Here is a 113,371-nt window from a genome sequence, read left to right on the forward strand (position 1 = left end):
CCGGGCATTCAGCATGCCCTCAAAACAGCGAGAGACACGCGAATCAGATTCATTGACCAGAAGCTATGAGCCGACGCTCAAGTGAAAGACCGAGGCTAAAGCCTCGTCTCGACCGCGTCCGAGCGGGGATTAAGTGCCCTATGTTCCCGCGATCGTAGAAGGTCCGAAAATCGGATCGAAAGGTAGCACCGGCCAAGGAGTGATCACTACGGGGAAGGGCACCGATGTGGGACCAGCTACATCAGGCCATGACCTGAGGAGATGTCATGAGGCCCAACCCACATCGAGGTCGTATCTACCGCCGCTGCTCCTGCCGTGGCGACAACGGCAAGCAACTCGGCGCCCGCTGCCCGAAACTACACAGCCCGGGACACGGCACCTGGGCGTTCGCCGTCGACCTGCCATCGACTGATGGTCGGCGCAAGACGCGCCGGCGCAGCGGCTTTGCCTCCAAGACCGACGCAGCAGAAGCACTCACCAACGTTCTCGAGTGCGAGCACGCCGGAATCCTGCTCGACGACACCGAAACCGTCGCCCATTACCTAACCGGATGGCTCGAGGCGAAATCCAAGGTCCTCAAGCCGAACACGATCCGCCGCTACAGCGACTACGTCAGCAAAGACCTGATACCAGCCTTCGGGAAGATACGGCTGGAACGGCTCAGCCACGCGCACATCCTGCAGTTCGTCACCCAGCAGCAAGCTGCCAATCGCGGGCCCACCACGCTGCGGCGCTGCGTGACCTGCCTGTCCAGCGCACTCAACGAAGCCGTCCGCACCCGCCGACTGCCCTACAACGCCGCCCGCTTCGTCCGGCTACCACGTCTCCCCCGCAAGGAACTCGTCTGCTGGACCAACGAAGAAGCCGGCACCTTCCTGCGCTACTGCCACGAGGTCAACGACCTGCACGCCGACCTGTACGAGCTGATGATCTGCACCGGCATGCGCAAAGGCGAAGCACTCGGCCTGTCCTGGGCCGACATCGACCGGGACCAGCGCCTGCTCTTCGTACGCCGTAACCTGATCGCCGTCGACAACTCCCGCGCCGAGTTCAGCGATCCCAAGACTCCGTACAGCCGCGCCTGGATCGCCTTGTCACAACGCTCCCTCAGCGCGCTACGCCGGCAGCGGGCACGCCAAAACCGTCAACGCCTGGCAACACGCGACTACGAGGACATGGGCCTGGTGTTCTGCCGACCCGACGGACGGCCACTCCGGCCGCAGTACGCACTCGACCACTTCCGCAAGCTATCCGAGGAGGCCGGCGTACCGAGGATCCGTCTGCACGATCTGCGGCACCTCGCCGCCACCATCATGATCAGCTCCGGCGTGCCACTCGGATCGGTATCCAAGACGCTGCGGCACAGCACCATCGCCACCACGGTCGACATCTACGGCCACCTCACACCGCAGGTAGCCCAGGATGCCGTCGACGCTGCCGCAGCCGTCCTCGACACCGTCGACCCCCGCGCCGCATGACGCAACCGTTCACCCCTTGAGCGGGCGACAAGGATGCATCGCCTGACCAGGGGTTTCAGTAGTTGTGGTCGCGATGTGGTCGCACCGGCGGAGGTAAGCGCGACTCGCGAGATACCGGTGCCGGGCACCGTCGTTGGCTGGCCTCACCGGTCACAGAAGGATCAGCGGCACCAGCACACCCGAACCACAAGATGGCAGAAATTCTCACCAGCCACAACGGGGATCCGCCTCCAAGCAGTCGCCGAAATCGCGACCACACTGCGACCACAACTGCCCAAATACAGAACAGCGGATATTCCCAACCGGGAATATCCGCTGGTCAGATGTGTCGGGCTGACAGGATTTGAACCTGCGACCCCTTGACCCCCAGCCAGCGACGTGCTAACAAACGTTTTACCAGGTCGCTGAAAAGTATACACGGCCGAGTAAAGGGGTCGCTACCACTTCGTCCGCTCAGCTCTCGCACACCCCATCCTACCTGGGCTTTTGCAAGCACAGTTTCCCCAGAAGAGTTGTCTTCGGCATCTTCTTCGACACTTAGCGGTAAATCCGGTGTCGCGAGAGTTCCTTGAGCGGCGTGCTCATGGGCCCTGCGGGGCGGATGCCTTGTCTCGACCGGTTTCTGGCGGATCCATGAAGGGGCATGGCGTCCTTCGCTGCGGCGGCAGGTGCGGACATTATCAGTCGACGTCCTGCCGTTCAGGCGGGATGGGGGATCCGGGAATTCGGATGAGCCGATCCTCTTGGGTCAGGTTAAGGGTAACCCGTTCGACGAGTTCGAGAATAATTTCTCGGGAGAGCTCGTTGTCGACTGCGACGACTTGGAGTGCGTTTCGATACGATTCTTCAGCCGTTACTCGGCCGAGGAGCCGATAGGCGTCACGGATTCGGTCGAAGCTCAACCCTTGTTGTCCGCTGTTGGCCGATATTCCGTCCAGAATGAGAAGTCCCGGTAACGGCAGGTTTCTGTCTATAGCCACGGTGTGGTGGGCGAGCGCGTGTGCGATGTTGACGAGTGTTTTCAGGCCTTGGCTGGACAGTTCGTCGAAGCTGCGGCCGGAGACTTCGGGTAGATAGGTCTTTCTGTTGATGTGGACGGTGAGTTCTTGGCCTAGATCTGGGATGTGGAGTTGTTGTAGGTATTCGAGCATACGTTGTTCGAGGGCTTGTACATTCTCCTCCGCCTCAGATTGAGAGAGTTCACGTTCGTTGATGCGGAGTCGGATTTCTTCCTGCTGGGCCTCCAACATTTCACGGCTGGCGAGTTGGTGCTCGTGCCGTTGGAGGAGGTCGGCATATTCCCGGAGGCGTTTGATGTCGGCTTCGAGTTGGGCTTGCCGGGTGGCCTGGTAGTCAATCTGCGCGGCGCGGTCGGAGACGAAGGCTTGGGTTTGCTGGTCGAGGTCAGCTGCGAGTTCGGTGATGAGGTGGTCGAGTCGGGTTGCCTCGTAGGCGAGTTTGTCGAGTGCGCGTTGGCGCCCCTCGAGGACTGCTTTGGTCTCGGCGATCTGGCTCGCTATGCGGTCCTGTTCGCTCAGGAGTTCTGCTTCGGAGTTCGCCGGCCGTGGTGGTTGCAGGCATAGGTAGCACAGGTCCGGTTCGGTTCGTGCTGGTTCGATGTCGTTGCCGCAGCGGGGGCAGACGATGAAGTCGAAATCCACGAGCCATTCACCGGCGACGATTGCGCGGCTGAGGCGGGCGGATTGGTTGGTCAGTTGCCTGACGAGATCGGCGAGGTCCTTGGTCTGGGCTTGGAGCCGGGACATGCGTTCGGCGGTGTCGGCGCGGCGACCGCGTGCGGCGAGCAGATTTTCGCGTGCTTGTTGTACGCCGGGGACGTCGGTGATGGTGCTCGCGAGGGTTCGGCGTTGTTCGAGGACGTAGTCGAGCTCCGTTGTGCTGGTGGCTAGTTGAAGTTCGAGGGTGGCGAGGTCCGCGAACGGGGTGTCCTTGAGGAACTGGGCGCGGATCTCGGCGTTGTGTTCGAGGGAATCGAGCTGGCGTTGCAGGTGGCGTAGCTGGGCGTTGAGGCGGGCGAGTTCGGGTTCGTAGTAGCCGTAGGCGATCTCGAAGACCCAGCGGCGTTTGGCGTCGCGGAAGGGGCGTTTGTGTCCGAAGACTTCGGTGTCGAGTTCGTCGCCGGTGACGATGCAGTATCCGAGCCAGTCGGTCATGGTGACCGGGCTCTGCACGCCGGTGGGGTCGTTGCGGGCTTGGGGGACGTTGATGGCCGGGATGTCGAGGCGGTCGAGCAGGAAGGTGCTGTAGGTGCGTGCGGATCCTGCGACCGGGAGGCGTAGTGATAGTGCTTCGCGGTCGGCTTCGTTGTCGTCTTCGCCGATTTCGACGAGGGCGTCGCTGGTGGTGGTTCGGGGGCGGTAGATCTTCCAGCCTCGGTCGCCGAGTATGACGTGCCCGCGGATGGCGGCGACGTGGTCAACCTCGGGCGGGAGGTCTTTCGGCATGGTGCCCAGTAGTGCCCTGATGAGCCGGACGAAGGTGGTCTTGCCGGTGGTGATGTCGCCGACGATGTGGTTGAGGCCCGGGTTAAAGGTGACTTCGCGGCCGCCTCCGACGAGGTCTACCTGGAGCAGTTCGAGGCGGTGGGGGTAGGCCGGCTGGTCGCCGGTATGCGGTGGTGGTGCAGTAGGTGGGGTCACGTCAGGTCCTCGTGCCAGGCAGCGTCGGCGATCTCGGGGAGTTCGTATAGGTAGTTCTTGAGAGTGTTTCCGGACTTGTCGAGGTGGCGGCGCAGGAGGACCAGGCGTTGGTTGATCGGGTCGAAGCTGCCATCGGCGCGTAGGTGGGCGGCGAGTTCAGTGCCGATGGCGGTGGTGCGGTAGCCGAATCCGTTGCTGAGGGGTGCGACTTCGACGAGGCCCCGGCCGATGAGGGAGCCCAGGACGGCGTAGTAGGAGGGGTCCCATGGGCCGTAGCGGTAACGCATCATGCGGGCATCGAGCGGTGCCTCGTCGGGATCGATTTGCTGCAGTTTGTCGGCGCTGACGCCTTGGGCTATCAGGACGCGGCGTAGGTGGCGCGGGTAGCGGAGCAGGAAGTCGAGCTTGGCAAGTTTGATACGGCCTTCGAGGTATCGGGTTTGGCCGCGCGCTTTATGGCTAAAGGCGTCGATGAGTAGGAGGAGTCGGGCTTCAGCTTCGCGTGAGGGGCGAAATCGAGCTCGGGGTGTCTGGTCTGGGTCAAGCGTTCGCGGTCCTCCTCGGCGAGGCTCGCCAGCCAGAGTGTTGCCACCGGTGGTCACGCGAGACCCCAGTCGAAGCGGCAGAGGTCGGAGAGGTGGCCGAGGTATCCGAGGATGAGTTCTTCGTCTTGGTTGAGCAGCGTGTTGCGATCGCAGTGGGCGAGGTCGTGAGGCCGAGAACGCAGGTCGGCAGCGATGGCTTCGGCGGGGCGGGCGGCGGCGACGGGATTGGCCACGGCGGAGAGGTTGATGCGAGCGGACGTCGCTCTTGCCATGTTCAGCACACGGCGGGCGAGGTCTTCGAGTTGGGACTCTGCGTTGTCGCGGCCGGCGAGCAAGAGTTGGCGTTGGACTTCCATGTCGGCGCGCAGGTCCCGGACGTCTTCGATGAGCGCGCTGCTGGCACCGGCAGATCTCATCTTGAGTTCCATGAGCGAGGTGGCGGATCCCGCCGCGATGCGTGCGAGCAGTTGGTGTTCTCGTTCGCCGGGCAGCGGAGGGGCGAGCATCTTGAGCATGCCGCGGCTGAGGGTCTGGTCGCGGATGGGAGCGATGCCTGCCCCACCGGGTTCTTCGGGCTGTGGGAGATCTTCGCCTACATGTGGGAGAGCGGCGGCCAGGATCATTTGGATAGATGCCGGCTGCCCGGTGCCACCGGTCTGAGCTGCGGTTGCCGCGATGAGGAGCCGCTCGTAGAGCTGCCGTACTTCCTGATGAGTCAGAGAAGGCCAGAGTGCCGACAGCTCCCACATCGCGACCTTGTCGATGTAGGTCTGGCTGGGCTGTCCGGGTTTGATGGCCAGGCGTTGCAGGAAGTCGTCTGTCCAGCTTTTGATGAGTCCGTTGGCGACGAGGCGAGCGCGTACGTCCTTGGTTGCCGTGGTGGGGTCGCTCAAAAAGTTGGCGGTGTCCGCCTTTTCCGAGGCCGACCCCTCGATCCACAGTTCGTAGGTGCAAAGTTCGTGGATCTTGGCTTTGCGCGTCTTCACATAGGAGCGGACGAGCGCGTCCAGGCCACGCTCGCACATGGCGGTCACACTCCACGACCCCTTGTCGCGTGTCTTGAGCTGGATGAGCCGAATCTTCCCGGCGTGGACGAGCGCGAGGTCCTCAATCTGCTCGCAGACGAGGAAAGCAGGGCCGTCGGGTTCGCGTAGACAGGTCAGCCACTGTTGCACTACTTGCTTGGCTTGCCAGACGTAGCGGGCGAAAGTGTCGAGGCCGGTGGGGTCATTTTCGATCTTGGCGATCTTGGTGAGGTTGCCGAGGCCGGGGATCGGCTCCTGCTTCGTTGCGTCGGTCACTCGAAAGACACTCCCTACCTGGCGCGACACCGAGAACCACGTCTATCTCACTTAGAGTATTCGACCCACTACTTCGGGAAAGCGATGCTAGCGGATTTGTCGCGCACGGCGCGACTGTCGCGTACCAGCTGTCTGGCTGACTTCCTATGTGTACCCAGGTGACTTCCGATGATCCGTTTAGCCGAACGTGTGGCGGCGCCAGGTTGTCCCGGAGCGATCCTGTGGGGTTCGGCCCGATCTCGTCGACGTACTCCACATCGACGGCAGGCACGGCGACGTTGCGGCAGTCGATGAAGTGGAGCGTGCTCCAGTCGAGGGGCTCATTGTCGAGGTGTCGGTGGAGGTGCCAGATGGCGGCTTCGATCTGGTGGAGCCCTCTGTGCCGGAATCCGTCGAAGTTCAGGCTTCGCCCTGCTGCCACGAGAGGGTGACGCCTCTACGGATCTTACTTTCCGTAGAGAATGATCGTGCTCTAGGCTGATCGACCGGTTGGGCGCTTGCTCGTCACGCGCACTGCCGAGGTGGCGCGCCTCCGCCTGAGGTCAAGCCTCGCTGATTGGCCGGCGCCTCTTCATCGGCCGACGTCAGTTGGTCTGTAGACAGGGAAGTGATGCATGACGGCTGGTGGAGCGCGATGGCGCCGTGTCGACTTCCATCTGCACACGCCTGCGGTGTCTAGCTTTGCCGGCTCGAGTGGCATGAACCCGGAAGATTCAGACGACCAGCAGCGGTTCGCAGAGGCGTATGCACAGCGGCTGAATGATGCTGGCATCGAGATTGCCGCGATCACTGACTATAACGGGATCCGACAGCCGTGGTTTGATCTGATTCGTCAGGCTGCTGCTCGGCGCGGCATTGACGTGCTTCCGGGCGTCGAGTTGAGCGTGAACGTGGGCCGCGGCGGCATCCACATCTTGGCGGTCTTTCCCGGCGACGCAGATCCGCAGGAGATCAACGAGTGCTTACGCTCGTTGGACCGAGAAGCCGGACGGCAGCTGTGGACTGGTCGGATACATTCGGAGATCGAGCTGCGAGACCCGCTCCCTGCCGCTCTGCGCCACCTTCGGGACAGGTTTGGTTGCTTGCTGTTCGGCGCCCACGCTGGTGACCGCAAGGGCTTGGTCGACGCGATGGGGCCTAAGCCGGCGGCAGGGTTGATCTCTGAGGTGCAGTTCGACGGCTTGGACCACGCCGAAGGCGTGCTGGGCAAGCTGAAAAGCACCGGGGTTCAGTTTCCTTGGGATCATCTTGCCTTGGTGGAGTTCAGCGATCCACGCAGTCTGGCGGATGTCGGTGGCAAGAAGTTGGGCGACGGCAGAGCCAGAGGCACGTGGCTCAAACTGTCGGCGACCGACTTGGATGCCATGCGGCTGGCGTTGCACGACCCGGAAACTCGGGTGCGGACCGACGAGCCGGCGCCGCCGCGTAACGGACGGCTTATCTCCATGCGTGTTGAGGGGCGGGGCTTCCTCAACGGTCTGGAACTCACGTTCGACCCGCACCTGAACACGCTGATCGGCGGGCGAGGCACCGGCAAGTCAGCAATCCTCGAAACGATCCGCTATGGTCTCGGCCTCGACCCCTACTGCGACGCAGACAACCGCCAATCGCTGGTCAAGCATGCCCTTGGAGCAGGTGGCATGGTCCGCCTGCAGGTGGAGCGCTCCAGCGATTCGGGGATTGCGATGCGTTATGAAGTTGTCCGCGTGCTGGGCGAGGACGCGCGGGTGATCGACCCCGGTACCGGCTCGGCGGTCGGTATTTCGCCTCAGGACGCGTTCGGACCCAATCGCGCGCCGGTTGTGCTGCTGCAGCGTGAGATCGACGTGATCAGTAAGGATCCCGAGTACCGGCGGCGGCTACTGGATCGGCTCATCGGCGATGATGTGCACCGGGCCGAGGCCGCCTTGAGCGAGGTCCGCCGCAAGCTGTCGCTCAACAGCACCGAGTTGCGCAGGCATCGCATCGAACAAGCGCGCCTGCCCGAACTCGAGCAGCGCATCGCAGCACTGGAGCATGAGCTACGCGTGTATGAGGACAACGGCGTCCTTGAGAAGCTCAAGACACACCGGCGTCTGGACTTGATTGATGGCAAGCTCGCCGCGAGCATCGAGGCGATCGAATCAGAGGAGGAATGGTCGGCGTCTCTGACCGCGGCAAGGACGCGATTCGCCAGCTTGCATGATGGCCTTATCGCAACCGAGGACGATCTCACGCGGCAGGCCGCGGATGCTCTGGCGGAGGTCAGCACGGCGGTTGAACGTGCGTACGGCGAGATCATCCTGGCTATGCGTGCCGCGCATCACCGGATCAGTGACCTCCGTAAGGCCCACGCGAACCAGGTGCAGGAACTGACTGATGTCCTGAACGGGATCAAGCAGGAACTTCACGCCGAAAAGATCGATGCCGACGCGACCCTGCGGTGGACTAGCGAGGTCGACACGCTGAGCGCCGAGCGTGACGGGCTGATCCGTAAACAGACCGAGATGCGGACGTTGCAGCACGCCCGCCGAGGTATCCTCGACGATCTTGGAAAGGCGCGCGAGAACCAGAGTCGTGTTCGGCAGGACGCAGCCGAAATGATCAACGGGTTGCTCTCGCAGCGAGTTGAGGTGGTCGTTACTGCGGCCGGCGACCGCGATCAGTTCGCCACCGACTTGCGGAACCTTCTCGCCGGCTCCGGCGTTCAGGCAGCTGCTGTGGCAAGCATCGCTGCTCATGACGGTGTCGATGGTGTGCTCGTGGCCTCGACCGTCGACGCCGGCCCGGAGGCCGTCTGTGAACGCTTCGGTATAACCCGACCTCAGGCGGACAGGATTCATGCATGGCTGACGAGCACGGAAGTTGACCGCCTCACGGAGCTGGAAGCATTGGCGCCCCGTGACCAGGTCAACGTCCGGCTCAAGACGGGTCAGGAGTCCCGTGATCTTGACCGTCTGTCGACCGGGCAGCGAGCCACTGCGATCCTGTTGCTGATCTTCGCCGTTGACGGTGGTGCGATGCTGCTCGACCAGCCGGAGGACGATCTCGACAATGAGTTCATCTTCGAGGACGTGGTATCGCTCATCCGCGAGCAGAAAGCGCTTACGCCGAACGGGCATGATCGCCAGATCATTGCGGCCACCCACAACCCGAATATTCCTATGCTGGGCGACGCCGAGTTGGTTGCGGTTCTCGGGGCCGACAGTACAGGAATGCTTGTCACCAAGCAGGGTTCCATCGACGATCTCGATATTCGCACGCATGTACGCCAAGTCCTTGAGGGCGGCGAGGAAGCCTTTATGCGCCGCTACCACAAGTACGGCGGCATGCGTCTAGACCTACCCACCGCGCGCTGAGACGCTCAGCAACTGGCGGTCGAGTCGGGTCAGTTCCAGCTCGCCGGTTTGCTGGCGGCGATGAGCACGTGCTGGGCGACGAAGCGGATCAGGTGCAGGTCGTGTCGCAGGCGTTTGGCTTCGGGGCCGAAGGGATGCAGAGGTTCGGTGTCGGCGTGGCTGTCTTTGCTGTGCACGATCCGGCAGCGCAGGCTATATATGCGGTCGGCGATCTGGTGCACAAGACTCGTGTGGGAGTCGCCCGGGTTGATCGAGAGCACCCCGGCAGGCGCACCGATGTTGCGTGTTCGCCGGCTCGCTGGCCGGGGTGGTTGTTGTCGTGGCGGCTCGTCCGGCCAGGGCTGCCCAGCGGGTCGTGCAGCACTCGTCTCGACACAGCACGATGGCGATTGGACGTCGTAGCCAGATGGTTCTCGTGGGTGAGTAGCGGTGGCGCACACGGGGCGCAGCCGTCGTTCTGGGTGTCGAATACGGCCGCGATGGGACCCGCAGGCTGTTTCGGGGGCCGAACGACCGCAGCGGCGGTGGCGCGCTTAGGCGCTGGCCGTCTTGTGTTAGCCAGGGTCTTCAATGTTAAGGAGGATATTTAGCAGCATCTCTGGAATGCGGATGACGGCATCATCGAGCAGGTATTCAACGGCGGTAGCGTGCGATGATGAATTAATGTCAATCATTTTTGTCCAATTCGCAGGCTCATATCTCGCTAGCGATGACAACGCAAGGAGTACCGCCCACCATGCCAGTACAGGATGCAGAGGAAGGCTCATACTGCCAATAATTGGAGCGATGAAGAGCCAACTTTGGTCGCTGCTTCCATAACGAGCGACCAATCGCGACTCAGGCTGCAGCAGCAGAGGGGTCTCACCGTCGACTAGATCAAAATGAATGTCCAGCGACACCGCGAAACTATTGGGATTCCATGGCACCTGGAGGGCCGTCTGCCAGGATATTCCTTTCAGCGCAGGATAGTTGGCGAAGTGGCGCGCAACCTTTTCTTTGTCCTGGCCGCAGAGTTCGGGAACTGCATGCCTGATCCACGCCAGGCTGGCTCCATACAGGTTTTGCTGTGGCCATAGCCCTGGGGTGAACATGACCGCAGAGAGCGTCTCCCCTTTTACAAGCGGAGCCCATGCCGACTCTGGGACCAGTGGCCACAGGTCCGCGAGGCTGATGCGCTCGTCCGGCACTAACGCTTGAAAGTCGAGCACCTTGGCCATGGCCTGGAAAAGTCCGTCGCCTTTGGCGTAAACCTCCACGTCGGGCAGCTGCTGCGCCTCGGTCGATGCGCTCAGCCCGTGACCGTGAACCCGCCAGTCTTGTCCGATCCGGGGAGAGGCCGCGACGACGGCTCGACTTCCCTGCGACAAGGCATAGAACAGTTGCAGTGGGCGGGTTGCGTAGTCGGCGTCAGTAGCCGCTTTGATGAACTGTTCGCACTGCTCGAGGGAAGCTTGAAAGGTATTGCGGCGGGCCCCTCGGCTCTTCGCGAAACCTGGCGGGTCATGGCGCAAGGACCGAAGGCTACGCCACGTTGATGTGCCCACGAACACCTCAAATATAGTCAATACAGCACGTGCTGAGGCGCGCAATCATAGCCGTCTGAGCGGGCCGTAGCGCGAACCCGCTACGTCTGTCACAACGACTTCAGACGACACCGACACGGGTGGCGAACTGGCGTATGCCGGAAAGGCTACGGCTGGCCGGGGCGGAAAGCAGATCGTGAGTGAGGCGTTGCGCCCATGGACGGTAACGCACTTCTTCAGGGGCGTCGCGTTCAGCGGCCAGCAGGGTCTCGAACGCGGCGGCCGGCCTCCCGCGGCCGTGGAGCGCCAGCGCAGCATCCTCCCAGTAGCGTACGCGGCGTTCAATATCGGTAATGGAACGTGGGTCGACTTTCCGGGAGTAGTCGACGGCCGCACCGTAGTCGCCGAGTGTGCGCGCGATGCTGATGCGATAGACCGCGAGTTCGGTGGAGTTGAAGCGGGCCGAGGTGCCGGCGGCGTGCGCGGGTTGCTCGGCTTCGGCCAGCAGGGCCCATGCCGCGTCTCGGTCGTCGCGGATCGCGGCGGTGTAGGCGGCCACGGCGAGCAGCTGGCCGTACATAGCGTGATAGGCCGCCGTGGTGTCGGAGGCCGAACTGTGCAGCTGTGCTGCGGCTTCGAGCACCAGTGTCTGGGCGCTGCCGCCGTGATCGGCGCGCCGCAGCACGGTCGCGGCAAGTCGCTGGCTTTCGGCCAGGATCAGCGGGTCGTTGCCGGTCCGTGCGGCTTGTACGGCGCGGTCAGCGGTAGCGCACGCCAAGCCGTTGTAGTAGAGCTTGATCAACAACTGGGTGGCGACCCCGTACGCCTCGGCCAGTTGCTGGGCCGCCGCGGCCTGACCGTCTAGGCCGGTCGTGCGGTGGCTGGCGGACGCTTGGGCAAGCAGCTTCGGCAGACGGCGGGCGAGCCGGGTATAGCGGGTGGCGCGGTAGTCGGCGCGGGCAGCCGCGATCTGCGCGGCCAGTTGCTGGTGGGACAACGGTTCGGCCGTGAGCCGGCCGAACAGCACGTCCTCGATGGTGTTACCACTCAGCGCGGCCGCAGCCGCGGGCGCTGGTAGCGCAGCGGTGGCGCCGAGCGCGGCTGCGCCTGCAAGGAAGTTGCGTCGCTGCACGGTGTCACCCTCTCCGTCCACAGTTGTGGTCAGGGTAGACCCGCCGACCGGCCCGGGCGGGGTTGCCAGGCCGAGCATATGTAGAGGTACGTCGTACAGGTCAGCCAGCGCGCGCAGCTCGGTGACATCGCGGATGGCGCGACGCCCGCTTTCCAGGCGCGACAGCGTGGACGCCGAGTAGCCGCCGGCCGCGCCGAGCTGCTCAAGGGTCAAACCGGCCGCGATCCGGGAGAACCGCAGGATGGTGGCGTAGTCGTGTACCTGAACGGCTTGCTGTACCGCGCTGTTCGCGGCCCACTGCGGGGGTGCGCTCACGGTTGGCTCCGTTCATCGCACGAGCATTGAGCGTCGCTGCGTGATTGCAGATCACGCAAGGCGTTTGCACGGAAAGTGACGTGCCTTCTTTTCAGATCCTGGCGCCGCTGCACTCGAATCAGGGCTCGCCGATGCTTCCGGCCGCGAGCAGATGATCTGAAGGAGTTTCGATGCCGCACTCAACAGAGACCACCGAGCCGCAGTCCGCCGCCGAGTTGATGCATGCCGGGTTGCTGCAGATCGGGCCCGGCTGCCGGCTGCATCCCACGGTCGTGTTCATGCCGGCCGATCTACGAGGGGAATTTCGCCCGACCGTGATCGGCGGGTACGTCACCGTCGGCGCGTACGCGGTGCTGCACGGTGGCCTCACCGTGGGCGAGCGGGCCTACATCGGTCATCACACGATCCTGGGCGAGCCGGAGTACGGCTACGCGGTACGCGGCTACCACGCCGGTGCTGGTGCGGACACCGTCCTGGGCAACGGGGTGATCGTCCGGGCCGGCGCGATCGTCTATGCGGGGGTGGCGGTCGGCGACGACACGACGATCGGGCACCACACATTGCTGCGCACCGGTGTCACGGTCGGCACGGCCAGCCAGCTGGCCGCGAACCTCACCGTCGAGCGTCGTGTGCGCATCGGGTCGCACGTTCGGTGCTCCCCCGGTTCGCTCCTGACCGCAGACACGGTTGTCAGTGACCGCGTATTCCTCGGCGCGGGAGTACGCACGATTAACGACAAGCAGCTGATCTGGCGCGACGCTGAGCGCGAGATGCCGCTCAACCCGCCCGTATTCGGCGAGGGCTGCAAGGTCGGCACGGGAGCCGTTGTGCTGGCCGGTGTGACGGTCGGCCGCAACGCGTTGGTCGGCGCCGGGTCGGTGGTCACGCACGACGTCACCGACGACACGGTGGTGTACGGCGTACCCGCGGTATCGCATGGGCGGGTGGCCCGATGAACGCGCTGGACTGGCTGGAGCCGCTCCGTAGCAGCGTGCCGGAACTCGGCACCACGGCCTGGCGCCGCTTGGAGCGTTTCGACGCGGCGCTCGGTGAGTTGTATCCGACCGCACCAGCGCCGGGCGATGGCGTGGCCTGGTCGGCATGGCTGCGCGAGGCCCGCCGCGTGCTCGCTGCCCGGGGGCACCGGGTGCCGGGCGGTCCGGCGGGCATCCTGTGGCAGGTCCTCGCCCAGTTCCTCGCCGGTGCCCGCGACCTCGACCTGCGCGACTGCATCGGGCCTGGGCACGGCGCGATGGTGCTCGCGCACGCACGGGCGGCCACCGCCGAAGCCTGGGATCAGAGGCTGAAGGCCGGTGAACTGATCGGGATCGCGGCCACGGAGCGGCATGGTGGCTCGCGGATCCGTGAGATCACCACCCGCGCGGTGCGTGCCGACGACGGGTTCTGGCGGCTGTCCGGTGAAAAGTGCTGGGTGTCGCGGCTTGTCGAGGCGGCGGCGTTCGTCGTGTTCGTTCGCGGCCCGAACGAGCACATCAGTGCCGTAGTCGTTGACGCCGACGACCCGAATCTGGAGCGCGAGGTGGTGGAGCCGGCCGGGCTCGGCGGCTGGACGTGGGGCGTGCTGCGCCTGCACGAGGTATGCGTTGATCCCGGCCTCGCGCTGTTGGGCCAGCCCGGCGGCGGCCTGGGTATCTTCCACCAGCATTTCGCACGATTCCGGCCTCTGGTCGCTGCCACCGCCTTAGGTACCGCGGCCGGTGTTCACAGCCTGGTCACGGGCACGTTGGCCGAACGGCGCCGGGCGGGTCGCCTGCCGCGGATCCGGGACAACGCATCAATCATCATCGGCCGTACCCACGCCGAAATCACGGCAGCGTTGCTCGAGGCCCTGGCCGCCGCCCGGCTCGCCGCAGCCGGGCACCCTGATGCCGGAATGTTCGCGCGGCTGGAAAAGGCCGCTGGTGTCGACACGGCAGTCCGAGCCGTGCACGATCTTGCGCCGCTCGTCGGCGCCGTCGGCTTCCAGCGGGGTCATCGCATCGCGAAGGCCCGGACCGACCTGGCTGGTCTGCTCTACGCCGACGGAATCCACGACAGCCTCTACCGCGCGGGCGGTATCAGTCTGCTGGCCGGCGCTTCTGGCCCGGGCCGACCATCTGCGCTCGCGGCGGCCGCGTGACAGCAGGTCATCTCACCGGGTTCCGCGGGTCGCAGGCCGCGGGACCTGCGGGTGAGTGGGGTTGTCAAGTCGCGATGGAACCGTTCTCCAAGTACAACGCTATGCCGTCAGCCCGGGCCCGCAGCGCTGCGGTGATCCGCCGGGCCAGCAGCTCCGATAGCCGCTCGCCGGCCTCCTGCTCGGTGCACCACGCCCAGCTCCGCAATTCCTCAATCGGCAAACGGATCTGAGACGTCTGCTCCGGTGCCAGCGTGCCGCCGTCGAAGAGCATCATCAGACCTTCCGTGCGGCCCTCGCGCGGTGGCACCCAGTCGGTCACCAGAAGCCGACCCGGACGGACCGGCAGACCGAGCTCCTCCTTGAGTTCGCGTGAGACCGCGGTCAGCGGCGACTCGTCCGCCTCGACCGCACCGCCCGGGATCTCCCAGTAGTCCTTATAGGTCGGCTCCACCAGCAGCACACGGCCTTGGTTGTCGGTCAGCAGCGCGCCGGCTCCCATCCGCTTGCGCGGCAGCGTAGCGGTGAAATCGTCGCTCACCGAGCCAGCCTGACATACCAGTGCATTCTGACCACTCCGCCCGGCCCTTTCGAGTGAGTGCTCTCAAGTGCCTGTCCCCCGCGCAGAGAACCCATAGCCGGTCTCCAGGTGCCTTTGCGGCGCTACCCGTGCGGTGATCACCGCAGTCGGCACGAATCCGTGCGGGGATAGCTCGGTCAGAACGTCAGTTGGTACCAGCCGAGGAACCACTCCGGTTCGTTGCCGTCCGCGTTGAAGCCGAGTGCTTTCAGCGCCCAGATGAGTGGTTCTCGTGGCGGTTCTGTCGGTAGTTCCAGGCCGCCGATCGGGTCGGTGCCGGATGTTCTGGTGTAGTGCGAGGCCAGGATGTAGCAGTTGCTGGCGTTCGTACCGAATTCAACCACGTGGATCCCGAGCTTTCCCAGGGTGAGGGTCCTTCGGGTTCGTTGTCGTCGTTGAAGAAGGCATCGGTGTCCGCCTGGACCAGCCGGCCGTCGGCGTAGGCGGCGGCGAGCAGCTGTTTCTCGGCTTCTTCGACGTCCGGGCGCAGGATCAGATGCCCGTAGGCGGCGAACGCGTGCATCTTGTCGTAGGTCTGCCCCATGCGAGGCACGCTATCGGTCTTCGCCAGATTCCGGCGTCACCCGTTCGTGTGCTCGATACCCGCCTCGTCCGGGTGAACCCGGTATCGCTGACAAGGACGATGCGACTCTCAGGGCGCTGCCATCCGCGGTCATCACATCGGTCGATGGCCCGGGCGAGGTACACGGCGTCACGGAATCCGAGAAAGTCTCGAAGCATGTCACCGCGAGCCCAGCCCTTTTCGAGTCGGGAGCGATTCGCAGCCCCGCGCCGTTCCGGGTGCCGGCCCCGGGTGGCTGCCGGCCGCGCCCCGTACAGCGCCGGCCGGTGTCGCGTGGCCGACCGTGCGCCCGGATGCGCCGTGATGTGCGAGTGGAACGGAGGATTGATCGCTATGTCGAATGCCGTTGGTGAACAGCTGCTCGATCCGCTGCTGACCTTGGACGAGGTCGCCGACATGTTGAGGGTGCCGGTGTCGACGATGCGTAAGTGGCGCTCTGGAGGCGGAGGGCCGCGCGGTTTCCGGGTGGGCAAGTACGTGCGTTTCCGGCGAACGGCGGTCGAGGAGTTCATCCAGGAACGGGAGGCGGCGCAAGAAGCGGATCAATGAACCCCGCGTCCGCAGCCGTATGTGGGTCGGCGTGTGAACGCGGCCGACGCTGCCGATGGCGAGGAACGCATTCACGGTGAGGAGAGCGAGATGGGACGGCCACCGCTGCCACTGGGAACCGGCGGCAAGGTTCGATTCATCCGGTCCGGTGCGAGCTGGATCGCCCGGTGCGGCTTCCGGGAATACGACGGGATCACCCGGCCGGTGGAACGGTCCGGGAGATCGCAGGCGGCGGCCGAGCGGGCGTTGAAGCAGGCTTTGCGTGATCGCGTCTACAGCGATCAGGAGGCCGCGATCAACGCCGAGACCAAGCTCAGCGTGGTCACCGAGGCCTGGTGGAAGGGCTATCTCGCCGGCGACGGGGCGGTCAGCTCGCGCAGCCTGTATCGAGGCGTGCTGGACAACCGCATCCTCGCGGGGATCGGCAGCGTCCGGTGCCGTGAGCTGACGGTTGCCGTCGCGGAGCGTTTCCTGCGCGCGGTCGAGCACCATCATGGCCGGTCGCTGGCGAAGACGACGCGGACGGTGCTGAGCGACGTCTGCGGGTTCGCGGCCCGGCTCGGCGCCATGGACCGTAACCCCGTGCGCGACACCTCGCGGATCAGCACGAAGCCGGGCCGAGCGCCGAAAGGGCTGAGTGATGTCGCGGTGCGGCAGCTGCGCGCGTACGTCACGTATCTGCCGGTGGCGGTGCGGCGCGATGTGCCTGCGGTCATCGACGTCATGGCGGCGACGGGGATGCGGATCGGTGAATGCCTCGCCCTGACTGGTCCAGCACTGGACGTGGCAAGCCGCACGGTGCAGATTCAGGGCACAGTGGCCCGCTATCCCGGTCTTGGTGTGGTCTTCGCACGTCAGCCGAAGTCGGAGGCCGGCTATCGCACCCTCACGTTGCCCGGCTGGGTGATGCCCACCGTGCAGTGGCACGCCAAGCATGCGGTCGCAGTGTGCGCCCAGGTTGTCAGGATCAGCCCGCGTCGCGAGCTGGTGATCCCCCGACGGCCGTCCAAGACGATCCGTCGGCGATCACAGCCGCCGGCATGGCTGCTGGGACTGCTGGATCAAGGGACTTGGTGGGAGGAGACGATCACGATTGTCCTGCCGTCGTCGGCGGGAACGTTCCGCGATCCGTCGAACACCTCGCACAATGTCGCAGGCGCCTTCGCGTTCGCTGGTCTGAGTCCGGACACGTCGCACCTGTTGCGCAGGAGCGTGGCGACGCAGATGGACGATGATGGCGTTCCGGTGCGCAAGATCGCCGATCAGCTCGGTCATGCCCGGCCCAGCATGACCCAGGACGTGTACCTCGACCGGAATCCGGTCTGCACCGCCGGCGCCACCGCGCTGCAGCCGTTCGGCTTCCCAGCCGGCCATCGTCCCGATACTCGGCGGTAAGAGCCGAAGTCGTTCCCGGAACGGCGCTGGGGCGTTCACCGCCTGGGACGCCGGAGGCAACGGTTTCTGCTGTACGGGTGCCTTCGATGGACGGCCGCGGCCCTTGGTGCCGGGTTGCCGGTGGCGTACGGCCCACCCCCTAAAGCTTCCTAGGATGAAGGTGTCTCCGCTGCGGTCAAAGGAGTCGATCCTGAGCTGCGCGAGCGCGGACAGCCACGCGGAACGCTTCGTCGATCTCGTCGCGGCGATCGTCCTCGATATCGTCGTGCTCGTCGGTAAGGTCGTCGGCGTCGGTGTACTCGGCGTAGCTTTAGGCGCCCGCAGCCACCGACATAGGTCGCGGAGGTTGGCAGCTACGCCCGGTAGCCCGTTCGGGCCTGGGCCGGGGAGCAGCCGGCGATCGTGGGTCGGGAGTGCCGCCGCACGCGACGGGGTCCGCGGGTGATCGGGGTGTCCGCGCGGCACTTACGAGTGGTCTGCGTCGGTGCCGGAAGCGGGCGACTTCGTGAGAGCGGACGCGCGGTCGCCAGCTTTGACTACTTCTAGCAGTCCGGGGAAGTGTTCGGTGAACTCGTCGCGCAGGCGGACGAAGCTGCCGTTGCCGGCGTCGCGCTGCCGGATGAGCCCGGCTTGGCGCAGCACTCGCCAGTGGTGAGTTCGCGTGGACTTGGCTTTCGGCAGCGTGAAGGAACTGCAGGGGTATTCGCCAGGGGCCCGGTTCATCAGTTCGAGGACCACTGCGCGCCGGAGCCGGTCGGCGAGTGCGGCCAGGACGTCGTCGAGGTTGACCTCGTTGATGGGTGGGATCGGGAATTCACCGGGCATGCCTGCTCCTCTAGGTACGAATCTGATAGTACCTTGGCGGTGTAGGTGGAGGTTCGCCGTTTGAGGAGGCGTCATGCTGTGGGTGTTCGACGTGAATGAGACTCTTCTGGATCTTGCGCCGCTCGATGATGTGTTCGACCGGCACACGGGCGCGCCGCAGCTTCGTGCCGCGTGGTTCGATCTGGTGATCCGTACGGCGTTGGCCACGACCGCGGCCGGGGAGTATCGGGATTTCGGGCAGATCGGTGGCGCGTGTGCCCGGGCGGTCGCCGAGGCGCATGGCACGCCGCTGACCGATGAGGGTCTGGGCGAGATCGCGGGGACCATGCGGCGTCTGCCGGCGCATCCGGATGTCGTTCCCGCGTTGACCCGGCTGCGTCAGGACGGCCACCGGCTGGTGGCCCTGGCGAACTCTCCGCAGGTGGTGGTCGATGCCCAGCTGGCCAACGCGGGAATCGCCGAGTTGTTCGATGCGGTGTACTCGGCCGAGCAGGTCAGGGCGCTCAAACCGTCGCCCGCCGCCTACCAGCTGGTGCTGCAGGCCGAAGGTGTCGCGGCGGGAGACGCAGTGATGGTGGCGGCTCATGACTGGGACATCGCCGGGGCGCATGCGGCGGGGATGCGCACGGTTTTCGTGGCCCGGGGCGGCCGGCGTCCGCTACCGCAGTGGCCGGCGCCGCACGCGACCGGCGCCCGCCTGGTCGAGGCCACGTCCGGGCTGCTGAGCCCGGCACAGGACGCGGGTCACTGACTGCCGGTGCGCTGGTGTCGCCAGGGCGCTGCAGTGTGCTGCCCGGCCGTGTCGGGGCACGGCCGGGCAGGTCCAAGGGGTGAGGTCAGGACACCGAGGCGGATACCGGCACGTTCGCCGGTGTGCCGGCCGGACTCGGTGCGGATTCGGGAAGGTCCTCGGTCATCCGGCGTTCCATGTGGGCGGGTATCGACAGCCGGTAGAGCGGGAGTGCGGCTGCGGTGGTGATGACCGCGACGAGCACGAGCATGGAGAACACGTCGGGGGTGATGATCTGGTAGGCGAGGCCGATGTTGATGAAGATCAGGATCATCAGGCCGCGGGCGTTCATCAGGCCGCCGACGGCGAACGATTCTCGCCAGGAGAAGCGGATGCTGCGCATGGCCAGCGCGCAGCCGAGGTATTTGCCGATGAACCCGGCGGTGAGGATGAGCAGGAACGGCAGCACCGCCGCCCACCCGGCGAGGCCGCCGAGTTGTGTGTTTAGGCCGGAGAAGGTGAAGAAGACCGGTAGCAGCAGCACGGAGACGATGTCCATCATCCGGTTGTGCAGGGCGGCACGGAATGCGGGATGGCGGGGCATGGCGAGGCCGGCGATGAAGCCACCGAAGACGGAGTAGATACCGATGTAGTCGGTGAAGTACCCGGCGAGCAGCACGATGCCCAGGACGAGGTAGAGGTGGTCGAAGCCGAAATGGCCGGTGCGCTGGACGCGTTCACCGATCGGCCGGAGCAGGCGGGCGACGAGGGTGAGCATGACGATGGTGAACACCGCGGCCAGGCCGACGGTGCGCATGGCGTGCCAGAGTCCGGCGCCGGTGTGCATGGCGAGCAGTACGGCCAGGAAGCACCAGGCGGCGGCGTCGTCGACGGAGGCGCCCAGCAGGGACAGCCGCCCGAGGCGCGAGTTCTGCAGCCTGCGTTCGTACAGGATGCGGGCGAGCATGGGGAATGCGGTGATGGACAGCGCGCCGCCGAGGAAGAGCGCGAATTCGGCGGTGCTGACGTCGGGCCGCGAGAGTCGGTCGTAGAGCAGTACGGCGCTGGCCGCGCCGAGCAGCAGTGACGGCAGCATGCCGGACAGGGCGAGGACCGCGGCGTGCCGGATCTGGCGTCCGCCGGCTGCGCCGCTGCCGTGGTCGAAGCCGGCGCCGACCAGGAACATGAACAGCGTCAGTCCGATCGTGCTGATCACGTACAGCACGGGTTTGACCTCAGGGGTGAAGATCGCCCGTTGCAGGCCGGGGGTGATGCTGCCGAACAGGGTCGGGCCGAGCAGGACGCCGGCGACCATTTCGCCGAGTACGCGTGGTTGCCGCAGGAGCAGTGCGAGCCGGCCGCACAGGGCGGAGGTTGCCAGGATGACGACGATGGCCGGCAGGACGTGCAGGACGAGGGTGAGGTTGGAGTCGTGCGCGACGGCGGTCTGCGCCAGATACACGGTGCTCTCCCTGGTTCTAGCGGGGTGTGGAGGTGGGCAGGGTGGTGCGGGTGGGGATGCGCAGGACGTCATACCAGCGGGGGTCCTGGGCGTCGACGACGATGGAACGGGCGTAGTGGCTGTCGAACCAGGACAGCAGGAACATCGGGAGCAGCGTCCAGATCGCGACGTTTTCCAGGGGGGTGTTGCCGGTGAGGGCGGCGAGGATGACGACAACGAACACGTTGGGGTATGTCATCGACAGGTAGTCGTCGAGTGCTTGCACGTGTCCGCGGCGGCGTAGTGCGATGGCGACCAGGCGGAGGCCGACGGCGATGGCCACGGCGGTGGGCCCGTAGGTGAGGACGCCGGACAGCTCGACGCGCAGCGAGACCAGCACGATGAACGCGGCGAGCATCAGTACCGCGGCGTAGGCGTTACGCTCACCGAACTTCGCAGTTTTGATCGGCGAGCGTTCCCGTAGCCGCCGGACCAGCAGGTAGGCAAACAGCACGATGGCCGTCGCGGTGGCGGTTCCGGTGATCACCGCCCGGCCGGTGTCGTGCGCGACGGCGACCGACAGCACGGCGGTGAACCCGACGATCGCCGCGATCGAGGAGAGCATGACGTGCGCGAACGCGGGCATGATCATGCCGCCGAGGCAGCGGCTGACCGTCATCGCCACCACGGAGCTGGGTGTGGCCAGGAAGACGGCGGCGAAGACAGCCGCGGACGGTGGGTGCGGGCCGGCGGCCCAGAGCAGCAGCGCGGCGACGACCGGGAGCGCGACGTAGCGCAGCAGCACGGAGCTGATGATGCTGCGGTCGGTGAGGAACTCCCGCGTCCGTTCCAGTTCGATCCGGCACATGGTGATCACGCTGGCGACGACGAGCAGGGCCAGCAGCAGGTACGGGGAGGCATGCCAGCGCAGGCCGGCAAGGTTGCCCAGCAGCCCGGCGGCCAGAGCGAGGCAGAAGACCAGCGGGTGGTTGACCACGATCCAGTCGTAGGCGAGGTTGCGCCACCGGTTCTCGTGCCGGACGTACCGGTCGACCCGGTCGCCGCGCAGCACCTGGGAGTTCGGCAGCCGAAGGTCGAAGCTCTCCTCGGCGCGGCCGAGGATGAACCGGCAGATGAGCTCCACGACGTACTTGTGCGACACCACGCACACCGTCTCGCCGCGCTGCAGCGCCGGCAGCAACTCGTCGAGGTAGAAGGCGTAGACCCGGGCGCGGAACTGCGCGGCTGTCTCGCCGCCGCTCATGGTCGGGCTGTCGTCGTTCATCGCACGTTCGTACTCGGCGACACCATGACGTCGTTGCAGGATGGCCTTGCACTCCAGCGTGTAGCTGCCGAAGTCGCGTTCGATCAGGCGCTCGTCGTAGTCGAACGGCCGCTCGCCGAAGACGATCCGGGCGGTCTGCGCGGCGCGGTGCAGGGTGGAGACGTAGACATGGTCGAACTCGACGTCGGGGTTGTTCCGGGCGGTCTTGTCCGCCTGGCTACGGCCGAGGTGGTTCAACGGCGCGTCCAGCGTCCCGGCGATACGGTGCACCGAGTTACAGGTCGACTCGCCGTGGCGGACCATGTAGAGGCGGCCGAGCATTTCCTGGTCGCTCACGTGTGCGCCTCCATGGCCGGGGCCGTCTGCTGGAACGTGGGCCGGACCTGTTCGCGGTACTGCGAGTCCCAGGCGGCCAGCCGGGTGATGTCGCAGATCGCGTGGACGACGTGCCGTTCCACGATCACCGCGAACGTGGACAGCGCCTGCCGGCTCAGCGCCGGGTCCAGGCCGCGCGCGGCGGCGAGTTCGGCGCCAGCGGCCTCGACCGCGCCGTCGCGAAGCTGCCGTTGCTTGAGGCGCTCGGCACGGGTCTGCGCGGTCAGGTACTCCCGCGTAGCGGGTACGAGGGTCTCGCCGGTTTGCCTGCTGAGCAGGTCCTGGACCTCCCGGGTGTCACCGCCGGCGGCAAGGCCGAAGTGCTCTACCGTCCAGGCGATGGCGTCGCCCAGGTTCAGGTGGATGTCGGCCGGGATGGCCCGGACGTCCTTGTCGCCGTCGGTGCGCATCCGGCGCAGCATCTCGGTGGCGGTGTCGAAGCACTGGTTGCGCAGGGTGCCGATGCTGAAGACGAACGCGCCGAGCCGGCCACGGCGGGCGGTCTCGTCGCCCTGACGCATCGGCCCGACGCAGAACAGACCGTCAGCTTCCGTGCCGTCGGCGGTGAGCACTTCGCCGTGCGCGCCGACCTCGATGCCCCGGTGGGTCTTGCCGTGCGGCATCGCCAGGCGGCGGCGCTGCACCATCCGGCTCCACAGCGGCTGACGTACACGGTCGTAGGCGGTGTCGTTGCCGAGGCAGTTGATCACCCGGTCGACGAGCAGGTCATCGCGGTCGGCGAAACTTACCCGGATCTGCTGCCCGTCACCGGCCGGGCGCATGTCCACGATCTCGGCGGGCAGGACCGTGACAGTGGCCGGGGCGCCGCGGAAGCTGCGCATCCGGTGCCGCACGACGTTACCGATCTCCGGCACGGTGCTGGTGCGGTTGGTGACGATCAGGGACTTGTACCGGTCCAGCAGCTGGCGCACGTCGCGGGCGTCCATGCGATCGAGCAGCTCGATGACGTACGGCTCCCACGCCTTCATCACCCGCTCGGCCAGGACCCGCTCGTCGCAGTCGAGGGTGTCACGCAGGTACTCGTATTCGGCGCGGACGCCTTCGACGACCACCTCCGGCGTCAGCTGCTCGGCGTCCAGGAACGGCGGCCGGCGTACCGTCCAGATGTCGTGCTGGTGATCGGCCGGGTAGGTTCCGTGCATGTGTCCGCCGCGGGAGACCACGACGACGTTCCCGGTGTGCCCGACGTTGATCAGCGACACCATGGTGTCGAAGGCCGACAGTGCGGATCCGGCGATGAGCACCGTCTCGTCCGGGCGCACACCGGCGAACGCGGCCCGCGCCTCGGCGGAGTACGGATCGGCGATGAACCGGTCGCTGCGCTCGATGCGCCGGTAGAACGGCGCGTGAACCGGCTCGAGGTGGCCGGTGGCGAACACGACGTAGTCCGCGCGCAGTGTGCGGGTCTGCCCGTCGGTCGCCGACTGCGCGTACCGCACGGTCCAGCCGCTGCCGTCGTGCTCGACATCGACTGCCTCGCCGGTGAGCTGGGTCAGCACCGCGTCGGGGGCGGCATCGGACGCCGCGGCGAGCAGTCGCTCCTTCAGGTACTGGCCATAGATTCGCCGAGGTACGACGCAGGCGACCCCGAACACGTGGTACTGCCAGCGCGGCGGCCAGCCGGAGCGGTCGGCCTCCTCGTTGGCCCACTCCAGGAAATCCTCCGGCCGCTCCCGGCCGTACGTGATCCGCCCGGCCTGGATGTTGAGCATGTGATTCCAGGTCGTGCCCGTCTCACCGAACGCGATACCGCCGTAGCGAGCGCCCTCGTCGCGTTCGAGCAGGCACACCTCGATCGGCGCCTCGGCGAACTGCAGCAGGCGTGTACTGGTCAACGTGCCGGAGAATCCGGCGCCGATCACCACCACGCGTGTGCGTGCCGGTGCTGTGTGCAACCGCATGTGACCTTTCCTTCCCTCGGGTGGACGCCCGGCAGCTCAGACCGGGACAGAGGTGTGCCACTGGTACTCGAACCGGACCGGCAGCACGTGCCGCAGCGTGTTGTGCACGATGCACCCGCGCTCGGCCTTCGCCAGCGATTTGCTCAGCACCTCACGCGAACCGGCGGGAGCCGCGACAGAGACCACGATCTCGGAGAACCGGGTCGGCGCATCGATCAGCGTTCCGGTCACCTCGCAGCGGACCGCGCCGGGCACGAGCGGGTAGCCGTCCACCGCCGCAGTGGCCACCAGAGTGCTCATGAAGCACCCTCCCAGCGCGAGCAGCAACAGTTCACCGCCCATCGGGCCGCTGTCCGTGCCGCCCTTGGCGACCGGCCGGTCGATCGCCACCTCATGGGCGCGAGCGGTCCCGGCGAGCGCGGTGCCGTCCAACTGCCGCACCGACACGGAGATATTCGATGGCATAGATGCCCCTTCAGCTCGACGAATTGCATTCAATTAAGCTGCAGAAACATTTTTGAAACAATTCCTGCAGCTAGCCGCGGATGAGCATCTAAGACATCAGCGAATAGATTCATCGATCCTGGACGATCGTGGACGACGCTTTCCCGGCTTGACAGTCCCCGCCCTCCCCGTATCCTGGAACAGTCGTTCCCGGTTCGCGCGAGTGCAGCGTGCCTCGCTGACCGGGCCGTCGTCACGCTTACGGGGAGGCGCGACAGTGGCACATGCGCCCAGGCCGGGACAGGTCCGGTCGATCGATGAACTCATCCACCAGCTGCGACTTCTCAAAGTGTGGGCCGGCAATCCGTCGATCACCCACATCACCCGCGCGGTTCGCGACGCATGGCGGCGGGCGGGACGCCCGCAGAACGAATTGCCGGCTCGCTCGACGATCGGGAATTGCTTTCAGCCAGGTCGGCGGCGACCGAATGTCGATCTTTTAATGGCCGTCGTCTCCGTGCTGGTCGACGACGATCCGGCCGCAATCACCGTGTGGGGACAAGCAATCCGCGTCGCTCTCACCCGCCACGAGTCAGCCGAGTTCGTGCAGGCTCACCAGCACCTACCCCCGCCCCCGCCACTGCTTGTGGGCCGTGACGAGCAGTTGTCCACTATCAGCACCCACCTGCGCGACGGGCGCCGGCAGTCCGTCCTGCTGACCGGCATGCCCGGCGTAGGCAAGACCGCCGCGGCGCTGTGGCTCGGGCATCATCTGACCGGCACGGGGAAACCGTTCCGCCGGGCACTGTTCGTCGACCTGCGCGGATCAGCACCCGACACGCCGCCGGCAACCGCCGAGGCCGTGGCCGAGGCACTGCTGAGATCGCTCGACGTCACCGGCGACCGCATCCCGCGCCACCTCGGCCAGCGCAACCGCCTGCTGCGCCAGCACCTGACCGCGACTTCCACACTGGTGGTGCTCGACGACATCGCCGACACCTCGTCCGTTCGCGACCTCACTCCCCCACCGGCCGGATCCGCGCTCGTCGCGACCAGCCGGCATCGCCTGGATTTCTTCGGCGTCCCGGCCGAACTCGCCCCTCTGCCCCTGCCGGACGCGATGTCACTGCTGCGGCACACCACCGGCCGTCTCACCATGCACGCGGAGGACCGCCTGCATCGCAGCGTGGCCGCTCTCGGCGGCCTCCCGCTGGCGGTCCGTGCCCTCGGCCGGCACATCCGTGAGCACGACCGCTGGGAACCCGACGACTACACCCCGCCGGTGGCGCTGACCCTGACGATGGAAGCCGGCGTTCGCGACCGGCTCGCCGCCGCCGACCGGCGCCTGCCCGCCCCCGCCGCCGGACTGCTGCGCCTGCTCGCCCTGCATCCCCATGACACCTTCGACGTCGGCGCGTGCGCCGCACTGGCAGGGCAGAAGCAGCCCCAGGTGGAACACGATCTCCGCGTTCTGCGGCACGCCAGCTTGCTGGAACACACCCCGCACGGCTACCGACTGCCCGCCGTGCTTCGCCGGTACGCGACAGAACGCCTCGCCGTCGATCATCCGACCAGCGCGGTCGCCCGCGCCTGGGAGCGACTGATGCGACACCACCAGCGCCTCGGCCGGCAAGTACACGTCCCGCCAGGGATACTCACCCATCCGGGATCGGTCACCTCGGTGCTCATGGCAGCGGCATGAGCACCGGCTACCCACCGATGAGGCGCAGCGAACCGGCCACCGTCGCGCGCAGGGCCTGAGCGTCGACGCCCGCCCGGGAACGCAGATTGACGCCGTAGGCCAACAGCGCCAGCACGTCCGCCGCCTCATCCGGGTGAACCGTCGCAGCCAGTTGCCCGTGCCGCTCGGCCGACGTCAACGCGGTCCGCATCGCTGCGCGCAGCTCACGATGGTGCCGATCAAGGATCTCCTGGACCTGCGGATCATCGGCCTCCCCACCAGCGTGAGTGTTGGAGACCATGCAGCCCCACCGCGCATACTGCCCGTGACAACGCGCGTCGATCAGCCGGTCGAAGAACTCGCGCACCGCGGGCAGGCCGCGATCGTCGGTCAGCCGGGAGAAAGCGGGAGCCGAGCTGAGCTCGACGTAGCGGCTGAGTGCCGCCCGGAACAGCTCGCCCTTTCCGCCGAACGTCGCATAAAGGCTCGATCGCGCGATCCCTGTCGCGTCCACGATATCCTGGACACCGGTCGAGGCCATGCCACGCTGCCAGAACAACCGCACCACAATGTCGAGCACGGCATCCGGGTCGAAATGCTTCACATCGGGCATACGTCCGCTCACAACGCTGAACTGGTCGTTCCAGGATAGGAGACACATCGACCAATGCCAACTATGAGCACCTACGACCAACTCACATCATGGTGAACGGCACGCGATCGAGCTCTGCCAACCGCCGCGCGAACACCGACAGGCGCAGCGCACACCGCGCCAACACCCGCACCGGCCGGGTGCGAGCAGACCCATACGCCACAGCCCACAGGGCCGGAACACGCTCCATGCCGTCGAGACTGCCGCCTGCTGACACCGAGCACACCAAACCTGGACGATCCTGGACGACATCACACCCCATAAGCGGGCTGGCACCCGGCACGTGCACCAGGCCGGCGGCGCAACTGACCAAACCCGTAACGGCGCCGGCCCAACAACTCGGCGTCACCGAGCATCCCGTCAGCCTCTTAACGGTTGACCGGTCCGGCCTGCCCTACCTCAAGCGCCTCGGCGAACAGCGCGGCGCGGACGGCATGCCGTCGTAGGCACGAATGCGGTGGCACTGCTCATGCAGGCAGCAGGAAGGCCAGCCGATCGTCAGCAGCGCCGGGGGTGATCTCGATGATTTCGGCGGTGACGACGTTCTCGGCCAGGAAGGGATCGGCCTTCACGCGGATCTGCAGGTCCGCGGCAGTGGTGTTGTGGGCCACGACCGCGCCACCCTGACCCCCGGCGAGGCCACCAACGAGCAGGAACACCCCGTCGCCGAGTCCCTCCTGGATCCAGGCGTTATGGCCGGCCATGTGCTGCGCAGCGGCGGCCTTGTTGTCGGAAAAGCGGAGCAGGACAACGTACATGTAATCCCTCACGTGGTGGGTTGTAACGCGTGCAGCCATGCGCGCATCTGGTCGACTTCCCGGCGGATGTAGCTCTCGTCGCGGTAGAGGTTGGCCAGCACCGCCGCTCCCTGGCTGAAGGTGAGCACGTGCATCGCCAAGTCCCCGGATCTCTCGGCGTACCCCAGAAGCCTGAACTGCTCGGTGAGCCAGTCCCGGAACAAGGTGAGCAGATCCCCGGCCTGCGTGAGCATCGTGTGTTCGAGTTTCGCCAGCTCGGTGGTCATCGTCCCGAGCGGACAGCCGAAGGCCTGGATGTCCGCCCGGTTGACGTGCACGATCTCGATGAACCGCAGGATTCGCGCGGCCGGGTCCGGCTCTTCGTTCTCCCACCGGGCCAGCCAGCCTCGACGCTCGTCGCGCCGCGCCGCGATCACGGCGTCGAGGATCGCGTCCTTAGACTTGAAGTGGTAGTAGAAGTTCCCGCGTGACAGGCCGACCGCGCCAGCAATGTCAGCGAACGAGGTGTGCTCGAAGCCGCGCTCGTAGAACAGCCGGTCGGCCGCCCGGACAATCTGCTCACGGGTCGCACTGGCCGTCATCTCGACCCTCCTCACCGTAGGACACCTGACCTAGAAGACGACTCTAGGTCAGGTGTCCTACGCCCGTCAACGCCGGGCACACCGCCAAGGTCCCATGCGTCGTCGCCGAGAAGAACGAGTGCAGCAGAGAATTGGAAAATTACCGAAAGGGTCAACGCGAAGAACATCCGTGCGCCAATGACCGGCCGAGCCGCCTGAAGTCCAAGGAAGAGCTTCCCTGATCCGAACCGACAGGCGTTCCACTGAGATAGATGCCCGCCCGGCGATGCCCCGGCACCGGCGCGGTCACCGTGGCTGGCCGACGCGACAACCATAGGCAACCCGAGACAACTTCCATGCCGCGCCGCCGAGCGCAATCATGGATTGGCAGGCAGACAAGATCACAGTACGGGCGTTCGTGTCGGAGGCGTGTCGCGACTATCCAAATCGGTTACAGCATGAGGTCAATGTCAGACACCACCTACCGGGAGGTCTGCAGATCAGAACCGACCTACGCAAGCCCGGAAAGCTCAGCTCAACGACGATCTGTTCGGTGGGGATACCAGACAGCTCGTTGGTCACCTCGGCGGCGGCTTTGAGTCGGTGCGCCGCAGTGATCGCCGCGGGCGACACGTCACTTGGCTACGCCGATCCCTCGCCGAACGGTAGCCGTCCTTCCGGAGCCTCCGATGCCCCTCGCCCGGTCCCCAACGACGGCGGCCTGCACGGGAGGAGCTTGTTTGCGGGCTGACTGTCCCACCCCTGGCAATGCGTGAATGTTATGACGCAGTCGCACCGATGAGATCGCGCAGCATGCTCGAATGCAGTAGATTCGAATAGAACAGCCCAAGAACCATCTCTACTTTGCAAAAATAGAGCATGGGGGTTCAAGTCCCCCTCCGGACACGTTAACCCCCATCACCTTCCGATCACTCCGCGTGACCGATCCGTGGTTTGATCTTCGGCAGGACCCCGTTGCCGCGGCACTCCGGCCCCGCCGTTCGCTTCGATAGTGCGGGGCGGAGTCATCGGAGTCGCCTGGTAGCCAGTGATCTCTTCGTTAGCGTGCGCGAAGGCGTGCACACCTTCGCCAAAGTCCAGCGTGATGCTCACCTTGGTGCAGACCACTGTGATACCGCGGCGGCGTAGAGCGGCAGCAAGGGCGACCGGCGGGATAGCACCGGAATCGAGCTTCATCAGGTTTGTGTACTGGACGGCGGCCTGCTCGAGAACTTGGTCCTCTCGCACGTACAGCGTCTTCATCCGTCCCGGCTGCGCCGCGCTGCCACCGTTGACGCCATGCCGACACCGATACCGGGCGAGCCCTTTCGACCAGTGCCCCTCGGCCCGCCGGCCGCATTCCCCGCAAATGACCAGGCCGGTTAGGCGATAGCGGCTCGGATTGCCGTCAGCCGGCAGTGCGACGGCCGAGATGCGCTGGGCACGCAGGAAATCAGCTTCGCTGACCAGCGGCGGGTGGGCAATCGCGGTGGAGAACACCCACTCCTCGGGCGGGTTCCACCTGCGTGACGGCTTCCGGCCCGGTAGTCGGCTGTTCTTGTCTCCGAGCCGCGTCTCGTGATGATCCGTCCGCTGCCGGTTCCAGACTTCTTTGCCGGTGTAGCGGGGATTCGCCAGGATCGCCGCAACCGTACGCACCGTCCACGAAGTGCCGTCGCGGTGCGGGTTCCGCGCCCTGTCATGAGCTGACGGAGAAGGGATACCGAGCATGTTCAAGGTTCGGGCGATCCCGGAAGTGCTGCACCCGGCCAGCCGCATCCGGAAGATCCAGCGGACATGCGGTGCAGTCACCGGATCCGGATCGAGCCGGCGCAGCCGGCGACCCCAACGAGCATGCACGGCATTCGGGTGCGGGCCTGCGTCGACGAGGCGGTAGCCGTACGGCGGTCGGCCACCCAAATAGCGTCCCTGATCGCGGACCTGGGATTGCATGGCAGCGCTGGCCCGGAACCGAAACCGCAGGATCTCGCGTTCGGACTGGTGTCCCAGCAGCAGCATCAGCGCCTGGTGCACCGGGTCAACGGGATCCAGCGGCCCGCCGATCTCGGGCAGCCATACCTGAATGCCGTGCTCGATGAAGTACGGCAACAGCCGCTGTAACTGCCCGGCGTAGAAGGCGCGTTCGAACTCGCCGACGACGATCGCGTCGAAGGCGCGACCCGGTGCGGTGATCGCGGCCAGCAGCGCGGACGCTTGCGGACGTAGGTGCCAGTCCAGGCTCCGCGGGCTTCCGTCGTCGAAGAACTGCGCGACGATCGTCCCGTGCCCGGTGATCAGGTGCAGCGCGGTGTCGAACTGCCATTGGTACGACGTCGCGTGATGCTGGTAGTCGCTGGTCGACATTCGGCCGTAGAACGCGAACCGCAGCACGCCCGGCGGCAAGAGTTTGCCGCGGCCGCGGACACGCCGTGCAGCCGCGAGCACCACCGGCAAAGCCGTCAGATCTTGAGGGTCGGCGGGAGAGGTCATCACGGTCACCTCACTGCGGGACGAGGTACCGATGAGACGCACCGACCGACCGTCGATGACGTGGCCACTCGTGGATGTCACCTACACGAATGGCCCCGCTGCTCCCTCGTGGTGTTCTGCGGCCAGGTAGCGCCCGGGCGCTACGTGCTCGTGGGCGTCAGGCTGATCTACGACCAACGGATGCGATTCGCCGGTCAGCCATGCCAGGGGCTGCCACGATGTCAGCCATACCCGGGACCGGACGCCCTGCAGCCACAGCAGCCTGCACACGCTCGTGGTCAGATCTGATGTAGGCATCGGTGACCGGGGCACCAAAGGCGTACCGGATCCGCTCCAGCGTCGCCCGGCGCAGCCACCCCGTGCTGACCTGTTCCTCGGCGACCCAGGGAAGATGCGAGCCGATCCGCTGCCACAGATGGTCATAGCGGCGATGGGTGATCGGGCGGCCGTCGTGATACCGCAGCAGCCGCTGCGCCGCAATCCCGGGCCGTTGCGACACGAGTTGTTGCAGCGCTCTCGCCAACGGCGGCGATATCGGCTGCGTACGCGCCCGGTCGGTACCCGCTCGCAAGGTCACCAGGCATTCTTTCGAGTTCAAGTCGTTGCTCGTCAGCTGCAGGGCCTCGCCCCGTGAGCACGCGGCCTCCCGATGCAGCCGCACCACGACACCGTCGAGTTCCGGGTCGTCGCCGGTGCCCGCTGCGACAGTCATGATCTCCGCCAACTCGCTTTCCGACAGCACCCGGCCGCCGTTCGCTGCCGGACGCCGCGGTTTAGCCACGTCCAGCGCCGGATTGCAGCCGACAGCGACAACCCGATCAACGGCAGCCTGGCGATACAGACAGCGCAACGCGGCAATCAGATGCTCCTCCGCACCGCCACCGCCACGTCCGTTGCGGCGCCGCATAACCGTGTCCCTGCAGCGCTCGGCCAGCTCCCGCACCTCCGTCGGCGTCGGCTCGTCCAGTCGCCGATCGCCCCACTGCTCGACGACCTTGCGCCAGTACGTCCCATACAGCTGCCGCGCGCCGGGACCGACCGCCGTGGACACCACCGGCACGTACTCGGCGAACGTCGGCGCGGGCGTATCCACCGCGAGCACGGCCGTACTCACGACCCACCGCCAGCAGCCCGGCGCGCCCGCGCCTTCGCCGACCGCTCCGCCAGTTGCAACATGTACGCCCTGCGGGCATGCTCGGCCATCCGCTCCCGAACCGCCGGCTCCAGCACCCCCAGCGGGTCGACCTGCTTCTCGAACCGAGCCAGAAACGCCGACGTCGCCGGCGCCGTACGCCCCTGACGGTCCGCGGTATTCGCCCACGACGCATGCGCCGCGATCCGTGCCCGCCGTATACGCTGCCGCTCCGTCAACGCCATCACGCACTCCCCCATGATCAAATCCGGTCCCCGATACGCAACCGCGCATGCACCTGCTGCGCCCGCTCCGCCGCCGCGCTCGCCCCGTACCGGCGCGGCATGTCATCCGAGGCCCAGCCGAGTACCAACATCAGGTCGCCGGTGTCGCCGCCGGCAAGCTTCCACTCGTGGGCGAAGTTGTGCCGCCACCGGTGGGCGTGCACATTCGGCACTCCGGCGAGCTCGCCGCGGCGACGAAGCATGATCTTGATGCCGTTCGACGACAGCGGTATCTCGCCCTTCTCCGGCAACCACAACGCCGGCGAGTCCACAGCACGACGACGGGCACGCATCCGCAGATACCGGCTCAGCGCCCGACCGGCCTTGCCGCCGAACCGGACCCGACGGTCCTTCATACCCTTGCCGTGAAACAGCATCGTGTCGTGGTCTAGGTCGACATCGTCGAGCAGGAGCCCAGCAACCTCCGACAACCGGGCACCCGTGCTGTAGAAGACCCGGATGAGGGCCGCGTCACGCAGTGACAGGAAGCCCTTGTCGTCGCAGGTCGCCAAAATCTTGGCGGTCTCGTCATCCCCGAGAATCGGAATCAACGTCTGCCCCGTCTTCGGCTGCTTCACCCGCGCCAGCGGCGACCGCTCGAGATCCTCTTCCTCGACCAGCCACTTAAAGAACTGCTGCAACCCCTTGTGCTTGTTCAACGCCGTCGACGCCGACCGTGTCCGCACCATCCACGCCTGGAACTCCTCCACATGGCCCCGCTCGACCTCAGTCGGGTCGCCTGCAGCCTCCCCCGCTTCGATACCTTCCGGATTCTCGATGAGGAACCGGCCAAGCTGCGCGCCCGCAAGCAGATAGTTATAGCGCGTGGTTTCCGGATAGTTCCCGCCTCGAAGGGTGCGATCCCAGTCCCGCAGATATCCGAACCAAGAAGGCGTAAGGCCGTGACACACCTTCTGCAAATCCAACGCCACACGACACCTCCCAACGCCGCTCACTCGGCGCGCTGACGTCCTGCCGTCAGCAACGACGAGTGCGCCGAACCGGCGATTTCATCGTCAAGCAGCCGCGATGCTCAGGGGAAGTTGTCTCCGGTTGCCGCAGGTTGTCTACCTCAGGTCAGAATTCTTCTGAAGACACCACGAGCCGGCCTGCGGATAGACAATGACGCCATGCAACGAACAACAATGAATAACGAATAACCATCGACGAACGACACAAAGAAAGAGTGGCTATTCGGGACTTGAGGCCCTACGATGAAATTACGACGAGGATGACGAAGAGCTACGAAGACGAAGACCGGACTGCTCCACCACCGGGCGCGCGAACCAATAACCTGCCGGGTTGCGTACGGTCTCGCGGCGTGACCCTTAGATGAGTTTCCGCAGCTCATCACACCTGCGTCCAGCATAGGAACCAGACATCAGCCTCGCAACCAGTCGAGCGCCGAGAACCTCTCCGCGGAGACCGGCAGAAACCGCAACGCGTGGATCTCTCCGCGCTTCACGGGGTGAACTACTTCGATCCATTCACGGCCGCCGTCCTCAGCGAAAGCCCATTGCATGGAACGCAGATACCGCAGCTCGAAGCCAGCGTAGTAATACGGCTTCTTGCCGAGAGTGACTTTCTCTCCGTGGAGGTTCATCAGTTCCGGATCGATGCCCCGATCGATGTAGTACGCGAAGACAGCACCGGCTGACCGACGCAAAGGACTGGTCTCCGACCAACGGTTCCAGAGATGCTCCTCGACTACGGGGTGCTGCAGATGACGGACCGCAGCCTCGGGTAACGACAGCCGCTCGACTGCGATCGCGCCGCTGTCGATAGCAGCGATGAAGTGCTCGCGGTAAAAGCGGTTCAGCCACTTGTCGAGTCCTTCGAACTGCGGCAGCATCGCGTGCCGTTCCGCTCTCCCCGCTGCCGGGTTCTCCTTGATCTCGTATAGCCGCTCCAGCGCGGTGCTCAAGTCATCGCCGCGGCGCCACAGCAGCGTCATGGGGAAATCCGCCGCTTCGTGGCCGTTGAACATAAACTGGACACTGCGCTTACCGCCCACCAGCGGCCGGCGAAGCGGCAAATACGGATCACGCCCCGCGCTCATCGCGTCGACGGCCGCGGACGACCAGGCCCAGTCCTTGTCGAACTCGACGTCAAGGTCGACGTCACCCGGTTCCAGCGCGCCACGCGCAAATGATCCGAAGACATACACCTCCCGGACCAAGTTCAGCGGACGCTCCTTCTGTCCCTCCACCAGCCGACCGAGCACTTCCTCGACCAGCGCAACCGCTCGTGAGCGCTTCATGGGTACGACCTCCCCGCCGTCCGTCGCTTTCATGAGTAGACCCGAAAACGCAAGGGCGAGGGTGAGGCAGCCATGGACCGATTGCCCACCCTCGCCGCGCCAACGTCGCGCCCGCCATAGACACCTTGACTACATAAAAGGGCACGTAGTCGCCTGCTGGCGGTCCGTCAGTCCATCCTCGGTCAGCAGATCGCCGCGCCGGAAGTTGTCTCTGGTTGTCGGAGGTTGTCTCCCCTCTGCCGGGTGAAGGTGCCACGCAAGCCGTCCGCTATCGCGGCCCAGCCGGGGCTCAGACGCGCTCGCCGATGCCCATCTGCGACTGCAGCTCCTGCGCCCGCTCGGCCGCCGCGCTCGCCCCGTACCGGCGCGGCATGTCTTCCGACGCCCAGCCGAGCAGCAGCATCAGGTCGCCGGTGTTGCCGCCCTTCTTGTGCCACTCGTGGGCGAAGTTGTGCCGCCACCGGTGCGCGTGCGTGCCCTGCACGCCGGCCGTGGCGCCGCGCCGCTTCAGCATGATTTTGATGCCGTTCGGCGCGAGTGCTTTCGCGCCGCGTTCGGCCATCCACAACTGTGGAACCTTGTCGACGTCTTTCCGCTTGGCGCGGGCCCGTAGATAGCGGGCGATGGCCCGGGACGTCTTCGGACCGAATCGCACCCGGCGGTCTTTGGCGCCTTTGCCGTGCAGCAGCACCGACTCGGTGTTCATGTCCAGATCGGTCAACTTCAGATTGCCGATCTCGGACAGTCGGGCGCCGGTGTTGTAGTACAGCCGGATGATCGCTTCGTCGCGTAACGCCAGGAACGTTTTGCCTTTGGTGGAGTCGAGCAGTTTCTTCGTGTCGTCGTCGCCCATGACCGGAACGAGCTTCTGCTCGACGACCGGCTGCTTCACCCGGGCCATCGGCGACTTGTCAATCTCCTCTTCCTCGAGGAGGTACTTGAAGAACTGCTGGAGACTCTTGTGCTTGTTCAAGGCGGTGGCCGCTGATCGGGTTTTGATCATCCAGGCTTGGAAGAACTCGCAGTGGGCCTTGGTCACCAGAGTCGGGTCCTGGGAAGCGTCGTCGGCGTCCGGATCCGGGGAGTGCTCCCCGAGATATTTGGCCAGCTGAGCCGCGGCCAGAAGGTAGTTGTAGCGCGTTGTTTCGGGGCGATTCGCGGAGCGAAGGGTGCGGTCCCAATCGCGCAGGAAGCCGGCCCAGTCGCCTTTCTCTAGGCCGTCGCACAGCTGGTCGAGCTTGAGGAGGGGCATCGTCTGTCACCTGCCGAGTCAAGGGGTCTACAAGCGGCGTGCTCGACCCGGCTGACGTCGCCAGACACGAAAAAGGGGCTTCCGCAAGTCGCTGACCTGTGGAAACCCCTTCGCTGTCGGGCTGACAGGATTTGAACCTGCGACCCCTTGACCCCCAGGGGGGCAGCTGAAAGGCCCAGCGACGTGCTCGATAACGTTTTCCCAGGTCGCTGATAAGCATACCAGGGCGAGTTAAGGTGTCGCCGCCGACGACCGCCTGAAGATCCCATCCCGGCCCTCTCACCAGCACCTTTCCTACTAAGATTCCCTCAGAACGCCTCTCCCTAGCGTTTACCCGCGCTTTGCCGACACCCCAACAAGCCGGTTCAGGGCAACGAGCGGCATGCTCGCCCGCAATCGGGTCGACCCCTTTACTCGGGAACCCCACCTCCCTCGGCCGAATCAACTTCTCCGTCAATTCTTCCAACCGCCTTTCCGTCGGTAATGCGCCGCCGAGCCGACTATTAACACAGGCTCCTTAACTTAAGCACATCGCCTCTCAACCGGACCCCAGCAGGACTACCGGCAACTCCCGCAGGCGACGGGTTTTGGGAGTTCCCACCTTTTCCGCCGCGCCCGCGATCACCTTGATCCAGATGCGTGCCCCGAGGATCCGGCCAGTCCACGAAACCCCCGCCCTTACCTTCTCAAGTCGGCATCAAATGGAGAACGCCGCTTCTTCACAGGCTCACCACGCTCATGAGAGAAGACTCGTCGTACTTCTGGCCGGATCCGGGGCGACCTTGTTTGGGCTCCGGGCAATGTCATCAGTTCGGCGATCCAGTCGGTGGCTTGCAGGCGCCTGGCCGCGCTGACCCGGGTGTAGTAGCGCATGAGCGTGGCGGGGTCGTGGCCGAGCCGCTCGGTGACTTCGTGGACGCCGTAGCCGGCGTCGAGCAGACTCGACGCGACCAGATGCCGAATCTGGTGCGGCCCGATAGGCCTCACTTGGGGCGGCCTCGGCAAGCTGGTTAAACCGGTCCGTGAGATTGTCCGGCCGCAGCGGCCGTCGGGTACGACCAGTGAAGATGTAGTGTGACGCCTCCCCCAACGCCGCAGCGGTGAGGAGTTCGAGCGTCACCGCGTCGAGCACCAATGTGCGCACGCCGTTGTGGGACTTCGGAGGCTTCACCCGAACCCGGCTGCCGGGATTCTCGACCACGAGTTGCCGTCGCACGGTGAGCGTGCCCTGAACCGGCTCTAGGTCACCGCACCGCAGACCGCACAACTCGCCGCGCCGCAGACCCGTCACGAGTAGGAGTCGCCACATCGGGTACAGGCGATCCGCGCCGACATAGTCCCCGAACGACCGGGCCTCGGCGAGTGTCCAGATCGGCCGCTCGTCATCGCTCTCCCGCGGCTTACGCGCACCCAGGGTCCTACCGACCTGTTCCTCGAACGCCCTGGCCAACACCAAGTTCAACGTCCGCAGGGTGGTACGGGAGTACCCAGCAGCCTCCAACTCGCGGTAAGCGCGCTCGACCATCCGAGCGCTGAGCCGCGCCGCCAGCACACCACCCACGTACGGGTAGATCAATCCGAATAGCCACCGGTAACAGTAGGCGGTGTTGGGCTCGATCTCCTGCTCCCGGGCAAGCAGCCAGCCGTCGCAGATGCTCTGCACGGTGTCGCTCAGCCGCGACTTCGGATGTCGTGCGTCCCGTTGCCTGCAGAGTCGGCCGAACTCGATGGTCGCGGCCTTCTCGGTGACGAACCCGGTCCGCCCGACCTGCATGCGGATCCCACCGTGATTACGGCCCATCTCCAGCCGGAACCGAACATCCCTGTCACCTGATCTTGAACGATCGCGCTGTCCGCGGACATGGCCCGCACCTCGGCTCCAGTAGCGGCCCCCAGACAAGAGGAATCTTCACTTTGAGAAACAAGGTGGCCGGGGAAAGGTGACCGGCTGCGAGCCCAGAGCACCCGTTCGGGAGTACCCACATTGACGGGGATAGTCATGCCGATTCGCCCGGATGCGCAAATCAAGCACATTTTGAGGGCTTGCGGGAATACAGCTATGCGTTTCGCCGGTTCGGATCGACGCCTGGCGCAATCAGATGCGAAGCCGGAGGTTGAACTTGACGGTTCCCGTCTACGACTTTGATCAGGAAGTCAGGATCGCAGATCCCCTTCAACTTGACAATACGAACTGGCACCTCGATCTCACTCGCGACGAAGAACCACACTTCCGGGAAGCCGACCTCGAGCGATTGCTCGCGCATGATCTCGCCGTTACGCCTGACCCGGCACGCTGTGCCCATGTCTGGCCGGATGACCTGGCAGAGGCGCAGTGCTTGCACTGCAACCTGGAGTACGAGTTCTGGACGACTGAGCCGGCGACTTAAAGCCCTCGCCTGGTGATGTAGCGGCGTGTTCGTCGCCGCGCACGGGTGCGGTGAGACTGATCGCCACCGATCCGCTGCGCCCGGTGGATTCGACAACTCTACCGCGGCAGATGTCAGGGCCTGCTCTGCGCCCGTTCCACTCGCCATTCGACGGCGACGAAAAGATGATGATGGTCTCGATCGATCGGCCGAACAAGGGCGGCTTATGTGCCGAACGCCCGCAAATCGGGATTCGCCTGCTGTTGCCCACGTTTTCGAGTGGCCGCTTTTGTCGGACCCGGCTTCTAGAGTGGCTGACACGTTCATCGGTGAGGCGCAGGGCTTCGCGGCTCGGATGGGGTCGAGGCGAGTCCGGCTCGCAAGGTGCGGAGGAACAAGACAGGCAATGACTGACATCATCGGAGAATTTGCGCGCGTTTCCGGTGCCTTCGATCAGCCAACACTCACCCTGCTCCACAAGAACCATGCAAGGGTGGTGATCACGGTGTTCCGCAGCGTCTTCACCCGCGATGGCAGAACCGTGCCCTCGGCACAACTGCACAGTCAGGTGGAGACGTATCTTGACCAGCTTCGAGCGGCGGGCGCGGCGGACGTGCCCGCCGCTTCGGGCCGCGATCTCTGTCTGCGGTGGATGCGGGGCCAGTGGCTGGTCCGCAGCATTGAGGACGACGGTACCGAGGTGTACACCCTTACCAGTCACGCCCAGGATGCACTCAGCCTGGTCACCAGCCTGACCAGGGAGCGGGCCAGCCTGAGCGAACACCGCATCGCCACGATCATTAACGCGGTGCGGAGGTTCAACAGGGACGCTAACCCGGAGCGCTCCGCCCGCGTGGAAATACTCAACAGCGAGATCGACCGGCTCACCCAGGAGCGCGACCGGCTCGTTGCCGGAGGCGACCTGCCGGAGGTGTCGGCAGACTACATGCTTGAGGGCTACGGCGAGCTGCTGCACCTGGTCTCCGCTTTGCCGAGCGACTTCGCCCGGGTGGAGGAAGCCTTCGGCACGCTTCGCGCGCAGATCCTGAACTCGTTCCGGGCGGAGGATCGGCCCGCCGGGGAGGTCATCGACGATTACCTACGCCGCATCGATTCGTTGATGGCTGCCACGGCCGAGGGTCGCGCTTTCGAAGGGGCCTTCGCGCTGTTGCGCGACGACGAGCTGCTGCTGCAGTTGCGTGAGGACTTGTCGGCGCTGTTGGAGCATCCGCTGGCTGATGACATTCTCAGCGCTGGTGACCGTCGCGATCTGCGTGGCACGGTCGGGCTCATCCGCCGAGGCATCGACGATGTCCTGGCCCGGCGGAATAGGGTCAGTGCGACGCTGAGGGAGTACATCCAGACCCACAACACCGTCAGGGATCGTGAGCTGGACAGCACGCTGCGCCAGCTGGACATGGAGTTGTCGCGGTGGATGGATGCGGCCGGTCCGCGAAGCAGTGTGTCGTTGCCGCTGTTGCCGGCTCGGATCGAGATGCCGCATCTGCGTGAACGGTTTCACCGCCCGGAGGAGGACTCCGGGCCGCCGCCACTGCGCGATGTGACAGCCGACCGGCCCGGAGATCTGTCGCTGGAGGATCTGCTCGCGCAAGGCGGGCCTTCGCTGGATCAGCTCAGGGCCGCTATCGAGGCGGCGTTGACTTCTGATGATCCGCCGACGTCGTTGGGTGCCCTGTTCGAGACGCTGCACCCGGAACTGCGTCGTCCTGTGGAGGTTCTGGGGTTGCTGCACCTGGCGACCAACATGGACGGCCTCGACCGGGCCGATGAGGTCCGCGAGCGTTACCGCACGATCCGCCGTGACGGGGCCGTACGAGAACTACTCGCTCCGCTGATCGTTCCTCGCGGGCGCCGTCCGTCGACGGCTTCCGATGAGCATGTGGCTTGAGTTCACGCCGGGATGGGAGCACGGATGAGTATTGACGACGCGTTGTCGTCCGGTGGGACGGCCGGTCCTGGGAGCGGGTGGGAGGATGAGGACAGGGAACTGAGCAGCAGCCTGGCCCTGTTCGAGGGCGACGAGGGAACGTTGGAGCTCGCCCAACGGCGTACGCTGGTCGCCCTTCTCAAGCAGCGGTTCATCACCGCGCACAGCCATCCCAAGGAGTGGCGGGTTCTGACGGCCAACCCTCGGCTGTTCCGGTCGCGGCTCAACGACCAGTTCCTTGACCTGCACCTGGACGCACAGCGTGAGGTCGCCTATAAGAGGCAGGTCGTCCCCGAGGGAGGGGGCCGGTTCCCGACGTTGCTGCACGACACGGCGTGGAGCCGCGAGGAAACCATCCTGATGGTCTACTTGCGTACTCGCAGCCGATCCGAGGAGGCCGCTGGCGCCTCCCGCACATTCGTGGACCGGCAAGATCTTCTGGAGTACGTCGCTTCGCTGCGGCCGGCACATGCCACCGACCAGGCTGGCGACGCGAGGCGGGCGGTAAAGGCCATCGAAGGCCTCAACCGTGCCGGCTTGCTCGTAGGGTTGAGTTCAGCGGCACGGTTCGAGGTCAGTCCGGCCATCGACGTCGTGCTGCCGCTAGAGCGGCTGCAGGAACTGCTGCGCTGGCTGCGGGCGCAGAACGAGGCCGGCGACCCGCAGGTCTCCTCCGATGACGACGGCGATTCGCATCTCGGCAGCGACGATGGAGACGACCTGTGAGCATCGATGAGAACGCCCTGATGCCGGCTACGTTCTTCGCGCAGCCGGTCGCACCGGCTGCACCTCGGCTGGTGGCACAGCCGCAACCGCTTTTGTACGTCGCTGGGGCAACTGAAGGCACGCTGCAGTGGAAGGCGGAGGCGTTCCAGTTGGTGAACTGGGGTGGCTTCGAAGGCCGGGTCCGGTTCGATTTTCATCCCGGTGCGACGCTGGTCTCCGGGGCTTCCGGGACCGGCAAAAGCACGCTGCTCGACGCCTATATCGCTTTGATGATGCCGTCGGACACGCCGTTCAACGGTGCCTCAAACGATGCCGTCGCGGGACGTGCTCGCAGCGCCGAACAGCGTAATCTGCTGTCATACCTGCGGGGGCAGACCGACACCACAGCCGACGAGAACGGCCGTGAGCGGCCGAAGGTGCTGCGCGGGAACGGGCGTGCCACGTGGGGTGCGGTGGGGATGACGTTCATCGACGATCACGGCAATCGGTTCACCGCCTTGCGGGTGTACCTGGTGCCGGCGCGGGCCACGCAGGCCGGTGACATCGTCATGCGGATAGCAACGTGTGAGGGAGCCTTCGACCTGGCACAGCTTGCCGGGCACACGGACAGTTCGTTTGCGCCGAAGGCACTGAAAACGGCATTCCCACAGCTGCTCACCCACGAGACGTACTCGGGGTTCGCGACGCGTTTGTACACCCGGCTGGGCATCGGCGCGAACGGCGACGGCTCGAAAGCCCTTCGGCTGCTGGTGCGGATCCAGTCCGGGCATCAGATCCGTACGGTTGACGAGTTGTACAAGGAGATGGTTCTCGAGCGGCCCGCGACCTATGTGGCAGCGGATCGGGCCATCGCCCACTTCAACGATCTTGAGGTGTCGTACCTCGCGATGCAGACCGAGCAGCAGAAAGCCGACCTGCTCACTCCGATCACCGGCAAACACGACTCGCTGCTGGCCGCGCGCTCCACCATCGAGCAGATCGACGGGTTCGGGATCACCGCGAGCGGGGACAGCCCCGTCGCGTTGTGGAGGCTACGCCGTGAAGCTGCCCTGCTGGACAAGGCGCTCACGGCCAACGGGCAGGACCGTGAGAAGGCCACGAGTGACCTGTCGCAGGCCGCCTCCGCCGAGAGCTGGGTGAAGGATGAACTTGCCGCAGTCGAAACTGCACACCGGCAGGCGGGCGGCGACCGGCTGGAAGAACTTGCCGGGCAGATCGAGCAGACTCGTCGTCAGAGCGATGAACGTCGCGAACGCCGCGCGAAGCTGGCTGAGAACACTGCCTGTCTGCAGGCGCCGCTGGATGAACGGGAGACGTTCGAGCGTCTGCGGGTAGACGGTGACCGGTTCCTGACCGCGTACCCACAGATTTCCGGCGCCCTGTTGGAAGAGCGTGAAGGGCTGCGTAGCCGGGAGTTTCCGCTTTTTGAACGGCGCCGTTTCCTGAAGGCGGAGCGTGATTCGCTGTCCGGGCGCACGGGGCGGGTTCCTAAAGCTCTCGATGACCTGCGCCAGGAGGTGGCAAGGGTGTCGGGGGTGGCGGTGAGCGAGTTGCCGTTCCTTGCCGAGCTGATCGACGTCGCACCGGAGCATGCGCGGTGGCGGCTGGCGATCGAAACGGTCCTCGCTGGCAGCGCCCGGATCATGCTCGTCCCCGAGCATCTGCTCGACGACTTCTCCGCGGCGATCGACCCGCTGAGGCTGCGCGGACGATTGATGTTCCAGGGCGTGCCGGTCGGGCAGGAAGGTTACGCTGATCGTGACCCCAACCGGATCGCCGCCAAGTTGCAGTTCAAGGACTCCCCATTCGCCGGCTGGGTTCGCCGTCACGTTTCTGAACCCGGCCGGAATGCCATCTGCGTGGAATCAGCCGAAGAATTGGGCGGGCCGGTTCTGCGTGTCACCGCTGCGGGGCAGACCCGGATCGGCGGTCGAGGAAGCCACGGCCGCAACGAGCAGTCGTACATCATTGGATTCAGCAGTGAGGACACGATCGCCGAAATCGATCGTGAGCTCGCTCGGATCGAGAAAGATCTGACCGACATCGACAAAGAGCGCGCCGCGTTCGATGCCGAACGAACCGACCTGGATCGGCGGCGTAGCGCTTACGAGGCCATCCGTGCCACCTCGTGGGAAGACATCGACGTGGCGAGCCTGGACGCGCACACTGGCAGGTTGGAGTCGCTGCGCGACACGATCTTGCGAGGCAGCGACCAGTTGCAAGCCCTCCAGGAACGCATCGAAACCCTCGGTGAACAGCTGCGCGAGCTCCAGGAACAGGTGTTCAACCTCAAGCGGACAGCGAGGACGCTGGATACGGCTCGCCTGTCGCTGACACAGCTACAGACCAGTGTGACCGACGAACTCGCACGATTCACCGACGAGCAGCGGGTGCTGCTGTCGGAGGATCAGACCGCGGCGCTGGATGCCCACTTCAGTACCGCAGTCGCCCCGGCCGATCCTGACGACCTCGGCCAGTTCCACACCAACCTCGCCCGCCTGATGAAACGTCTGACGGCGACGTGGGAAGAGGCCAAAGCACAGAAGCAGAACGCCGAGAACGACCTGGAACGGATCTTCAACGCTTATCAGATGAAGTTCGAGGATCCGAACCTGGGAAGGACGGCAGCGTCGTATCCGGACTATGCCGCGATCCTGGAGAACATCCTCACCACCGGGCTGCACGAGCGGCGGGCTGAATGGCGGCAACGGCTGATGCAGTGGAGCGGTGAGGATCTGGTTCCGCTGTCCGGTGCCATGGAGTCGTCGGTGCAGGAGATCGAGGACCGGCTGGAACCGATCAACGACATCCTGCGCGGGCTGCCGTTCGGCGCCAACCGCGACCGCCTGCGGATCCGGCTGCGGCGTCTGTCTCCCGATCTCGTAGTCCGGTTCCGCCGGCAGCTGCGAACACTGTCGTCCGGCGCCACACGGGAACTGTCGGAGGACCAACTGGAGAACCGGTTCCGTGACCTGCAGCAGTTCATGGGCCGTATGCGACGCCGCGACGACCCGCGCGCTGTTGCCGACCTCAGCGAGCGCGACCGGCTGCTGGACGTCCGCCGGCATGTCGAGGTGACCGCAGAACGGTATGACGCCGACGGACGTCTGCTGAGCACTCATTCTTCTCTCGGCGGGAAGAGCGGTGGGGAGAGCCAGGAACTGGTGGCGTTCATCGTCGGTGCGGCGCTGCGGTTCCGGCTCGGTGATGAACTGCGGACCCGGCCGCGTTTCGCCCCGGTGTTCCTCGACGAGGGATTCGTCAAGTCCGACGCCGAGTTCGCCGGCCGGGCCGTTCAAGCATGGAAGGGGCTGGGTTTCCAACTCATCGTCGGCGCGCCGTTGGACAAGGTGACCGCGCTGGAGCCGCACATGGACGAACTGCTGGCGATCACCAAGAACACGACCACACACTTCTCCTTCGTCGCACGCATCAGTGACAGCCGGCAAACAGGCACCAGCAGCCCGGGGACGCCGGCCGACGACGGAACTACCCTTGTGAACCGTGTTAGCGGCAACGGCGGTGGAGTCGTCGCCAGGAGTGCACCCGCTACCGAGGCGACCCGATGGGGAGGCCCGGATGAAGTCCATTGAGCAGGTGCTCGCCGATGTCGGACGTCGCCTCGCCCGGACCTGGGCCGCCGATGCCGCTGCCGGTGCCGGTGCCGTCCCGTCCGATACATCGGCAGCCGACCAAGGCTCTGGCCCGGCGGGCAACATCAGGCCATCGCAGGGCGGCACCACATCGCCGGAGGACCCCGCGCGTGCGTGGCCGCACCAGTTCTCCCTCGGGCAAGTTGCCGGCTCGACGCTCGCTGCGGACTTCTCCGTCGCGGCAGCGTGGTCCGTGCGGTGGCGACGATGGGCAGCTGATCACCAGGCGGAGCTGAGGTTTCGCACCCGCCGGGTCCTGGGCACCGATCAGGAGCTTCCCACCCACCTGAGCATCGGCGACATCGATCAAGCGGCACACCTTTGCGCCGGAGGTTGGCCGGACCGGCTCGCCCGCGGACGTCACCGGGCCAGCAGCTTGGCAGACCGCTTTCCGCGACTGCAAGACGCCAGGCTACTGGCGGCCACTGTCAACGCGGTCGACCAGATGAGCGACGTCGACTTCGATGTCCTGTGCCGTGCCGGTGAATGGTTCACCTCGAACGACGCGACAGGTCTGACGCCACGGCAGGTGCCGATCGAAGGGCTGCACGCGAAATGGCTCAACACCCGGCAAGAACTGGTTCGACGTCTCTGCGGACGCGAAAGCCTAGGGCTGCTGCCGCCACATCCACCCCGGGTCCATTTCACCTACCTCGATCCGGATCACCTCGCCGCCGGCCGGCGGCGCCACGACTCGGTGACCATCGGTGACACCGCGTCGCCGATGTACCTGCCGCAAATCGTGGTGATCTCCGAGAACAAAGACACCGCGATCCATTTCCCGCCGCTGACCTCCGCCATCAGTGTGGAAGGCATGGGGCGCGGCGCCGGCGCGATCGCCGCGCTCCCGTGGCTCACCGCCGCCCAGCACGTCTTCTACTGGGGTGACATGGATGCGGACGGCCTGGAGATCTTGAACGAGTTCCGTGCGGCCGGAGTTCCTGCCACGTCACTGTTCATGGACATGACTGCGTTCGACCGCTGGGGACACCTCGGAACGAACGAAGACAGGCTCGGGAAGCCGCTGAGCGCCCGAGAACAGCGGCCTGTCCCGTTTCTCACGACAGACGAGTCAACGCTGTACGCGGGCCTGACGTCGCAGTCGTGGGGGCACCATCGTCGCGTGGAACAGGAACGGATACCCCTGGTGGTGGCCCTATCGCAGGTGAAGGCGCTCACGGCGAAAGTGCCCTACGGACTCGGCGATGGCATATCCGGTGGCAGGCCGGTTCTCGGCACCAAATGATCCGGTGGTAACGAACCGGCCTGGATGACTGGCCATCCGCCGACCATGCCGAAAGCCGAAGTCGAAGCCCTCCGTTCGAGCCAAGTCTCGCATTTGAGCAGCCTAGGTTGAATTGTGTACTGGGCACATCTCGGCTAGATGCGACGGCGGCGGCGTGATGAGGGCAGGAGACGGAATCCGGTGACGGTTCCGTCTCCTGCGCGGAGGAATACCTCGTCACCGGCGCCGTCGATCTCGGGTTTCCCGGCGCGGGTACGGGAGACGTATTCGCCAGCACCGTGCTCATTCAAGGAGGCAAGGAGCGCGACGTCGATGCCGTTGAAAACCTCGAGGCGGCGCCCGCCTGTCCAGCGCACTGTGGTGGAGGTTCCCCTAGCGAAACCTATGCCAGTGTTGCGGTGGTGCAGTTCGGGCAGGTCGGGCTCGCGGTTTCCGAATGTCCGCTGGCGTTGGCGTTCGCTGATGAGACGCTGCGCGCGGTTTTGGTCACCGGCGAAGAGCAGGGAGGCCGCTGCCGCCGTACGGCTCAGCACGCGAGCGAACCAGCCTTTCTGCTCAGCGGGAATCGGATAGACCTCCGCGAGCGAGGCGGTTCCAGCAGGCTCGGGGAAAACCTGCGGGGCCGGGCCGAGGCCAGGAAAGAGATCGAGTTGTTCCGGAAGCCTTTCGTCGTCGACTGGGCTCTCGGTCGAGGGAGTCCGGCTCAAATTAAGCTGATCTGCTTCGTCGCCGAGTTCGGCCGAGTCGCCGTGCCACAGTTCGTCGTCGCCGTCAGGGTCGAGGATGTGTACGGTGATGCGCTCGGCTTCCAGGACGGTGGAGATCATTAGCCCTGGTGGCGTTGTCCCGCCGACGTGGACAGACTGGAGTTGGAAGGCAGCCTTACTGAGTTGTTCCAGGACGTTCTTCCGGTAGTGGGTGCCCTTGCATTCCAGGACCACAAGGCGGGTTCTCGACAGCAGGCCGTCAGACTTGTGCCCGAAGAGGAAGTAGTCGGGGCGTAGTTTCGTGTCCGTACGGCTGTACGGGCGCAGTCGCCCCTCCGGGATGTCGAAGCCGGCGTCCAGGACCATCTCGGCATCCACTGGGATCCAGGTCCAGCCTGGGTCGCCGTGGCTCAGGACGTGCCGGGCGAGGATGATCGCGAAGCCGATGCCCAGAGTTTCGGATTGCACGTTGGCATGGTGGAAGCGTTTCGCCAGCGCGTCCTCGGACATCCGCAACAAGTGCCGACCACGCGGCAGTTTTACCTTTCCGTAGCTGAAGGCGTCGCAGTACCGCAGTTGAGCCCAGATCCGCTGGATGTCGCGTAGCGCTGCACGCTCCTGGAAGACGGTCGCTCGCCCGACTTCGTGCAGAAGTTCGATCGGGGTGACATCGACCAAGACTTGGTGCATTGCGCTGATGGGCTTCAGCGGTTTCGGCGGACCGTAGTGCGGCCGGTCAATCCCGAGGTTCTTCGCAGCGATCTGCACCCTCTCTGCGAGCCGGTGGTCCGACTCGATCACCACACTTCCCGGCCGAACCAGCTGCCGTAGTGCAGGGCTGAGATCCACAGACACCCCCAGCAACCTAGAGTCACAACTCGACCACTCCAGGTTCCAGGAGTTCGGGCCACGCGAACAGATACACCGGCGTGAATGAATATCTCAGGGTCGGATCGCGGTCGAACTCGCGGTGATGCTCCTGACTGCGGCGATACCACTCTGTCGTCAGCGTCCTGGAGATGTGCGCTCCAAGACGCCTGCACCCTCACCCATCAAGGCTTCGAAATGTCGGACCAGGCGTTGGGTCACCATCGGGTCCTTGATAACTACGCCAACCTCTAGGTTCGTGGACAGGGCCCGGTCGGTGAGATTCGCACTGCTGATCAAGGCGATGGCAGTATCCGCGGCAATGATCTTCGCGTGGAGCGCTGACCTTGACTTGGCCGCTGCGGCACGGCGGTGTGCGGGCCAGTGCCAAAAGGTAGCGCTATCGGTTAGCTGCGAGAAAGCGGCCGAAGCACCGGCAGGGCCGCGAAGGGTGCCCCCATCACCAACGGATCCCTCAAGGACAAGGTCGACCCGTACGCCTCGGGCGGCGGCGGCAGCGAGCTCCGCGATAACCTCGGCGACGCCGTAGGCGGCGAAACTGACGATGAGTAGAGAGTTCCTCGCCGCGCGGATAACTTCGATCACCACCGAGCTGGTGAGGCGTACTGGGACAGACGGACTGATCGGCCCGCTGATGACGAGGTCGGTGCGCCGGGACGCCGCCTGCTCCTGTATTCGTGCGGCACTGCGCAACGCCACCGCGATTGCTGTGCCCGGCAGCTTGTGAGCCGTGGCGTCCCAAGCCTGCACAAGGCTCCGGGCGTGTGTGCTCGTGGAGAAACCTGGACGGGCATGTCCTACTCGCCTGTTCGGCTGAGTGGTGCGGGGAGTGAGCATTTGCGGACGCCTCCGCCGTCACTCGGGCTCCTCCAGTGATCTCATCACGCGGACGGTGTCCAAATTGCCGAAGCCGACAACCCGCAACAGTGCTGGGTGGAATAATTTCGCGTCGGTGGCACGCCTCGCGGTGTCAGGCAGGTATATCGCCGTCTCAGCCGGTCGCCGGCGGCCCCGCCGGATCGAACGCGCTGGACGGCGAGGCGTGGGCGGCACGGCGTCAGGCCATTTCTATCCAGCGGGACGGACGGCAGGTTCGGCGATGCCACGAGCGGATCCAACCCCGCCCGGTGACCGGCGCGTCCCGGAGCCCGGCGAGCAGGACCTCGTGATCTTGCTGCTCCACGGCGCGGTACAGGCCTCCGCAGCGCTGGACCAGATCCGGCGTCTGGCCCCGCTGGCGCCGGACCCGGCGTCGGCGGCATTGATCAACGAGGCGATCCGGCTCGCGGCCCGCGCCCGCGCCAATCTGCTACGCGCCGCTGACCAGGTCGGAAGGACCGAGCGCCACGTTCCCTCGGCGTAGCACAGCAGCGGAGGCGACCCTCGATCGCACCGCACGCATACCTCCGGTCATGGCCAAGGGTGGCGTCCGCCGGGTTCCCGCCGGCGACGCGCCCGGCGGTGTCGACACGATGCAGGCAATCGGGCGCGGCCGGGTGATATCGCCGGGCAGATGGTTCGGCGGATCGGCAGGGGCGCGGGCTATGGGGGGTTACAGGTCGGCATCCAGGGGGATAACAGGCCTCCGTGGGCCACTTGCAGGTTTCTCCTCCGCCGCCGGACGCCGAGCTCATGCAGATCTGGGTGCTCAATTCCCAGACGGAACTGCGGGGCCTGCGGCTGGCGCTGCAGCAGGCATTGGCCGCCTACACGTCCACCGTCAGCGAACCGCTGGCCGACATCCCGGACCGTATGGTGCTGGTCGCGACCGAGCTGGCGACCAACGCGATCAAGTACGGGCGTCCGCCCACCGAGGTGCGGCTGCTACGTACCCACGACCAATTCGTGATCGAGGTCGCTGACCGGGACTTGAGCACCATGCCGGAACTGGTTGACACCAGACCGGTCAACGCGGGCGGACGCGGGCTGCTGCTGGCACAGTCCTTCTCGCTGACCGTGGGCTGGTACGCCACCGCGACCACCAAGAACGTCTGGGCGACATTCCCCATGACCCCTGAGTCGTGAAGTCACGGCATGACATCCCGGTGACAGGGACACGTTCGCGCCACCAGTGACCAAGCCGGCCGCGAGAGCTCCGGTCCTTGCTGGTAGACAAGTATCCGTGCACGACGACTACTTCTCGATCGCCCGGGAAACCGTGCACCCGGTCCCGGGCCGGCCGGCGAGCGCCGTCATCCGTCTCGGTGGCGAGTTCGACCTCGGCGCCCGCGACGAGCTACGCGATACTCTCGTCGCCGCTGCCGAGTCGGGCGACATCGCGCTGATCACCGTAGATCTGAAAGACGTGACGTTCATCGACTCCGAGGCGATCGCCGCGATCGTCGACGGCTACCTGACCGCCGACCAGGCCGGTGTCGCGTTCCGGCTGGCGCGAGGGGACGGCATGATCACACGAATCTTCGAGGTCCTCGGCCTGGTTCACCTGTTCGAGACCGGCGACGCGCAGCATGCCGCAGAGGCCTCTTGAAGGAGGCGATCGGTTGCGACGGCATAGGTCGCCGCAAGCGGTTGCCGATCGCCACGGGCGCACCATCGCCACCGCCCGAACGCGAGCGAACGCCGGCGGCACCACCCTGTGCGTCAGCCTGCCCCGCGGGAACGGCGGTATCCGTCGGCCGGCCGAGCCGCAGCCGACCGGCCCAGCGGCCGCCTTCCGCTGATCCCGGGAAGCAGCCGCTGAACTCGGCCTGCTTCTGACAGCCTCGCCGGCGTGGTGCACTCAGCGCTGGATCCGGTAGGTCGGGAGGCCGGCCTGCGGCGTTGCCGTTGTCTCGAGGAGGGCGAGCCGGCAACCGCAGGCGCGGGCGGTCGACGATTGCTGTTCGCAGGGCCTGCCGGATGGTCGAGGCGCCGACCATCAGGTGGACCCGCTGCTCGCCGGCGACCTTGTGATCGGTGAACTCCGGCGTTCGTAGCTCACACGTTCCGCAGCCCTGCCTCCCGGCACACCGGTGCGAGGTCGCGCCGCACCCATACGCGCGCCACGGTGCCCTCGTCCGCCTGCCGGAGAGCCTGATTCCTCCGCGGCGTCCTGACGCCACGGCCGGTCATCCGGCGTGGAAGGGGCAGTGCGCGGGGGTGATGTTGTGCAGGTGGTGGCCGAGGTCAGCAAGGTGTCGTACTGCGGTGACGAGGTCGTTGTTGTGGAACGGTTTGAGCCAGATTCCACAGGCCTGGCTGTCGGCGGCGCGCGGGTCACCGGGTTGCAGGCCGCCGCTGAGGATGGCCACGGGGATGTCGCTCAGGGTGGGATCGGCGCGGATGGCCTGGCACAGTTGCAGCCCGGTCAGGCCGGGCATGTCGAGGTCGGTGAGCACGACATCGGGTGGGTGCCGGCGGGCAGCCCGCAGCGCGGTGTGGCCGTCAGGGGCGGTCTGGACGCTGAATCCGGCGCCGGTGAACAACCGGTGCAGGACCTCGCGGATGTGCAGGTGAGCGCATCGGTCATGACCGACGGCGCGGGGCCAGAAGCAGCGAGGCCGACGACGCCTGCGCCTACTCGCTGCTGGCAGAACGTGCCGACAGCACACCACTGGGCGTCGTCGGCTCGGCGTATCCGATCATCATGCGCAGGACCTTCGCGCCGGCTTGGGACAGCGACGCCAGCGTGGCGGTGCTGAAGACATGCGGGTCATTTGCCACGACGCAGACCGCGCCCACAACATGACCGGCATGCCGCAACGGCACCCCCGCGTACGACCGCAGTGTGCCAAGGACGGCGGAGCCGGGAAAGAACCCGAACCGCTCCTGTTGCAGATCGCCGATCAGCAAGGGCCGGTCACTGGTGGTGATGCGACTACACGGTGACCAGGCCGCCGGGACCGCGGCCCCGCGGGACAGCCGGTCCGGCACGCCATGAGCAGCGGCCATCACGACCACATGATCGTGTCTGAGGCTGATGGCCGCGGCGTCGGCACCGGCCTGTGCGGCAGCGATTCGCATCACCTGCGCGAGATCGTCGCGAATACCGATGCTGGCGGCATACAGGGCCGCCACGGTCTCGGAACGAGTGTCGTGCAAGACGTCGAGAGAACACGACTCATAGCTCAACAGCTGCATGCCTGGCCTTCCGTCTTGGTCGAAAGTTGCGACGACCGCCGTAGGCCCGGCCGATGGCACCTACCGCTGCGCTGTGGTTGCAACCCGGTAGCAGCCGTGCTCGCCGCTGCGCGCCGACGCAACGACGTAGCGCTGTCGTCGATGGCAGGCAGAACGATCCTGGTCGTGCAGCACGCTATGCGCCGCCGCTGGCACCGGCCCTGGCTATCTACCGGTCCGTCGCCGGGTCGCCGTCAGGCCGCGCCGGATCGATCTTGTAGCGGGGCAGCCGGATGGTGAAGGTGCTGCCCGGCCCGACAGTGTCGCTCAACACGATGGTGCCGTGGTGGCGTTCGATAATGGTGCGGGTGATGACCAGCCCCAGCCCGGTGCCGGGGATGCGCAGGTCACGGGCGATGGAGGTGCGGTAGAAGCGGCGGAAAAGGTGCATCCGTTCGGCTGCGGGGATGCCGATGCCGGTGTCCGCGACGGTCCAGACAACGGTGTCGGCGCTCGCGTCGAGCGCTGCGGTGAGCGTGACCGTACCGCCGGCCGGGGTGTATTTGATCGCGTTGGACACCAGGTTGTCGGCGACCTGCCGCAGGCGATGCGGGTCGCCGTACACCTCGAGCCGCTCCGGCAGGTCAGCGATCATCGTGAGATCCTTGCTGCTCGCCGCGGACCGGTGGGCGGCCACGGCGTCACCGATGATGCCGGCCAGGTCGGTGTCGACGGGATCGATGGCTATGTGGCCGGCTTCGAGGCGGGCCAGATCCAGAAGATCTTCGGCGATCACGCTGAGCCGTTGCGCGTTGCGGCCGATGGCCTGCAGCTGCTGACGCTGCTCCCCGACCGCCAGGATCTCAAGATCTTCCTCGAGCAACGCGGTGGCGGCGGTGATGACCGACAACGGGTTGCGCAGTTCGTGGGTGACCAGGGCGAGGAACTCATCCTTGGTCTTGGCCAGCTCGACGGCGAGTTCCTCGGCGCGGCGCCGCTCAAGATACTGCCCCACCTGAGCGGCGATCCCCGACAGCAAGGCGACCAGGGTGTCTTCCGGATCTTCGATCCGGTCACCGTAGACGCACAACGCGCCGATGGTGTGCCCGCCGCTGGATACAGGGACGCCGACAGCGACGTGCAGGCCGATCCGGGCGCCGGCGCGACTGCGGAATGAGGTGACATCAGCCGCCAGATCCGGAATCCAGTCCGGCGCCGCCTGCGCATACACCCGGCCAGGCAGTCCGACGCCCGGTTCGAGATCGTTGAGACCGAACGCGCCCAGACGCAGATCTGTGTTCACGTGCCGGGCCGCGCAGGTGACCATCTGCCGGGCCTCGTCGGCCAGCCACAATTCAGCGACGGGCCAACCCATGCGCACCGCGAGAGCTGCCACGACCCGGGCAGCGGCGACACCGCTGGAGCCAGCCTCGGCCAAGCCGCGAGAGACCGCGGCTTCGGCCGCGGCGAACCGGCTGACTCGCTGCGCGAGGGTCACATCCTGAGCGAAAGCATGGAACAGGCGCCGGCCGGGTTCTTCGGTCGCGGTGACGGTCAGCTCAACGGGAAGCTCGTGACCGTCACGATGCAGGGCCGCCAGCTGTATGCGTCGTCCCAGCATCGGGGCAGGACCCCCGGCGGCACACCGAGCCAGCGCCTCCCGGTGAGCGGTCCGCTGCGCAACCGGGATGATCAGATCAGCGATTAGCCGGCCGCACGCCTGGTCGAAGGAGTAGCCGAAAAGCGCCTGGGCGGCCGGGTTCCAGGCAACGACCTGTCCCGTTTCGTCGATCGCGATGTAGGCGTGCAGCGCGACGGCCAGCACGCTCTCCGGATCGTGCAGCACACGGTCGTCGCAACTGACGCGCACCTGTGCCGACTGCATGAGGCTCCCGTGGTGCATGAGTACGTTCCGCCCCGGGCGCGGAACTCGGGGCAAACCGTACTGCTGCCGGCACCAGCGCCGAGGCCGAACAGGCAAATCGGTGAGCCTTCCGCGACCCGTCCCGCGATATTGGTGGCAGTCTGCAGTTCATACTGTAGGCCGAGAGCTGTTCGGAAGCGGCCGCCACCGAGCCGGCATTGCTACTGATCTACCCGACCGCTGCACGCAGGGCCGCGACGATGCTATTGAGGCTGGTCCCGAGCTGGGCCACATCGTCGTGCGGCGTACCGGCCGCGCCGCAAGGTACGCGGCATCGATGAAGAAACATGACGCTGCCTCGGACGGATCTCCCTCAGGCAACACACACGGTGACACTCGCGCAGTTGCGGCCGATCCCAAGAAATCCGCCAGGCAACGCGAGAACCGGATCGGATCAGCCGGCGGCGGTCCGTACCCGCTCGACCCCGCGACCCGGACGACCGGACAACCGGGGCTGTGGTCGCGGGCGATGTGCAGGAGGGTGGTCGTGCCCGGCGTGCGCAGGATTCGGTCGCGCTTTTGTTGTTGCAGGGGCCGCAGATCACGGTCAGGTTGGCGGGATGGTCGACGTGGAAGTCGGTGTCGAGCGCGTGGTAGATGATCAGTTCGGCAAGGACGAAGGGGTCAACGGTTCGCGGGATAAGGTGCTCGATCTGTATCTCGGGGAAGACCTTGGCGCGTTCACAGCTGATGCAGAGAGCGCCCCAAACCTCGTAGAGCGCGCCGCGCAGGACAACGCCGTCGTTGCCGCGGTAGCCGACCTTTCCCGCGGGCAGCAAGCCTGCGGCTGGCGGGCGGGCGCTCACTGGTTCCCGGCGATCGGCCACTGGGTGCCTGGTGCCGTCATTTCGCGGTCCTTCTTGCTGAAGAGGTAGGCGATGCTCGCTCCGTTGCTGCCACGGTGGGCCAGAGAACCTGGCCAACCCGGGACGGCTGCTTCTGGAACGTGGCGTACGCGGCCTGCCGCTCCGCGGTCGCGGTGTGGTCGCGTCCGTCCTGCAGCACCTTGTCGACGACGGCCGACCGGTAGGAGCCGGGGTTGTAGTAGCCCTCCTCGGCGAAGGCCGACCCGAACAGCTTGTAGGAGACGAAATCCGGGTCGTACGGGGTGCCGTACCCCATGATCAGCGCGTCGTTCTTCATCCGGGGCGTGATCGCGTCCGAGGTCAGGCCCTCGGGTTTGATCTCGATGCCGGCCTTCTTGGCGTCGGCGGTGACGGCGAGGGGAAGTTCCTTGCGCAGGCTGTCGGTGGCTGGGTACATCAGGGTGAAGCTCGCGCGCCGGCCGTCCTTGGCGCGGATCCCGTCGCCGCCTGCTGCCCATCCGGCGGCGTCCAGGATCTTCGCGGCGTCGGGTGTCGACGGTGCGCGGACGGCTCGGCGTACTCAGAGGTGGCCGGGACCGGACCGTAGGCGGGTTCGCCGGAGCCGCCGAGCACGCCGGTGACGATCGCGGCGCGGTCGACGGCGCCGTTGAGGGCCCGGCGGATCGCGACGTCGCCGGTGACCGGGTTCTTCATCGGCAGCATCACGCCGCGGTAGTCGGCGGTCGGCACCTTCACCACGCCGCTGCTGAACCCGGCGGCGAGCTTGGGCGCCAGCTCGACGGCGTCGAACTCGCCGGCCCGGGCCCGCTGCGCCCGGACATTGTCGTCCGGGACGAACGCCACGACCACGCCGCTGTTGGCCGGTTTGCCACCCCAGTAGGTGTCGTTGGCCGTCAGGACCAGCCGGTCTCCCGGCGTCCAGGACGTCACCTTGTACGGGCCGGTACCGATCGGCTTCTGGTTGAACGCGGCCTTGTTTAGGTCCTGGCCGGTCAGCGCCTTGGCCGGCACGATGCCCAAGGTGAGGCGTTGCAGGAACGGGGCGTAGGCGTATTTGAGGTGGAACACCACGGTGGACGCGTCGCTCGCTTCGACCCGGTCGATCATGTCCAGGTCGGAGCGCAGCGTGGAGTCGACCTTCGGGTCGAGCACCTGCTGGTAGGTGAAGACGACGTCCTGCGCGGTCAGCGGGCTGCCGTCGCGGAAGCTCACGCCGGTGCGCAGTTTCGCGGTGACGGTTGTGCCGTCGACCAGCGGGAGTTGCTCGGCGAGGGCCGGGACGAGGGCGTTCTGCCCGTCGCGGGCGACGAGGCCGTCGAAGATCAGCGAGGCGCCGTCGCTGCCGTAGCCGAGGACCGGGTTGAGTGTGTCCGGCTCGCTCGCGGTCGCCACGACGAGCGTGCCGGCCGCCGCGCCACTGCCGGCGGTGGACGGATCGGAGCAACCGGCGAACAGCAGGGCGGCCACGGCGAGCGTGCCGGCGAGGCGAGAACGCGACATGGCTGCCAGATTTCGCAACTGCAATCTGATGGCAATAACTGACGATCAACTGATGCCCGGCAGTGACGACTCGCTCATCGCAAGATCACCCGGCGGACAACACACCACCGATCCGGCGGTCAGCAAAAGACGAGGACTGCAGCACCTCGATACTGGCTGTGCCGAACGCAGACGGCGATCTGCGATGCCGCTATGGGGACTTGGTGGGTAGTTCGATGGTGAAGGTGGTGCCGGGGCCACTGTGGTCGCGGAGGGTGATGGTGCCACCGTGGCGCTCGATGATGGTGCGGGCGATGACCAGACCGAGGCCGGTTCCAGGGATCCGCCGGTCGACGGCGGTGGAGGCGCGGTAGAAGCGGCGGAATAGCCGGGGTCGTTCGGCCGCCGGGATGCCGATGCCGGTGTCCGCGATGCTCCACGTGATGGTGCGGCCGGTGTCGTCGGTGCGGGCGGTGATGGTGACGGCGCCGTCGGCGGGCGTGTATTTGATGGCGTTGGACAGCAGGTTGTCGGCGACCTGTCGCAGCCGGCCAGGATCGGCGTACAGCTCGAGGCGTTCGGGCAGGTCCGCGGTGATCGTCAGGTTCTTACCGGGTGGCTGGGTGGCGGCCTGCACGGCTTCGCGGATGATGTCGCACAGGTCGGTGTCGGTCGGGTTGATGGCCAGGTGCCCGGATTCGAGGCGGGCGAGGTCGAGCAGGTCGTCGGCCATGACCGCGAGGCGTTCGGCGTTGCGGGCGATGATGCGCAGGTAGTGCCGCTGTTCGTCGCGGGGCAGGTCGTCTAGGTCGTCGTCGAGCAAGGTGGCGGTGCCGGTGATCGCCGCGAGTGGGTTGCGTAGTTCATGGGTGACCATGGCGAGGAACTCGTCCTTGGTGCGGGCCAGTTCGATGGCCAGTTCCTCGGCGCGGCGCCGTTCGACGTACTGCCCGATCTGCGCGGCCAGCCCGGTGAGCAGACCGAGCAGGGTGTCCTCGGGGTCCTCGACCCGGTCGCCGTAGACGCACAGCGCGCCGAGGACGTGCTGGCCGGTGCAGAGCGGGACACCGACGGCTACGCGCAGCCCGATGCGGGCGGCGGCCCGGCTGCGCACGGATCGGCTGTCGGTGCCGAGGTCGGGGATCCAGTGCGGCTGGCCGTCGGCGCAGACCCGGCCGGGCAGTGCGACGCCCGGTTCGAGGGCGTCGACGGCGAAGTCGTCCAGGCGCCGGCCGGGCTCGACGTGGCGGGCGGCGCAGGTCAGCAACTGCCGGTCGTCGTCGACGATCCACAGCTCGGTCACAGGCCAGCCCATCTTGATGCCCAGCGCATCGACGACCCGGGTCGCGGCGGTGGTGCTGGAGTCCGCCTCGGCCAGGCCGCGGGCGACGGCGGCCTCGACGGCGGTGAACCGGCTCGCGCGTTGCGCGGTGGTGACGTCGTGGGCGAAGACGTGGAAGAGCCGGCCGCCGTCATCGCCGGTGGTGGTGGTCAGTGTCATCTCGATCGGGATCTCGTGACCGTCGGCGTGCCAGGCCGACCACTGCATCCGCCGGCCGAGGCTTTTACCGGGCAGGCCGCGGGCAAGCCGGGCCAGTTCGGCTCGCCCGGCGTCGCGGGCGTCGGGGCGAACGATCAACTCTTCGACCGATCGGCCGTATGCCTGGGCGTGGGTGTAGCCGAACGTCGCCTCGGCCGCGGGATTCCAGGCCAGCACCCGCCCGGTGGCGTCGAAGGCCAGGTACGCCTCCATCGCCGCGGCGAGCACGGCCGACTGCTCGGGCACGACCGTGCCGCGGCCGGTGCCCTGTTCGGGTGGTGCAGCCATCGTCCCCCCGGTGGATGCGGCGTGATCAGCCGACATCGCCGTGCTGGGGGATCGAGTGCGGCGTAGTCGATCTCAGCCTAACGCAGGCGTCCTGCCGGTACAGGGGAGCCGTTTCAGCCGGCTTGCCCCTCGACAGTGAGCCGGCCGGCCTGACGCCCGCCCCGCGCGGGCGTGCTCGCGTCGATCCGCCAGGTGACATCGTCACCCCGACGACCATTGCTGCCGTCGTGGCCACCTATGTGAGGGCAAGGAGCAGCCGTCGACATGCGAATCCGTCGACCCGCGCAGCATCGCCCGGCGAACCTGCAGGCAGCCGGCCGGCTGTGGTCGCTCGGTGCGAAGTCGGCCGCGGCCGCGCTCGCCCTGTAACGTTGACAGCGCCTCGGATCGCCGGCCACGGCCGCCGATAGCACAAACCGGCTGCAGAATTCCGGTCGCCGACAGCAGGTTGACCTTGAGGCGATCCGCCGCGAACCACACTCGCAGGGAGAGTAGTTGCAGACGATCAGTGTGCAGGAATTCGCCCGCCGCCTCAGCACTCTCGACGCGGCGACCGTGACCGGCGAAGACATCGAGGACCTTGCCGACACCACCGGTGTACGCATCGATCCAGGTCAGGGCATCGATGCCGGTCAAGCCCAGCAGATGCTGGACGGCCTCTCACCCGCGCCGTCGGTCAGCGGCACCGAGATGGTGGCGTCGTCGTGGCCGCCGCCGGTCGTTCGCCCGGCCGTTGCGCCGCTGCTGTTTTCCAGTCCCGGCGTCGTGGGCGCACCTGCCGACCCACCGGCGCGACCACGCCGGTCCGGGCCGCCGCAGAGGCGTGGCGATGTCCGGCAACCCGGTAGGTGAAACTCGGATAGCAAGCCGGGACGGGGCCCGGATGCGACGCTGCCTGCCGGCCGAGCATGCCACCGGCCGGCGCCCGGACCGTCAGTACGCTCGCTTCGGGAGGGCGTTCAGCGCCGGAACTGCTCGATGGTGTCGCGCAGTTCACGGGCCATCGTGGTAACGGTGGAAATGGCTTTCCGCGACTCGTCGGCTTCGGCTTTGGTGGCGTGCGCAGCGTCGGCGACCTCGGTGATCGTGCTGGCGATGCGGGTGCTCGCGGTGGCGGCGTCGGCCACATTGCGTCGCATCTCGCCGGTTGTCGCGGTCTGTTCCTCGACAGCGGCGGCGATCGCGCCCTGGTGGCCGTTGATCTCGTTGATGACCTCACCGATGCGGCCGATCGCGGTGATCGCCTCGGCGCTGGAGGCTTGAATCGCAGCAACCCGGCGGGCGATGTCCCCGGTGGCGGTCGCGGTCTGCAGGGCGAGTTCCTTGACCTCGCCGGCCACGACCGCGAACCCCTTACCGGACTCGCCCGCTCGCGCGGCCTCGATGGTGGCGTTCAACGCGAGCAGATTGGTCTGCTGGGCGATCGACGTGATCACGCCGAGAACCTGCTCGATGTCGGCCGAGCTACGGCCCAGGTCAGCAACAGTGGCCGAAGTCGTGGCAACGGCTTGGACGGCTTCGGCGGCGACGGTGGCGGCTTGCGCCGAGCGCTGCGCGATCTCGCCGATGGCCGCGCTCATCTCGGCGGCGCCGACGGTGACGGTGTTGATGCTTCCCGAGGCTGTCGCCGCCGAGTCGGCCACCAGCGTGGCCTGCGCCGCAGAGTCCGTCACTTGCTGATCGATCCTGGTGCTGCTGCTTTGCAGTTGCGCCGCGGCATGGTCGAGATTCTGCGCCGAGTCGATGACGGTGCCGACGGTCCGGCGCAGTGACGCGTTGGCCGACACGAGCGCGGCGGCCATCGCGCCGACCTCATCGCGTGAGGTGACCTGCGGGTCACCGGTCAGGTCACCGGCGGCGAGACGGGACAGCACCTGCTGGACACGCTGGACCGGACGCACCACCATCCGTGCCACGAACAGACCCGCCAGTACAGCCAGCAGGATGCAGGTCACCGATACGATCAGCAGGATGCGGGTGCTGTGGCGCTGCGCCGCTCCGGCCGCCGAGGCGACCGCTTGGGCCTGGGCGGTTTCCGACGTGGTCAGGGTGTCCAGCGCGTCGGCGAAGATGGCGTTGGCCTTGCCCAGCGCTCCGTTGTCGGCGAGCAACGCGTCTGCTCGGCTCTGCTCGCCGGCGTGGACCAGGGCGACCAGCTGGTTGTCTCGCACGTCACGCCACTGCCCTAGACCGGTTTTGGCCTGCTCGACAAGGGCGGACTGCTGAGGGGACAGGGTGCCGTGGTCAGCGACGTACGCGCTGATGGCTTTGTCGATGGCGGCGTCGACGTCGGCGAACCGGGCGATGAAATCGTCCTGGGTCTTGCCGGGGGCGGTGAGAATGGCGTCGCGCACGACGACCCTCGAGTCGCCTTGCGCGTCACGCAACGACACCAGTTCCGTCAACGGTTGCGCCGTCTGCGAATACATCGCTTCGGTACGGTCACCGGCCGTAGCCAGAACACCCATCGCTGACCAGGCGACCACTCCCAGTCCCACTGCCGACACCAGCACGGGCGCGAGGACTTTCGTTCGCAGCGACCGGTTCTCCAACAACGACGTGACGCCTGCCATCGATCATCCTGTCCATCAGTCAGCTAACGCTTGTACCGTCGGCCGCCGGCACGCCGACGTGAGCATTCAGGTCAACACCGCCCGCTGAGGCCCCGCAATGCCCACCGCGAACCGACGCTGCCGATGAACACATCAGCGTCCGTGTTTCTCCGGACAGAGCGGCCGAAGCGAAATGCAGAGGACCATGGTGAGCCGGTCGCGGCTGCGCGTTGCCCAGATCCGCGCTTCCGCGTTCGCCGGGCGGCGAAGTGGCACTCCCGGATGCTGGCGCTATATCGCCCCACGTAGTACGTTCGACGATATAGCGCAGAACGGAGTAATCGATGGGTGACGACCTCGGCCGCTGGGCCGAACCAGGTCTGCTGGTCCTGGCCAGCCTCGCCGACGGCGAGAAGCACGGGTACGCCATCACCACTGACGTCGCCGAGCAGGTCGGGGTGACCATCGGCCCAGGGACGCTCTACGCGGCTCTGGCGCGCCTCGAAGAGCGCGGCCTGATCGAGGGGCTGCCGGCTGACGGGCGGCGCCGGCCGTACCGGTTGACCGCGGCCGGCGCGGCCGAGCTGACCGCCCAGGCGACCCGGATGCAGCGGCTGGCCACGCTGAGCCTGGGCCGGCTGCGGCCAGGTCCGGCATGAACGGCGACGCCCGGCTGATCCGCGTGCTGGTGGCCTGCTACCCGCCGGGCTGGCGGCAGCGGTACGGCGACGAGTACACCCAGCTGCTCTGTGATCTGCGCGTCCACCGGCGGCCCGCGCTGATGCTGGACTCCCTGCGTGGTGCCGTCCGAGCCCATGGAGGTGCACTCATGTCCCACGATTCCCCGCTGACCGTCGTCGTCGGGGCGGCCGGGCTGTTCACGGTCGCCGGTCTCGGCTTCGCGAAACTGGCCGAGGACGTCACCGGCACCGGCGGCACCTGGTACGCCGTGCTGGTCGCCGCGTCAGCGGTGGCGTTGCTGGCCGTGGCCGTCGCCGCCGCGCCGGGTGCCCGGGCGCTGCGGGATACCGCCACCTGGCGGTATCCGGCTGTCCCGATCGCCGGCGCCGTCCTCTGGTACGGCGAGCTGCGCCTGGCGGCCGCGATCGCTTCCGGTCACGGGGTGCACTCGGCCCCGACCGTGACCGGCTTCCTGCTGGTCGCGGTGACCGGAATCGCGGTGGTGGCCGCGACCGCGTGGGCCGCCGTCAGGGTCCTGCGCCGCGTACCGTCGCGGCCGCGGCCGGTCGTGACCGCGGTGATCGCCGGCGGGATGGCCGTGGCCACCGTCGCCGCGCTGCTCTGGGGCCTGCGGGTGCGCTCCGGGGACCCGGGTGTGTTCCACGGCAACCACGGGATCCTGGCCACCCCGTTCGTTGTGAGCTGGGTTCTGGTCCTGGCCGCTCTGGCCGGCGCGACCACGCTGGCCGCTCTGGCCGGTCGGCGCGGCCCTGTTACGAGGCGCCGATGATCCAGGCGGAGTCCCTCTCCAAACGGTACGGCCGGCAGCAGGCCGTCGAGCGGCTCACCTTCACCGTGCCGACCGGCCAGCTCTGCGCCCTGCTCGGGCCCAACGGTGCCGGCAAGACGTCGACCCTGCGGATGCTGGTCGGCTTGACCCGGCCGGACACCGGTGCCGTGCGGATCGCCGGCGAGCCCGTCGGTCTCGGCGCCGCGGTCCTGCGTCGGGTGGGTGTCCTGATCGACGGGCCCGCGCTCGTCCCGCACCTGAGCGGCGCCGCGAACCTGCGGCTGCTGTGGTCCGCGGCCGGACGGTCCTGGCCCCCGCCGGCCCTGGACGACGCGCTGGACCTGGCCGGTCTCGGGCCGGCGCTCGCCCGCCGGGTCAAGGGCTATTCGATGGGGATGCGGCAGCGGCTCATGCTCGCCCACGCCCTGATGCGCCGGCCCGACGTGCTCATCCTCGACGAACCGGCGAACGGCCTGGACCCGGCCGAGGTCCGCGACCTGCGCCAGCACCTGCGCTCCCTCGCGGCAGCCGGGGCCACCGTGCTGATCTCCAGTCACCAACTCGCCGAGGTGCAGCAGTTGGCCGGCCAGATCGTGGTGATCAACCGCGGCCGGCTGATCACAGCGGGTTCCCTCGACGGCCTGCTCGGCGGCGACGGAGCTCACGGTTCCCTCGAGGACGCCTACCTCGCGATCACCGAAGGGCCCGACCATGCTGCGTTTTGAGTTGACCACTCAGCTGCTCCGGCTGCGTACCGTGATCGTGCTGCTCGGTCTGGCGGGTGTGCCGGTCGCCGCGGGTCTGGCCGTCGCTTCCTCGGCGGGGCGGCCCAATGGCGATCAGGGAGGGCTGTTCGGCGCTTCACCGTTCTCGGCGCTCAACCACATGATGGCCGGGCTGGAGTTCACCGGTCCCCTGCTGCTGCCGATCGTCGTGGCGCTGCTGGCGGCCACCGTCGCCTCGGCCGACAGGGACTGGGGCGTGCTGCGATACCTGTACCTGGCGCCGGTCACCCGCACCCGGCTGCTGACGGCCAAGTTCGCCGCGACCGCCGTCGCGACCCTGCTCGCCGTCGGCTGTGTGCTGGCGGCCGGCCTGGCCGTCGGCACGGTCATCTTCGGATGGCACCCGTTCCACCTGATCGGCGCGCCGGACCTGACTCGCGGCCAGACGGTCACCCGCATCGTCGCGGCCACCGGATACACGCTGCTGTGCATGCTCGCCATGGCCGCCATCGCGTTCATGCTGGGGCTGCTGTTGCCGCGCGGCGCCGAAGCCGTCGCCGCGGCGATCGCGTTCGTGGTGATCGCCAGCGTTCTCAACGGCCAGGGCGCCGTGCACGCGGTCGCCGTGATCCTGCCGGTCCACTACTGGCAGAACTGGGTCGGACTTTTCGACCCGGCCGGGGCCACCGGAATGGGCCGGGGTGCGCTCGTTCAGGTCGCGTGGATCGCCGGATGTGTGGCGGTCTGCGGGCTCGTCCTGCGCCGCCGCGACCCGGCGGCGTGACCACCCACGCCCGGCACGTCACCGCGGCGGCTCCGGTGCTCTTTCCTGCGGCCGGGTCAAGCCGAGGTCGTACGCGAAAATGACGGCCTGGATGCGGTCGCGGGCGCCGACCTTGGCGAGCACCCGGCCGACGTGGGTCTTGACCGTGGATTCGGAGAGCACGAACCGTTCGCCGATCTCACGGTTGGTCCAGCCCCGGCCGATCGCGACCAGGATCTCCCGCTCGCGGTCGGTCAGCAATGCCAGCCGCGGGTCGGGCGCCGGATCGCCGCCGGGCGGCGAGCCGCTGAGGTGGTGGGCGAACGCGTCGAGCAGTCGCCGGGTCAGGGCCGGCGCGATGACGGCGTCGCCGCCGGCGACGGCCCGGATGCCGGCCAGCAGCTCCTCTGGGTAGGCATCCTTGAGCAGGAAACCACTGGCCCCGGCCCGCAGCGCGGCGTGCACGTACTCATCGAGGTCGAACGTGGTCAGCATCAAAATTCGCGAGCGACCCCCTTCCTCGACGATGCGCCGGGTCGCTTCGATGCCGTCGAGGCCGGGCATCCGTACGTCCATCAGCACCACGTCTGGGCGCAGCTCGGTGGTCTGGCGCACCGCCTCGGCGCCGTTGCCGGCCTCACCGACCACCTCGGTGTCCGGGTTGCTGTCCAGCAGCATCCGGAAGCCGAACCGCTGCAGCGGCTGGTCGTCCACGATCAACACGGTGATCACGCCGGGCCCCCTCCCAGGTCGAGATCGGCCGAGACGACCCAGCCGCCGCCGGGAGCCGGGCCCGCCGTCACCGTCCCGGCGTAGAGCGCGGCGCGTTCGCGCATGCCCACCACGCCGTGGCCCTCGCCGGCCGGTGCCGCGGTGCGGTCCCGGCCGGGTGGGCCGGTGTCACGGACCGTGATGCGCAACCGGTTCCCGTCGATACGCAGCTCCAGGTGGGCACGGGTGTGCGGGCCGGCGTGCTTGAGGGTGTTAGTCAACGCTTCCTGCACGATCCGGTACGTGGTCAGCTGCACGCCGGTGTCGAGGGTGTCCAGGACACCGCTGCTGTGGTACTCGACCTGCGGTCCGGCAGCGCGGATCTGTCGGCACAGCAGGTCCAGGTCGGCGATTCGCGGCTGAGGGCTGAGGCTGGGCTCGTCGGTCTGCTCGCGCAGCGCCCCGAGCATCCGGCGCAGTTCGGCGAGCGACGTCCGCCCGGTGTCGCCGATCAGCCGCAGCGCCTCCTTGCCGCGTTCCGGGGCGGTGTCGGTCGCGTACGAGCCGCCGTCGGCCAGCGTGATGATCACCGAGAGGCTGTGGCCGAGGATGTCGTGCATCTCGCGGGCGACCCGGGCCCGTTCGGTCGCCGCGGCGAGCCGGCTGCGCTGGTCGCGTTCGATCTCCAGCCGGACGGCGCGTTCCCGCAGGGCGGCGAGCTGGGCGCGGCGGATCCGGATCGCGAAGCCGAGTGCGACGGCGGCGGTGCCGAGGCTGGCGACGAAGAACAGCACGTCCCAGAGCGACACGACACCGGAGAGCCGGACCAGCACGAGGACGACCCCGACCAGCAGTCCGGGAACGGCCCAGGGCAGGCGGCGCAGCCGGCCGTGCAGCACCAGGCTGTACACCGCGACCAGCACGGCAATGTCGGCGCGCAGCATGATCCCGGCAGCCCATTGCACGGCGAAGGCGATCAGCACGGTGTAGAACGCCGCCAGTGGTGCCCGGCGCCGCCACCACAGAGGCAGCAGCAGCGCGGCCTGCAGCAGCAGCATCTGCGGCAGGGGGCGTACGGTCAGCGTGATCGGGGCGTCCGGCCGGCCGTGGTCCGGGGCCAGGTCCGGCACGCAGAACAGCAGGAAGCAGACCAATACCACGGCGGTGTCCAGCGCCCACCGGTGGTCGGCGTCCCATTGGCGCAGCCGCCGCCCGGCCTGGAACAGCCGGGCGGCCAAAGGGTGACCCACCAGCACGCCCGCGGCGTTGTCCTCGCTGCTCACCGATTCATCCTCCGTCACGCACGGGTACGGGCACCCGGTGGTCCGGGTGCCCGCCTGCCGCGTCCATGCCGCTCAGGCGTCCGAGCGCATAAGCCGGTACGCGGCGCCGCCGAGCGCCAGGACCGTCCAGCCGAGCAGGACCAGCAGCCCGGCCCCGGCCGACAGCGTCCCGTCCACGTGGTGCAGTGCGAAGATCGACTCACCGGCGTTGCTGGGCAGGTACGGGGTGAGATCGGCCCGCCAGGATTTCGGCAGCAGTGACATCAGGCCGGGCACCAGCATGAACGTGCCGACCAGCGCGGAGATCCCGCCGGCCGTGGAGCGCAGCAGGGTGCCGAGCGCGACCCCGATGACACCCACCAGGCCCAGGTAAAGTCCGGCGCCGAGCAAACCACCGGCCACACCACTGTCGGACACGCTCATCGCGATCCCGGTGCTGGACAGCACCCCGCTGCTGGCCAGGAAGCCGACGAACGCGCCGGCCGTGCCGACGGCGAAGGCGAGAATCCCGTAGACGGCGGCTTTGGACCATAGCACCGGCAGGCGGCGTGGGACGGCGGCCAGCGTCGAGCGGATCATCCCGGACGTGTACTCGCCGGACGCGGTCAGCACGCCCAGCACGCCGAGCGCGATCAGGGAGAACGGCACGCCGAACAGCGCGAGGCTGTAGGTGCTGGCGTCGGCGAAGTCCGGGTCCATCGGCTGACCGGAATTGATCGCCGATTTGTAGCGCAGCGCGGCGATCGTGCCGAACGCGCACAGGAACAGCAGCCCCAGGCCGAGGGTGATCCAGGTCGAGCGCAGCGACCACAGTTTGGCCCACTCGGAGCGCACGACCCGCAGGCCGGTCACCTTCAGGCGGGGGTCGGTGGGCCGGGCCGGCGGTGTAGTCGCGGCGGGCCGGGTCTCGGCGACGATGCTCATGCGGCGGCCCACCCGCCGGCGCTGGTGGCCTGGTATTCGACGGATTCTCTGGTCAGATCCATGAAGGCCTCCTCCAAGGAGACAGTTCTGGCGGTCAGTTCGAACAGGGCGATCCCGTGCTCGGCGGCGGTCAGCCCGATCTCCCGGGCGGACCGGCCGGTGACGGTCAGCTGCTCCGAGCCGGGGCTGCCGGAGACCTCGACGCCCGGCCCGGCCAGCACCCGGCGCAGCGCGGCCGGATCGGCGGTGGCAACCACCACGGTGTCGCCACCGGCTTGGCGCACCAGCTCCTGCACGGTGGTGTCGGCCAGCACGCGGCCGCGTCCGACAACGATCAGGTGGTCGGCGACCAGCGCCATCTCGCTCATCAGGTGCGAGGACACGAAGACTGTCCGGCCTTCGGCCGCCAGACCCGTCAGCAACGTGCGGATCCACAGCACGCCCTCCGGGTCGAGCCCGTTGACCGGCTCGTCCAGCATGATCGTCTGCGGGTCGCCCAGCAGTGCCGCGGCGATACCCAGGCGCTGGCCCATACCGAGCGAGAACGCGCCGGCCCGCTTACCGGCCACCGACTGCAGCCCTGCCAGGTCGATCACCTCGGTCACGCGGCTGCGCGGGATGCCGTGGGTGTGCGCCAGGGCCATCAGATGCTGAAAGGCCGAGCGGCCGGGGTGGATCGACCGGGCCTCGAGCAGCGCGCCGACCTCGTGCAGCGGTGCGGCGTGCTGGGCGTACCGGTGACCGTTCACGGTCACCGTCCCGGCGGTCGGCGCGTCCAACCCGATGATCATGCGCATCGTGGTGGACTTCCCGGCGCCGTTCGGCCCCAGGAAGCCGGTGACCGCGCCGGGTCGGACGGTGAAGTCCACGCCGTCGACGGCGGTCTTGTCGCCGTAGCGTTTGGTGAGTCGTTGTGCCTCGATCATCGGTGCCCCCTGGCCCTTCGCGTCGTAGGCCAAACGCTAGGTCCGCGGCGGCGCCGGTCCGTCGTACCGCGGTCCGATCTTCGGGCGGGATCGTGGTACCGCGGTACCACCCTGTCAGGGGAATCCCCGATTGACGGTCCTCGACCCCTAACGGTTATCTCTTTAGGTAACTGTTAGGGGTTGATGGGCATGCAGGACGTGGTGCTGGCATTGCTGGCCAAGGAACCCGCGCACGGTTACCAGCTGCGTAGCCGGCTGCGGGCCGCGCTGGGCCCGCTCGGCGAGACCCTCAACGAGGGGCAGATCTACGTGACCCTGGCCCGTCTGGAGAAGCTCGGTCTGGTCGGCGGCGAGCTCGCCGGCGGCGAGGGCCGCGACCGCAAGGTGTACGCGCTGACCGCGGCCGGTCAGCGCCGGGTCACCGACTGGTTGACCGAGGTGGTCTGGCCACGCCCGGCTCCGACCGACTTCCACCTCAAGCTGGCCGCGGCGGCGGCCGCCCGGCTGGCTGACCCGATCATGCTGGTCGACGCCCAGCGCCGCGAGCTGCTGCGGCGGTTGCGTGATGCCCAGCGGGCCGCCCTGGCCGAACCGCCCGCCTCGCTGCCGGGGCTGCTGCTAGAGGGCCAGGTGCTGCGGCTGGAGGCGGACCTGAAATGGCTGGATGTGTGTGAGCAGACCTGGACGTCACGAGGGGACGAATCATGAGCGACGTGGTGCTGCGGACCGGTGCGCTGGTCAAGGACTTCGGCAAGGGCGCCGCCCGGGTGCGTGCGGTCGACGAGGTCGACCTCGCCGTGCGGACCGGCGAGACGGTGGCGGTGATGGGCCCGAGCGGGTGCGGCAAGTCCACGCTGCTGCACCTGATCGGTGGGATGGTGCGGCCGACTGCCGGCGAGATCGAACTGGCCGGGCGGCGCGCCGACACGATGAGCGAGCGGGGCCTGGCCCGGCTGCGGCGTGACCGGCTCGGCTTCGTCTTCCAGGCGTTCCACCTGATGCCGGAGCTGACCGCGGTGGAGAACGTCGAGGTGCCGGCCCTGCTGGCCGGGCGTTCCCCGCGGGTGGCCCGGGCCTTGGCGGTGGACCTGCTGAAACGGGTGGGGCTGACCGACCGGGCCGGGCACCGTCCGTCAGCACTTTCCGGCGGGCAGCGCCAGCGGGTGGCGATCGCCCGGGCGCTGAGCAATCAGCCGCTGGTGGTGCTGGCCGACGAACCGACCGGCAACCTCGACAGCGCGGCCACCGCCGACGTGCTGCGCCTGTTCGGCGCGTTGCACCAGGCCGGGCAGACGCTGGTCGTGGTCACCCATGACGCCCGGGTCGCGGCGAGCGCGGACCGGGTCCTGACGATGCGCGACGGCGCGCTGGTCGACCAGACCGTGCTGGCCGGGGCGGGCGCGTGATGGGCCGGCTGCTGCTCGTGCTCCGGCTCGCCGGGCGCGACCTGCGCCGGCACCCGGTCGACGCCGTCCTCGCGATGCTGGTGCTGGTCGTGGCGACCACCACACTGACGCTCGGGCTCGCCCTACACGGCGTGACCGATAATCCGTATGAGCAGACCCGGGCGGCGACCGCCGGGCCCGACGTGGTGGCCGGTTTCCTGAGCGAGGACGGCGCCGCGCCGAGCCCGGCGGCCGTCGGCGCGGTCACCGCCCTGCCCGGGGTGACCGCGCACAGTGGGCCGTTCCCGTTGGTGCACACCACGCTGTCGCTCGGCGGGCGGACCGCCACGGTGCAGGCCCTGGGCCGCACATCCGGCGGTGACGCGGTGGATCGGCCGCGGTTGACCGCGGGTAGCTGGGTCGGCGCCGGCTCGGTCGTCCTCGAACGCGGCTTCGCCGACGCCCTCGGCGCGAAGGTCGGCGATCAGGTCACGGTGGGCGGCCGGTCCCTGCGCATCGCGGGTACGGCGGTCAGCGCTGCCCTGCCCGCGTACCCGAGCAGCCCGTGCCACCTGCTGTGCTTCGCCGGCGTCGCACCCGGCCCGAACGCGTTCGACCTCGGTCTGATCTGGCTCACCCCGGACGACCTGGCCACCGTTGAGGACCGCACCACCCCCGCCGTCGTCTACCTGCTCGACCTGCGCCTGTCCGAACCCGCGGCGGCGTTCGCGGCAGCACACGGCACACTGCCCGGGCCGGGTGCCGGCGGCCCGTTCATGCTGTCCTGGGAGCAGATCCGCGACGCGGACGCCGGGGTGATCCGTTCGGCGCAAGCCGCCCTGCAGGTCGGCGCGGTGCTGCTGGCCCTGCTGGCGGTGGCCGGGCTGACCGTGCTGGCCGGTCGGCGCACCATCGAACAGTCCCGCCGCGTCGGATTACTCAAAGCCATCGGCGGCACCCCCGAGCTGATCGCCGCGGTGCTGCTGGTGGAGCACCTGCTGCTGGCGGTGCTCGCCGCTGCCGCCGGGCTCAGCCTCGGCCGTCACCTGACCGGCCGGTTCACCGACCCGGGCGCCGGTCTGCTCGGCGCACCCGGGCCGGCCACACTGACCGGTACGAGCATGATCGTGGTGACAGCGGCGGCGCTGCTGGTCGCGCTGACCGCGACGCTGGTGCCGGCGTGGCGCGCGGCCCGCTCCGCGACGGTGACCGCGCTGGCCGCCCCGGCGCACCCGCCGCGCCGCAGTGCCGGGCTGATCGCCTGGTCGGCCCGGCTGCCGGTGCCGTTGCTGCTGGGGTTGCGGCTGGCCGGGCGGCGACCGGCCCGCACGGTGCTGTCCGTGGTCAGCACCGCGGTCACGGTGACCGGCCTGGTCACCATCGTGACCAGCGCGGCGGTCGCCGGCAGCGGCACCGGCGGCCTGCACAACCTGCGATCCGAACGGCTGGCTCAGGTAACCGGCACGATCACGATCATGCTGCTGGTGCTTGCCGCGGTCAACACGGTGTTCCTGACCTGGGCCACAGTCGCCGACGCCCGGCAGGCGGCGGCGCTGGCCCGCGCCTTCGGCGCCACACCGCGGCAGGTCACCGCCGGGCTGAGCGCGGCCCAGCTGCTACCGGCGGTCGCCGGCGCGCTGCTCGGCCTGCCGGCCGGGCTGGCGCTCTACCCGCTGGTGACCGGCACGGCGTTCACCATCCCATCGCTCGCGGGATTGGCCGCCGGACCGGCCGGAATGGTCCTGGCGGTGGCGGTGTGCACGGCTGTCCCGGCCGGTTTCGGGGCTCGTCGACCGATCGCCGAGGTGTTGAGCGCCACCTGAACGCGCCGACGCGAGCGCGGCCGGATCAGGCCGGCCGCTGCCCTGCGACGGTTCAGCGGTCACCGGCGTCGATCACGGCACGCAGCGCGGGGAAGCCGCGCCGCAGCTGGTTCTCCAGGCGCTGGCGCAGGGTGAAGCGGGCGGCGGGGCAGCCGCGGCAGGCGCCGTCGAGCCGGACGGTGACGGTGCCGTCGTGGACCTCGAGCAGCTCGATGTGCCCACCGTGCGACTGGGCCACCGCGCCGACCGCGCCGTCGAGCAGCGCCGCTGCCGCGGCCCGCAGAATGTCGTCGGTGCCGGTGTCCGGGCCGGCCGGGCGCCAGCCGGCCAGGTCGTCGAGGGCGGCATGCAGGGCTGAGCGGATGCGGGCGCCCTCGTGTGACCAGGTGCGGCCGGAGCCCAGGACCGTGGTGACGGCGGTGGGTTCCACGTCGACTCCGGCGAGCGTCCCGTCGCGCAGCAGCACGTCCAGCCGGCCCGGGACCGTCGCCGGGACCCCGGTGAACGACAGGATCCCGGTGGGAATGATCCAGCGGAGCCGGTCGGTCCGCCCCGGGTAGGGCTGCGGGTGGATCGGGATCATCAGCCGGCGCCGGTCAGCAACGCGGTGACCGTCCGGGCGAGCAGGGCCATCACCCACGCCAGGCTGGTCATGTAGGTGAACGCGATGAGCGGCCATTTCCAGGTGCCGGTCTCGCGGCGCATGATGCCGACGGTGGCCATGCATTGCAGCGCGAATGCGAAGTAGACCAGCAGCGCCGCGATCGTCGGACCGGTGAAGACCGGCTGCCCCGCCCGAGGCCCGTCGGCGTAGGTCATGTCCCGCAACGCCTGCGCCGGTTGCTCCGGGTCCTGCGCGGCGGCGACCTGCCCCATGGTGGCCACGAACGTCTCGCGTGCCGACTGCGCGGACAGCACCGCGATGTTGATCCGCCAGTCGAAGCCCAGCGGCGCGAACACCGGCGACACCAGCCGTCCCAGGTCCGCGGCATAGCTGTGGTCGGCGACGTAGGCGGACACCGCCGTGTCGTTGCCCGGGTCGACGCCGTGGGCGCTCAGCTCGGTGGCCGACTGCAGAGGCAGGTTGAGCAGCAGCCACAGCGCGATGGTGGTGACCGTGATGATGGTCGTGCACTTGCGGACGAACGACCGGGCCGAGTCCCCCATGGCGATCAGCACCGAACGCGCGGTGGGCAGCCGGTACGGCGGCATCTCCATGTAGAACGGCAGGGCCTCGCCACGGCGCCCGGCGATCTTCTGGAACACCCAGGCGACCGTCATGGCCGACAGCGCCCCGAGCAGGTACATGCCGAAGATGACCAGGCCCTGCACCCCGAACGGGCCGACGTGCGCGGCCGGATCGACCAGCAACCCGATCAGCAGCACGTACACCGGAAGCCGGGCCGAACAGGTCATCAGCGGCGCGGCCATCATGGTCGCCAGCCGGTCACGGGCCGACGGCAGCGTCCGGGTCGCCATGATCCCGGGGATCGCACAGGCGAACGAGGACAGCAGCGACACGAACGCCCGGCCCTCCAGGCCCGCGCGCGCCATGACCCGGTCCATCAGGAACGCGGCCCGCGACATGTAGCCGACGCTCTCCAGGAAGGCGATGAGCAGGAACAAAAGCATAATTTGCGGTACGAACACCAGCACGCCGCCGACACCGCCGATGACCGCGTCACCGAGCAGACCCGCGACCCACGGATTGCTCACATGATCAGCGACCAGACTGCCCAGCCAGCCGAAAAACGTCTCGACGTAACCCTGCAGCGGTGCCGCGACCCCGAAAATGGTCTGGAAGAACAGGACCATCACGGTCAGGAAGACCAGCGTTCCCCACACCGGGTGCAGCAGTACGGCGTCGACACGCTGGGTGATCGCGTGCCGGCCCGGCGCGCGGTAACCGGCAAAGGACAGCACCGAGTCGATCCACGCGTCCAGCTCCGCGGGCTCGGACGGCGGGGCGAGCACCGGCGCCGGCCACGATCGCCAATCGTCGAGCAGCGCACGCAGGCGGCCGGCTCGACCGGCGCGGTTGCCGATCACCGGGATCACCGGAACCCCGAGGGCCTGCCCGAACGCTTCGACGTCGAGAGCGCCTTGGCGCAGGGTCAGCTCGTCGGTGAAGGTGACCGCCACCGCGGTCGGCAGACCCCGGCCGAGGATCTGCGCCACCAGCCGCAGCGAGCGCCGCAACGTGGTGGCATCGACCACCACGAGGACCGCGTCCGGGCCCCGCTCCCCCTCGATGCGGCCGTCGAGCGCGTCGACCATGATCTGCTCGTCCGGGCTGATCGCCTGCAGACTGTAGGTGCCCGGCAGATCCTCCAGCAACAAGGTGCCGCCGGCGGTGTGACAGGTCCCCACGAATCGGGACACTGTCACGCCGGGATAGTTGCCGGTCTTGGCGCGCAGCCCGGTCAGAGCGTTGAACAGGCTGGTCTTGCCTGCATTGGGGCTGCCGACCAGGGCGATCCGCGGCGTCGCGACGTCGACCGCGCCACCATCGCGAGCGCTGTCGTCACCGTCGTGGCATCCGGCGGTCATCCGCTGATCTCTGCGGCCAGCAGGTAGGCCGCCTGAGCCCGGCGCAGGCAGACGTCGTAGTCCCGGACGCGGTAGATCACCGGGTCGCGCAGCGGGGCCCGGCGCACCACCTCGACCGTCGTGCCTACCGTGAAACCCAGATCCTGAAGGCGGCGCACCGTCGCCGGTGGGGCATCCGGCGTCACACCAACCACCGTCGCTCTGTCTCCCGGCGCGAGATCAGCGAGCACACGGTGGTCGGCCCGGGTCACCCCAACGGTTCGTATCGCCACCGGCCAACCATAAGGTAAGCCTGTCTTAAGTTGCCACTCTTCCCCCGGCTCGACAGCGACCACCGCACGCGCGAATCGCCGTCATTTCCAGCCTGCGAGTCGATGCCGCAAAATTCGCATTTCGGCCATGTCAGGGGAGCAGCGCTCACAGCAGCGTGGTCAGCGCCTCAGTGCCGATGTCACGGCCAGGGTTGGTGACGCTGCAGAACCGCCACCTGCTGTCGCTGCCAAGAATCAAGGTCAGCTGCAGAGCGGTGGCCGGTAGTTGCGCTTTGTTCTGCAAGGTGATGACCGCGCCCCCGGTGGTCGCCGTCGTAGCGGCCCGTCGCCGAATGGGTTCAGCGGCGCGGACGGCCTGTACATCCACGACAGCGGCGGCTGACGGGCTCGCGGACGGGCCGATGATACTGGTCAGGATCGGTGCGCTGGGTTGAATGTAGGCGTCTTGCCCCACCAGGCTCTGCAGTTGCGCGGTGAGGTCGTTGGCGCTGGCGCAGCCGGGCTCGGTGATGGTGGTGGCCAGTGCCGGGTTGGGGTTGGCCAGCAGCCACTGTCCGTAGGTGAGCATGGAACCGATCACCGTGGGCCACGCGGTGCCGGTGTTCTTCAATGCCGGAGCTGCGCTGGTGGCCTTGGCGACGGCGGGGATCGCGCGGGTGACCGGCCTGGGGCTTGTCGACGTGCTGACGGGGACCGCTGTGGTGACGGCGGTGCCGGTGGTCGCGCAGCCGGTCATGGTGGTGGCGGCAAGGACGGCGCCTACGAGGGCCGTGCCGCGCGGCATGGTCAGGGGGCGCATGGCTCACTCCAGGTGCGAAGAAGGGGGCCGCGGGGGACAGAGCGTTCACCGGTCGTGGCTCCGGGGCGGCGTCCGGGTACAGCGAACAGGTTCGGCACCGGGCCGGGCTAGTTGAGTGCTCGTCGTGGCGGTGCCGGTGAGCAATGCGGTGTCGGCCAGTTGCTGTCGTTGACGCCCTGCTCGGAAACAACGGCGGCCTCTCGAACTGGTCGAGGTCTGGGCGCAACGCGTCGGCTTCCAGGTTCGTCGTCAGGGTGCCGCCGGTGGGTGCTTGGCGCGTCGGGCCTGCCACGGCATCGCTCAATACGCGGGAAGGCCGGTGTGTGGGGGCGGCCGGTGGCATGGTCGTGAGGGTGAGTGTCCTGGCACGCCCGATGGTGGTGTCGCTGTCGCGGTTGCTGCCGCCGGCGCGATGGGTGGGCCCGGCGGGTGTTGCTGTCATCGCGGGCGGTTTCGCGGTGCTGTGGGTGGCGTTCGGGCCGGAGGGCTCCGGCTGGGCGTCGTTCCTCGGGCAGTTGGCCGGCGCCGAGGCGATTCTGCTGATGGCGGTCGCGCTCGTGCTGATCTCGGTGCTTCCCCTGATTGAGGTGTGGTTCGACGGGATCGACAAGACCGCCGTCTGGCACCGTCGCCTGGCGGTGACCGGCATGCTGCTGCTGATCCCGCACATCCTGTTCTCGCAGGGACATCACGAGTCCGGGGCCAGCCCACCGGCGAATGCGATGACCGGTCACCAGGGCGGCGGCGTGGGCGGGCCGCTCGCCCAGATCGGCGTGTGGGGACTGGCGGCGCTCTCGGTCTGGGCGGTCCAGCCCCGCTGGCGGGCCATGCTGGGCTGGCTGCCGGCGCGTACGGTCACGGCCGTGCGCGCGGCCGGGAGCAGCGTTACGGGCCGGCGGCTCGCGGCCGCATTGCGGCTGGTGTTCGGCGGCTACGAGCGGTGGCGGGCGATGCACCGGCTCACCGGGCTGTTCCTGGCCGCCGCATTCGTGCACGGCCTGCTGGACGCCACCGTGCTCGGCACGCCGGCGCTGCGCTGGACCTATCTCGTAGCGGGCGGCACCGGCCTCGCCTTCTACCTGTACCGGGAGACCGTCGCACGGTATCTGCTTCCGCTGCACGACTACCAGGTCAGTACGGTCACGGCGGTCGGGCCGGGCATCACCGAACTGGCCCTGTCGCCGGTCGGGCGGCCGCTGCGCTTCGTACCGGGACAATTCGCCATGCTGTTCCTGGAAGGACGCCACGGATGGCGCCGGCACCCGTTCACGATCTCAGGTGCGCCGGCTGATGACGTCCTACGGTTCACCATCAAAGCCCTGGGTGACGACACCGAAGCGATGCAGAGCCTGGTAGTGCCCGGCATGCCGGCGATAGTCGGCGGGCCGCACGGACGCTTCAACCACAGCAGGGGCACGGCACGGCAGATCTGGATCGCCGGCGGCATCGGGGTGACACCGTTCCTGAGCTGGCTGCGCTCTCTCGACGAGCACCGGCTGCACGCCCACGTGGACTTCTACTACAGCGCCACCGGCGCCGCCCCGTATGCCCACGAGATCGGGGAGATCACCGAAGGCCACGGCAACGTACGGGTACACCTGCATGACTCCTCGACCGGCCGATACCTCGGGGCCGACGTCCTTGCCGCCCTCACCGGAGCAAACCCGCGGGAGGTGTCCGTTTTCCTGTGCGGGCCCGCGCCGATGGTGAACACGTTCGCCCGCCGCTTCCGCCGCGCCGGCGTACTGCCCCGTCATATCCATCGCGAGCACTTCGACTGGCGCTGACCCCGACCTGGGCTGTCATTGCCGGCCACGCTCCGAACGAAAGTTGCGCTGCGACACTGCGTGGTGGCCGACGGCGCCGAGACGAGACCTGAAAGAACGCTGAGGAGCCCCTGTCGCGGCGCGGCAGGGAACTTTTCAGCACGGGCGGCGCCAGCCGATTCTTGCGAGCGTCACACCGTCATGTTCCGCCGGAAGGCCACCGTCATGTCCGTACGAAAGATGATCCTGCTGGCCGCCGCGGGCGTCGCGGTGCTCAGCAGCGGTGCCTGCGCCGCCGGCACGACCACGACCGCCAGCGCCGCCGGCACGCCGGCACCGCTGTCCTCGGCCTGGCACACCGGTACCGCGGCGAAGCCCACCGTGGCCCCCGCCCAGGTCGCACCGGGCGCGTACCACCCGGTGGCCGCCACGACCGGCGCCTATCTCGCGATCCCCTCTAACACCCATACCGCCTCACCTGCGGCCAGCCACTCGGTCCGCCTTCCCGCGAACTGCTCCCCGATGCTCGGCCCGGCGACCAGCATCCCGGTCACGGTCACCGCAGGTACCGGCACGATCACCGCGCACTGGACCGATCTGAGCGACCCCGCCGTGCTGACCTACCGGGTCGCCGCTATCCCGAACAACGGCGCACCCACGGCCTGGACCACCGTTGCCACGACCCACACCTGTAACACCTTGACAACCACGATCACCGGTCTCGCCAAGGGGATCCATTACGAGGTCTGGGTCGATGCGGTGCACACCATGGTCACCTACGGAATCAGCGGCGTCACCCAAGAAACCATGATCGGCCGCTCCACTGCCGTCACCGTCCGCTGACGCCGACGTCGCCAGTTCACTGATCACCGGGAAACGTCGCCGGACCGCCACCACCGCTACCCCGGCAGCAACTGCTCCGACCACACGTCGGAGCACCCTTCACGAGGAGAACCCATGAGCAAGAACGACAACGACGCGACAGCCGCTACCACCAAGAAGTCGAAGAAGAAGATCATCCTCATCGCCGCTGCGGTGCTCGCCGTCCTCGGAGGCGCCGGTGGTGGCTACGTGGCGATGTCGGGAAGCTCGGCGCAGGCCGCGCCAACCAAAGGCATCGTCACACCACTCAAAGACTCGATCACCGTGAACCTGGCCGATGGCCATTACCTGAAGCTGAACTTCGCGATCCAGCAAACCTCGGACTCCGGAACCACCGCCGTCGATCCAGCCCAGGCCGTCAACTCCGCCCTCGACGTCTACACCGGCAAGACACTGGCCGCGCTGTCCACCGCCCAGGGGCGCGACACCGCCAAGGCCGAACTGCTCGCCGCCACCGAAAAGGACTACAACACCAGCGGCAGCACGGTCGTAATGGGCCTGTACTACACCGCCTTCGTCACTCAGTGATCGATGAGACCGCGGCGTTGCCGGGATGACGTGGGACTGTCGCCATGAGCTTGCTGCAATCATTGACAGATGCATTCAGACTCCGGCTGTGCCACGATTCGGCTCATCGATTGCTGAGGGCCGATGACACCGCCATCTGAGGTGCTCATTCGTGGCGCTACGACGTTGGACCTGGACGCCATCGCGGCGGTTTCACTGGCCGCCGGCCAGCCGCCGACCGATTCGGGGGCCGATGCCCGGTACACGAATCTGCTGCTGGATCACGGATCCGCCATGGTCGCCGTACGGCCGGACAGGTCGATGCTCGGCTGGGGGGCGACACGGCACACGCCGGTCGGCGAACTGCTCAGCGACCTGTTCGTCGATCCGCATCACCATGGACGGGGAGTCGGCGGGCGCCTGCTGCGGGCGTTGTGGCCCGGGCAACCGGCAGCACCGGGACGGTTCACGTTCAGTTCCCGGCACCCCGCCGCGCTCCCCCTGTACGCCAGAGCCGGACTTATGCCCCGATGGCCGCTGCTCTATCTGACCGGCGACCCGCGGCAGCTGACGGCCGATCCCGCCGTTCGCGCGACGCTGGTCAGCGCTGATCAGGCTGCCGCCGCGGACGCCCGGCTGAGCGGGAGCCCGGAACGGACTGCGGACTACCGGTATTGGGCAGCGTTGGGCGATACCGGTGTTCTGGTGCACGAAGGTGACCGTCTTGTGGCGGCCGGCGCCGGCCGCCACAACGAGCTGACACATCTGGCAGGTTCCGGCCCGGCGCAGAATGCCGTCATCGCCGCCTTGGTAGAGCTCGGCGGCACGCCGAGCACCGTCCGGCTACCCGGCCCACACCCTGTGCTCGGTGAGCTTCTGCGCCGGGGGTGGCGAGTGGACGACTACGACCTTGCGATGAGCACCCCGGACGTACATCTGGCCACCACCTGGGCTTACTCGCCGGGCTTGGCCTGAACGTTCGCGACAAGCGATGCCGGGCCGCGAGTCGGGCTTGCCGGTGGTTCAGTGCGGCCGCGCTGCGGGGTGCTGCCTGCGGATCGCGAGGATCGCGACGATGGCGACGAGCAGCACGCCGGAGGCGGCGTAGCGGTCCAGGTTGAGGCCACCCTTGGCCACGGGTTTGTCGAGGAAGTCACCGACGACGGCACCCAAGGGCCGGGTCAGCACGAACGCCGCCCAGAACAGCAGTGTGTGCGACAGCCGCGTCCACCGGTACGCGGCGGCGAGGATTGCCAGCAGCGCGGTGAACAGCAGAGCCCCACCGGTGTACTCGAGTCCGATCGTGTCGGCGGTCCAGTCCCCCAGGGCCGTGCCCAGCGTCTGGGAGAACAGGATGGTCAGCCAGTAGAAGCCCTCCGTGCGGGGCGTCTGGATACTGGTCACCGCGATCGTGCCGGTCGTGCGGTACCAGAGGCCGAAGGAGGCCAGAAGGCAGAGGATCAGGATGGTGGTGCCGCCGGGATATCCGACGCCCAGGTCCCGGTCGACATAGTCGGCGATCGTCGTGCCCAGCGTCGTGGTCGCGATGATGGTGAACCAGTAGACCCACTGTTGGAACGCCGCCGCCCGAATCTGGAGCAGCACCGCGGCCACGAACACGACGGCGAAGATCATGGTGCTCGTCAGGTAGCCCAGACCCATCGACATCGACAGGGAATCACCACCGGTCTCCCCGAGCGTGGTGGCGAGGACCTTGACGACCCAGAAGCCGATCGTCACCGCCGGCACCTTCGCCACGAGATCGCGTACCTGATCCGCCCGGACGTTTGCCGGTAAGCCCCCTGAAGAGTGCAAGGCCTGCGGTTTGTCCGACGGCCCGGACGGCTGAGCCATGAGTGATCCTGCCCTTTCCGCAATGCTGGACATATGACCGGAAAACATAATAAGGACGGCTCTGTGCACCCGAAGGAAAACGGCCGAGCCAGCCGAGTTCCCTCGCACGAGTGAGGTCGGCGGCCTCCGCCCGGGTGTCTCCATCAAGCCGGCCCGTACCAGCGACGATCACGCGATTAGGACGCGAACCAAGCACGATCGGGGTCAAGGTCAACGACGTCACCGAATAGCTGAGGACTCGCTGAAAGACCAGAAGCCGAAGAACGTAGCTTTTCCGTACACATGAGTTGAAGTGGGTGGGTAGCCCAGCACACTGGAGATATCTTGCCTGCCACATTCCGGCGACCTCTGACGGCCGCCATCGCGACCATGATGTGCCTGTCCCCCGCGACTACCGCTTCCGCCGCCTCCGTCGACCGGCAGAAAGTGCTGCTGATCGTCGAGGAGAACCGCAGCTATCCTGACATCATCGGCAACGCCGACGCGCCATATCTCAACACGGTCGCCCGCACGTACGGCACCGCGACCGCGATGACCGCGAATTACCCGGTCGGCTGCCCGTCGCTGGCCGCGTACATTCTGATCACCAGCGGCAGCACCGCCGGCATCTGCGACGACGCTGGCCCCGATCATCACCGAATCAGTGGCCCGAACATCTTCTCGCAACTCGACGCCGCCCACCGGCGCTGGCGCAACTACGCCGAGGACCTGCCGGGGCCCTGCGCCCGCAAGAACGACCGCAAAGGCATCTTCCTGGTACGCCACACCGCCGTGCCCTACTACGTCAGCGAGTCCCGCGCCTGCGCGATCGGCCAGGTCGACCTGCACAGGCTGTCCCGCGACCTGACCAGCGGCACGCTGCCCGACTACTCGCTGGTCATCCCGAACAGCTGCCACGACATGCACGGCGCCGCCGCCTGCACCTCCGGCGGCGTCACCGCCGGCGACACCTGGCTACGCCACTGGCTGCCCCGCATCCTGAATGGCGCCGACTACCGCGCGGGCCGCCTGGTCATCATCGTCACCTGGGACGAGGGTTCCGCCACCGACAACCACATCCCCACCCTGGTCATTTCCCCGCACACCCACCAGGTGACGAGCAACCACCCGCACGACCACTGCTCCACGCTGCTCACCATCGAAGAACTGCTGCGCCTGGCACCGCTGGGCTGCGCCCGCACCACAGCCTCGATGGTGTCCGACTTCCATCTGTGAGCAGCGGTTCAGGACTCTGTCTGCGCGTCGCGGCGGGTGGCGGCCAGGTAGGCGACCAAGGCGACGATCACGACGGCCCAGGCAGCGGTGACCGGGCCGGTGCCCCAGCCCAGGCCACCACGGGAAGCCGGCACGCCCATCCAGTCGGCGAACGAGGCGCCGAGCGGCCGGGTGATCACGTAGGCGGCCCAGAATGCGGCGACCGGCCCGAGCATCCCGTACCGGAAAAGGAGCCCGGGAATCGCGATGGCCGCGGCGAAAGCGATCCCGGAGACCAGGTACCCCCAGCCGAACGTGGCGGCGGTCAAGTCACCGGCGGCGGTGCCGAGCGCAAAGGTCGCCAGCACGGTTGCCCAGTAGAAAAGCTCCCGCCGGCCGGCCGTCACCGTGTGGATCGACAGGGTGCCTTCGGTGCGGTGCCAGACGAACAGGATGACAGCCAGCGCTACGGCGAACGCCACGGTGGACGCGGCGTAGGGAATGCCGAGACCGACGTGCAGCACATCGGCGGCCATCGTGCCGAAGATGCTGACCATCACCACCGCGAACCAGTAGATGCCCGCCCGGTAACGGGCCGCCCACAGCTGCGCGGCCAGGCCGGCAGCGAGACCGAGGGCACCGAGACCGACCGCCACCGGCGGCGCGAGCGTGTGCGCGAGGAAGTCCGACGCGGTCTCGCCCATTCCGGTGGTGAGGACCTTGATAATCCAGAACAGGGCCGTGACCTGGGGCACCTTGACCAGGCCGGCGGCACGAGCACGCCCCAGGCGTACGTCAGTCGTCATTCCGGGCAGGGTGGCGGGCGCACCCTGAGGAAACGCTGAAGACGACCCGTACCGCCGCTTTCCTACATTCTGTAGTTTGCGGGGCCTGATACCGGGCACGTGCGGTGCACACACCGCGGGAGAGGACCGTCGTTCCATGAGCTCAGCGTTGGGCCCCTCGTTCCTCGAACCGCAATGGCTGATCTCCACGTTCGGGTTGATCGGCATCCTGGCCCTGGTGTTCGCCGAGTCAGGGCTGCTGATCGGGTTCTTCCTGCCCGGCGACTCGCTGCTGTTCACCGCGGGCCTGTTGATCGCCGGCGGCACGTACCTGCACCAGCCCCTGTGGCTGATGTGCGTGCTCGTCTCGGTGGCCGCGGTCGCCGGTGATCAGTTCGGCTACCTGTTCGGCCGCCGGTTCGGCCCAGCCCTGTTCCGCCGACCCAACTCCCGGCTGTTCAAGCAGGAGAACCTCGCCCGGTCCCGGGAGTTCTTCGCCAGGTACGGCGCCCGGTCGATCGTCCTGGCGCGCTTCGTGCCGATCGTACGGACGTTCACGCCGATCGTGGCCGGGGCCAGCCACATGCACTACCGCAGATTCCTGGTCTACAACGTCGCCGGCGGCACACTGTGGGGCTGCGGCGTGACGATCCTCGGCTACTTCCTCGGCCAGATCGCCTTCGTGAAAGCCAACATCGAGTTCATCCTGATCGGTATCGTGGCCCTGTCGGTGATCCCGGTCGGCATCGAGCTGCTGCGAGCCCGCCGCAAGTCCAACGCCCGGCAGCGGCAAGTTCCTGACCAGTGAAGCGCCACATATCAGAATCGGGCTCAGGCATCTGGTGAAACCGGGAACCGCTCGGTAGTGGTCTTCAGGACAATCTCAGCTCCGCACCTGCATCGTGTCGGCCGACCCACTCCGCGCCGCACTTTCGGGAGAAACGATGACCTACTCCAGCGGTGTGGCCACGCGCACCGGCCGCGCCTGGCTCACCAAGGTCCCGGCGATCACCGCGACCTTCTGGGTGATCAAGATCCTGTCGACCACGGTCGGGGAGACGTTCGCCGACTACCTGACCGTGAACGTCGGGCTCGGCCCGCTGGTCACCGACGCGCTGATGATGGCCGTGCTCGCCGCCGCGCTCGTCGTCCAGTTCCGGACCCGTCAGTACACGCCGTGGATCTACTGGCTGTGCGTCGTGCTGGTCAGCATCGTCGGCACCCAGATCACCGACTTCTTCACCGACACTCTCGGCATCAGCCTGTACCTGAGCACCGCAGTCTTTGCCGTCATCCTCGCCGTGGTCTTCGCCGTCTGGTACCGCCAGGAACGCACCCTGGCCATCACTTCGATCGACACTCCGCGCCGGGAAGCGTTCTACTGGGGCGCCATCCTCACCACGTTCGCGCTCGGCACCGCCTCCGGCGACCTGGCCACCGAAGCGCTCAGCCTCGGCTTCCGTACCGGCACGATCATCTTCGCCGGGCTCATCCTGGTCACCTGGCTGGCCTCCCGGTACGGCGCCAGCCTGGTGCTCACTTTCTGGATCGCCTACGTCCTGACCCGCCCGCTGGGTGCTTCCCTGGGCGACCTGCTCACCCAGGCCAAGGACTTCGGTGGCCTCGACCTGGGCGCCAGCGCCACCAGCCTGCTGTTCTTCACCGTGATCGTGATCCTGGTCGTCCGCGAGCAACTGCTGGCCAACCGGCACGGGGTGGCGGCCAAGGGCCAGGGCCCGCTGGGCGGGCACCGCGCCGACTACACCTGGGCCGGCGCCGCTGCCCTGGCGATCGCGATCGTCGGCACGGGCCTGAGCATCACCCACACCGGCAGCACTGAGACGCCCACCGCGGGCCAGGTCACTGATCAGCAGGCCAGCACGACCGGATCAAAGTCAACCGGAACCGGCACCACTGGCGGCGCGGCCGCCCCGGCCAAGAAGGTTGTGCACCCCACCACCCGTCTGGGCAATTTGACCGCCTTCGCCACCATCACCGCCGACGTACAAGCCAAAGTCGCCAAAGGCGATCTGGCCGGCGGCAAGGCCCGCGTCAAGGACCTCGAAGTGGCGTGGGACGACGCCGAGGCCGGCCTTAAACCCCGGGACTCCAGCAAATGGCACACCCTCGACGGGCAGATCGACGACGTCCTGACCGCCCTGCGCGCCGGCCACCCGAGCCAAGCCGACTGCAGTGCCGCACTGACGACTTTGGCCACCACTCTCAACCAGTTCGACGGCGTCTGAGGCAGCGGGCTGGCCGCCACTCCCGTCCGGCGTCATCTTGATCGTTGTCGGTCAGGGAAGGAACTGGACCTCGGGGAACGCCGGGCTCGGACGGTCGAGCAGATGTCCTCCGCGGCGCAGGTGCCGGTCGAAGAACGCGCGCGGGTACGCCTGCTGGATCCGCACCGCCCGGGCCGGGTCGAGGGTGCCGATCCAGTCGGCGAGGTCCTGGTCGCTCATCCCGGCGATCGTCGCCAACTGCGGGATCAGCCACTGGTGGTCGCAGTAACCGCCGTGCCGCGCGCCGACGGCGCCTACGTTCAACCGCCAGCCGCTCAACTGTGACCAGAAGTTTTCGACGCTCGGCTCGGCGGCGCGGGTGAATTCCGCGGTCATCAGCATGAACGGCCGGTCCAAGCCGGCGACCGGCGGCTGCGACGCCATTGGGCCGTCGAGGCTGAGCCCGGCACGTACGCGCTGGTCGGTGTTCATGACCAGAGCGGTGGCAGTGCCGCCCTTGGACCAGCCGAACATCCCGATCCGATGAAGGTCGATCGCCGCGGCCAGGCCGGCCGGCAGGGGATGACGGTCGACGTCGGGGTTGCGGCCGGCGGCCAGGTCCTCGACACGGTCGAGGACGAACCGGATGTCGTCGGTGTGATCCCACGGTGTGACCGGCATGTCGTCGTCGGGCACGGCCAGCCGGCCGCCGGGGAACTCGGTGTACCCGTCGGCGTGGTCGACCGTGACCACGAGGTAGCCGTGGCTGGCGAGCTCCTGGACCGCGATCGTGGTCTCGGACCGGTGGCCGCCGGCGCCGTGCGAGTACACGACGACCGGCAGCCGGCCGCTCGTGCGCAGCACCGGCGCTCCGTCGTGACCGGCCGTGCGGGGCGCCGTCGCGATGTCCGGGTCGAATCCGTTGGCCTCGAGCAGCGCACGCAGCGGGGCGGCGGACATCCACGGCGCCGGCGGGTGACGGCGGGTGTCGCGGCCAGTGGGGTACCAGAGGCTGACCATCAGGTCCCTTCGGCGGTCGGCGAGGTGCAGGGACACGGTGCCGATACGGTGCGGCCCGGTCGGCACGGGCAGGGTGAGCCGGGCCGGGCCGGGCGCCGCGGCGGCCGCCTCTCCCCGGGCGCCGGCGAGCGGCACGGCGATCCCGGTGGCGAGGGCGGCGGCGAGCAGGCGCCTGCGGCTCAGTGGGTTGTTCATCGATCCTCCTGGCGGTCGATGGTGCTGGCGGTGCCTCTTCGTCGAAGGGCGGCCCAGAGCTCGAATGTACGCTGAAGGTATACTCCACGTATATATTCGATCGGTCGATGAAGTGAAGCGGAGGATGAGTATATACGCAAGGTATACCTCCGGCGTATAGTTAGTGGGCATGAGCGTCCCACTCACCCTTCTCGGCCTGCTCGAACGCGCCCCCAGCCACGGCTACGACCTCAAACGCGACTACGACACCTTCTTCGGCGTCGGCAAGTCACTGCCGTTCGGGCAGGTCTACGCGACACTGAGTCGCCTCTCCCGCGACGGCAAGGTCGTGATGGACGAGGTCTCCCCGGGCGATGGCCCAGAACGCAAGCGCTACGTGATCACCGAGCAGGGCGCCACCGAGGTCAACACCTGGCTGACCGATCCGGTCGCGCCGGAGCCGCACTTGCAGAGCATCCTGTTCACCAAGACGGTCCTGGCCCTGATGCTGGACCGGCCGGCCGAAACCTACCTCGACGGCCAGCGCCGCACCCATCTGAGCCGGATGCGGGAGCTCACCTCGATCAAGCAGTCCGGCGGGCTGATCGACAAGATGCTCGCCGATCACGCCCTGTTCCACCTGGAAGCCGACCTGCGTTGGATCGACGCGACCACCGCTCGGCTCGACGCCCTGCGCACCGAGATCAAGCAGGTGAAACCGTGAGGACCGCCCGGTTCGATGCGCCAGGTGCCGAGATCAGGCTGGTGAAACGGTGACCGCCGCCCTGATCGCTCGCGGGGTGCACCTGTCCTTCGGCGCGACGCCCGCGTTGCGCGGCGCCGAACTCGCCGTGGCCGCGAGTGAGATCGTCGCGGTGATGGGGCCGAGCGGCTCCGGCAAGTCGACGCTGCTGCACTGCCTGGCCGGCATCCTGGTGCCGGACGCGGGCGAGATCGTCTTCGAGGGCACCAAGCTCAACGATCTCAGCGAGGCCGCCCGCAGTGAGCTGCGCCGGGACCGGTTCGGATTCGTGTTCCAGTTCGGTCAGCTGGTGCCGGAACTGTCCGCGGTGGAGAACGTCGCGCTGCCCCTGCTACTGGCCGGGGTGCGCCGGGGCCCGGCCATCGGACAAGCACGCGAGTGGTTCGCCCGGCTCGGCCTCGACGGTCTGGACGACCGCCGCTCCGGCGAACTTTCCGGTGGCCAGGCGCAACGGGTCGCCCTGGCCCGCGGACTGGTCGCCCGGCCGAAGGTGCTCTTCGCCGACGAGCCGACCGGGGCGCTGGACTCGCTCACCGGTGAACAGGTCATGGACCTGCTCGTCGCGACCGCCCGCGAACAGGGGACGACGGTGATTCTGGTGACCCACGAGGCTCGCGTCGCCGCCTACGCCGACCGCGAGGTGATGGTCCGCGACGGTCGCGTCACCACGCCCGCCGAGACGGCCGTACCGTGATCAATCTCGGTCTTCGCCTTGCCATTGCCGGCGGCCGTGAGGCCATCGCGCGCCTGGCCGTGCTGGCCGCCGCCGTCGCGGTCGGCGTCGGCATGCTGCTCGCCACCGTCGCCGGGATCAACGCGGTCCACGCGCAGAACATGCGATACCCGTGGCTGAACAGCGCCGTCACCAGCGCCGCCACCGGCCCCGAGGCGCGCGATCCCGCACTCTGGATCGTGCGCGAGGACTACTTCCACGGCCATCCACTCGCGCGCGTCGACGTCGCGGTCTCCGGACCGGACGGACCGGTTCCACCCGGCATGACCGCCCTGCCCGGCCCCGGTGAGTACTACGTCTCCCCCGCTCTCGACCGGCTACTGCGCGACTACCCGGCCGACCAGCTGCGCGATCGCTTTCCCGGCCGGCAGACCGCGATCCTCGGCCGGGACGCCCTGCCCTCGCCGCAGTCGCTGATCGCGGTCATCGGCGGCACCCGGGAGGAGGTCGGCCGGATCGCGGACATCACCGAGATCACCCGCCTGGTCACCATCTCGCCGGACAAGTGCCGCGGATGCATCATCGGGATCGGCGCCAACGGGATCGTGCTGACCCTGTCGGTCGTCGCCGCCGCGCTGCTGTTCCCGCTGCTCATCTTCATCGGCACGGCGACCCGACTCTCCGCCGCACGACGCGAGCAACGGTTCGCCGCGATGCGACTGGTCGGAGCCACCCCACGGCAGATCACCCAGATCGCCACCGTCGAATCAATGTTGGCCGCGGTGGCCGGCACGCTCGCCGGGTTCGGGGTGTTCTTCGCGATCCGCGCCGGGCTCGCGCAGATCCCGTTCACCGGCGAGCCGTTCTTCGCCGACGATCTGTCCCTGTCGGCGGCCGACTGGCTTCTGGTCGCCGCGGGAGTCCCGCTCGCCGCCGCGGTCGCCGCCCGGATCGCGTTGCGGCGGGTGCGGATCTCCCCGCTCGGCGTCACACGCCGGGTCACACCAGAGCCGCCGCGCGCCTGGCGACTGATCCCTCTGCTGCTCGCCCTCGCCGAGCTCACCTCCATGGTCGGCAATCGGCCGCCGACCAGAGACGGGCAGACGATCGGATACCTCTCCGGCATCTTCGGCGTGATGATCGGGCTGATGCTCGCCGGGCCGTGGCTGACCATGACGGGGTCCCGGCTGCTGGCCCGCCAGGCCCAACACCCCGCCACGCTGATCGCCGGGCGCCGGCTCGCCGACGACCCGCGCGCCGGGTTCCGCGCGGTCAGCGGCCTGATGCTCGCCCTGTTCGTGACCAGCACCGCGACCGGCGTCATCACCACCATCGTCGCGGAGCGCGGCGGCGGAACGGCCGGCGTCGCCTCCCACGACTTCGTCTCGGTCGCCACGCTCAAGGACGACCACGGCGGCGGCGTCCCGGCGAGCACCCTGCGCCTGCCAGCGGACCTGAACGCGCATCTCATCCACGTCAACCCGGATGAGCGCCCGGACAACGAGCGCCTGCCCGGCTTGATCACCTGCGCCGAGCTGGCCACCATCCGCGGCGCCGGCACCTGCCCGCCGGGGGCCGAGGTCGCCGAGGTCTTCCCGGACCTGACCGGCCCGAAGAGCATCGCGAGCACAGCCACCGGCCCATTGTGGCCGGCCGCCGGCCAGTCCGCGGCACAACTGGCCGGACTCAACGTGCTGGACGTCGTCGTGCCGACCGACGGCACACCTCCCGCGATCGAGCGGGCAAGAACAAAGCTGAACCAGGCATTCCCGTACGGGCGTCTGGCCGCCACCGAGGCCGATTACGCCGGCGACTTCACCCGGCAGTTGTCGCAGTTCCAGCGACTCGCCGACGTCGCGATCATCTCCAGCCTGGTGATCGCCGGGTGCAGCCTCGCGGTCAGCGTCACCGGCGGGCTCACCGACCGGCAGCGCCCGTTCGCGATGCTGCGCCTGACCGGCGTACGCCTGGCCGAGCTGCGCCGGGTCGTGGCCCTGGAAACAGCCGTGCCGCTGCTGGCCGTCGCCGTGGTGGCGGTCGGCGCCGGCTTCCTCACCGCCCACCTGTTCCTGCGCTCCCAGATGCAATACGACCTGCACGCACCGGGCGCGGAGTACTACCTCATCGTGATCGCGGGCCTGCTCGCCTCGATCGCGATGATCATGTCGACGATGCCGATGCTGAGCCGGATGACCGGACCCGCCGCGGCTCGGTCCGATTGAGGCCGGTTCCGGCCGATCGCCGTGTCGGGACCAGCCCCGCCCACGACCTGCGGTGGCTGGTCTCGGGATGGCGACCGATCCCGCCCGTGGCGGAGTGGCCCCGGCGTAGCAGCCGGCTTCATCGGCTGGTCATCAGATGGCCGGCGGCGCAGGCGTTGCCGTGCGCAGGGGTCTCCCGTAACCAGGCGGTGAACTTGTCCTCCGGCAGCGGCCGGGAGACGTGGTAGCCCTGCACCACGTTGCAGCCGGTCTCGGCGAGGTAGCGGTAGGTGTTCTCGTCCTCCACCCCTTCCGCGACGACGTGCAGACCGAGGGCGTGGCCGAGCTGCACGATGGAACGGATGAGGGCCCGGTCGCGGTAATCGTGTGCCGCATTCTGCACGAACGACTTATCAATCTTGACTTCGTCGATGGGCAGCTCGCGTAGCCGGGCGAGGGAGGAGTAGCCGGTCCCGAAGTCGTCGATGGAGATCTTGACGCCGAGGCGGCGCAGACTCTGCAGGACCACGAGGCTGTCGGCGGTGTCGGTCATCACGGTGCCTTCGGTGATCTCCAGGGTGAGTGCCGTGGCCGGGACGTCGTGCTCGGTCAACAGCCGTCTGACCACCTCGGGCAGGGCCTCATCCAGCAGCGTGTTCGGGGACAGGTTGACGGCGACGTGCATGTCGTGACCGGCTCGGCGCCAGGCCGCGCAGTTGCGCAGGGAAACGTCGAGGACCCGCAGGGTCAGTGGGCGGATGAGACCGGAATGTTCGGCGAGGGGGACGAACAGGTCCGGTGAGATGAACCCGTGCTCCGGATGGTGCCAGCGGGACAGGGCCTCGGCTCCGACGACCGTACCCGTCGCCGGGTCGAGCTTCGGCTGGAACACCACGAGAGTGCCGTTGCGCTCCACAGCCTCACGAAGCTCGCCGATGAGCGCGAGCCGTTGGGGGGTGTTCTGGTCGTCGGCCGCTCGATAGACGCGCACCCCGGCCCGGGCCTGTTTGGCCGCGTACATCGCAACGTCGGCCCGGCGTAGCAGCGTTCCGCTGTCCCGGCCGTGCTCCGGCGCCAGGGCGATGCCGATGCTGGCGCGTGGGTACAGGGTGAGATGGTCGATGTGCAGGGGGCGTTCCAGATCGCGGGCGAGATCCTCGGCGAGGACGGTGGCTTCCTGCGGTGAGGCGACCTGGACGACTACGGCGAATTCGTCGCCGCCCAGTCGCGCGACGGTGCCGCGGCCCTCCAGCCGGCGCCGCAGCCGCTCCCCCACGGTGCGCAGCAGAGCATCGCCGACATCGTGACCCAACCCGTCGTTGATCTCCTTGAAGCGGTCGAGGTCCATCATCAGGACGGCGGTGCAGGCGGCGTCCGGCTCGTGCGCGAGCGCGGCGTCGAGCAGGCGGTACAGCTGCCGCCGATTCGGCAGATCGGTGAGCGGATCGTGCAAGGCGAGGTGTTCCTTCTCGAGGGCCTCCTCGCGGAGCTGGTCCACCAGCCGGGCGTTGGCCATAGCGACGCTGGCGTGGTTGGCCATCGCCTGCAGCAGGCGCAGGTGCTCGGCGGTGAACGTGGGAATGTCGGGCAGACTCTCGGTGACCAGCAGCACGCCGGTCACGCCGTTGCCGACCGGGACGGGAACCGCCATGGCGTCCGCCGGACCATCGGCACGCGCCGGATCGGCGGGCAGAAGAACCAGTTCCCCGGTGGTGGCCGGCGTCCACCACGTTTCTGGTGCGTGGTCGCTGATCAGGGTCTCGTCGATCTGTCCTTGACCGGACAGCCGCACTCGCAGGCCTGGCGCCGTTGCGGTGGGCGGCAGGATCAGCTCGACGTCGTTCGAGCGCAACTCGTCGCGCACCTGCTCGAGGATCACGCGCATCAGCTGGCCGGTGTCCAGCGAGCTGTCCAGGGCACTGGTGAAGGCGTACAGGTTCTCGACCTGCTCGTTGCCCTGGCTCTGCCGTACATAGCCGCGGTAGCCGACGTGGACGACCGCGAACAGCACGGCGAGGAGCGCGACGGCGAACGGATTGCTCTGGATGACGATCGCACTGATCAGCGCGATGCTGGTGGCCACCATGACCAGGCCGAGGCCGCGCAGGGCCGACGGCAGGCGACGCCACTCCGACGGATCGTCGTGCAGGCTGATCACCGTGGTGATCAGGATGATGGCGAGCAGGTCGGCGGCGAGCATGGCGGCGTAGGCGGCCAGCCACTGGCGGGGGCCGGCGATCCCGTCCGCCGAGCCTGCCAGGGCGCCGTACACGACGACGCCGACCGTGGTCTGCAGGCTGATCTGCGCGATGTTGAAGGCCAGTTTGCGGCCACGCTGATGACGCAGGACCGCCAGGCCGGCGGTGGCGCCGGCGGTGCGGGCCAACACCACGAGCAACGGGTTCAGCACCGCCAGCGCAATGATCATGGGGATCTCGGTGATGCTCATGGCGTGGCCGCCACGCCGCACCCGGACATGGATCGCGAAGCCCTCGGTGAGAGAGAACATCACCGCCAGGACCAGGAACCACACCAGCGACCCCGGCCCGTCCAGCAACGGTCTCGCGCCGAAGAGCAGGAGCACACCGTCGGAGGCCAGCGCCGCGATGCCCAGCACAACGGTGAGCGCGGCGACCTGTTTGTCCGGGCGAGTCCATCGACCGCTCATTGTCTCCTCGAGTTCTGTGCAGTCCAGCGCCAGCCTCATCGGTCAGCGCCAGCGCCAGTTGAGGACCAGAGCCCCGCATCCGCTCCTGGGGGTGCGCCGGAACCGAAACGGTCGCGCAAATGCTCAGGTCGCGCGCACCCCGGTCGAAGGAAATCGCTATACGCAACGGGCCGGCGAACTCCGGCCTCATGCCACCACCTCCCCCGTGATGGCAATTGAAGGAGCAGTGGATGAGCACCAAACCCACACGACGCCCGGTCCTCGGCAGCAGGTGGCCGGCGGCCGTGTTGACCGCGGCGCTGGCCGCTTCCGGCGGTGCGGTCGCCGGTCCGACTCCAGCGCAAGCCGCTACCACGAAAACGACCAAGGTGAAGAAGGACTGGCTGGTCGACCTGGCGCTGACGCCCCTGCAAGTGGTCAACAGCGTGATCGGGGCACCGGCCGTGTGGTCGAAGAAGGACGCCACCGGCCGCAAGGTGACCGGTCAAGGCGTCGGAGTGGCGCTGATCGACTCCGGCATCGCCCCGGTCAAGGGCCTGGCGCAAGCCGGCAAGGTGATCAACGGTCCCGACCTCTCCTTCGAGTCGCAGGCCACCAACCTGCGTAACCTGGACACCTTCGGGCACGGCACCCACATGGCCGGCATCATCGCCGGGCGGGACCCGGACGCCCCCGCCGGTAAGGAGGACGACCCCAAGTACTTCGCCGGGGTCGCGCCCGACGCCCATCTGGTCAACCTCCGCGTCGGTGCCACCGACGGCGCCGTGGACGTGTCACAGATCATCGCCGCTGTCGACTGGGCGGTCGCCCACCGTAACGACACCGGCCTCAACATCCGCGTGATCAACCTGTCCTTCGGCACCGACTCGATGCAGGACCCCAAGTTCGACCCCCTGTCGTACGCGGTGGAGGCCGCCTGGCGCGCCGGCATCGTGGTCGTCGTCTCGGTCGGCAACGACGGGGCGACCGCGACCCGGGTCGGCAATCCCGCGCTCAACCCGTATGTCATCGCGGTCGGCGGCTCGGACACGGCCGGAACGCTGACCCGCGACGACGACACCATCGGCGCGTTCAGCACCAAGGGCGACAGCATCCGCCACGCCGACCTGGTCGCTCCGGGCCGGTCGATCGCCTCCCTGCGCGACCCGGGCTCCTTCATCGACACGAACTATCCCGAGGGCCTGGTCGCCGATACCACCGGCCGCTTCTTCAAGGGCAGCGGTACTTCCCAGGCGACCGCCGTCGTGTCCGGAGCAGCCGCCCTGCTGCTGCAGCAACGCCCGAGCCTCACTCCCGACCAGGTCAAAAAGCTGCTGACCAGTACGGCCGTTCCGATGAAGGGCGTCGACGCCATCGCCCAGGGCGCCGGCGAACTCAACATCCAGGCGGCGTCCGCCGCAGCCACCCCGACCACCGCCACACAGTCGTTCCCCCGGGCCCTGGGCACCGGCACCCTCGAGGGCGCACGCGGCACCGCACACGTCTCCGACTCCGAATCGGGCGTCGATCTCACCGGCGAGCGAGACATCATGAACCAGCCGTGGAACCCGGCGACCTGGACGGCAGCGGCGGCCGCCGGCCGCGCCTGGACCGGCGGCACCTGGAACGGCAACGTCTGGGCCGGAACCGGCTGGAACGGCGCCTCCTGGACGACGCAGACCTGGAACGGCACCGCCTGGACAGCACGCAGCTGGTCCGGCAGCAACTGGGCCGCCCGTTCCTGGAGCTCCGCCGTCTGGACCGGCAACAGCTGGTCAGCCGGCGCCTGGACGGCACGCTCCTGGTCGGCACGCAGCTGGAGCGGAAGCTACTGGTCCTCGCGCACCTGGCAGTGACACGGAACCTAACCCCCACCATCGATCGGTGCGGCGCCTCGGGGCGCCGCGCCCGCCCGCCGCCATGGTTGAGGCTGCGGCCTGCACCGTAGTGGCCGCGACTGCCGCCTCCGAGCAGCGGTTCCCGGAGGCTACTAGCAATCCACTGGCGGGTCGGGCTCTTCGGCCGACCGCGCGGGGCCGAACAGCCGGCGGGTGAGCATCGCGATCGCCAACACGATGGTGACCGAGAAGAGCCAGGCCCCGACCACGTCGCTGGGCCAGTGCACGACCAGCGCGACCCGGCTGACCCCGACGAGCACCGCCCATGCGGTAGTGGCGACCGTCAGCAGGACTCGGCCGCGGCGGGTCCGCAGCATCGGCCGGCCGATCATCATCAGGACCAGCGCCGCGGTGGCGGACGCCGTGGTGTGCCCGGACGGGAAGGAGTAGCTCGCGGCCGCGGCCAGCTGGTCGGCCGGGCGAGGTCGGGCGATCAGCGTCAGCACGACCAGGCGGAGCAGCGGTGTCACGGTCAGGGCCAGCGCGCCGAACGCCGCCTGCCGCCAGCGGCCGGTGGCCAGCAGGATCGCGCAGCCGGCCACCGCGAGGGGGCCGATCACCGTGAAGCTGCCGGTGACGGTCACCGCTGCCATGATGGAGCGCCAGAGCGGGTGGGCCAGTGCCAGCGCGTGAGCCGCGTCGCTGATGCGGGCATCGAACGAGAGCAGCGGGGTGGCTTTTGCTGCCACGGCGACGGCCAGCAGCACGAAGGCTGCGGCGGGACACCCGATCGAGAACGCGATGAGGTTCGGGCGGCTGCGGAGCACGTCGTCGATCACGCCATCCAGGCTATCTCCTACATTTTGTAGGTATCAGGTTGCCGATAGTCTCCAGGTGTGACGAAGGACAGGCGACGGCCAGGTGCCCTGGAGTCCGCGGTGATGACCGCGCTGTGGGGGGCCGGGGCGCCGATGACCGCCGCGCAGGTGCATCAGCAGGTGGGCGGTGACCTCGCCTACAACACCGTGCAGACGATCTTGATCCGGTTGCACGAGAAAGGCCAGGTCCAGCGGCGCCGGGCCGGACGCGGACACCAGTACTGGCCGGTGCAGGACGCGGCGACCGCAGCGGTGGTGCAGATGCGCGCCGCGTTGCCGGACGGCATCGACCGGCACGCCGTGCTCCAGCAGTTCGCCGCCTCGCTCGACGCCTCCGATGCGGCGCTGCTGCGGGCAATGCTCGACGACGATCGCCCGGCATGACCCTCGCCGTGTACCTGCCGCTGCTGCTGGCCCTGCCGCTGGCGCTGATCTCTTGCCGCGTCACCGGCCGGGGTGCCCCGGGCCCGGCGGCACTGACGCTGGCGGTGACCGCGATGATCGCGGCCGTCTCGTCCACGTGGTCGCTGACCATGCTGGCGCTGACCATGCTCGACGACGTGCCGCCGTTGTCGGCGCTGGACGAATCCCCCACGCTGGAGCTTCCCGAGCCGGTGCCGGGCCCGGTCGCGCTGGTCGCGGGGATTCTCCTGCTCGGTGGCGGGTTCCGGCTGTTGACGGACGTGCGCCGCCGGGTGAGCACCAACCGCGGGTTGCGGGCTGTCGGCGAGGTCCACGACGGCATGGTCGTCGCGGACTGGGCCAGGCCGATGGCCGTGGCCGTCCCGGGCACCGCCCGCCGGCCTGGGCACCTGCTGGTCACCACGGGAATTCTTCGGCTACTCGACCCTGACGAGCGGCGCGTGCTGTTCGCTCACGAGCGGGCCCATCTCGAGCACCGGCATCACCTGCTGGTCGCCGCGGCGGCGGCTGCGGCAGCGGTCAACCCGTTGCTCGTCCCGGTCCGTGACGCGGTCGCCTACCTGGTCGAACGCTGGGCCGACGAGGAGGCCGCCGCCCAGGTCGGCGACCGCCGGCTGGCCGCCAAGGCGGTCGCCCGGGCCGCACTGGCCGCCTCCGGCACGGACTCGGCCGGCGCGCTGGGCATCGACGGCGGCACCCTGGTGCGCCGGGTGCGTGCCCTGGGTCAGGCCACACCTGCCCTGCTCCTGCGCCGCCTGGTGGTTCCGGTCCTGCTCGGGGCGGCATTCGTCGTGATTGCCGGGATAGCCACCGAGGCGTTCGTGGAGCTGGCCCGCGCCTGGCTCTGAGCCCACCGCGGGCGGTGTCACTGCGGCGCTGCCGGCAGACGAACTCGCATGGCGGCGCCGGCGGCCAGGTCGTCGACGGTGAGCGTGCCGTGGTGCGCGGTGAGAATGTCGCGGGCGATCGCCAGGCCCAGCCCTGAGCCGCCGCCGCCGCGCGAGCGACTGTCGTCGAGGCGCACGAACCGGTCGAAGATCCGTTCCCGGTCGGCGGCCGGGATCGGCGGGCCATCGTTACCGACAACGATCTCGCCCTGCCCGTCGCCCGCGGCGAGGCTGATGGTGACCGTGGCACGAGCGTGCCGGACCGTGTTGTCGACCAGGTTGCGCAACACCCGGGTGAGCTGATCGCGGTCACCGGTCACTCGCACCGGCGACACGCCGCCCTCCACCCGCAGATGCGGATGCTCGGCCGCCACCCGCTCCCGCTCGGCGAACACCAGGTCGTCGAGGTCGACGTCCGCACGCCGTATCGGCGCCTGCCGGTCGTCGACGCGGGCCAGCAGCAGTAGATCCTCCACCAGGCGCGCCATCCGGGCGCTCTCGGTGCGGATCCGGTCGACGCAGCGGGCCGGTTTCTCGTCCAGGTGCACGCCGGTCAGCAGATCCGCGTTCGCCCGAATGGTGGTCAGCGGACTGCGCAGCTCGTGACTGGCGTCGGCGACGAACCTGCGCTGAACGGCGGCGGACGCCTCGATCCGGTCCAGCATGGTGTTCATCGTGGTGGCCAGGGCGGCGATCTCGTCGTCGGCGGCCGGCAGCGGCAGCCGGGCGTGCAGGTTCGTCGCGGTGATCGTCGCGGCCTGCCGGCGCATCGCCTCGACCGGTTGCAGCGTGCGCCCGACGAAGAAGAACGTGGCGACCCCGACCACCACGGCGAGCACCGGCAGGCCGAGCAGCAGAGCGGTCAGGATCGCCTCGGTGCTGTCGGCGACGGCGTCCATCGACTCGGCGACCAGCACGATCCGCTTGCCGTCCGGGGTGTCGACGCCGGTGGCCAGGATGCGCCAGGGTTCACCCTCACCGAGCGGCAAGTTCTTCGTCTCCTGAAGCCGGCGTCCGACCGTCGGTTGCAGCGCCGACAGCGCCGGCGCACCGGCGATGATGGTCGAAGCGCCGACAACCCGGCCACCGGTGGTGACCACCTGGGCCAGGCTGCGCCCGGCGCCGGACGAGCGCAGCGCGACCTCCAGCGCCGCCGTGTTCTGCGAGGTGAGGGCCGCGGTCACCTGGGCGGTCCGGTCGTTGGCGGCCGAGGTGACGTTGTCGAGCAGGATGCCGCGGGCGACGAACAGCAGGATCGCGCCGGCGAAGACCGAGGCGAGCACGACCACGATCCCGGCGGCGAGCGCCGAGCGCATCCGCACGCCGAGGCGCCGTCGTAACAATTGGAGCATGTCGGTCACGCTAACCGGGGCATGCTGAAGGCGTACTGAAAGCGGGTCTCAGCGATCTTTAAGCCCGCATCGGGAAAAGTGGGCCGGATGCGAGTACTCGTGGTCGAGGACGAAGTGGCGATGGCGGAGACCATCCGCGACGGCCTCACGCAGGAGGGGTTCACCGTCGACCTGGTGCACGACGGCACCGAGGGGCTGTGGACCGCGACCGAGAAACCGCACGGCGCCTACGACGTGATCATGCTGGACATCATGCTGCCCGGCCTGTCCGGCTACGAGATCTGCCGGCAGTTGCGCACGCGGGAGGTGTGGACGCCGATCCTGATGCTGACGGCCAAGGACGGCGAGTACGACCAGGCCGACGCCCTCGATCTGGGCGCCGACGACTACCTGACCAAGCCGTTCTCGTTCGTGGTGCTCATCGCCCGGCTGCGGGCGCTGATCCGCCGCGGCGCCCCGGAACGCCCGGCCGTGCTGCGCGCCGGTGACCTCACGCTGGATCCGGCCGAACGGCGCGTGCTGCGCGGCGGCACGCCGATCCCGGTCACGCCGCGCGAGTTCGCGCTGCTGGAATTCCTGATGCGCCACCGCGGGCAGGCGATGACCAAGACCGCCATCATCGAGAACGTCTGGGACGCACATTTCGACGGCGACCCGAACATCGTCGAGGTCTACATCGGCTACCTGCGCAAGAAGATCGACCACCCGTTCGGCCGCACCGCGATCGAGACGGTCCGCGGCGCCGGCTACCGGCTGGCCGACGAGGGCTGAGCCCGGCGCCCACGAAAAATGCGCTGAACGAGACGGCATTCAGCGAACTCTTAGCCTCCGATCGCCATTGTCTGCGTCATGACCAGCTACGGCGAGCACCCGACGCCTCGGCGGCATCTGAACAAGGCCCCGGAGGTGACGATCTCCTTCTGGATCGTCACAATCCTCGCTACTGCGGCCGGGCAGTCGTTCACCGGCCTGCTGGTGAACACCGTCGGGCTCGGATTGACTCGCACCACGATGGTGATGACCACCGTCCTGGGCGGCGTGATGGTCGTCCAGCTACGGGCCGAACGCCACGTCCCCGCCTTGTACTGGCTGGTCGTCACGCTGATCAGCATCGTCGGCACGCTGATCGGCGCCAATCTGACCGACACCTTCGACGTCTCCCCGGGAACGGCCACGATCGTGTTCGCCGCGCTGCTCGCCGGCACGTTCGCGGTCTGGTACGCCAAGGAACGCACACTGTCGCTCGGCGCGATCGACACGCCCGGCCGGGAAGCGTTCTACTGGCTGGCGATCCTGTTCACGTTCGTGCTCGGCGCGGCCGTCGGCGATGTCGCGGCCGAAGCGCTGAACCTCGGGTACGGCGCGGCTGTCACCGTCTTCGCGCTGGCCGTCGCCGCGATCGAGGCCGCCCGCCGGTTCCTCGGACTAGCCACGGTCACCGCGTTCTGGCTCGCCTACACCCTGGCCCACCCGCTCACGGCCGACCTGGGCGATCTGCTGTCACAGCCGACCGACGCCGGTGGCCTGGGCATCGGCACCCCCTTGCCCGGCCTGGTCTTCCTGGCAGCGATCGTCGCCATCATCGCGCACCTGACCGCCTCCCGCCGCAACCCGCAGCCGCACCACACGGCGGCGCACGACCCCGAGGACCGGTCATCGTGAGTATTGCCAACCCGGCCGGTCCGGTCGTGATCTTCTCGGCCGGCATCGGCGCCGGGCACGACGGCGCCGCCCGCGAACTGTCGCGCCGGCTCGCCGAACGCGGCATCCCGTCGGTGCGGTACGACTTCCTGGACATGCTGCCCGCCGGGCTCGGCACCGCCCTGCGCGACACGTACGCCCGGCAGCTGCGCACCGCCCCGGACAGATGGGGCTGGCTGCTGGACAAGATGGCCCGGCCACGTCTGTCGGCCGGGGCAGGCGCACTGTCGGCGAGCCTGGCCGCGCGCCGCATGCTCGCCGCGATAGAGCCGGACACGGCCACCGTCGTCTCCACCTATCCGCTGGCCAGCCAGGTGCTGGGCCGGCTGCGGCGCAGCCGCCGGCTGGCCGTCCCGGTCGCCGCGGTGATGACCGACCCGTCCGTGCACCCGCTCTGCGTCGCCGAGGGCGTCGACCTGCACCTGGCGCCGGGCCGGCACACCGCCGAGCAGATCCACGCCCTGAACGCGCCCGTCCTCGCCGTCTCGCCCGTGGTCGACCCGGCTTTCCGGCCGGCCCACGACCGGTGCGAGCGCGACACCCTGCGCCACCGCTTCGGCTTGCCGCTCGATGAACGCCTGGCCGTGGTCATCGCCGGATCGTGGGGTGTCGGCGACGTCGAGCAGACCGCGCTCGACATCGTCCGTGCCGGAGCGGCCCTGCCGGTCGTAGTCTGCGGTCGCAACGAGACGCTGCGGCGACGCCTGCACGAAACCGGAACCGCGATCGCCCTCGGCTGGGTCGACGCGATGCCCGAGCTGCTGCGCGCCGCCGACGTCGCCGTCACCAACGCCGGCGGGCTGTCCAGCACCGAGGCGATGGCCAGTGGCATCCCGGTGATCAGCTACCGCTGCCTGCCCGGGCACGGCGACGCCAACGCCGCGGTCCTGGCCGCGACCGGCCTGTCGCCCTGGCCGCAGACTCTCGACGCTCTCGCCGCCGACCTGCGCGCCGTGCTCGACGGCCCCGCCGGCCTCCGGCAGCAGGCGGTGTTCGCCGCCTCGCGAACCGACCCGGACGCCGCCGACGTGCTCACCCGTCACGACCGCAGCCCACTCCCGCCATTAACCATCACCATCAAAACCACACCCCGATTCCCGTACGCCATGAGCCCCGCACCGTCCCGAAAGGCCACCCGATGAACGTCGCAGGCACCGCCACCGCCGCCGCCCTCACCACGCTCGCCGCCGCACACGCAGGTCCCGCGCTCGCCGCGATCGGGCCGGTGCGCCGCCGCCTGATGCCTGCGCTGTCCGGCATCGGCGATCCCGGCCACGTGGCGCTGACCTTTGACGACGGTCCGCACCCGGAGGCCACGCCGCGGCTGTTGCACATGCTCGACGCCAACCGCGTACGGGCGACGTTCTTCCTGCTCGGCGCGATGACCGAAAGGCACCCGGAGGTCGCCCGGGCGATCGTCGCCGCGGGCCACGAGATAGCCGTGCACGGTTACGAGCACCGGCTGCTGCTCAAACGCCGGCCCGCCGAGACTCTGGAGGATCTGGCCCGGGCCACCGCCGCGATCACCGCGGTCACCGGGCAACAGCCGCGCTGGTGGCGCCCGCCGTACGGGGTGGCCAGCACCGCCGCCCTGATCGGCGCCCGCCGTCTCGGCCTCACCCCCGTGCTGTGGACCTGCTGGGGCCGCGACTGGACGCCCAATGCCACCTCGGACTCGGTGTTCCGGGCCGTACGACGCGGGCTGGCCGGCGGCGGCACGATCCTGCTGCACGACAGCGACCACAGCGCCGCCGCCCGTTCGTGGGAATCGACGCTGGGCGCGCTGCCCGCGATCCTGGTGCACTGCCGGGCGCGGGGGTTCACGGTCGGCCCGCTGCACGAGCACGGCCTGCGCCGACTTGACAATCTCCGACAGCCTGTAGGAGTTTGACGTGGTCAGGTAAGGCTCTACTAACCCAGGAGTTGTCGCTGTGGGCGGCGCGTTCTTCGCCAGTTATCTCATCGGCCTGCGCGACGGCTTGGAAGCCGCGCTCGTCGTCTCGATCCTCGTCACCCTGCTCGCCCGCTCCCAGCGCCGTGACGGGCTGCTCCCGCTGTGGAGCGGCGTCGCGCTGGCCATCGTCTGCGCCGCCGGCCTCGGCGCGATCCTCACCTACGTCGCCACGTCCGTGCTGTCCGGCGTACGCCTGGAGCTGTTCGAGGCGATCACCTCCCTGATCGCGGTGGCCATGGTCACCTGGATGATCTTCTGGATGCGCAGCAGCGCACGCACCATCAAGACCGAGCTGACCGGCAAACTCACCGAAGCCCTCGGCCTGGGCCGCTTCGCCGTCGCCGCGCTCGCCTTCGTCGCCGTCATCCGCGAGAGCGTCGAGATGGTGCTGCTGGTCTTCTCCGCCGCCCAGGCCGCCAGCGAAACCGTCGCCCCGCTTCTCGGCATGCTCGCCGGAGTGGTCTCCGCGGCGCTGCTCGGCGTGCTCATGTACGCCGCGGTCGCCCGGATCAACCTGGGCCGACTGTTCACCGGTACCGGTGTGCTGCTCGTGCTGGTCGCGGCCGGCATCGCCAAGTACGCCGTGCACGGTTTCCAGGTCGCCGGCTACCTGCCCGGCTCCACCGCGATCGCCTACGACTGGTCGGCCACCATCGAACCGGCCTCCTGGTACGGCACGCTGCTGGCCGCCACGATCAACGTCACCCCCTCGGCGACGGTGCTGGAGATCGCGGCCTTCACGACGTACACCATCGTGGTCTTGATCTTGTTCCTGCGCCCCGCCGCACCACGCCGGGCCGTTCCCGCCTGACCTTTCTCTCTCCCCTGGAAAAGGTCCGTCCCCGCAAGCGTGCTTGCGGGGACGGACCTGTCTCAGCGACTTACGGCGCCGTTCGCGACCAGTTCGAGCATCACCGCCGCGGCGATCGCCTCCGCCGCGAGCAGCCCGATCAGGACCAGCAACTGGGTGGCGCCGGCCTGGACCGCCGAGCCGCCACCGAGCAGGACCCCGACGAACGCGCCCGGCAACGTGACCAGCCCGACCGTCCGTGTCTGGTCCAACGCCGGCACCAAGGCCTGGCCCGCCGTCGGACGGCACACCTCGAGAGTGGCATCGCGCGGCAGAAAGCCCAGCGCCAGCGCTGCCTCGAACTCACCGCGCCGGTCCCGCAACTCGTCCAGCGCACGACGGCCGGACAGCGATGCCGCGGTCATCGCCCCGCCGATCAGGATGCCGGCGATCGGCAACACCGCGATCTCGGTCCACGGCACCGTCCCCGACGCGACCACGACGGCGTCGGCTGTCCCGGCGCCAGCCACGATCGGGACGACCGCGGGCCAGCCGCGCCGCAGGGTGCTGATCCGCCGCGCTGACGTAGCCGCCGCGACCAGCACCATCATCAGAACGAAGGCAGCCGTCGACCACCACGACCGCAACACCGCCGCGATCAGCAACGACACCCCAGCCAACTGCGCAACCGCACGCATCGAAGCGGTGACCACCGCCCGGGACACACCCAGCCGACCGGCCGCGGCCGCGACAGCCGCAACAAGCACGAGCGCGACAAGCACGACGGCCAGCACCGGGCCGATCGCGATCGATGCCTGGTTCACCCCGCTACTGTTGCAGACCCCACCCGGGAGATCCTCATACGGCCGTACACCGCGACCGCTCCCACGGCGAGCACAGCGATCACCGCCCCGGCCGCGATGTCACCGGGATAGTGGACCCCCACCCAGACGCGGGCCACACCGACAGCGATAGCCGCGACCATCAGTGCGACACCCCAGGCGCGGCTCAGGAACGCGAACACCGCGAACGCGATCGTGAACGCCGCCGTCGCATGGTCGCTCGGCAACGACACCCCCGGCTCGTGCGGGATCAGCTGATGAACGTGATGGCTCTGAAACGGCCGCAGCTGCCCGCTGAGATGCGACAACACCTGTGCGCCGGCGAAGCCCAGCACCAGGGCCGCGCCCAGCTCGGCCACCGGGCGGATCCGGCGCCGCCGTAACGCGGAGGCGGCCAGAGCCGCCGCGACCGCGAACACCGCGAATATCAGCCAGGTCGACGCGAACTCCATCACGTCGTCCAGCGAATCGGTCCGGCCGGCCAGGCCGTTGATCAGTTCGAAGAGCCGATAGTTCATGCCGGCAAACTGCCATCGCCGCCCTGTGAAACCGCTGAAGAACGACAGCTGGCAGGCGAGCAGCGGCGGCCGTGCAGATGGGCGTGCGCCGGGATGGCGCGTCGTGCCGTCCCGAACCTTCGATCCCCTCTTCCAGAACTCGAGCAGGTCCTTGTCGAATTCTTCCTGATATGGGCCGGCCATGCCGTGCGGGGCGCCCGAAGGTATCTCGGGCATGCCGTTCTTGACGAGTTGGTGGCTTTCTGCGCGGCGTCGGGAATCGGCACGATCGTTCGCCTTCGCCGCACCACCCATCCCCTAAAGCATCCTAGGATAAAATTGTCCTGCGTTGGTCAGAGGAGTCGCCCGCGATCCTGAACTGCGCGGGCGCGTACGGCCACCCGGAACGCCTCGTCGATCTCGTCACGGCGATCGTCCTCGATATCGTCGTCCTCGTCGGTGAGGTCGTCGGCGTCGGTGTACTCGGCGTAAAGCAGGCGGCAGGCGTGGATGCCGATCAGCAGATCTTCGAGTAGGTCGCGGGCCGGGCGTGACGGGTCCAGCAACGTCAGGCGTACCGGCTCGTCCTCGTCGTCGGCTTCCTCATCGCCGGGGGCGAGGTCGAGGTCGGCGGGTGCCAGGCCTTCGGCAATCAGCATCGCGTCGGAGATCATCTCGACGATGATGCTGCGTGGTGAGTCCGCGAACGGATACAGGCCGAGGACTGCGGTCGGTGTCCGGTACGGCAGCGCTTCGATGTCGTCGGCGGCCGCTACGACCTGCTCGGCGGGGATGCCCGACAGGTCACTGGTCACGTCGGCTGCGGCCTTGAGCCAGTGCGCTGCCGCGATCGCCGCGGCGGTCGGTTCCAGTTCACGGAACAGCTCGCTGCCGCCGAGCGGGTCCTTGTCGAGCACGGCATCGGCGGCAGCGACCTGCGACGGGCTGGCGTCGGTGCGGCTGAGCACGACCGCTTGGGCTGCCCGGCCGGTCAGATCACCGAGCTCGGCGTTCTCCACGGCGCCGATCTCGGCCTCGACATCGGTGACCACCGCGTCGGTCAGCGCCTGGTCGCCGATCGCGTGCAGTGCCCGGCCGACCCGGTGGGCGGTCTCCTGGACCGGGTCGTACTCGACGGTGAGGTAGCCGGCCTCGTCGACCAGGTGCGGGCTGCGGATGGCCTCGGTGACCGTGGCGAAGCCCTCACGGGTCTGCTGCCGGCGCCAACCCTCCGTGTTGCTTTCCGTGCTCGCTGCCGCGCTGGCCGGATGGGTGTAGCAGCGCCACAACGACTCAGACAGTGCAGACATCTGGGCAGCAAGGTCGAGTCGGTGCATCGCCGGAATTGAGGGAGGCAGCCTGGCAACGACGGCAGCCAGGTGCCCGTGACCGGTTGCCCAGGTCCGGATCAGGGTGTCATTGCCGTTGTCGATGGCGTACGCACTCACCAGCGCATCTCCCCCGCTCGCCTGACGCCGGCACCTACGAGTGAGTACCGGCACATCGCACACTACGCAGATCGAATGTCGCCCGGCAGCCGTGCACCTGAAGGAGCTACGCCTTCGGGCGCCCCGCCGCCGACCTGGGCGCGGAACAGCTCGAATCACGTCCGGGTACCGGTCCTCGGCGAAAACTCGCTTCGCCACCGTGATCGCGGAGATTGCTTGAAGTCAGCCCGCGTAAATGGCCGGGTGAACGGTCGCCTCGACGAGCTCACGACGCATCAGCGGCCCCTGCCCGGCGTGCCCGCGCCTTCGCCGAACGCTCCGCCAACTGCAACATGTACGCCCTCCGCGCGTGCTCTGCCATCTGAGCACGGACCTCGGGCTCCAACACGCCCAGCGGATCGACCTGTCTCTCGAACCGGGCCAGAAACGCCGACGTCGCCAGCGCCGTCCGCTGCGTCCGGTCCGCAGTCTTCGCCCACGACGCGTGCGCCGCGATCCGCGCCCGCCGAACCCGTTGCCGTTCCGTCAGCGCCATACCCGTCCTCCCCACGCTCAGACTCGATCGCCGATCCCCAGGCGCGCATGCATCTGCTGCGCCCGCTCGGCCGCCGCGCTCGCCCCGTAGCGGCGCGGCATGTCATCCGAGGACCAGCCGAGCACCAGCATCAGATCGCCGGTGTCACCGCCGGCCAGCTTCCACTCGTGCGCGAAGTTGTGCCGCCACCGATGCGCGTGCACATTCGCCACACCAGCGAGTTCCCCGCGGCGCCGCAGCATGATCTTCACGCCGTTGGCGGCAATGGGTGTCGCGCCTCGCTCGGGCAGCCACAGCGCCGACGAGTCCGCGGCACGGCGCCGGGCCCGCATCCGTAGGTAGCGGCTCAGCGCGCGCCCGGTCCTGCCGCCGAACCGCACTCGGCGGTCCTTCATGCCCTTGCCATGGAAGAGCATGGTGTCGGTATTCAGGTCGACGTCATCGAGCTGCAAGCCGGCGACTTCCGAAAGCCGGGCACCGGTGTTGTAGAAGACCCGGATAAGCGCCTCATCGCGCAGCGACAGAAAGTCCTTGCCCTTGCACGTCGCCAGAATCTTCGCGGTGTCGTCGTCCCCGAGGATCGGAATCAGCGTCTGCGCGGTCTTCGGCTGCTTCACCCGATCCAGCGGTGACCGCTCAAGATCCTCTTCCTCGACAAGCCACTTGAAGAACTGCTGTAGACCCTTGTGCTTGTTGAGCGCCGTCCCCGCCGACCGTGTCCGCACCATCCACGCCTGAAACTCCTCGACATGTCCGCGCTCAACCTCGGTCGGATCCTCCGACGCCTCCTCCGCCTCCAGCCGATCGACGTTGTCGAGCAGATACCGGTTCAACTGCGCAGCGGCAAGCAGATAGTTGTAGCGGGTCGTCTCCGGGTAATTGCCGGCCCTCAACGTACGGTCCCAGTCCCTTAGATAGCCGAACCACGTAGGCGCCAAGCCGTGACAGACCTTTTGGATATCCAGCACCGGCATCCCCCAGCATCCTGCATGAGCAGCTAATCACCTGATCATCGGTGAGCAACGGATAGCGCAGGAAGTTGTCACCGGTTGTCTCAGGTTGTCGCCGCGCCAATTAGGACTGGGCTAGGGAGCTTCGAGCAATGAAGGTGAACTACAACGAACGATAATGAATGACAAAGGCCGAATGTGCCGTCATTTGTGGCGCAAAAGAGTGGACGCTCGAGGATTATCCACCGTAAGATTGAGAACGGAAGAGGTCGAGGTATGCAGTGAATGCGCGGCCAGCACCGGCGACTCGAACCAATAACCTGCCGGGTCAGCTGTACCCACCCGAGTGTCACTCGAAAGAGTATCCGCAGTTCAGGGTACCCGCCTGCTTCAGCCATCGAGCAACCTCAGCTACGCAACCAGTGTAGCTCCTTGAGCTTGGGTATCGACGTCGGCAGCACCCGCAAACCATAAATTGCGCCAGTTCGGGTCGGATGGACTACCTCGATCCACTCACGGCCCGCGTAGTCCGTGAAACACCACTGCATTGCTCGCAGATAACGCAGCGAGAAGCCGGCGTAGTACGGCGTCTCCCCGGCTCGCACGTCTTTCCCATGCAGATGCAACTGGGAGGGGTCGATCCCGCGATCGATTAGGTATCCAAAAACGGCGCCAGCTGCCCGATACAACGGGCTGGTCGGCTGCCAACGGCCCCAGAGATGCTCTTCGACTACCGGGTGGGAAAGGTGACGCGGCTCCGCGTCTGGCAGCGTCACGCGTTCTACGGTGATCGCGCCGCTGTCGATCGCGGAAATGAAGTGCTCACGGTGCCAGCGGGGAAGCCAACGGTCCAGCCCCTCGAACTGTGGCAGCATCGCGTCCCGTTCAGCCCTTCCCGCCTCCGGGTCCGGCTTGATCTCGTTGAGCCGCGACATCGTCAGGTCAAGGTCGTCACCACGGCGCCACAACAGCGTCATAGGGAAGTCGGCATCCTCGTGGCCGCCGAACATGAGCTGCACCAGCCGTTTACGTCCCACCAACGGCTGCCGCAGTCGAACGTACGGATCGCGCCCGGCAGACATCGCGTTGACGAACCAGTTCGCCCACCGCTGGTCCCGTTCGATCTCCACGTCAAGGTCGACGTCGCCCGGCTGTAACGCTCCACGTGCGAACGAACCGAAGACGTACACCTCACGGACAAGGCATAGCGGCCACTCGTCCTGCTCCTCCATCAGGCGCCGCAGCACGTCTGCGACAAGTTCTACCGCACGTGACCGCTCCACAGTCCCACCTTCGTCGTCGGCCACCGCCTCGCAGAAAGACCGAACCACGCACGGGCGAGGCCGGGCAGCCCCTGTATGGGTGGACCCGGCCTCGCTCCAGCCTTGGCATGGACTCCTTGACTACATGAAAGGGCACGTAGTCGCCTGTCAGCGGTCCGCGACTTCATCATCGCGCAGCTGACCGCCACGCCGGAAGTTGTCTCTGGTTGTCGGAGGTTGTCGCCCTTCTGCCGAGTGAAGACGCTACGGTGCCGACCGCGGTCGAGCTGGTTCAGACGCGCTCGCCGATGCCCATCTGAGACTGGAGCTCCTGCGCCCGCTCCGCAGCCGCGCTCGCCCCGTACCGGCGCGGCATGTCCTCCGACGCCCAGCCGAGCAGCAGCATCAAATCGCCGGTGTTGCCGCCCTTCTTGTGCCACTCGTGGGCGAAGTTGTGCCGCCACCGGTGCGCGTGCGTGCCCTGCACGCCGGCCGTGGTCCCACGTCGCTTCAGCATGATTTTGATGCCGTTCGGCGCGAGTGCTTTCGCGCCGCGTTCGGCCATCCACAACTGTGGAACCTTGTCGACGTCTTTCCGCTTGGCGCGGGCCCGTAGATAGCGGGCGATGGCCCGGGACGTCTTCGGACCGAATCGCACCCGGCGGTCTTTGGCGCCTTTGCCGTGCAGCAGCACCGACTCGGTGTTCATGTCCAGATCGGTCAGCAGCAGATTGCCGATCTCGGACAGGCGGGCGCCGGTGTTGTAGTACAGCCGGATGATCGCCTCGTCGCGCAACGCCAGGAACGTCTTGCCTTTGGTCGAGTCGATCAATTTCTTCGTGTCGTCGTCGCCCATGATGGGGACGAGCTTCTGCTCGACGACCGGCTGCTTCACCCGGGCCATCGGCGACTTGTCAATCTCCTCTTCCTCGAGGAGGTACTTGAAGAACTGCTGGAGTCCCTTGTGCTTGTTCAAGGCGGTGGCCGCTGATCGGGTTTCGATCATCCAGGTCTGGAAGAACTCGCAGTGGGCCTTGGTCACCAGAGTCGGGTCCTGGGAAGCGTCGTCGGCGTCCGGATCCGGGGAGTGCTCCCCGAGATATTTGGCCAGCTGAGCCGCGGCCAGAAGGTAGTTGTAGCGCGTTGTTTCGGGGCGATTCGCGGAGCGAAGGGTGCGGTCCCAATCGCGCAGGAAGCCGGCCCAGTCGCCTTTCTCTAGGCCGTCGCACAGCTGGTCGAGCTTGAGGAGGGGCATCGTCTGTCACCTGCCGAGTCAAGGGGTCTACAAGCGGCGTGCTCGACCCGGCTGACGTCGCCAGACACGAAAAAGGGGCTTCCGCAAGTCTCTGACCTGTGGAAACCCCTTCGCTGTCGGGCTGACAGGATTTGAACCTGCGACCCCTTGACCCCCAGGCCGTTGGAGTAGGCGTTTCCGCACGTCAAGCCCGATGCGGAGCGTTCACACCAATGTCAAGTGTGCAGGTCGGCGCACCAGCGCTCATAGCGTGTGGTCCCCAAGTGGTCCCCACCGGTCCCCCCTCCCCGGCTAAACGTGAGTGACAGAGCCGTCTCCGCCCTGTCACTCACGTTTTCCCAGCTCATCCGCCGTGGAGTGACACCAGTGACAGGAGTGACACCGGTGACAGACCCCTGTCAGGCTCGGGTCTCTGCGGTGATCCAGTCAAGGTAGGTGCTCCATCCGCCAGTGATGGGCAAAACGATCAACTCAGGCACTTCGCCGCTGTGATTCTTCGGAAGCCACGCGACAAGGTCATCGACCTTGTCCGCCGCAGTCTTGATCCAGAGCTGCCACTCAGGCTCGTCGTAGATCTCGCCTTTCCAGCGGTAGACCGCCCGGATCTTCGAGGTCACCTGAACACATGCGGCAAGTCGGGCCTCTACCAGCTTGTGGGCAAGCTGCTGCCCCTCCTCCTCGGTCGGTGTCGTGGTTAGTGCCACAACCTGTTCAGTCGCCACTTCGATCTCCTTCGCTCTCAGCTGCCGTTCGCAACGCCTTGACACCTCGGGTGACCTTGAGGTCCCGGACCACCCTCACAACTTGATCCTCGGTCTTGCCTAGAGCACCCCACCCTGACAACAGATCGCCGTCGCGGCTCATGCCCGTCCATATGCCGAGGGCGCTATCCCCGTGAGCGGCAAGCCCGAAGTACAGGCTGCCCTTCGACGCAACACCACCGTCGTTCGCGGCATACCAGCCGATCAAGACACGGTTGTCCCATAGTCGCAGCTCACCGTGCCAGTGGTATCCCCCATCTTCGACAGTTAGGGCTACCCGCCGGTCCTCGCCTGCGTCCACCGTGCCACGCGATGTGGTCTGCATCGTGATCAGGTCTTCCTGCTGCATGAACTGGACGGTTTGCGCCGTGACCTGGTCGCGCCCTTCGCTGCTCGTCTGCCAGCTCATCCACCACTCGCCAGTGAGGTTCAGCCGCTGGCTAGGCCCCTCTCCAACCAACTCAAGGACGCTCATCCGTAGCGCGCGGGCGATAGCCACGCCGACGGACAGCAGTGGTTGTTGGTCGCCAGCCTCATAACGGCGGATCTGCCGGATGTTCACGCCCGCCGCCTCTGCCACCTGTACCTGCGACAGGCCCAGCTCCAGTCGTCGGCGACGAATGGCCGCCCCTGTCACGTTCTCAACGCCGTCGCTCATGCATCCAGTGTCGCGGACTTTTTGGTCCTTGACAACCGGACTCGTAAGGCCCAGTGTGGACTCATAAGGCCGGTGATGCGGACTAAAAAGTCCGCTCCCCCTCGTTCGATCGCTGGAGGTAAATCCCGTGAGGAAGCTTCGCCTGGTCACCGACGGTCCGTCGGCCGCCGACCTGCGGGCGGCTGAGGCCGAGTGGCCGCTGATCGCTGCCGAGCTGGACCTGTTGGACGCCGAGATCGCGCTGATCAACGCCGCTGACCAGGGCGGCCCGTCGCCGCTGGACTGGCGGCGGTTGCGCCGGGCCGAGGCCCGCGTGACTCGCGTCGCCGCCGAGCTGGCCGCGCGTCCCGTCGCCCGGAAGGTGGCCGCGTGATGACGCAGGACATCAACCGTCTCAAGCGCATCGGGTGGGGCGTCCGGGCCGTGTTCGGCCTCGGGATCGCGGCGTCGCTGGCGGGCAACGTGCTGCACGCTGCGGACAACCCGATCAGCCAGGCCATTTCGGCGTGGTCGCCGGTGGCGCTGCTGCTGGCGGTCGAGCTGATCTCCCGGATCCCGGCCCGGCGCGGCGGACTGTCCGTCGTCCGGCTGGGAGCGACTGCCGTGATCGCTGGCATCGCCGCGTGGGTGTCGTACTGGCACATGGTCGGCGTCGCCACCCGCTACGGCGAGGCTGACTCGTCGGCCTACCTGCTGCCGTTCAGCGTGGACGGCCTGATCGTGGTCGCGTCGATCAGCCTGGTCGAGATCGGCGGCCGGATCCGCGCCCTCGCCGACGACGCCGTGCCGGCCGAATCGCCCGCCCCGGCCACCGCCGAGGTCATCGCACCTCAGACGCCCGCCGCCCCGGTCACCGTCGCCGAGCCTGCCCCGGTTCCGACGGTCAAGACGTCGCCTGCGAAGCGCGTCACGCCGCGTCCCGCGTCGGCCGAGAAGGTTGCCAAGGCCGCCGCCAAGATGCCCGGCGCGACCGTCGCCGAGATCGCCGCCAAGGCCGGTGTGTCCGTCTCCACCGCGCGGCGTCACCTGCCCGCTCAGCGCGTCACCGATGCGTCACCGTTTGCCCCGGTTGCTGCGGAAACGCCTGCGCTGATCGCCGCCTGATCCCGAGTCGCCAGAGGAGCACCGATGAACACCGGAGACCTGAACGCCGAACTGGACCGTAACGAGGTGAGCGCCCTGCGAAACCAGATCGGCGCGCTGCGCGACTGGGCCGAGGACCGGCTCAACGAGGACTACGACCGGCAGTACATCGCCGAGCACATGACCGACGTGCTGAACGCGCTTCTCGCCTACGAGACCCCGCCCCCGCGCCCGTTCTGACTTCGCCCGGTGGCGCGGCCCCAAGCCTGCAAGCAAGCGCCGCGCCACCGGCCTCAACCCCTCGGTTCCTGACCTCAAGGAGAGGCCCCAATGATCGCGCACCTCGCCCACCGCGTCACCCTCGCCGCCCGCTGGATCCTCCTGTCGTGCGGCTGCCAGGTCACCCTCCACGGCAACGCCAAGGCCCCCACCTACTGCCCGGACTGCCGCAAGACCGTCACGTCGAGCGCGAGCTGAGGGGACCTGCCGTGACCGCCACTTTCGCCGCCGTGTTCGTCGCCCTCTACGTCGCTCACCAGGTCGCCGACCACTGGATCCAGACCCAGCACCAGGCCGACTGCAAGGGCCGCCCCGGCTGGCCCGGCCGCATCGCCTGCGCCGCACACGTCGCCACCTACACCCTCGCCGCGCTGGTCGCTCTCGCCGCCGTGGCGCTGTCGACGGACCTGGACGTCGCGCCCGGCAAGGTCGCCGCTGGACTCGCGATCTCGGCCGTGACGCACTACGTCGCCGACCGCCGCACGCCGCTCAAGCGGCTTGCTGACCTGTGCGGTGCGGGCCGGTTCTACCGCCTCGGCATCCCGCGTCCCGGCCGCGACGACAACCCGTCGCTCGGCACCGGCTCGTACGCCCTCGATCAGTCCTTCCACTACCTGTTCCTGTTCGTCGCCGCCCTCGTGATCGCCGCCTGAGACCGGAGGACACCGCTGTGAACACCCCCAACAACGGACCCGAGAACTTCGACTGGACTGCCGCCGAGGCCGACGTCGCCGAGGTCGTCGACCTGGACGCCGAGCGCACCACCCGCCGGGCCGCCGACGCGGGAACGCACTTCGAGCACAACCTGGACGAGACGCCGCAGCGCGGCGGGATGCCGGTCGAGCCGCCGCCGGTCGACGCGTCCGGGAAGCGGCCGATCGTGCCGGCCAACTGGTCGACGTGGCCGAACATCCGGCACAGCCTCGCGCAGGCCGCCGAGCTGACCGCCTACCGCGCCGGGTTCCACGCGATCCGCTCGCCCTGGTACGCGACCCTGGGCACGTTCTGGGCCGGGGTCGGCGCGTTCCGGCTGATCGGCCGCCAGCTCAAGTGGTGGTGGGTCACCGAGCAGTACGGCCTGCGGCAGGCCGCCGCCGACGCCAACGACCCCGGCATGTGGCTCAAGCTGCACCGCGAGGTCAAGGCCACCCGCATGTGGCGCGGCATCGTGCTCGCCGCCGAGGCGGTCGCGGTGTGCGTCGGCAGCCCGGTTCTCTACGCGGTCGCCCCGGTGTGGGCGCTGGTCCTGGCGACGGTCCTGATGGTCGCGTTTCTGGCGCATATCGGCCGCCCCGAGGACCGGCGCATCATCACCCCGGCCACCGTCTCCGGCCGGTTCCGCCGGGTGAACCCGGACATCATCCTTCGGGCGTACTACGCCGCCGGGCTCGGGCACCCGGACAAGCCGCATCAGCAGATCGGGTTCGGCTCGACCATGGCCCGCGACACGTCCGGCACCGGCTCGCAGGTCAGCATCGACCTGCCGTACGGCAAGACGTTCGACGACGCGGTCAAGGCACGCGGCGCGATCGCCTCGGGCCTGGACGTCGCGGTGTCGCAGGTCTTCATCACCCGCGACCCCAGCTCGCACCGGCGGCACACGCTGTGGGTCGCCGACCGAGACCCGCTCGCGCAGGGCGCCGGGCGTACGCCGCTGCTGCGGTGCAAGGCCACGGACATCTGGCAGCCTGCCCCGTTCGGCCTGGACGAGCGCGGCAACAAGGTCGCCGTCGACCTGCTGTGGAACAGCATCCTGATCGGCGCGCAGCCCCGGCAGGGTAAGACGTTCGCCGCCCGGTCCCTGGCGCTGTACGCCGCCCTGGACCCGTACGTGAAGCTGACCGTCCTGGACGGTGGCGGCAAGCCGGACTGGCGCAAGTTCGCCCTGGTCGCCGACCGGTGCGCGTTCGGCCTGGCGATGACCCGCGACGGCGACCCCGGCGAGATCGTGCTCGAAGCCCTGCGCGAGATCAAGGCCGACGTGCAGGACCGGTACGAGCGGCTGTCCAAGCTGCCGGTCGACATCTGCCCCGAGGGCAAGCTGACCCGCGAGATCGCCCGTGACCCGAAGTACAAGATGCCGGTCCGGGCCGTGTTCCTGGACGAGTTCCAGGAGTACTTCGACCTCGGCGACATCAGCAAGGAGATCGCGTCTCTGCTGGTCTACCTGGTCAAGGTCGCCCCGGCGGCCGGGGTGATGTTCGTCGACGCCACCCAGCGGCCCTCGGGTGTCGGTGGCGGGCAGGTCGCCACGCAGTTCATCAGCTTCCGTGACAACCATCAGGTCCGGTTCTCCCTGCGTACCGGCTCGTGGAACGTCTCTGACCTGGTCCTCGGCGCGGGTGCGAACTCCGAGGGGTACGACTCGTCGACGCTGCTGCCCTCCTACAAGGGCGTCGGGATCCTGCGCGGCGCATCCGACGCGACGCCGACGGTGCGCACGTACCTCGCCGACGCTGACGACGCGGAGAAGATCCTGATCGCCGCCCGCAAGCTGCGCGAGGACGCCGGGACGCTGTCCGGGATGGCGGCCGGGGAGGACGTCGCCCGCGAGATCCGCGACGTGCTCGCCGATGTCCGCTCGGTGATCGAGCGCGGCGAGACCGGCGCGCAGTGGGAAGAGATCGCGGCCCGCCTCGCCGACCGGATCCCGGAGGCGTACGCGGACATCACCGCTGAATCGATCTCGGCTCAGGTCCGGTCGTTCGGTGTACGCAGCGTAGATGTGAAGCGGTCCGGCAAGGCCCTCAAGGGAGCTAAGGCCGACGACATCGACGCCGCGATCGCCCGCCGCAAGGCCGCCTGACAGGTCGCGGCTCGCCCGCGACCGGTCGCGCCTACGCGACTCAACCCGCGACCGGCCTGGTCAGCACGGATATTGACCGGTCGCGGGTTGCGCCGCCAGCCCTTCACACCCAAAAACGCCCTCTGGAGGCTTGCTGTGCCTGTCCTCGCCGCGACCGCAACCACCGAAACCACCATGATCGGCGTCCTGATCCTCGCCCTCGCCCTGGTCACGCTCGGTTACGCCCTCGGCTGCTGGCTCTGGCCGTTCGGAGCCTGCCGGAAGTGCCACGGCACCGGCAAGCGCCGCTCGCCGTTCGGCAAGGCGTTCGGTCTCTGCCGCCGCTGCCACGGCGACGGACGCCGCCTGCGTGTTGGCCGCCGGATCATCAACAGCCTGCGCGAGATCCACGGCAAGGGCACCCGATGAGCGCCCGCACGATGGCCCGGATCCAGCGGGCCGAGACGCCGCACACCGGATGGTGCGCCGCCGATCACCGCTGCGGCGTCGACGTGCACCGCTCGGCCGAGCTGATCGCCGACGGACCCGTCGGCGGCCGGGCCGTCATCACCCGCGTCCGGGCCGACCAGGTCGACTACGCCGAGATCCGCATCCGCGTCCCGCTCGCCCGCACCGAGGACACCGCCCGCCGCCAGCTCGGCACCGTGCTGCACCTGTGCCGCGAGCTGCTGGCCGCCGTCGCCGCGATCCGGCCCGCCGCCCTGCGCGGCCGGGCCGACCAGCAGCCCGCGATCGGCCGGAGGGCCGCCTGATGTCGCGGATCCGGGCCGCCTACCTCGATCCCGAGGGCGACCGGTACGGGATCCCGACGTACTGGTGGCAGGGTGCGCCGGAAGGCTACGCCACCCGGCGGCAGCTCACCGCGCGTGGCCTGCGGCCCGGCGGGCAGCCGGTCGCCGCGCAGGTTCTCTGGCGCGGTGTCGGCGGCGAGCGCGCGGCCTACCTGTACCGGCTCGACCTCGCCCGCCCGAAGCGCACCGCCAGCCCCGCGCAGCGCCGCGCGATCTCGGCCGCGCTGC

The 113,371-nt window shown here is 67.9% G+C and carries 107 protein-coding genes, 1 tRNA gene and 1 pseudogene (1 of these 109 cut by a window edge); 51 read left to right on the plus strand and 58 right to left on the minus strand.

Translation table 11 applies throughout. The features are described 5' to 3' along the window. Positions 1-266: 266 nt before the first annotated feature. The gene (locus ACH442_RS36650; RefSeq protein WP_396342683.1) at positions 267-1,478 is read left to right on the plus strand and encodes a tyrosine-type recombinase/integrase; all 1,212 of its coding nucleotides are present in this window, start codon (positions 267-269) and stop codon (positions 1,476-1,478) included. 680 nt (positions 1,479-2,158) lie between these two features. On the opposite strand, the gene ACH442_RS36655 is transcribed toward ACH442_RS36650, so the two are convergent. From ACH442_RS36655 to ACH442_RS36665, 3 genes are read right to left on the minus strand one after another with little or no spacing between them, the layout of a single operon-like run. After that, the gene (locus ACH442_RS36655; RefSeq protein ID WP_396342684.1) at positions 2,159-4,138 is read right to left on the minus strand and encodes a hypothetical protein; all 1,980 of its coding nucleotides are present in this window, start codon (positions 4,136-4,138) and stop codon (positions 2,159-2,161) included. After that, the gene (locus tag ACH442_RS36660; protein WP_396342685.1) at positions 4,135-4,740 is read right to left on the minus strand and encodes a hypothetical protein; all 606 of its coding nucleotides are present in this window, start codon (positions 4,738-4,740) and stop codon (positions 4,135-4,137) included. The genes ACH442_RS36655 and ACH442_RS36660 overlap by 4 nt, the downstream gene beginning before the upstream one ends. Then, positions 4,737-5,984, minus strand: a complete 1,248-nt coding sequence (locus ACH442_RS36665) for a dsDNA nuclease domain-containing protein (protein ID WP_396342686.1) — start codon at positions 5,982-5,984, stop codon at positions 4,737-4,739. Before ACH442_RS36665 ends, ACH442_RS36660 begins: the two co-directional genes overlap by 4 nt. 614 nt (positions 5,985-6,598) lie before the next feature. Here ACH442_RS36665 and ACH442_RS36670 point away from each other — a divergent pair. Then, positions 6,599-9,322 carry a TrlF family AAA-like ATPase gene (locus ACH442_RS36670; protein WP_396342687.1) on the plus strand — a complete coding sequence of 908 codons (2,724 nt, stop codon included), beginning with the start codon at positions 6,599-6,601 and terminating at the stop codon, positions 9,320-9,322. A 29-nt stretch (positions 9,323-9,351) separates the two neighbouring features. On the opposite strand, the gene ACH442_RS36675 is transcribed toward ACH442_RS36670, so the two are convergent. The 3 genes from ACH442_RS36675 to ACH442_RS36685 form a co-directional block, all read right to left on the minus strand. Beyond that, positions 9,352-9,582 (minus strand): hypothetical protein, encoded by a 231-nt coding sequence (locus ACH442_RS36675; RefSeq protein WP_396342688.1) that lies wholly within the window; start codon positions 9,580-9,582, stop codon positions 9,352-9,354. 294 nt (positions 9,583-9,876) lie between these two features. Beyond that, on the minus strand, positions 9,877-10,833 hold the full coding sequence (locus tag ACH442_RS36680) for a YaaC family protein (protein WP_396342689.1): 957 nt from the start codon (positions 10,831-10,833) through the stop codon (positions 9,877-9,879). Positions 10,834-10,966: 133 nt separating this feature from the next. Further along, positions 10,967-12,292, minus strand: a complete 1,326-nt coding sequence (locus ACH442_RS36685) for a helix-turn-helix domain-containing protein (RefSeq protein WP_396342690.1) — start codon at positions 12,290-12,292, stop codon at positions 10,967-10,969. Positions 12,293-12,462: 170 nt separating this feature from the next. Between ACH442_RS36685 and ACH442_RS36690 the strand changes: the two genes are divergently transcribed. After that, a complete protein-coding gene (locus ACH442_RS36690) occupies positions 12,463-13,248 on the plus strand; it encodes a DapH/DapD/GlmU-related protein (RefSeq protein ID WP_396342691.1) in 786 nt (261 codons plus the stop codon). Next, entirely contained in the window at positions 13,245-14,432 is a 1,188-nt protein-coding gene (locus ACH442_RS36695; RefSeq protein ID WP_396342692.1) for an acyl-CoA dehydrogenase family protein, read from the plus strand. Before ACH442_RS36690 ends, ACH442_RS36695 begins: the two co-directional genes overlap by 4 nt. Positions 14,433-14,496: 64 nt before the next feature. Here ACH442_RS36695 and ACH442_RS36700 read toward each other — a convergent pair whose 3' ends face one another. Then, on the minus strand, positions 14,497-14,970 hold the full coding sequence (locus tag ACH442_RS36700) for an NUDIX domain-containing protein (protein WP_396342693.1): 474 nt from the start codon (positions 14,968-14,970) through the stop codon (positions 14,497-14,499). A 247-nt stretch (positions 14,971-15,217) separates the two neighbouring features. After that, positions 15,218-15,553, minus strand: coding sequence for a hypothetical protein (locus ACH442_RS36705; protein WP_396342694.1), 336 nt, complete (start codon positions 15,551-15,553; stop codon positions 15,218-15,220). A gap of 372 nt (positions 15,554-15,925) precedes the next feature. Between ACH442_RS36705 and ACH442_RS36710 the strand changes: the two genes are divergently transcribed. Together ACH442_RS36710 and xerC are read left to right on the plus strand one after the other, a co-directional pair. Further along, positions 15,926-16,141: a helix-turn-helix domain-containing protein gene (locus ACH442_RS36710; RefSeq protein WP_396342695.1), complete on the plus strand. Its 216-nt coding sequence runs from the start codon at positions 15,926-15,928 to the stop codon at positions 16,139-16,141. A 33-nt stretch (positions 16,142-16,174) separates the two neighbouring features. After that, the gene (gene xerC, locus ACH442_RS36715) at positions 16,175-17,536 is read left to right on the plus strand and encodes a tyrosine recombinase XerC (RefSeq protein ID WP_396342696.1); all 1,362 of its coding nucleotides are present in this window, start codon (positions 16,175-16,177) and stop codon (positions 17,534-17,536) included. Positions 17,537-18,001: 465 nt separating this feature from the next. Here the strand turns inward: xerC and ACH442_RS36720 are convergent, their stop codons facing one another. Continuing rightward, a complete protein-coding gene (locus ACH442_RS36720; protein WP_396342697.1) occupies positions 18,002-18,361 on the minus strand; it encodes an ArsR/SmtB family transcription factor in 360 nt (119 codons plus the stop codon). A 73-nt stretch (positions 18,362-18,434) separates the two neighbouring features. Between ACH442_RS36720 and ACH442_RS36725 the strand changes: the two genes are divergently transcribed. Then, positions 18,435-19,112 (plus strand): haloacid dehalogenase type II, encoded by a 678-nt coding sequence (locus ACH442_RS36725; protein WP_396342698.1) that lies wholly within the window; start codon positions 18,435-18,437, stop codon positions 19,110-19,112. A gap of 85 nt (positions 19,113-19,197) precedes the next feature. Here ACH442_RS36725 and ACH442_RS36730 read toward each other — a convergent pair whose 3' ends face one another. The 4 genes from ACH442_RS36730 to ACH442_RS36745 are packed head-to-tail and all read right to left on the minus strand — an operon-like array spanning position 19,198 to position 24,579. Further along, entirely contained in the window at positions 19,198-20,553 is a 1,356-nt protein-coding gene (locus tag ACH442_RS36730; RefSeq protein WP_396342700.1) for a cation:proton antiporter, read from the minus strand. 16 nt (positions 20,554-20,569) lie between these two features. Then, positions 20,570-22,153, minus strand: coding sequence for a histidine phosphatase family protein (locus ACH442_RS36735; protein WP_396342701.1), 1,584 nt, complete (start codon positions 22,151-22,153; stop codon positions 20,570-20,572). Then, a complete protein-coding gene (locus ACH442_RS36740) occupies positions 22,150-24,114 on the minus strand; it encodes an FAD/NAD(P)-binding protein (protein ID WP_396342702.1) in 1,965 nt (654 codons plus the stop codon). The genes ACH442_RS36735 and ACH442_RS36740 overlap by 4 nt, the downstream gene beginning before the upstream one ends. A gap of 36 nt (positions 24,115-24,150) precedes the next feature. Beyond that, a complete protein-coding gene (locus tag ACH442_RS36745) occupies positions 24,151-24,579 on the minus strand; it encodes an OsmC family protein (RefSeq protein WP_396342703.1) in 429 nt (142 codons plus the stop codon). 256 nt (positions 24,580-24,835) lie between these two features. On the opposite strand from ACH442_RS36745, the gene ACH442_RS36750 reads away from it, so the two are divergent. After that, complete coding sequence (locus ACH442_RS36750) at positions 24,836-26,260, plus strand: AAA family ATPase (protein WP_396342704.1); 1,425 nt, start codon at positions 24,836-24,838, stop codon at positions 26,258-26,260. A 7-nt stretch (positions 26,261-26,267) separates the two neighbouring features. On the opposite strand, the gene ACH442_RS36755 is transcribed toward ACH442_RS36750, so the two are convergent. The 12 genes and pseudogenes from ACH442_RS36755 to ACH442_RS36810 form a co-directional block, all read right to left on the minus strand. Next, complete coding sequence (locus ACH442_RS36755) at positions 26,268-26,852, minus strand: TetR/AcrR family transcriptional regulator (protein ID WP_396342706.1); 585 nt, start codon at positions 26,850-26,852, stop codon at positions 26,268-26,270. A gap of 82 nt (positions 26,853-26,934) precedes the next feature. After that, positions 26,935-27,081, minus strand: coding sequence for a hypothetical protein (locus ACH442_RS36760; RefSeq protein WP_396342707.1), 147 nt, complete (start codon positions 27,079-27,081; stop codon positions 26,935-26,937). A 277-nt stretch (positions 27,082-27,358) separates the two neighbouring features. Then, complete coding sequence (locus ACH442_RS36765; protein ID WP_396342708.1) at positions 27,359-27,661, minus strand: hypothetical protein; 303 nt, start codon at positions 27,659-27,661, stop codon at positions 27,359-27,361. Continuing rightward, positions 27,658-28,230 (minus strand): TetR/AcrR family transcriptional regulator, encoded by a 573-nt coding sequence (locus ACH442_RS36770; RefSeq protein ID WP_396342709.1) that lies wholly within the window; start codon positions 28,228-28,230, stop codon positions 27,658-27,660. Before ACH442_RS36770 ends, ACH442_RS36765 begins: the two co-directional genes overlap by 4 nt. Positions 28,231-29,127: 897 nt before the next feature. Further along, positions 29,128-30,699 (minus strand): recombinase family protein, encoded by a 1,572-nt coding sequence (locus tag ACH442_RS36775; RefSeq protein ID WP_396342710.1) that lies wholly within the window; start codon positions 30,697-30,699, stop codon positions 29,128-29,130. A gap of 157 nt (positions 30,700-30,856) precedes the next feature. Beyond that, positions 30,857-31,813, minus strand: a complete 957-nt coding sequence (locus tag ACH442_RS36780) for a tyrosine-type recombinase/integrase (RefSeq protein ID WP_396342711.1) — start codon at positions 31,811-31,813, stop codon at positions 30,857-30,859. Then, entirely contained in the window at positions 31,810-32,076 is a 267-nt protein-coding gene (locus ACH442_RS36785; protein ID WP_396342712.1) for a hypothetical protein, read from the minus strand. Before ACH442_RS36785 ends, ACH442_RS36780 begins: the two co-directional genes overlap by 4 nt. Before the next feature lie 17 nt (positions 32,077-32,093). Next, the gene (locus ACH442_RS36790; RefSeq protein ID WP_396342713.1) at positions 32,094-33,047 is read right to left on the minus strand and encodes a tyrosine-type recombinase/integrase; all 954 of its coding nucleotides are present in this window, start codon (positions 33,045-33,047) and stop codon (positions 32,094-32,096) included. A gap of 449 nt (positions 33,048-33,496) precedes the next feature. Next, on the minus strand, positions 33,497-34,408 hold the full coding sequence (locus ACH442_RS36795) for a hypothetical protein (RefSeq protein WP_396342714.1): 912 nt from the start codon (positions 34,406-34,408) through the stop codon (positions 33,497-33,499). Between the two features lie 256 nt (positions 34,409-34,664). Then, positions 34,665-35,627, minus strand: coding sequence for a tyrosine-type recombinase/integrase (locus ACH442_RS36800; RefSeq protein WP_396342715.1), 963 nt, complete (start codon positions 35,625-35,627; stop codon positions 34,665-34,667). 678 nt (positions 35,628-36,305) lie between these two features. After that, a pseudogene (locus ACH442_RS36805) lies at positions 36,306-37,428 on the minus strand (tyrosine-type recombinase/integrase). A 256-nt stretch (positions 37,429-37,684) separates the two neighbouring features. Then, positions 37,685-37,891: a hypothetical protein gene (locus ACH442_RS36810; protein ID WP_396342716.1), complete on the minus strand. Its 207-nt coding sequence runs from the start codon at positions 37,889-37,891 to the stop codon at positions 37,685-37,687. Positions 37,892-38,399: 508 nt separating this feature from the next. On the opposite strand from ACH442_RS36810, the gene ACH442_RS36815 reads away from it, so the two are divergent. Genes ACH442_RS36815 through ACH442_RS36830 form a run of 4 tightly spaced genes read left to right on the plus strand, consistent with a single transcriptional unit; the run spans position 38,400 to position 45,566 of the window. Continuing rightward, positions 38,400-39,902, plus strand: a complete 1,503-nt coding sequence (locus tag ACH442_RS36815) for a DUF3375 domain-containing protein (protein WP_396342717.1) — start codon at positions 38,400-38,402, stop codon at positions 39,900-39,902. Between the two features lie 24 nt (positions 39,903-39,926). Then, positions 39,927-40,667, plus strand: a complete 741-nt coding sequence (locus ACH442_RS36820) for a DUF4194 domain-containing protein (RefSeq protein ID WP_396342718.1) — start codon at positions 39,927-39,929, stop codon at positions 40,665-40,667. After that, entirely contained in the window at positions 40,664-44,260 is a 3,597-nt protein-coding gene (locus tag ACH442_RS36825; protein WP_396342719.1) for an ATP-binding protein, read from the plus strand. The genes ACH442_RS36820 and ACH442_RS36825 overlap by 4 nt, the downstream gene beginning before the upstream one ends. Further along, positions 44,247-45,566, plus strand: a complete 1,320-nt coding sequence (locus tag ACH442_RS36830; RefSeq protein WP_396342720.1) for a Wadjet anti-phage system protein JetD domain-containing protein — start codon at positions 44,247-44,249, stop codon at positions 45,564-45,566. The genes ACH442_RS36825 and ACH442_RS36830 overlap by 14 nt, the downstream gene beginning before the upstream one ends. 134 nt (positions 45,567-45,700) lie before the next feature. Here the strand turns inward: ACH442_RS36830 and ACH442_RS36835 are convergent, their stop codons facing one another. Together ACH442_RS36835 and drmC are read right to left on the minus strand one after the other, a co-directional pair. Then, the gene (locus ACH442_RS36835; RefSeq protein ID WP_396342722.1) at positions 45,701-47,074 is read right to left on the minus strand and encodes a hypothetical protein; all 1,374 of its coding nucleotides are present in this window, start codon (positions 47,072-47,074) and stop codon (positions 45,701-45,703) included. 204 nt (positions 47,075-47,278) lie between these two features. Beyond that, positions 47,279-47,998 (minus strand): DISARM system phospholipase D-like protein DrmC, encoded by a 720-nt coding sequence (gene drmC / locus ACH442_RS36840; protein ID WP_396342723.1) that lies wholly within the window; start codon positions 47,996-47,998, stop codon positions 47,279-47,281. Between the two features lie 262 nt (positions 47,999-48,260). Here drmC and ACH442_RS36845 point away from each other — a divergent pair, with 262 nt between their 5' ends. From ACH442_RS36845 to ACH442_RS36855, 3 genes are all read left to right on the plus strand, one after another. Continuing rightward, entirely contained in the window at positions 48,261-48,524 is a 264-nt protein-coding gene (locus tag ACH442_RS36845; RefSeq protein ID WP_396342724.1) for a hypothetical protein, read from the plus strand. A 224-nt stretch (positions 48,525-48,748) separates the two neighbouring features. Next, positions 48,749-49,186 carry an ATP-binding protein gene (locus ACH442_RS36850; protein WP_396342725.1) on the plus strand — a complete coding sequence of 146 codons (438 nt, stop codon included), beginning with the start codon at positions 48,749-48,751 and terminating at the stop codon, positions 49,184-49,186. Between the two features lie 97 nt (positions 49,187-49,283). Beyond that, positions 49,284-49,649, plus strand: a complete 366-nt coding sequence (locus ACH442_RS36855) for an STAS domain-containing protein (RefSeq protein ID WP_396342726.1) — start codon at positions 49,284-49,286, stop codon at positions 49,647-49,649. A 580-nt stretch (positions 49,650-50,229) separates the two neighbouring features. Here the strand turns inward: ACH442_RS36855 and ACH442_RS36860 are convergent. The 3 genes from ACH442_RS36860 to ACH442_RS36870 all read right to left on the minus strand — a co-directional run bounded on the left by ACH442_RS36860 (position 50,230) and on the right by ACH442_RS36870 (position 53,105). Beyond that, a complete protein-coding gene (locus ACH442_RS36860) occupies positions 50,230-50,715 on the minus strand; it encodes a response regulator (protein WP_396342727.1) in 486 nt (161 codons plus the stop codon). Continuing rightward, complete coding sequence (locus ACH442_RS36865; RefSeq protein ID WP_396342728.1) at positions 50,678-51,241, minus strand: GAF domain-containing protein; 564 nt, start codon at positions 51,239-51,241, stop codon at positions 50,678-50,680. Before ACH442_RS36865 ends, ACH442_RS36860 begins: the two co-directional genes overlap by 38 nt. A 208-nt stretch (positions 51,242-51,449) precedes the next feature. After that, a complete protein-coding gene (locus tag ACH442_RS36870; protein WP_396342730.1) occupies positions 51,450-53,105 on the minus strand; it encodes an ATP-binding protein in 1,656 nt (551 codons plus the stop codon). 599 nt (positions 53,106-53,704) lie between these two features. Between ACH442_RS36870 and ACH442_RS36875 the strand changes: the two genes are divergently transcribed. Further along, positions 53,705-54,019 carry a hypothetical protein gene (locus tag ACH442_RS36875; protein WP_396342731.1) on the plus strand — a complete coding sequence of 105 codons (315 nt, stop codon included), beginning with the start codon at positions 53,705-53,707 and terminating at the stop codon, positions 54,017-54,019. Here ACH442_RS36875 and ACH442_RS36880 read toward each other — a convergent pair. The 3 genes from ACH442_RS36880 to ACH442_RS36890 form a co-directional block, all read right to left on the minus strand. After that, entirely contained in the window at positions 53,988-54,485 is a 498-nt protein-coding gene (locus ACH442_RS36880; RefSeq protein WP_396342820.1) for a hypothetical protein, read from the minus strand. The two genes, ACH442_RS36875 and ACH442_RS36880, sit on opposite strands and share 32 nt — an antisense overlap. Next, on the minus strand, positions 54,407-55,471 hold the full coding sequence (locus tag ACH442_RS36885) for an ABC transporter substrate-binding protein (protein ID WP_396342732.1): 1,065 nt from the start codon (positions 55,469-55,471) through the stop codon (positions 54,407-54,409). The genes ACH442_RS36880 and ACH442_RS36885 overlap by 79 nt, the downstream gene beginning before the upstream one ends. A 190-nt stretch (positions 55,472-55,661) precedes the next feature. Next, positions 55,662-57,278, minus strand: a complete 1,617-nt coding sequence (locus ACH442_RS36890; RefSeq protein ID WP_396342733.1) for an ATP-binding protein — start codon at positions 57,276-57,278, stop codon at positions 55,662-55,664. A gap of 495 nt (positions 57,279-57,773) precedes the next feature. On the opposite strand from ACH442_RS36890, the gene ACH442_RS36895 reads away from it, so the two are divergent. Then, a complete protein-coding gene (locus tag ACH442_RS36895; protein ID WP_396342734.1) occupies positions 57,774-58,130 on the plus strand; it encodes a hypothetical protein in 357 nt (118 codons plus the stop codon). A 107-nt stretch (positions 58,131-58,237) separates the two neighbouring features. On the opposite strand, the gene ACH442_RS36900 is transcribed toward ACH442_RS36895, so the two are convergent. Continuing rightward, positions 58,238-59,851, minus strand: a complete 1,614-nt coding sequence (locus ACH442_RS36900) for a methyl-accepting chemotaxis protein (RefSeq protein ID WP_396342735.1) — start codon at positions 59,849-59,851, stop codon at positions 58,238-58,240. Positions 59,852-60,174: 323 nt separating this feature from the next. Here ACH442_RS36900 and ACH442_RS36905 point away from each other — a divergent pair, with 323 nt between their 5' ends. From ACH442_RS36905 to ACH442_RS36920, 4 genes are read left to right on the plus strand one after another with little or no spacing between them, the layout of a single operon-like run. Then, positions 60,175-60,489, plus strand: coding sequence for a PadR family transcriptional regulator (locus tag ACH442_RS36905; protein WP_396342736.1), 315 nt, complete (start codon positions 60,175-60,177; stop codon positions 60,487-60,489). Then, entirely contained in the window at positions 60,486-61,301 is an 816-nt protein-coding gene (locus ACH442_RS36910) for a hypothetical protein (RefSeq protein WP_396342737.1), read from the plus strand. The genes ACH442_RS36905 and ACH442_RS36910 overlap by 4 nt, the downstream gene beginning before the upstream one ends. Next, positions 61,298-62,026, plus strand: coding sequence for an ABC transporter ATP-binding protein (locus tag ACH442_RS36915; RefSeq protein WP_396342738.1), 729 nt, complete (start codon positions 61,298-61,300; stop codon positions 62,024-62,026). The genes ACH442_RS36910 and ACH442_RS36915 overlap by 4 nt, the downstream gene beginning before the upstream one ends. After that, on the plus strand, positions 62,013-62,810 hold the full coding sequence (locus ACH442_RS36920) for an ABC transporter permease (protein WP_396342739.1): 798 nt from the start codon (positions 62,013-62,015) through the stop codon (positions 62,808-62,810). Before ACH442_RS36915 ends, ACH442_RS36920 begins: the two co-directional genes overlap by 14 nt. Positions 62,811-62,828: 18 nt before the next feature. On the opposite strand, the gene ACH442_RS36925 is transcribed toward ACH442_RS36920, so the two are convergent. From ACH442_RS36925 to ACH442_RS36940, 4 genes are all read right to left on the minus strand, one after another. Next, positions 62,829-63,521: a response regulator gene (locus ACH442_RS36925; RefSeq protein WP_396342740.1), complete on the minus strand. Its 693-nt coding sequence runs from the start codon at positions 63,519-63,521 to the stop codon at positions 62,829-62,831. After that, complete coding sequence (locus ACH442_RS36930; protein ID WP_396342741.1) at positions 63,518-64,783, minus strand: sensor histidine kinase; 1,266 nt, start codon at positions 64,781-64,783, stop codon at positions 63,518-63,520. Before ACH442_RS36930 ends, ACH442_RS36925 begins: the two co-directional genes overlap by 4 nt. 72 nt (positions 64,784-64,855) lie before the next feature. After that, a complete protein-coding gene (locus ACH442_RS36935; RefSeq protein ID WP_396342742.1) occupies positions 64,856-65,707 on the minus strand; it encodes an ABC transporter permease in 852 nt (283 codons plus the stop codon). Next, entirely contained in the window at positions 65,704-66,633 is a 930-nt protein-coding gene (locus tag ACH442_RS36940) for an ATP-binding cassette domain-containing protein (RefSeq protein WP_396342743.1), read from the minus strand. Before ACH442_RS36940 ends, ACH442_RS36935 begins: the two co-directional genes overlap by 4 nt. Positions 66,634-66,822: 189 nt before the next feature. Here ACH442_RS36940 and ACH442_RS36945 point away from each other — a divergent pair, with 189 nt between their 5' ends. Genes ACH442_RS36945 through ACH442_RS36955 form a run of 3 tightly spaced genes read left to right on the plus strand, consistent with a single transcriptional unit; the run spans position 66,823 to position 69,841 of the window. After that, positions 66,823-67,341: a PadR family transcriptional regulator gene (locus tag ACH442_RS36945; RefSeq protein ID WP_396342744.1), complete on the plus strand. Its 519-nt coding sequence runs from the start codon at positions 66,823-66,825 to the stop codon at positions 67,339-67,341. After that, positions 67,338-68,039 (plus strand): ABC transporter ATP-binding protein, encoded by a 702-nt coding sequence (locus ACH442_RS36950; protein WP_396342745.1) that lies wholly within the window; start codon positions 67,338-67,340, stop codon positions 68,037-68,039. Before ACH442_RS36945 ends, ACH442_RS36950 begins: the two co-directional genes overlap by 4 nt. After that, positions 68,039-69,841, plus strand: coding sequence for an FtsX-like permease family protein (locus tag ACH442_RS36955; protein ID WP_396342821.1), 1,803 nt, complete (start codon positions 68,039-68,041; stop codon positions 69,839-69,841). Before ACH442_RS36950 ends, ACH442_RS36955 begins: the two co-directional genes overlap by 1 nt. A gap of 52 nt (positions 69,842-69,893) precedes the next feature. On the opposite strand, the gene ACH442_RS36960 is transcribed toward ACH442_RS36955, so the two are convergent. From ACH442_RS36960 to ACH442_RS36975, 4 genes are all read right to left on the minus strand, one after another. Beyond that, positions 69,894-70,424, minus strand: a complete 531-nt coding sequence (locus tag ACH442_RS36960) for a NifU family protein (RefSeq protein ID WP_396342746.1) — start codon at positions 70,422-70,424, stop codon at positions 69,894-69,896. Further along, entirely contained in the window at positions 70,424-72,391 is a 1,968-nt protein-coding gene (locus ACH442_RS36965; RefSeq protein ID WP_396342747.1) for a ferrous iron transporter B, read from the minus strand. Before ACH442_RS36965 ends, ACH442_RS36960 begins: the two co-directional genes overlap by 1 nt. Beyond that, positions 72,388-72,663, minus strand: a complete 276-nt coding sequence (locus ACH442_RS36970) for a ferrous iron transport protein A (RefSeq protein ID WP_396342748.1) — start codon at positions 72,661-72,663, stop codon at positions 72,388-72,390. The genes ACH442_RS36965 and ACH442_RS36970 overlap by 4 nt, the downstream gene beginning before the upstream one ends. 145 nt (positions 72,664-72,808) lie before the next feature. Further along, on the minus strand, positions 72,809-73,462 hold the full coding sequence (locus tag ACH442_RS36975; RefSeq protein ID WP_396342749.1) for a hypothetical protein: 654 nt from the start codon (positions 73,460-73,462) through the stop codon (positions 72,809-72,811). 353 nt (positions 73,463-73,815) lie between these two features. On the opposite strand from ACH442_RS36975, the gene ACH442_RS36980 reads away from it, so the two are divergent. From ACH442_RS36980 to ACH442_RS36995, 4 genes are all read left to right on the plus strand, one after another. Then, positions 73,816-75,249: a hypothetical protein gene (locus ACH442_RS36980; RefSeq protein WP_396342750.1), complete on the plus strand. Its 1,434-nt coding sequence runs from the start codon at positions 73,816-73,818 to the stop codon at positions 75,247-75,249. A gap of 204 nt (positions 75,250-75,453) precedes the next feature. After that, entirely contained in the window at positions 75,454-76,071 is a 618-nt protein-coding gene (locus ACH442_RS36985) for a hypothetical protein (protein WP_396342751.1), read from the plus strand. Positions 76,072-76,185: 114 nt separating this feature from the next. Continuing rightward, a complete protein-coding gene (locus ACH442_RS36990) occupies positions 76,186-76,638 on the plus strand; it encodes a flagellar basal body-associated FliL family protein (protein WP_396342752.1) in 453 nt (150 codons plus the stop codon). Between the two features lie 123 nt (positions 76,639-76,761). Beyond that, positions 76,762-77,592, plus strand: coding sequence for a hypothetical protein (locus ACH442_RS36995; protein ID WP_396342753.1), 831 nt, complete (start codon positions 76,762-76,764; stop codon positions 77,590-77,592). A gap of 48 nt (positions 77,593-77,640) precedes the next feature. Here ACH442_RS36995 and ACH442_RS37000 read toward each other — a convergent pair whose 3' ends face one another. After that, complete coding sequence (locus ACH442_RS37000) at positions 77,641-78,357, minus strand: hypothetical protein (RefSeq protein ID WP_396342754.1); 717 nt, start codon at positions 78,355-78,357, stop codon at positions 77,641-77,643. Between the two features lie 438 nt (positions 78,358-78,795). Between ACH442_RS37000 and ACH442_RS37005 the strand changes: the two genes are divergently transcribed. After that, positions 78,796-79,686 carry an alkaline phosphatase family protein gene (locus tag ACH442_RS37005; protein WP_396342755.1) on the plus strand — a complete coding sequence of 297 codons (891 nt, stop codon included), beginning with the start codon at positions 78,796-78,798 and terminating at the stop codon, positions 79,684-79,686. A gap of 8 nt (positions 79,687-79,694) precedes the next feature. On the opposite strand, the gene ACH442_RS37010 is transcribed toward ACH442_RS37005, so the two are convergent. Continuing rightward, the gene (locus ACH442_RS37010; RefSeq protein ID WP_396342756.1) at positions 79,695-80,471 is read right to left on the minus strand and encodes a hypothetical protein; all 777 of its coding nucleotides are present in this window, start codon (positions 80,469-80,471) and stop codon (positions 79,695-79,697) included. 136 nt (positions 80,472-80,607) lie between these two features. On the opposite strand from ACH442_RS37010, the gene ACH442_RS37015 reads away from it, so the two are divergent. Together ACH442_RS37015 and ACH442_RS37020 are read left to right on the plus strand one after the other, a co-directional pair. Continuing rightward, positions 80,608-81,258 (plus strand): DedA family protein, encoded by a 651-nt coding sequence (locus ACH442_RS37015; protein ID WP_396342757.1) that lies wholly within the window; start codon positions 80,608-80,610, stop codon positions 81,256-81,258. Between the two features lie 136 nt (positions 81,259-81,394). Then, on the plus strand, positions 81,395-82,696 hold the full coding sequence (locus ACH442_RS37020; RefSeq protein ID WP_396342758.1) for a hypothetical protein: 1,302 nt from the start codon (positions 81,395-81,397) through the stop codon (positions 82,694-82,696). 51 nt (positions 82,697-82,747) lie between these two features. Here ACH442_RS37020 and ACH442_RS37025 read toward each other — a convergent pair whose 3' ends face one another. After that, on the minus strand, positions 82,748-83,890 hold the full coding sequence (locus ACH442_RS37025; RefSeq protein ID WP_396342759.1) for an alpha/beta hydrolase family protein: 1,143 nt from the start codon (positions 83,888-83,890) through the stop codon (positions 82,748-82,750). A gap of 169 nt (positions 83,891-84,059) precedes the next feature. Here ACH442_RS37025 and ACH442_RS37030 point away from each other — a divergent pair, with 169 nt between their 5' ends. The 3 genes from ACH442_RS37030 to ACH442_RS37040 are packed head-to-tail and all read left to right on the plus strand — an operon-like array spanning position 84,060 to position 87,527. After that, entirely contained in the window at positions 84,060-84,593 is a 534-nt protein-coding gene (locus ACH442_RS37030; RefSeq protein ID WP_396342760.1) for a PadR family transcriptional regulator, read from the plus strand. Between the two features lie 49 nt (positions 84,594-84,642). Next, complete coding sequence (locus tag ACH442_RS37035; RefSeq protein ID WP_396342761.1) at positions 84,643-85,326, plus strand: ABC transporter ATP-binding protein; 684 nt, start codon at positions 84,643-84,645, stop codon at positions 85,324-85,326. Beyond that, positions 85,323-87,527, plus strand: coding sequence for an FtsX-like permease family protein (locus ACH442_RS37040; RefSeq protein ID WP_396342762.1), 2,205 nt, complete (start codon positions 85,323-85,325; stop codon positions 87,525-87,527). Before ACH442_RS37035 ends, ACH442_RS37040 begins: the two co-directional genes overlap by 4 nt. Positions 87,528-87,645: 118 nt before the next feature. Here ACH442_RS37040 and ACH442_RS37045 read toward each other — a convergent pair whose 3' ends face one another. Further along, the gene (locus tag ACH442_RS37045; RefSeq protein WP_396342763.1) at positions 87,646-90,174 is read right to left on the minus strand and encodes a putative bifunctional diguanylate cyclase/phosphodiesterase; all 2,529 of its coding nucleotides are present in this window, start codon (positions 90,172-90,174) and stop codon (positions 87,646-87,648) included. Between the two features lie 230 nt (positions 90,175-90,404). Between ACH442_RS37045 and ACH442_RS37050 the strand changes: the two genes are divergently transcribed. Beyond that, positions 90,405-92,009 (plus strand): S8 family serine peptidase, encoded by a 1,605-nt coding sequence (locus tag ACH442_RS37050; RefSeq protein ID WP_396342764.1) that lies wholly within the window; start codon positions 90,405-90,407, stop codon positions 92,007-92,009. Between the two features lie 134 nt (positions 92,010-92,143). Here ACH442_RS37050 and ACH442_RS37055 read toward each other — a convergent pair whose 3' ends face one another. Then, entirely contained in the window at positions 92,144-92,830 is a 687-nt protein-coding gene (locus ACH442_RS37055; RefSeq protein WP_396342765.1) for a phosphatase PAP2 family protein, read from the minus strand. A gap of 57 nt (positions 92,831-92,887) precedes the next feature. Between ACH442_RS37055 and ACH442_RS37060 the strand changes: the two genes are divergently transcribed. Together ACH442_RS37060 and ACH442_RS37065 are read left to right on the plus strand one after the other, a co-directional pair. Further along, on the plus strand, positions 92,888-93,253 hold the full coding sequence (locus tag ACH442_RS37060; RefSeq protein ID WP_396342766.1) for a BlaI/MecI/CopY family transcriptional regulator: 366 nt from the start codon (positions 92,888-92,890) through the stop codon (positions 93,251-93,253). Continuing rightward, positions 93,250-94,140 (plus strand): M56 family metallopeptidase, encoded by an 891-nt coding sequence (locus tag ACH442_RS37065; protein ID WP_396342767.1) that lies wholly within the window; start codon positions 93,250-93,252, stop codon positions 94,138-94,140. The genes ACH442_RS37060 and ACH442_RS37065 overlap by 4 nt, the downstream gene beginning before the upstream one ends. A gap of 17 nt (positions 94,141-94,157) precedes the next feature. On the opposite strand, the gene ACH442_RS37070 is transcribed toward ACH442_RS37065, so the two are convergent. Beyond that, positions 94,158-95,531, minus strand: a complete 1,374-nt coding sequence (locus tag ACH442_RS37070) for a sensor histidine kinase (RefSeq protein WP_396342768.1) — start codon at positions 95,529-95,531, stop codon at positions 94,158-94,160. An 87-nt stretch (positions 95,532-95,618) separates the two neighbouring features. On the opposite strand from ACH442_RS37070, the gene ACH442_RS37075 reads away from it, so the two are divergent. From ACH442_RS37075 to efeU, 5 genes are all read left to right on the plus strand, one after another. Beyond that, complete coding sequence (locus ACH442_RS37075; protein ID WP_396342770.1) at positions 95,619-96,302, plus strand: response regulator transcription factor; 684 nt, start codon at positions 95,619-95,621, stop codon at positions 96,300-96,302. A 78-nt stretch (positions 96,303-96,380) separates the two neighbouring features. Continuing rightward, positions 96,381-97,193 (plus strand): hypothetical protein, encoded by an 813-nt coding sequence (locus tag ACH442_RS37080; protein WP_396342771.1) that lies wholly within the window; start codon positions 96,381-96,383, stop codon positions 97,191-97,193. After that, positions 97,190-98,374, plus strand: a complete 1,185-nt coding sequence (locus tag ACH442_RS37085) for a glycosyltransferase (RefSeq protein WP_396342772.1) — start codon at positions 97,190-97,192, stop codon at positions 98,372-98,374. Before ACH442_RS37080 ends, ACH442_RS37085 begins: the two co-directional genes overlap by 4 nt. Further along, positions 98,371-99,123, plus strand: a complete 753-nt coding sequence (locus ACH442_RS37090) for a polysaccharide deacetylase family protein (RefSeq protein WP_396342773.1) — start codon at positions 98,371-98,373, stop codon at positions 99,121-99,123. Before ACH442_RS37085 ends, ACH442_RS37090 begins: the two co-directional genes overlap by 4 nt. 40 nt (positions 99,124-99,163) lie before the next feature. Beyond that, on the plus strand, positions 99,164-99,997 hold the full coding sequence (gene efeU / locus ACH442_RS37095) for an iron uptake transporter permease EfeU (RefSeq protein ID WP_396342774.1): 834 nt from the start codon (positions 99,164-99,166) through the stop codon (positions 99,995-99,997). A 62-nt stretch (positions 99,998-100,059) separates the two neighbouring features. Here efeU and ACH442_RS37100 read toward each other — a convergent pair whose 3' ends face one another. From ACH442_RS37100 to ACH442_RS37145, 10 genes are all read right to left on the minus strand, one after another. Further along, positions 100,060-100,800 (minus strand): ABC transporter permease, encoded by a 741-nt coding sequence (locus ACH442_RS37100; protein WP_396342775.1) that lies wholly within the window; start codon positions 100,798-100,800, stop codon positions 100,060-100,062. Beyond that, positions 100,797-101,630: a phosphatase PAP2 family protein gene (locus ACH442_RS37105; RefSeq protein WP_396342776.1), complete on the minus strand. Its 834-nt coding sequence runs from the start codon at positions 101,628-101,630 to the stop codon at positions 100,797-100,799. Before ACH442_RS37105 ends, ACH442_RS37100 begins: the two co-directional genes overlap by 4 nt. A gap of 38 nt (positions 101,631-101,668) precedes the next feature. Next, complete coding sequence (locus tag ACH442_RS37110) at positions 101,669-102,625, minus strand: hypothetical protein (protein ID WP_396342777.1); 957 nt, start codon at positions 102,623-102,625, stop codon at positions 101,669-101,671. 403 nt (positions 102,626-103,028) lie between these two features. Beyond that, a complete protein-coding gene (locus tag ACH442_RS37115) occupies positions 103,029-103,298 on the minus strand; it encodes a hypothetical protein (protein ID WP_396342778.1) in 270 nt (89 codons plus the stop codon). Between the two features lie 17 nt (positions 103,299-103,315). After that, positions 103,316-104,272, minus strand: a complete 957-nt coding sequence (locus ACH442_RS37120) for a tyrosine-type recombinase/integrase (protein WP_396342779.1) — start codon at positions 104,270-104,272, stop codon at positions 103,316-103,318. A 383-nt stretch (positions 104,273-104,655) separates the two neighbouring features. Beyond that, positions 104,656-105,555 carry a nucleotidyltransferase domain-containing protein gene (locus ACH442_RS37125; protein ID WP_396342780.1) on the minus strand — a complete coding sequence of 300 codons (900 nt, stop codon included), beginning with the start codon at positions 105,553-105,555 and terminating at the stop codon, positions 104,656-104,658. A 247-nt stretch (positions 105,556-105,802) separates the two neighbouring features. Continuing rightward, complete coding sequence (locus ACH442_RS37130) at positions 105,803-106,765, minus strand: tyrosine-type recombinase/integrase (RefSeq protein WP_396342781.1); 963 nt, start codon at positions 106,763-106,765, stop codon at positions 105,803-105,805. 116 nt (positions 106,766-106,881) lie between these two features. Beyond that, positions 106,882-106,958: transfer RNA gene (locus ACH442_RS37135), tRNA-OTHER, on the minus strand. A gap of 205 nt (positions 106,959-107,163) precedes the next feature. After that, complete coding sequence (gene cutA, locus ACH442_RS37140) at positions 107,164-107,487, minus strand: divalent-cation tolerance protein CutA (RefSeq protein ID WP_396342782.1); 324 nt, start codon at positions 107,485-107,487, stop codon at positions 107,164-107,166. Further along, a complete protein-coding gene (locus ACH442_RS37145) occupies positions 107,477-108,184 on the minus strand; it encodes a helix-turn-helix domain-containing protein (protein ID WP_396342783.1) in 708 nt (235 codons plus the stop codon). Before ACH442_RS37145 ends, cutA begins: the two co-directional genes overlap by 11 nt. A 127-nt stretch (positions 108,185-108,311) precedes the next feature. Between ACH442_RS37145 and ACH442_RS37150 the strand changes: the two genes are divergently transcribed. The 9 genes from ACH442_RS37150 to ACH442_RS37190 all read left to right on the plus strand — a co-directional run. Beyond that, positions 108,312-108,557: a DUF6284 family protein gene (locus ACH442_RS37150; protein ID WP_396342784.1), complete on the plus strand. Its 246-nt coding sequence runs from the start codon at positions 108,312-108,314 to the stop codon at positions 108,555-108,557. Continuing rightward, positions 108,557-109,288: a DUF2637 domain-containing protein gene (locus ACH442_RS37155; protein ID WP_396342822.1), complete on the plus strand. Its 732-nt coding sequence runs from the start codon at positions 108,557-108,559 to the stop codon at positions 109,286-109,288. Before ACH442_RS37150 ends, ACH442_RS37155 begins: the two co-directional genes overlap by 1 nt. Positions 109,289-109,312: 24 nt before the next feature. Then, positions 109,313-109,507 carry a hypothetical protein gene (locus ACH442_RS37160; protein WP_396342785.1) on the plus strand — a complete coding sequence of 65 codons (195 nt, stop codon included), beginning with the start codon at positions 109,313-109,315 and terminating at the stop codon, positions 109,505-109,507. 90 nt (positions 109,508-109,597) lie between these two features. After that, a complete protein-coding gene (locus ACH442_RS37165; RefSeq protein WP_396342786.1) occupies positions 109,598-109,744 on the plus strand; it encodes a hypothetical protein in 147 nt (48 codons plus the stop codon). Positions 109,745-109,755: 11 nt separating this feature from the next. Further along, complete coding sequence (locus ACH442_RS37170; RefSeq protein ID WP_396342787.1) at positions 109,756-110,199, plus strand: DUF3307 domain-containing protein; 444 nt, start codon at positions 109,756-109,758, stop codon at positions 110,197-110,199. Positions 110,200-110,216: 17 nt separating this feature from the next. After that, positions 110,217-112,352: a cell division protein FtsK gene (locus ACH442_RS37175; protein WP_396342788.1), complete on the plus strand. Its 2,136-nt coding sequence runs from the start codon at positions 110,217-110,219 to the stop codon at positions 112,350-112,352. Positions 112,353-112,487: 135 nt separating this feature from the next. Continuing rightward, on the plus strand, positions 112,488-112,760 hold the full coding sequence (locus tag ACH442_RS37180) for a hypothetical protein (RefSeq protein WP_396342789.1): 273 nt from the start codon (positions 112,488-112,490) through the stop codon (positions 112,758-112,760). Further along, a complete protein-coding gene (locus ACH442_RS37185; protein WP_396342790.1) occupies positions 112,757-113,104 on the plus strand; it encodes a hypothetical protein in 348 nt (115 codons plus the stop codon). The genes ACH442_RS37180 and ACH442_RS37185 overlap by 4 nt, the downstream gene beginning before the upstream one ends. Then, positions 113,104-113,371, plus strand: partial view of an RRQRL motif-containing zinc-binding protein gene (locus ACH442_RS37190; protein ID WP_396342791.1) — the 5' portion only. 104 nt of this gene lie beyond the right edge of the window; 268 of the gene's 372 nt are visible here — the first part of the coding sequence; it begins with the start codon at positions 113,104-113,106; its stop codon lies beyond the right edge, outside the window. The genes ACH442_RS37185 and ACH442_RS37190 overlap by 1 nt, the downstream gene beginning before the upstream one ends.

The sequence above is a fragment of the Actinoplanes sp. NPDC020271 genome (genome assembly GCF_044388125.1).
In the GTDB taxonomy this organism is placed as follows: Bacteria; Actinomycetota; Actinomycetes; order Mycobacteriales; family Micromonosporaceae; genus Actinoplanes.

Excerpts from the sequence above, each read along its gene's own strand:
- ACH442_RS36650 (WP_396342683.1), top strand. The coding sequence starts at position 267 with ATGAGGCCCAACCCACATCGAGGTCGTATCTACCGCCGCTGCTCCTGC.
- ACH442_RS37070 (WP_396342768.1), bottom strand. The coding sequence starts at position 95,531 with ATGCTCCAATTGTTACGACGGCGCCTCGGCGTGCGGATGCGCTCGGCG.
- ACH442_RS36940 (WP_396342743.1), bottom strand. The coding sequence starts at position 66,633 with ATGATCGAGGCACAACGACTCACCAAACGCTACGGCGACAAGACCGCC.
- ACH442_RS36725 (WP_396342698.1), top strand. The coding sequence starts at position 18,435 with ATGCTGTGGGTGTTCGACGTGAATGAGACTCTTCTGGATCTTGCGCCG.
- ACH442_RS36890 (WP_396342733.1), bottom strand. The coding sequence starts at position 57,278 with ATGGCTGCACCACCCGAACAGGGCACCGGCCGCGGCACGGTCGTGCCC.
- ACH442_RS36745 (WP_396342703.1), bottom strand. The coding sequence starts at position 24,579 with ATGCCATCGAATATCTCCGTGTCGGTGCGGCAGTTGGACGGCACCGCG.
- ACH442_RS36815 (WP_396342717.1), top strand. The coding sequence starts at position 38,400 with ATGACTGACATCATCGGAGAATTTGCGCGCGTTTCCGGTGCCTTCGAT.
- ACH442_RS36915 (WP_396342738.1), top strand. The coding sequence starts at position 61,298 with ATGATCCAGGCGGAGTCCCTCTCCAAACGGTACGGCCGGCAGCAGGCC.
- ACH442_RS37065 (WP_396342767.1), top strand. The coding sequence starts at position 93,250 with ATGACCCTCGCCGTGTACCTGCCGCTGCTGCTGGCCCTGCCGCTGGCG.
- ACH442_RS37185 (WP_396342790.1), top strand. The coding sequence starts at position 112,757 with ATGAGCGCCCGCACGATGGCCCGGATCCAGCGGGCCGAGACGCCGCAC.
- ACH442_RS37160 (WP_396342785.1), top strand. The coding sequence starts at position 109,313 with ATGAACACCGGAGACCTGAACGCCGAACTGGACCGTAACGAGGTGAGC.
- ACH442_RS37030 (WP_396342760.1), top strand. The coding sequence starts at position 84,060 with ATGAGCGTCCCACTCACCCTTCTCGGCCTGCTCGAACGCGCCCCCAGC.
- ACH442_RS36820 (WP_396342718.1), top strand. The coding sequence starts at position 39,927 with ATGAGTATTGACGACGCGTTGTCGTCCGGTGGGACGGCCGGTCCTGGG.
- ACH442_RS36785 (WP_396342712.1), bottom strand. The coding sequence starts at position 32,076 with ATGGCGTTGACGGAGCGGCAGCGTATACGGCGGGCACGGATCGCGGCG.
- ACH442_RS36950 (WP_396342745.1), top strand. The coding sequence starts at position 67,338 with ATGAGCGACGTGGTGCTGCGGACCGGTGCGCTGGTCAAGGACTTCGGC.
- ACH442_RS37145 (WP_396342783.1), bottom strand. The coding sequence starts at position 108,184 with ATGAGCGACGGCGTTGAGAACGTGACAGGGGCGGCCATTCGTCGCCGA.
- ACH442_RS37050 (WP_396342764.1), top strand. The coding sequence starts at position 90,405 with ATGAGCACCAAACCCACACGACGCCCGGTCCTCGGCAGCAGGTGGCCG.
- ACH442_RS36995 (WP_396342753.1), top strand. The coding sequence starts at position 76,762 with ATGACACCGCCATCTGAGGTGCTCATTCGTGGCGCTACGACGTTGGAC.
- ACH442_RS36935 (WP_396342742.1), bottom strand. The coding sequence starts at position 65,707 with ATGAGCATCGTCGCCGAGACCCGGCCCGCCGCGACTACACCGCCGGCC.
- ACH442_RS36920 (WP_396342739.1), top strand. The coding sequence starts at position 62,013 with ATGCTGCGTTTTGAGTTGACCACTCAGCTGCTCCGGCTGCGTACCGTG.
- ACH442_RS36800 (WP_396342715.1), bottom strand. The coding sequence starts at position 35,627 with ATGCCCCTCCTCAAGCTCGACCAGCTGTGCGACGGCCTAGAGAAAGGC.
- ACH442_RS36755 (WP_396342706.1), bottom strand. The coding sequence starts at position 26,852 with ATGCCCGATGTGAAGCATTTCGACCCGGATGCCGTGCTCGACATTGTG.
- ACH442_RS36760 (WP_396342707.1), bottom strand. The coding sequence starts at position 27,081 with ATGGAGCGTGTTCCGGCCCTGTGGGCTGTGGCGTATGGGTCTGCTCGC.
- ACH442_RS36945 (WP_396342744.1), top strand. The coding sequence starts at position 66,823 with ATGCAGGACGTGGTGCTGGCATTGCTGGCCAAGGAACCCGCGCACGGT.
- ACH442_RS36900 (WP_396342735.1), bottom strand. The coding sequence starts at position 59,851 with ATGGCAGGCGTCACGTCGTTGTTGGAGAACCGGTCGCTGCGAACGAAA.
- ACH442_RS37025 (WP_396342759.1), bottom strand. The coding sequence starts at position 83,890 with ATGAACAACCCACTGAGCCGCAGGCGCCTGCTCGCCGCCGCCCTCGCC.
- ACH442_RS37155 (WP_396342822.1), top strand. The coding sequence starts at position 108,557 with ATGACGCAGGACATCAACCGTCTCAAGCGCATCGGGTGGGGCGTCCGG.
- ACH442_RS37120 (WP_396342779.1), bottom strand. The coding sequence starts at position 104,272 with ATGCCGGTGCTGGATATCCAAAAGGTCTGTCACGGCTTGGCGCCTACG.
- ACH442_RS36695 (WP_396342692.1), top strand. The coding sequence starts at position 13,245 with ATGAACGCGCTGGACTGGCTGGAGCCGCTCCGTAGCAGCGTGCCGGAA.
- ACH442_RS37165 (WP_396342786.1), top strand. The coding sequence starts at position 109,598 with ATGATCGCGCACCTCGCCCACCGCGTCACCCTCGCCGCCCGCTGGATC.
- ACH442_RS36905 (WP_396342736.1), top strand. The coding sequence starts at position 60,175 with ATGGGTGACGACCTCGGCCGCTGGGCCGAACCAGGTCTGCTGGTCCTG.
- drmC (WP_396342723.1), bottom strand. The coding sequence starts at position 47,998 with ATGCTCACTCCCCGCACCACTCAGCCGAACAGGCGAGTAGGACATGCC.
- ACH442_RS37080 (WP_396342771.1), top strand. The coding sequence starts at position 96,381 with ATGACCAGCTACGGCGAGCACCCGACGCCTCGGCGGCATCTGAACAAG.
- ACH442_RS36740 (WP_396342702.1), bottom strand. The coding sequence starts at position 24,114 with ATGCGGTTGCACACAGCACCGGCACGCACACGCGTGGTGGTGATCGGC.
- ACH442_RS36875 (WP_396342731.1), top strand. The coding sequence starts at position 53,705 with ATGGTCGACGTGGAAGTCGGTGTCGAGCGCGTGGTAGATGATCAGTTC.
- ACH442_RS36985 (WP_396342751.1), top strand. The coding sequence starts at position 75,454 with ATGTCCGTACGAAAGATGATCCTGCTGGCCGCCGCGGGCGTCGCGGTG.
- ACH442_RS37130 (WP_396342781.1), bottom strand. The coding sequence starts at position 106,765 with ATGCCCCTCCTCAAGCTCGACCAGCTGTGCGACGGCCTAGAGAAAGGC.
- ACH442_RS36845 (WP_396342724.1), top strand. The coding sequence starts at position 48,261 with ATGCCACGAGCGGATCCAACCCCGCCCGGTGACCGGCGCGTCCCGGAG.
- ACH442_RS36690 (WP_396342691.1), top strand. The coding sequence starts at position 12,463 with ATGCCGCACTCAACAGAGACCACCGAGCCGCAGTCCGCCGCCGAGTTG.
- ACH442_RS37045 (WP_396342763.1), bottom strand. The coding sequence starts at position 90,174 with ATGAGCGGTCGATGGACTCGCCCGGACAAACAGGTCGCCGCGCTCACC.
- ACH442_RS36960 (WP_396342746.1), bottom strand. The coding sequence starts at position 70,424 with ATGATCCCGATCCACCCGCAGCCCTACCCGGGGCGGACCGACCGGCTC.
- ACH442_RS37105 (WP_396342776.1), bottom strand. The coding sequence starts at position 101,630 with ATGGGTGGTGCGGCGAAGGCGAACGATCGTGCCGATTCCCGACGCCGC.
- ACH442_RS36670 (WP_396342687.1), top strand. The coding sequence starts at position 6,599 with ATGACGGCTGGTGGAGCGCGATGGCGCCGTGTCGACTTCCATCTGCAC.
- ACH442_RS36710 (WP_396342695.1), top strand. The coding sequence starts at position 15,926 with ATGTCGAATGCCGTTGGTGAACAGCTGCTCGATCCGCTGCTGACCTTG.
- ACH442_RS36770 (WP_396342709.1), bottom strand. The coding sequence starts at position 28,230 with ATGACGGCCAGTGCGACCCGTGAGCAGATTGTCCGGGCGGCCGACCGG.
- ACH442_RS36830 (WP_396342720.1), top strand. The coding sequence starts at position 44,247 with ATGAAGTCCATTGAGCAGGTGCTCGCCGATGTCGGACGTCGCCTCGCC.
- ACH442_RS36795 (WP_396342714.1), bottom strand. The coding sequence starts at position 34,408 with ATGAAAGCGACGGACGGCGGGGAGGTCGTACCCATGAAGCGCTCACGA.
- ACH442_RS37090 (WP_396342773.1), top strand. The coding sequence starts at position 98,371 with ATGAACGTCGCAGGCACCGCCACCGCCGCCGCCCTCACCACGCTCGCC.
- ACH442_RS36720 (WP_396342697.1), bottom strand. The coding sequence starts at position 18,361 with ATGCCCGGTGAATTCCCGATCCCACCCATCAACGAGGTCAACCTCGAC.
- ACH442_RS36975 (WP_396342749.1), bottom strand. The coding sequence starts at position 73,462 with ATGCGCCCCCTGACCATGCCGCGCGGCACGGCCCTCGTAGGCGCCGTC.
- ACH442_RS37110 (WP_396342777.1), bottom strand. The coding sequence starts at position 102,625 with ATGTCTGCACTGTCTGAGTCGTTGTGGCGCTGCTACACCCATCCGGCC.
- ACH442_RS36705 (WP_396342694.1), bottom strand. The coding sequence starts at position 15,553 with ATGGGGCAGACCTACGACAAGATGCACGCGTTCGCCGCCTACGGGCAT.
- ACH442_RS37010 (WP_396342756.1), bottom strand. The coding sequence starts at position 80,471 with ATGACGACTGACGTACGCCTGGGGCGTGCTCGTGCCGCCGGCCTGGTC.
- ACH442_RS36810 (WP_396342716.1), bottom strand. The coding sequence starts at position 37,891 with ATGCGCGAGCAATCGCTCGAGGTCGGCTTCCCGGAAGTGTGGTTCTTC.
- ACH442_RS37075 (WP_396342770.1), top strand. The coding sequence starts at position 95,619 with ATGCGAGTACTCGTGGTCGAGGACGAAGTGGCGATGGCGGAGACCATC.
- ACH442_RS37115 (WP_396342778.1), bottom strand. The coding sequence starts at position 103,298 with ATGGCGCTGACGGAACGGCAACGGGTTCGGCGGGCGCGGATCGCGGCG.
- ACH442_RS36955 (WP_396342821.1), top strand. The coding sequence starts at position 68,039 with ATGGGCCGGCTGCTGCTCGTGCTCCGGCTCGCCGGGCGCGACCTGCGC.
- ACH442_RS36910 (WP_396342737.1), top strand. The coding sequence starts at position 60,486 with ATGAACGGCGACGCCCGGCTGATCCGCGTGCTGGTGGCCTGCTACCCG.
- ACH442_RS36775 (WP_396342710.1), bottom strand. The coding sequence starts at position 30,699 with ATGACCTCTCCCGCCGACCCTCAAGATCTGACGGCTTTGCCGGTGGTG.
- ACH442_RS36990 (WP_396342752.1), top strand. The coding sequence starts at position 76,186 with ATGAGCAAGAACGACAACGACGCGACAGCCGCTACCACCAAGAAGTCG.
- ACH442_RS36885 (WP_396342732.1), bottom strand. The coding sequence starts at position 55,471 with ATGTCGCGTTCTCGCCTCGCCGGCACGCTCGCCGTGGCCGCCCTGCTG.
- ACH442_RS36965 (WP_396342747.1), bottom strand. The coding sequence starts at position 72,391 with ATGACCGCCGGATGCCACGACGGTGACGACAGCGCTCGCGATGGTGGC.
- ACH442_RS36870 (WP_396342730.1), bottom strand. The coding sequence starts at position 53,105 with ATGCAGTCGGCACAGGTGCGCGTCAGTTGCGACGACCGTGTGCTGCAC.
- ACH442_RS36865 (WP_396342728.1), bottom strand. The coding sequence starts at position 51,241 with ATGCAGCTGTTGAGCTATGAGTCGTGTTCTCTCGACGTCTTGCACGAC.
- ACH442_RS37020 (WP_396342758.1), top strand. The coding sequence starts at position 81,395 with ATGACCTACTCCAGCGGTGTGGCCACGCGCACCGGCCGCGCCTGGCTC.
- ACH442_RS37015 (WP_396342757.1), top strand. The coding sequence starts at position 80,608 with ATGAGCTCAGCGTTGGGCCCCTCGTTCCTCGAACCGCAATGGCTGATC.